Source organism: Butyrivibrio hungatei, from assembly GCF_001858005.1.
In the GTDB taxonomy this organism is placed as follows: domain Bacteria; phylum Bacillota; class Clostridia; order Lachnospirales; family Lachnospiraceae; genus Butyrivibrio; species Butyrivibrio hungatei.
On record NZ_CP017831.1, the window covers coordinates 459,062 to 574,404 of the forward strand.

Annotated in this window: 97 protein-coding genes and 1 pseudogene (2 of these 98 running past the window's edge); 95 read left to right on the plus strand and 3 right to left on the minus strand. The window is 36.4% G+C overall.

The features are described 5' to 3' along the window. Positions 1-521, minus strand: partial view of a hypothetical protein gene (locus tag bhn_RS02585; RefSeq protein ID WP_071175227.1) — the 5' portion only. It extends 79 nt beyond the left edge of the window; only the first 521 of its 600 coding nucleotides appear in the window; it begins with the start codon at positions 519-521; its stop codon lies off the left edge, out of view. Positions 522-695: 174 nt separating this feature from the next. On the opposite strand from bhn_RS02585, the gene bhn_RS02590 reads away from it, so the two are divergent. From bhn_RS02590 to bhn_RS02940, 71 genes and pseudogenes are all read left to right on the plus strand, one after another. After that, positions 696-1,331 carry a flavin reductase gene (locus bhn_RS02590; RefSeq protein ID WP_071177407.1) on the plus strand — a complete coding sequence of 212 codons (636 nt, stop codon included), beginning with the start codon at positions 696-698 and terminating at the stop codon, positions 1,329-1,331. 247 nt (positions 1,332-1,578) lie between these two features. Continuing rightward, a complete protein-coding gene (locus tag bhn_RS02595; protein WP_071175228.1) occupies positions 1,579-1,767 on the plus strand; it encodes a hypothetical protein in 189 nt (62 codons plus the stop codon). Further along, the gene (locus bhn_RS02600) at positions 1,764-2,321 is read left to right on the plus strand and encodes a rhomboid family intramembrane serine protease (RefSeq protein ID WP_071175229.1); all 558 of its coding nucleotides are present in this window, start codon (positions 1,764-1,766) and stop codon (positions 2,319-2,321) included. Before bhn_RS02595 ends, bhn_RS02600 begins: the two co-directional genes overlap by 4 nt. Positions 2,322-2,370: 49 nt before the next feature. Further along, on the plus strand, positions 2,371-2,769 hold the full coding sequence (locus bhn_RS02605) for a hypothetical protein (RefSeq protein WP_071175230.1): 399 nt from the start codon (positions 2,371-2,373) through the stop codon (positions 2,767-2,769). Positions 2,770-3,030: 261 nt separating this feature from the next. After that, the gene (locus bhn_RS02610; RefSeq protein ID WP_071175231.1) at positions 3,031-4,404 is read left to right on the plus strand and encodes an AAA family ATPase; all 1,374 of its coding nucleotides are present in this window, start codon (positions 3,031-3,033) and stop codon (positions 4,402-4,404) included. 3 nt (positions 4,405-4,407) lie between these two features. Then, entirely contained in the window at positions 4,408-4,935 is a 528-nt protein-coding gene (locus tag bhn_RS02615) for a hypothetical protein (protein ID WP_071175232.1), read from the plus strand. A gap of 47 nt (positions 4,936-4,982) precedes the next feature. Next, the gene (locus bhn_RS02620) at positions 4,983-6,131 is read left to right on the plus strand and encodes an acyltransferase family protein (RefSeq protein ID WP_071175233.1); all 1,149 of its coding nucleotides are present in this window, start codon (positions 4,983-4,985) and stop codon (positions 6,129-6,131) included. Continuing rightward, positions 6,112-6,918, plus strand: coding sequence for a hypothetical protein (locus tag bhn_RS02625; RefSeq protein ID WP_071175234.1), 807 nt, complete (start codon positions 6,112-6,114; stop codon positions 6,916-6,918). Before bhn_RS02620 ends, bhn_RS02625 begins: the two co-directional genes overlap by 20 nt. Before the next feature lie 153 nt (positions 6,919-7,071). Continuing rightward, a complete protein-coding gene (locus bhn_RS02630) occupies positions 7,072-8,190 on the plus strand; it encodes an AAA family ATPase (RefSeq protein ID WP_071175235.1) in 1,119 nt (372 codons plus the stop codon). A gap of 65 nt (positions 8,191-8,255) precedes the next feature. Next, positions 8,256-9,509 (plus strand): AbiH family protein, encoded by a 1,254-nt coding sequence (locus bhn_RS02635; RefSeq protein ID WP_071175236.1) that lies wholly within the window; start codon positions 8,256-8,258, stop codon positions 9,507-9,509. Positions 9,510-9,689: 180 nt separating this feature from the next. After that, complete coding sequence (locus tag bhn_RS02640; RefSeq protein ID WP_071175237.1) at positions 9,690-10,433, plus strand: glycosyltransferase family 2 protein; 744 nt, start codon at positions 9,690-9,692, stop codon at positions 10,431-10,433. A 38-nt stretch (positions 10,434-10,471) separates the two neighbouring features. After that, positions 10,472-11,110, plus strand: coding sequence for a hypothetical protein (locus tag bhn_RS02645; RefSeq protein ID WP_071175238.1), 639 nt, complete (start codon positions 10,472-10,474; stop codon positions 11,108-11,110). A gap of 19 nt (positions 11,111-11,129) precedes the next feature. Further along, positions 11,130-12,338, plus strand: coding sequence for an AbiH family protein (locus bhn_RS02650; RefSeq protein ID WP_071175239.1), 1,209 nt, complete (start codon positions 11,130-11,132; stop codon positions 12,336-12,338). A gap of 14 nt (positions 12,339-12,352) precedes the next feature. Further along, a complete protein-coding gene (locus bhn_RS02655; RefSeq protein WP_071175240.1) occupies positions 12,353-12,892 on the plus strand; it encodes a GNAT family N-acetyltransferase in 540 nt (179 codons plus the stop codon). A gap of 36 nt (positions 12,893-12,928) precedes the next feature. After that, entirely contained in the window at positions 12,929-13,087 is a 159-nt protein-coding gene (locus tag bhn_RS15540; RefSeq protein ID WP_148661896.1) for a glycosyltransferase, read from the plus strand. A gap of 322 nt (positions 13,088-13,409) precedes the next feature. Next, positions 13,410-13,841, plus strand: a complete 432-nt coding sequence (locus bhn_RS02660) for a hypothetical protein (protein ID WP_071175241.1) — start codon at positions 13,410-13,412, stop codon at positions 13,839-13,841. 2 nt (positions 13,842-13,843) lie between these two features. Then, positions 13,844-15,010 carry an outer membrane protein assembly factor BamD gene (locus bhn_RS02665; protein ID WP_071175242.1) on the plus strand — a complete coding sequence of 389 codons (1,167 nt, stop codon included), beginning with the start codon at positions 13,844-13,846 and terminating at the stop codon, positions 15,008-15,010. Positions 15,011-15,248: 238 nt separating this feature from the next. Further along, the gene (locus tag bhn_RS02670; protein WP_083385651.1) at positions 15,249-16,391 is read left to right on the plus strand and encodes an acyltransferase family protein; all 1,143 of its coding nucleotides are present in this window, start codon (positions 15,249-15,251) and stop codon (positions 16,389-16,391) included. Positions 16,392-16,400: 9 nt separating this feature from the next. After that, entirely contained in the window at positions 16,401-18,098 is a 1,698-nt protein-coding gene (locus bhn_RS02675) for a glycosyltransferase family protein (protein ID WP_071175244.1), read from the plus strand. Next, the gene (locus bhn_RS02680; RefSeq protein ID WP_071175245.1) at positions 18,098-19,975 is read left to right on the plus strand and encodes a hypothetical protein; all 1,878 of its coding nucleotides are present in this window, start codon (positions 18,098-18,100) and stop codon (positions 19,973-19,975) included. Before bhn_RS02675 ends, bhn_RS02680 begins: the two co-directional genes overlap by 1 nt. A gap of 7 nt (positions 19,976-19,982) precedes the next feature. After that, a complete protein-coding gene (locus bhn_RS02685) occupies positions 19,983-21,014 on the plus strand; it encodes an acyltransferase family protein (protein WP_071175246.1) in 1,032 nt (343 codons plus the stop codon). 51 nt (positions 21,015-21,065) lie between these two features. Beyond that, on the plus strand, positions 21,066-22,187 hold the full coding sequence (locus bhn_RS02690; RefSeq protein ID WP_071175247.1) for a glycosyltransferase: 1,122 nt from the start codon (positions 21,066-21,068) through the stop codon (positions 22,185-22,187). Between the two features lie 30 nt (positions 22,188-22,217). Next, the gene (locus tag bhn_RS02695) at positions 22,218-23,360 is read left to right on the plus strand and encodes a glycosyltransferase (RefSeq protein ID WP_071175248.1); all 1,143 of its coding nucleotides are present in this window, start codon (positions 22,218-22,220) and stop codon (positions 23,358-23,360) included. A 5-nt stretch (positions 23,361-23,365) separates the two neighbouring features. Further along, positions 23,366-24,592, plus strand: coding sequence for a glycosyltransferase (locus bhn_RS02700; protein ID WP_071175249.1), 1,227 nt, complete (start codon positions 23,366-23,368; stop codon positions 24,590-24,592). A 19-nt stretch (positions 24,593-24,611) separates the two neighbouring features. Next, the gene (locus bhn_RS02705) at positions 24,612-25,532 is read left to right on the plus strand and encodes a LicD family protein (protein ID WP_071175250.1); all 921 of its coding nucleotides are present in this window, start codon (positions 24,612-24,614) and stop codon (positions 25,530-25,532) included. Further along, entirely contained in the window at positions 25,529-27,376 is a 1,848-nt protein-coding gene (locus bhn_RS02710) for an NTP transferase domain-containing protein (protein ID WP_236845954.1), read from the plus strand. The genes bhn_RS02705 and bhn_RS02710 overlap by 4 nt, the downstream gene beginning before the upstream one ends. Next, on the plus strand, positions 27,369-28,091 hold the full coding sequence (locus bhn_RS02715; protein WP_071175251.1) for an NTP transferase domain-containing protein: 723 nt from the start codon (positions 27,369-27,371) through the stop codon (positions 28,089-28,091). Before bhn_RS02710 ends, bhn_RS02715 begins: the two co-directional genes overlap by 8 nt. Before the next feature lies 1 nt (position 28,092). Beyond that, positions 28,093-29,604: a BCCT family transporter gene (locus bhn_RS02720; protein WP_071175252.1), complete on the plus strand. Its 1,512-nt coding sequence runs from the start codon at positions 28,093-28,095 to the stop codon at positions 29,602-29,604. Between the two features lie 302 nt (positions 29,605-29,906). Beyond that, entirely contained in the window at positions 29,907-30,134 is a 228-nt protein-coding gene (locus bhn_RS02725; RefSeq protein WP_071175253.1) for a hypothetical protein, read from the plus strand. A 184-nt stretch (positions 30,135-30,318) separates the two neighbouring features. After that, positions 30,319-31,416, plus strand: a complete 1,098-nt coding sequence (locus bhn_RS02730) for a glycosyltransferase family 2 protein (protein WP_071175254.1) — start codon at positions 30,319-30,321, stop codon at positions 31,414-31,416. Between the two features lie 235 nt (positions 31,417-31,651). After that, positions 31,652-33,034: an MBOAT family O-acyltransferase gene (locus bhn_RS02735; protein ID WP_083385653.1), complete on the plus strand. Its 1,383-nt coding sequence runs from the start codon at positions 31,652-31,654 to the stop codon at positions 33,032-33,034. Positions 33,035-33,043: 9 nt separating this feature from the next. Next, positions 33,044-34,183 carry a hypothetical protein gene (locus bhn_RS02740; protein ID WP_071175256.1) on the plus strand — a complete coding sequence of 380 codons (1,140 nt, stop codon included), beginning with the start codon at positions 33,044-33,046 and terminating at the stop codon, positions 34,181-34,183. A 59-nt stretch (positions 34,184-34,242) separates the two neighbouring features. After that, positions 34,243-35,094, plus strand: coding sequence for an ABC transporter permease (locus bhn_RS02745; RefSeq protein WP_071175257.1), 852 nt, complete (start codon positions 34,243-34,245; stop codon positions 35,092-35,094). Between the two features lie 42 nt (positions 35,095-35,136). After that, positions 35,137-36,411: an ABC transporter ATP-binding protein gene (locus bhn_RS02750; protein ID WP_071175258.1), complete on the plus strand. Its 1,275-nt coding sequence runs from the start codon at positions 35,137-35,139 to the stop codon at positions 36,409-36,411. A gap of 2 nt (positions 36,412-36,413) precedes the next feature. Continuing rightward, positions 36,414-37,436: a glycosyltransferase family 10 domain-containing protein gene (locus bhn_RS02755; protein WP_161487284.1), complete on the plus strand. Its 1,023-nt coding sequence runs from the start codon at positions 36,414-36,416 to the stop codon at positions 37,434-37,436. A 25-nt stretch (positions 37,437-37,461) separates the two neighbouring features. Continuing rightward, positions 37,462-39,036, plus strand: coding sequence for a hypothetical protein (locus bhn_RS02760; RefSeq protein ID WP_071175260.1), 1,575 nt, complete (start codon positions 37,462-37,464; stop codon positions 39,034-39,036). A gap of 37 nt (positions 39,037-39,073) precedes the next feature. Further along, positions 39,074-40,039 (plus strand): glycosyltransferase family 2 protein, encoded by a 966-nt coding sequence (locus bhn_RS02765; protein WP_071175261.1) that lies wholly within the window; start codon positions 39,074-39,076, stop codon positions 40,037-40,039. Continuing rightward, the gene (locus bhn_RS02770) at positions 40,040-41,176 is read left to right on the plus strand and encodes a glycosyltransferase family 4 protein (protein ID WP_071175262.1); all 1,137 of its coding nucleotides are present in this window, start codon (positions 40,040-40,042) and stop codon (positions 41,174-41,176) included. It abuts the gene before it with no gap. Positions 41,177-41,474: 298 nt separating this feature from the next. After that, positions 41,475-42,542: a hypothetical protein gene (locus bhn_RS02775; RefSeq protein ID WP_071175263.1), complete on the plus strand. Its 1,068-nt coding sequence runs from the start codon at positions 41,475-41,477 to the stop codon at positions 42,540-42,542. A gap of 18 nt (positions 42,543-42,560) precedes the next feature. Continuing rightward, complete coding sequence (locus bhn_RS02780; RefSeq protein WP_071175264.1) at positions 42,561-44,342, plus strand: HAD-IIIC family phosphatase; 1,782 nt, start codon at positions 42,561-42,563, stop codon at positions 44,340-44,342. A gap of 2 nt (positions 44,343-44,344) precedes the next feature. After that, on the plus strand, positions 44,345-44,584 hold the full coding sequence (locus bhn_RS02785) for an acyl carrier protein (RefSeq protein ID WP_071175265.1): 240 nt from the start codon (positions 44,345-44,347) through the stop codon (positions 44,582-44,584). A 37-nt stretch (positions 44,585-44,621) separates the two neighbouring features. Continuing rightward, entirely contained in the window at positions 44,622-45,011 is a 390-nt protein-coding gene (locus bhn_RS02790) for a MaoC/PaaZ C-terminal domain-containing protein (RefSeq protein ID WP_161487285.1), read from the plus strand. Further along, complete coding sequence (locus bhn_RS02795) at positions 44,998-45,732, plus strand: SDR family NAD(P)-dependent oxidoreductase (RefSeq protein WP_071175267.1); 735 nt, start codon at positions 44,998-45,000, stop codon at positions 45,730-45,732. The genes bhn_RS02790 and bhn_RS02795 overlap by 14 nt, the downstream gene beginning before the upstream one ends. A gap of 24 nt (positions 45,733-45,756) precedes the next feature. Next, entirely contained in the window at positions 45,757-47,277 is a 1,521-nt protein-coding gene (locus bhn_RS02800; protein WP_071175268.1) for an MBOAT family O-acyltransferase, read from the plus strand. A 61-nt stretch (positions 47,278-47,338) separates the two neighbouring features. Then, positions 47,339-48,223: an ATP-grasp fold amidoligase family protein gene (locus tag bhn_RS02805; RefSeq protein WP_071175269.1), complete on the plus strand. Its 885-nt coding sequence runs from the start codon at positions 47,339-47,341 to the stop codon at positions 48,221-48,223. A 3-nt stretch (positions 48,224-48,226) separates the two neighbouring features. Continuing rightward, on the plus strand, positions 48,227-49,693 hold the full coding sequence (locus bhn_RS02810) for a DUF362 domain-containing protein (RefSeq protein ID WP_071175270.1): 1,467 nt from the start codon (positions 48,227-48,229) through the stop codon (positions 49,691-49,693). A gap of 2 nt (positions 49,694-49,695) precedes the next feature. After that, positions 49,696-50,628 (plus strand): ATP-grasp fold amidoligase family protein, encoded by a 933-nt coding sequence (locus tag bhn_RS02815; protein ID WP_071175271.1) that lies wholly within the window; start codon positions 49,696-49,698, stop codon positions 50,626-50,628. Beyond that, complete coding sequence (locus bhn_RS02820) at positions 50,625-51,827, plus strand: glycosyltransferase (protein WP_071175272.1); 1,203 nt, start codon at positions 50,625-50,627, stop codon at positions 51,825-51,827. The genes bhn_RS02815 and bhn_RS02820 overlap by 4 nt, the downstream gene beginning before the upstream one ends. Before the next feature lies 1 nt (position 51,828). After that, on the plus strand, positions 51,829-53,013 hold the full coding sequence (locus bhn_RS02825; protein ID WP_071175273.1) for a glycosyltransferase: 1,185 nt from the start codon (positions 51,829-51,831) through the stop codon (positions 53,011-53,013). A gap of 13 nt (positions 53,014-53,026) precedes the next feature. Continuing rightward, a complete protein-coding gene (gene asnB / locus bhn_RS02830) occupies positions 53,027-54,907 on the plus strand; it encodes an asparagine synthase (glutamine-hydrolyzing) (protein WP_071175274.1) in 1,881 nt (626 codons plus the stop codon). A gap of 117 nt (positions 54,908-55,024) precedes the next feature. Further along, on the plus strand, positions 55,025-56,467 hold the full coding sequence (locus bhn_RS02835; RefSeq protein ID WP_071175275.1) for an oligosaccharide flippase family protein: 1,443 nt from the start codon (positions 55,025-55,027) through the stop codon (positions 56,465-56,467). 7 nt (positions 56,468-56,474) lie between these two features. Then, positions 56,475-57,245 (plus strand): FkbM family methyltransferase, encoded by a 771-nt coding sequence (locus tag bhn_RS02840; RefSeq protein WP_161487286.1) that lies wholly within the window; start codon positions 56,475-56,477, stop codon positions 57,243-57,245. 52 nt (positions 57,246-57,297) lie between these two features. Further along, complete coding sequence (locus bhn_RS02845) at positions 57,298-58,536, plus strand: nucleotide sugar dehydrogenase (protein WP_071175277.1); 1,239 nt, start codon at positions 57,298-57,300, stop codon at positions 58,534-58,536. Between the two features lie 46 nt (positions 58,537-58,582). After that, positions 58,583-59,581, plus strand: coding sequence for a glycosyltransferase family 2 protein (locus bhn_RS02850; RefSeq protein ID WP_071175278.1), 999 nt, complete (start codon positions 58,583-58,585; stop codon positions 59,579-59,581). 110 nt (positions 59,582-59,691) lie between these two features. Then, positions 59,692-61,081, plus strand: a pseudogene (locus bhn_RS16125) (IS3 family transposase). 57 nt (positions 61,082-61,138) lie between these two features. Further along, positions 61,139-62,362, plus strand: coding sequence for a DUF6056 family protein (locus bhn_RS02865; RefSeq protein WP_071175280.1), 1,224 nt, complete (start codon positions 61,139-61,141; stop codon positions 62,360-62,362). Positions 62,363-62,380: 18 nt separating this feature from the next. Then, positions 62,381-63,586 (plus strand): hypothetical protein, encoded by a 1,206-nt coding sequence (locus bhn_RS02870; protein WP_071175281.1) that lies wholly within the window; start codon positions 62,381-62,383, stop codon positions 63,584-63,586. Between the two features lie 40 nt (positions 63,587-63,626). Next, complete coding sequence (locus bhn_RS02875; RefSeq protein ID WP_071175282.1) at positions 63,627-65,150, plus strand: glucosyltransferase domain-containing protein; 1,524 nt, start codon at positions 63,627-63,629, stop codon at positions 65,148-65,150. 8 nt (positions 65,151-65,158) lie between these two features. Next, positions 65,159-66,607: a hypothetical protein gene (locus bhn_RS02880; RefSeq protein ID WP_148661899.1), complete on the plus strand. Its 1,449-nt coding sequence runs from the start codon at positions 65,159-65,161 to the stop codon at positions 66,605-66,607. 173 nt (positions 66,608-66,780) lie between these two features. Beyond that, positions 66,781-68,079, plus strand: a complete 1,299-nt coding sequence (locus bhn_RS02885) for an MBOAT family O-acyltransferase (protein WP_330393236.1) — start codon at positions 66,781-66,783, stop codon at positions 68,077-68,079. A gap of 17 nt (positions 68,080-68,096) precedes the next feature. After that, positions 68,097-69,452, plus strand: coding sequence for a hypothetical protein (locus tag bhn_RS02890; RefSeq protein ID WP_071175285.1), 1,356 nt, complete (start codon positions 68,097-68,099; stop codon positions 69,450-69,452). Then, entirely contained in the window at positions 69,452-69,940 is a 489-nt protein-coding gene (locus bhn_RS02895) for a hypothetical protein (RefSeq protein WP_071175286.1), read from the plus strand. The genes bhn_RS02890 and bhn_RS02895 overlap by 1 nt, the downstream gene beginning before the upstream one ends. Positions 69,941-69,954: 14 nt before the next feature. Then, the gene (locus bhn_RS02900) at positions 69,955-71,331 is read left to right on the plus strand and encodes a hypothetical protein (protein ID WP_071175287.1); all 1,377 of its coding nucleotides are present in this window, start codon (positions 69,955-69,957) and stop codon (positions 71,329-71,331) included. Between the two features lie 121 nt (positions 71,332-71,452). Continuing rightward, the gene (locus bhn_RS02905) at positions 71,453-73,210 is read left to right on the plus strand and encodes a hypothetical protein (RefSeq protein WP_148661900.1); all 1,758 of its coding nucleotides are present in this window, start codon (positions 71,453-71,455) and stop codon (positions 73,208-73,210) included. 16 nt (positions 73,211-73,226) lie between these two features. After that, a complete protein-coding gene (locus tag bhn_RS02910) occupies positions 73,227-74,246 on the plus strand; it encodes an acyltransferase (protein WP_071175289.1) in 1,020 nt (339 codons plus the stop codon). A gap of 7 nt (positions 74,247-74,253) precedes the next feature. Beyond that, a complete protein-coding gene (locus bhn_RS02915; RefSeq protein ID WP_071175290.1) occupies positions 74,254-75,783 on the plus strand; it encodes a lipopolysaccharide biosynthesis protein in 1,530 nt (509 codons plus the stop codon). A gap of 6 nt (positions 75,784-75,789) precedes the next feature. Then, positions 75,790-76,449, plus strand: coding sequence for a glycosyltransferase family 2 protein (locus tag bhn_RS02920; RefSeq protein WP_071175291.1), 660 nt, complete (start codon positions 75,790-75,792; stop codon positions 76,447-76,449). 1 nt (position 76,450) lies between these two features. Beyond that, positions 76,451-77,536, plus strand: coding sequence for a polysaccharide pyruvyl transferase family protein (locus bhn_RS02925; RefSeq protein WP_083385668.1), 1,086 nt, complete (start codon positions 76,451-76,453; stop codon positions 77,534-77,536). Further along, positions 77,533-78,762: a glycosyltransferase gene (locus tag bhn_RS02930; RefSeq protein ID WP_071175292.1), complete on the plus strand. Its 1,230-nt coding sequence runs from the start codon at positions 77,533-77,535 to the stop codon at positions 78,760-78,762. Before bhn_RS02925 ends, bhn_RS02930 begins: the two co-directional genes overlap by 4 nt. A 143-nt stretch (positions 78,763-78,905) precedes the next feature. Then, positions 78,906-80,198: an ATP-binding protein gene (locus tag bhn_RS02935; protein WP_071175293.1), complete on the plus strand. Its 1,293-nt coding sequence runs from the start codon at positions 78,906-78,908 to the stop codon at positions 80,196-80,198. A gap of 9 nt (positions 80,199-80,207) precedes the next feature. Continuing rightward, on the plus strand, positions 80,208-81,740 hold the full coding sequence (locus tag bhn_RS02940; RefSeq protein WP_071175294.1) for a hypothetical protein: 1,533 nt from the start codon (positions 80,208-80,210) through the stop codon (positions 81,738-81,740). Between the two features lie 11 nt (positions 81,741-81,751). Here bhn_RS02940 and bhn_RS02945 read toward each other — a convergent pair whose 3' ends face one another. Further along, positions 81,752-83,302 carry an O-antigen ligase family protein gene (locus tag bhn_RS02945; RefSeq protein WP_071175295.1) on the minus strand — a complete coding sequence of 517 codons (1,551 nt, stop codon included), beginning with the start codon at positions 83,300-83,302 and terminating at the stop codon, positions 81,752-81,754. A gap of 100 nt (positions 83,303-83,402) precedes the next feature. Next, entirely contained in the window at positions 83,403-84,092 is a 690-nt protein-coding gene (locus bhn_RS02950; RefSeq protein WP_148661901.1) for a hypothetical protein, read from the minus strand. A gap of 259 nt (positions 84,093-84,351) precedes the next feature. Between bhn_RS02950 and bhn_RS02955 the strand changes: the two genes are divergently transcribed. The 24 genes from bhn_RS02955 to bhn_RS03070 all read left to right on the plus strand — a co-directional run. Continuing rightward, entirely contained in the window at positions 84,352-85,449 is a 1,098-nt protein-coding gene (locus tag bhn_RS02955) for a radical SAM protein (RefSeq protein ID WP_071175297.1), read from the plus strand. 29 nt (positions 85,450-85,478) lie between these two features. Next, positions 85,479-87,140, plus strand: coding sequence for an AAA family ATPase (locus bhn_RS02960; RefSeq protein WP_071175298.1), 1,662 nt, complete (start codon positions 85,479-85,481; stop codon positions 87,138-87,140). A gap of 226 nt (positions 87,141-87,366) precedes the next feature. After that, a complete protein-coding gene (locus bhn_RS15900) occupies positions 87,367-88,551 on the plus strand; it encodes a WecB/TagA/CpsF family glycosyltransferase (protein ID WP_236845957.1) in 1,185 nt (394 codons plus the stop codon). 26 nt (positions 88,552-88,577) lie between these two features. Then, the gene (locus bhn_RS02970) at positions 88,578-90,182 is read left to right on the plus strand and encodes a hypothetical protein (RefSeq protein WP_071175299.1); all 1,605 of its coding nucleotides are present in this window, start codon (positions 88,578-88,580) and stop codon (positions 90,180-90,182) included. After that, on the plus strand, positions 90,179-91,669 hold the full coding sequence (locus bhn_RS02975; protein WP_071175300.1) for a sugar transferase: 1,491 nt from the start codon (positions 90,179-90,181) through the stop codon (positions 91,667-91,669). Before bhn_RS02970 ends, bhn_RS02975 begins: the two co-directional genes overlap by 4 nt. Positions 91,670-91,716: 47 nt before the next feature. Then, positions 91,717-92,835 carry an NAD-dependent epimerase/dehydratase family protein gene (locus bhn_RS02980; RefSeq protein WP_071175301.1) on the plus strand — a complete coding sequence of 373 codons (1,119 nt, stop codon included), beginning with the start codon at positions 91,717-91,719 and terminating at the stop codon, positions 92,833-92,835. Next, positions 92,835-94,439: a DUF6056 family protein gene (locus bhn_RS02985; RefSeq protein WP_071175302.1), complete on the plus strand. Its 1,605-nt coding sequence runs from the start codon at positions 92,835-92,837 to the stop codon at positions 94,437-94,439. The genes bhn_RS02980 and bhn_RS02985 overlap by 1 nt, the downstream gene beginning before the upstream one ends. Before the next feature lie 11 nt (positions 94,440-94,450). Further along, positions 94,451-94,876: a sugar 3,4-ketoisomerase gene (locus tag bhn_RS02990; RefSeq protein WP_071175303.1), complete on the plus strand. Its 426-nt coding sequence runs from the start codon at positions 94,451-94,453 to the stop codon at positions 94,874-94,876. An 8-nt stretch (positions 94,877-94,884) separates the two neighbouring features. Continuing rightward, complete coding sequence (locus bhn_RS02995; RefSeq protein ID WP_071175304.1) at positions 94,885-95,820, plus strand: glycosyltransferase family 2 protein; 936 nt, start codon at positions 94,885-94,887, stop codon at positions 95,818-95,820. A gap of 104 nt (positions 95,821-95,924) precedes the next feature. Continuing rightward, positions 95,925-97,064, plus strand: coding sequence for a DegT/DnrJ/EryC1/StrS family aminotransferase (locus bhn_RS03000; RefSeq protein WP_071175305.1), 1,140 nt, complete (start codon positions 95,925-95,927; stop codon positions 97,062-97,064). 435 nt (positions 97,065-97,499) lie between these two features. After that, on the plus strand, positions 97,500-98,822 hold the full coding sequence (locus bhn_RS03005; RefSeq protein WP_071175306.1) for a sugar phosphate nucleotidyltransferase: 1,323 nt from the start codon (positions 97,500-97,502) through the stop codon (positions 98,820-98,822). Between the two features lie 54 nt (positions 98,823-98,876). Then, a complete protein-coding gene (locus tag bhn_RS03010) occupies positions 98,877-100,130 on the plus strand; it encodes a hypothetical protein (protein ID WP_071175307.1) in 1,254 nt (417 codons plus the stop codon). Further along, the gene (locus tag bhn_RS03015; RefSeq protein WP_071175308.1) at positions 100,120-101,658 is read left to right on the plus strand and encodes a glycosyltransferase family 39 protein; all 1,539 of its coding nucleotides are present in this window, start codon (positions 100,120-100,122) and stop codon (positions 101,656-101,658) included. The genes bhn_RS03010 and bhn_RS03015 overlap by 11 nt, the downstream gene beginning before the upstream one ends. Positions 101,659-101,698: 40 nt before the next feature. After that, complete coding sequence (locus bhn_RS03020; RefSeq protein WP_071175309.1) at positions 101,699-102,718, plus strand: radical SAM/SPASM domain-containing protein; 1,020 nt, start codon at positions 101,699-101,701, stop codon at positions 102,716-102,718. A gap of 21 nt (positions 102,719-102,739) precedes the next feature. Beyond that, positions 102,740-104,602: a DUF6044 family protein gene (locus tag bhn_RS03025; protein WP_071175310.1), complete on the plus strand. Its 1,863-nt coding sequence runs from the start codon at positions 102,740-102,742 to the stop codon at positions 104,600-104,602. A gap of 123 nt (positions 104,603-104,725) precedes the next feature. Beyond that, positions 104,726-105,676: a glycosyltransferase family 2 protein gene (locus tag bhn_RS03030; RefSeq protein ID WP_071175311.1), complete on the plus strand. Its 951-nt coding sequence runs from the start codon at positions 104,726-104,728 to the stop codon at positions 105,674-105,676. Then, a complete protein-coding gene (locus bhn_RS03035; RefSeq protein WP_071175312.1) occupies positions 105,666-106,901 on the plus strand; it encodes a lipopolysaccharide biosynthesis protein in 1,236 nt (411 codons plus the stop codon). Before bhn_RS03030 ends, bhn_RS03035 begins: the two co-directional genes overlap by 11 nt. A gap of 129 nt (positions 106,902-107,030) precedes the next feature. Continuing rightward, the gene (locus tag bhn_RS03040; RefSeq protein ID WP_071175313.1) at positions 107,031-108,263 is read left to right on the plus strand and encodes an SGNH/GDSL hydrolase family protein; all 1,233 of its coding nucleotides are present in this window, start codon (positions 107,031-107,033) and stop codon (positions 108,261-108,263) included. A gap of 161 nt (positions 108,264-108,424) precedes the next feature. Beyond that, entirely contained in the window at positions 108,425-110,002 is a 1,578-nt protein-coding gene (locus bhn_RS03045) for an NAD(P)/FAD-dependent oxidoreductase (RefSeq protein WP_071175314.1), read from the plus strand. 70 nt (positions 110,003-110,072) lie between these two features. Beyond that, complete coding sequence (locus bhn_RS03050) at positions 110,073-111,017, plus strand: glycosyltransferase family 2 protein (protein WP_071175315.1); 945 nt, start codon at positions 110,073-110,075, stop codon at positions 111,015-111,017. Continuing rightward, positions 111,010-112,470 carry an MBOAT family O-acyltransferase gene (locus tag bhn_RS03055; protein WP_071175316.1) on the plus strand — a complete coding sequence of 487 codons (1,461 nt, stop codon included), beginning with the start codon at positions 111,010-111,012 and terminating at the stop codon, positions 112,468-112,470. Before bhn_RS03050 ends, bhn_RS03055 begins: the two co-directional genes overlap by 8 nt. A gap of 15 nt (positions 112,471-112,485) precedes the next feature. Next, entirely contained in the window at positions 112,486-113,973 is a 1,488-nt protein-coding gene (locus bhn_RS03060) for a hypothetical protein (protein ID WP_071175317.1), read from the plus strand. Then, the gene (udk, locus tag bhn_RS03065) at positions 113,963-114,580 is read left to right on the plus strand and encodes a uridine kinase (protein WP_071175318.1); all 618 of its coding nucleotides are present in this window, start codon (positions 113,963-113,965) and stop codon (positions 114,578-114,580) included. The genes bhn_RS03060 and udk overlap by 11 nt, the downstream gene beginning before the upstream one ends. Before the next feature lie 556 nt (positions 114,581-115,136). Continuing rightward, positions 115,137-115,343, plus strand: partial view of a DUF6077 domain-containing protein gene (locus bhn_RS03070; protein WP_257786647.1) — the 5' end (the start) only. The gene runs 1,089 nt beyond the window's last position; only the first 207 of its 1,296 coding nucleotides appear in the window; it begins with the start codon at positions 115,137-115,139; its stop codon lies beyond the right edge, outside the window.

Sequence of the window (115,343 nt, forward strand, 5' to 3'; positions counted from 1 at the left end):
TTAGAAACATCTTTATTATCGATCTTATAAATTGGAGCAGCTAGAGATTCTTCAAGGCTTGAAGGCTCTTCTCGAATAAAGAAGCTACCTATCTGCTCTGTCTCGCCTGAAGGAAGATAGCGGTATAAGTTGTATGAAATAGACCCGTCGTATTCGTATTCTTCCACCATCATGCCATTCTTTAGAGGATAACTGTAACAGATCATTTCCATAGAATCGCTGCACCAGCAGACAATCTTATTATTCTCATAATGGAAAACAGCATTAAAAGAACCAGGATCATCAACATACTGAATCAGTAATTCTTGGTTCCCGTCGCCGTCTAAATCCATGAGCAAATACTCATATTCTGAACGAGTATCATCACTAGTCATTTCCTTAAGAAAAAAGCTTTCAACTGAAGCTTCATCCACTTGACTCAAATCGCCATTTAAAAAGTTCTGGTAAGAATTAGTAGTCCCACATGCAGATAAAAGCGCAAGGCTAAGCGTTAGTAATACTGTATATTTAATTTTTCTCATGATTGCTCTCCCAAGATTTTTATATTATGTAGATAAAAGAATGTCCTGTAATTATATCAGCTGATCACAAGAAGATGTTGCAAAGAAAGTGTCCAAAGTGCGAAAATACATAGTAGAAGCAAAGGAATACCTATAACAATAAACCATGATAGAGGGAGGTTACCTATGAGCGAGATGAACACAAAGGCAATGTACAAGTTATCCTACGGACTATTTGTCTGCACTGCAGTTCGCGGTGACAAGATGAACGGCTGCATCACCAACACAGCTATTCAGGTGGCTTCAGATCCTAACAGGATTTCCATCGCCATCAACAAGGCAAACTACACCCATGACATGGTAAAAGAGACTGGGCTATGCAACGTTTCTGTCATTAGCCAGAAGGCAAGCTTTGATCTCTTTAAACACTTTGGATTCCAGTCTGGACGTGATGTAGATAAGTTCGCGCCAGAACTAATAAAAGACATCACATACAAACTTGCAGATAATGGCATTCCATATATCACAACTGGAACAAATGCCTATTTCTCGCTGAAGGTAGATAAGGAAGTAGACCTCGGTTCACATACTCTTTTCATTTGTGAACTAACAGCCATGGTGGTTCTAAATGAAGATCCATCCTGCACATACGACTTCTACCAGAATAACATCAAGCCAAAGCCACAGCCTGTCGGCACAACAGTCAAAGGCGAGACCATTTGGAGATGTACAATCTGCGGTTATGAATATGTTGGCGAAGATCTTCCAGATGACTTTATCTGTCCTATATGCAAGCATGGGAAAGATGATTTTGAGAAGATAATTAGATAAATGAAATGCAATAAAAAAGGAGACAGTTCCCAGGCCATCTCCTTTCTTCTTCGTGTCATAAATAACTAGATAAATTTAACGTAAATATTTTTGATAGAAGTAAATGGATTGAGAGATTCCATTTACAACGTATGAAACATCGATATAATATTAGCAAAAAGAATAAATGTCAAGAGTATCGTTCACGAACGATAAAAATCCATTATTTTGTCGTGCGCAGACGATAAATTTATATTGGAGGAATAATATGAAAAAGAACAACTTACTATACATCGCATTTGGAGTATTAGTGATCTTAGTAGGAATCTTTGCGATATGCACAGCCCAAACTTCAAGAAATCCTATTAGATCTACATTACGTGGAATCGCAATGATAATCGCTGGAATAGCTGTAATAGTATTTACGATCATAGAGCAGGTGCAGAAAAAGAAATGATGAATTCTCCAGTTACAACAATCATAATCCTGATCAACATTGCCATATTCGGCCTCGTAAATACCAAGAAACTAGATGTAGGTAGCCTTGGCTCATCCTACATGATGACAATTCAAAATCACCAGTACCACCGCGTAATCACCAGCGCCTTCACCCAGAGAGAAGTCATGCACCTTTTTTGCAACATGTACTCCCTCTACAACATTGGCACAACTCTGGAACGTGCCCTGGGAAAAGAGCTATACATACTCTTCTACGCACTCATCATGGTAGTAGGTGGCCTATTATCCGCCAGGATAAAGAAAAAGAAAAGCCCCTTCACTTTATCAATTGGAGCATCAGGTGTTCTCTGCGGACTATTTGGAATCTACATGGTCATAGCTTTTAGCATATGGGGATTTGCCGGGATAAGATCAATGATACCAACCATTGTCATCCTGGTAGCCATGACACTGTCTCCAAAGATAGATTCTGTAGGACATTTTACAGGTCTTTTGACAGGGCTTATCTGCGGAATAGTGGTTGTGAATATGTATAGTTTTGTGGCATATTAAGTCAAAAGAGATAATGGAACAGATTTTAACATACGAGGAGGTACATATCATGAAGAAATCTACTTGCGAAAAAATACATACCATAATCCTAAAGCTTCCGAGCTTTTTGGAAAAAGTAGTAGCTGCCATATTGCTGGTAGGCGTCGTCTATAGCTGCATTCAGCTTGTACTTCACGTATTTACCTTCTCAAGCCTTGACTTTGGCATATATGTGGAAGATATATTAGTAACAGCCTTCAACGCAGTAATCGTCATAGAGTTCATACGTATGCTGGTCAAACATTCTATGAACACTGTGGTGGAAGTCCTTATCTTTGCCATCGCCAGATCACTTGTGGTTGGTCATGAAAAGAGCCTGGAAACACTTATCAGTATAGTGTGCATTGCTATATTACTGGCGTGTAGGAGATTTTTGTTCCATGATTTTGATTTTAAAGAGGAGGAATAATTTACATATGTCGAGGAAAAATCACTGGTTTTAAGAAAAACAGTGATTTTTTTGTTTTGAAAGCATTAAAAATACACATATATAGTGAAAAATTGGAGATATGAGAAATAAAAAAAGAAGGTTTACAATAATTGAAAAGTGGTATAACATAAATATACAAAATGTATATTTATGTTCGCGCAACATTTTGTAAAATAAAAAGTAACTACACAAAAACAAACAATAACAGCATTAAAACACAAAATAATAAGGATAATAAAAATGAAAAACTTATTTTTGATTAGTTATGAAGTAGGTGGCATTAAATGTATAAAAGATGATTTAAAAATTTCTTTTTACAAGAAAAATGTCTCCAAGGATGACGATACAAAAAAATATCATGTAAAAGGTATTTATGGAATGAATGGAACTGGAAAGACAGGAATCATTACTTCTGTAAAAATCCTTAAGGGTTTGATCTCACAGCCAAACTATCTGATGAATCCGCTAGTACAAAAGCATTTGAGCGAATTGATAAATAAATCAAATGACACTTTGCATATAGCTACAGAGTTTCTTGTTGATCTTAAGACACTAAAAAATACATATCTATATGATGTTACTATTTCTAAAAACGAGTACGGATACTACATTTCTCGTGAACAGATAGAACAGAGAAAGGCGCTATCAAGAAATAGTGAATACAAGACAGTTGTAACAGTTGAAAATGGTGAAATTACGTATTTGGATGATTTGGTAGATGAGGATTTTAAGAAGGAGTTGGTTGATACTACTAAGAATCTTTTGAATAAATCCACACTAGCATCTATTTTCTATGCGAAATTAAACTCATACGCAATCACTGAAGAAATGCTGAATAACGATGTGGATAAGGCGGATGTAGTCTTTTTGTCTTTGATGATACTTGAACTTTTGGGAGGACATATAAGCGTATATCTTGATGATAGTGATAAACACTTGCAGTATCTATGCTTTGAAGATGCAGATCAAGCAGATAACAAGCAAGAAGAGGTAAGAAAAGCACTAGGTAATTATTTGCAGATTGAGAGAAGTGATACATATAATTACCTATTTCCTAGTACTACTCTTGTTCATAAGGAACAGTTCTCTGAATATAAAAGAGCTGTTGGTCAACTTGAGAAGTTTTTGAAGAAGTTTAAAGATGACCTAGTAGCTATCGATATAGATGCAAAAGAAGATCATGACTCCTATGCATGCAGGCTAAATATGCGTTATGACGGCTATAGTGTAAATACAGAGTTTGAAAGTACGGGTATAAAGAAACTTATAGAACTGTACATGTATTTTAAGCGAATGGTTAATGGAGATATAGTTTTCATTGACGAGTTTGATTCGAATCTTCATGATGTATATCTCTGCGCTTTGTTGGAATACTTGATGGAGTATGGAGAAGGACAGCTTATATTTACAACTCATAATGTTGGACCAATGAGCGTACTTCAGAAGAACAAAAAGTCAATTGATTTCATCTCTGTTAACCATAAGGTATATAGCTGGGTAAATAATGGCAACTATTCTGCGGCAAAGTTATATCGTGAAGGAATGGTTGAGGGATCTCCTTTCAATATAGAGGCGATAGATTTCCTCGGACTCTTTGAAGAGGAGGATGCTTGATAGATGGGGCGCCAGCTATTATTTTGTGTTGAAACTGATAAACAGTGTAATTCTGACTGGATATATATCAAAAACTTTATAGATACTTATTGTACATACGACAAAGCAGAAATAAGGTTTGAAAAGCTTTATATGGGTGGAAAAGGGAAGTATAACACACCTAAGTTTGAACGAATGGTTCAAAAGAAGATTTCAGATTATAAGAAAATCGCAAAGGGAGACACTGTAGTTATATATTGTTTTGATTGCGATGATTATGATATTGAACCACGTGATAAGGATAGGATCGAGGCTGAAGAGCAATATTGTAGAGATAAAGGCTTTGAATTCGTATGGTTCTGCAAGGACATAGAAAGAGTTTTTGTTGGCCAAAAAGTTCCTGATGATGAGAAAAAGAAAACGGCGGAAGAGTATAGTAAAAAGGAACTTATTACTACGTTGAAGCCGGAGAAAATGCATGGAACAAAATTTAAGAATGGTGTTTCAAATTTGGCAAACGTGCTGGAGAGGTATATGACAGTAATGAATTAAAATACAGTGAGTTACCCACCATCAACAAACACTTATAGGAAAAAACCATGACCCATAAATACTTCAAATCCCTTCAAATACTAAGAGCCCTTGCGTTCTTATCCATATTCTTCTTCCACGTGACAGTACTGGACGATACCTTCTCCAGATGGAGCATCACAGTATTCCTCATGCTAAGTGGCTTCCTGAACGCACTTCACGGATATGAAAAAGATATAAAGGCAGATGTACGCAGCTCCTGGAAATATGCCACAAGGAAAATAAAAAAGCTCTATCCCCTGCACCTTGTGATGCTGGTAGTAGCCCTTGGGCTCTATATGTATAGCTTCAGAACAGAGATTATGCAGAACTTCAAGTCCAGGACCGTGACAGAGAGCCTTAAGATATTATCAAACATCTTTCTGGTGTCTGACTGGGGCCCAAAGAGCGGCTGGTGGTACAACGTATTTAGCGAATACAATATAGTTACCTGGTATTTATCACTAAGCTTGCTACTCTTTATTCTGACACCACTATTCATGGGGCTAATGCATAGGCTATATGACAACAAGAGCAGTAATTACTTCTGGAGCAGGCCCATTATAGTCTCGCTGGTTATATACCTGGTGACAATAGTCATTAATCTAACCTTGGTAAAAGAGCTTGGACCATCAGAAGCTTTCCTCTATACATATGAGTCTCCAATATCCAGAATAGGCGACTATCTAATAGCTCTACAATTAGGATACATATACCTGCATTCGCAGCATGGAAAAGACATTAAGGAAAACAGTAAGCTTGCAGTCACAGCAGTAGTTTTGTCCATATTGGTGTCCTGCGCATTCATTTACCTGGGTACTTCTGTTTTATCAGGAGATAATAAGTGGATCGTTTCAACAGGATTCTATTTCACTATCCCTACAGCAATCCTCATCTATTTCCTTGCCAAGACAGAAGATAAGATCAGTAAGCTACTTGATTCAGGCAAAGCTATAAAGGCGGTTACAGAAAAGGTACTATACCTGGGAACAATTTCCCAATATGCATTCCTGATTCACGTTCCCGTGATCAACCTGGTTCATGGAGTGTATAGCAAGGTTGGAGATGTTAATATTTGGGTTTGGAGTGTCATAGCGTTTGGGATTACGATGATAGGTTCTTGGTTGGTGGAAAAGAGGAGGCGTAAGGAACAGGAAAATGAAGATACTCGATTATAAAAATTCCCTTGTAAACAGCTACAAACAGAATAAGAGAACCTTTATTTTTTACCTCGTTTTGCGAGGACTGGTAATCCTTACACTTATAAGGCGCATTTTTACCAGAAATTATGAAAGCGCAGCAATATGTGTTTTATCTTTATTGCTGTTTTTACTGCCGGCATTTTTGCAAAAGCAGATGAAGATAGAGTTTCCACCGCTTTTTCAGGCTATCATTTTTGGATTCATCTATGCTGCGGAAATTCTCGGAGAGGTAGATCATTATTATGTGATTATTCCCGGTTGGGATACCATGCTCCACACTATCAATGGATTTTTGTGTGCTGCAATAGGCTTTTCACTCATTTATCTGTTAAATCGCGGGAGTAAACATTTTAATCTATCACCGTTTTATCTGACCTTGGTAGCCTTCTGCTTTTCCATGACAGTAGGAGTAATATGGGAATTCTTTGAGTTTACTATGGATCAGTTTTTTGCCCTTGATATGCAAAAGGATTTTATAGTGCAGAAAATTGGTTCAGTGACACTTGATCCCAACAATAGTGGGATGCCTTTTGTAATCAGGGACATCACTGATACTGTAATAAACACAGCTGATGGTAAAACATATGCTGTAAATGGTGGATATCTTGATATCGGCATTATCGATACAATGAAGGATCTGATGGTAAATCTTGTAGGGGCGGTTGTTTTTAGCATCGTTGGTTATAGTACGTTGAAGTTTTCAAAGAAATCGGCTATAGCGGACAATCTTATGATTAAACCAGTTGATAAAAGTGAAGATTAGTATACCTGGGAAAATAAAGTGACTTTATCGTATTATAGAGCTTTTGGATGCTTCCAAAAGCTCTTTTTTAAAACTCTCTAAGCAGTTTCAAACAAAAAAGTTGTTTTAAACTGCTTGGTATTGTAAAATATACTCAGAAGGGAGATAAAACTCATGAAAATATTAAAAGTAATCGCTTCTGGATTTAAAAACTGCGCAGATGATTTTGAAATAAGCTACATTCCAACAGCCAGGAAAACAGCTGAAGATAAAGAATATGAATTACAGGAAATTGCTGATGGACTCTTTGTCTTTTCTACTATTGGAGTTGTGGGAAAAAACGCTTCTGGTAAGACTTCCGTGTTAGACCTTCTCAGCGTTTGCTATGACATACTAGGGACATTTCGCGTAAACAAGAAGGAATACAGTTTAGACGGCGTAAAGCTAACCATATATTTTTATCATGAGGGCAATATCTACAAATATCAGACTAAGTTAAAAGAAGATGAAATCAGCGACAAAGTTCTTTTTGCTGAGCAGAAGATCACATACAAGAAGTACTATAAAACAAACGTAAATAGCATATTTGATGAAGAAGGCTATGAAGAATATCCATTGGAGGGAAAACTTCCAGAGGATACATCCAGCGTATTTTTTGTCATGAAAAAGCTCAGTAGAAGGGCGTTCTATTACGGTAGCTTTGATCTTGGATGTGGCATTTACAAAGCGGCATTCATGGCGCAGAAAATAATAGATATGCCAGATAGAGTGCTCATGAACATCATCCGAATCTTTGATGAGAACATTACTAGCCTCAAGATGGTAGATGATAGCAACTTCAAGCTCACATCATGCGGCAAGACTGAGACTTTGTCGGATAAAGAGCTATATTCACGATTATCAAACGGAACAACAAAGGGACTACTACTATATACACTGGTTGTGCTGACTTTGCTTGAAGGCGATGATCTCATCATTGATGAAGTGGAGAATCACTTCCATAAGACTCTTGTAGAGAACATCATTAGCCTTTATAAAGACAAGAGCGTTAACAAATATAACTCAACGCTTATATTTTCAACTCACTACTGCGAATTATTGGACCTCTTTGGCAGACAGGATAATATCTACATCACCAAGGCAGATAAAAAGGTCAATATCCATAACATGTACAAAGACTATGATGTCAGATCAGAACTCTTAAAGAGTAAGCAGTTCTATAATAACGTTTTCGAGACAGCGGTAAATTACGAAGCGCTGATGTCCTTGAAGAAGGAGCTTAAAACGTCATAGAAGTAACAAACTGATAATTAGGCTTAAATTTGAGGAGAGTATTAAAACAATAAAGGGGGATATGCATGAGTATAAAAGAATCTTATAAGGAGATAATTTTGATATTGGGAAATGGATTTGACCTAGCGCATAATTTACCAACTAGTTATGTTCATTTTCTTCGTTTTGTAATAGCATTAAAAGACTATTTAGATAGTGGATATACAGATGTTAGTCGATTTAGGGAATTAGAAGTCGATGAACGTATTGTAAAGCTTGTTATTGCTGACTTTATAGATGCAAAGGGAAATAAGAATAATTCTCAAGAAATTGTCGAATTGAGGGGGAAAATAAAAAGAGTTACTCATTACAACTACTGGCTAAGCCATTTTTTTAATTGTAAGACGTTAAAAGAGGGGTGGATAGACTTTGAGGATGAGATATCTGTAGTTATAAAAAAGATAGATTCGGTTGTAAGGAATTATGAGTATAACCAAGTGATTAACAACAAAACATTTCTAGATAGGAATTTATCAGATTTAGTAAACTATATATCTGGTAGAGGGAAAACGCTTTCAACAAAGACTATTGTTGGGCTTTTAAAAGAAGATTTGGATGGAGTGAGGTTTATGCTTGGGCTATATCTGTCAAGATATGTTATGAAATTACCAGTGAATACCTGCATAAATGAAATCTGTAAATTAGCTCCTGTGAAGATACTAAATTTTAATTATACAAACACATTCGAGAAAACCTATGGTCAGGATTTGGAAGATGTAGAATATAGTTATATTCATGGAGAAGCCAAGACGTACATGACAGAAGATAATAATATGGTACTTGGTATAGATGAATATCTAGACGATGAAAACAAGAACCATAACATAATGTTTGTCGATTTTAAAAAATATTATCAGAGAATTGCTTATATGTGTTCCAGAAAACATGATATTTGGGCAAGAGAAATAATTGTCGAGGATGAAGCTCAAAAGCAAGCGAAAGATATTACACTAAAAGATGGGATTCAATTGGAATGTATAGATAGGTACAAGATATTGGATTATACCATATTGACAGATATCTATAAAAGAAGACAAATGGATATGGAAAGTCAAGGGATTCGTTATGAAATAGTTGTTTTTGGTCATTCGTTGGGCGAGAGTGATAGGGATGTTTTTAGAAATCTAATGCTCCATGATAATGTCCACACATTGATTTATTATCATAACAAGAAAGCATATGTTGATATAATCAAAAATTTAATAAAAGTAATAGGGCAAGATGAACTCATTGAAAGAACTGGAACAGGGAATATTGAATTTAAGTGTATAGTGAACTAAATCATTTTATTGCGATATAGTATTTGCCATAAGCATGGAAAGATACCCGACGATGTAGTAATAAAAGGATCTAGAAAGTTTGCCCCACCATCCGCAAAATAGTATAATTGAAGCGGCGCATTTGCGCCGCTTTATTCATTTATACCAAAACCAAATTAGATATAACAAAAGGATATAAATATGAACCCAACACCAAAAATCTCAATAATTACCCCAACCTACAACAGTGCCAAGACCGTCCGTGACACATTAAACTCTGTCCTGGCCCAGAACTATACAAACCTCGAGCACATCATCGTCGACGGCAAGTCTACTGATGACACCCTCGCCATCGTAAATGAATACAAAGAAAAAGCTCCATACGAAGTCAGAATCGTATCAGAGAAAGATAACGGCATCTACGACGCCATGAACAAGGGCATAGTCCTGGCCACTGGCGAACTCGTCGGAATAATTAACTCTGATGACTGGTACGAGCCAGATGCCATCGAAAAGACCCTCAAGACATATCAGCACCAGAAGTATGAAATCGTCTATGGCATGATCAGAATCTATCAGGACGAAAAGATAAGTGAAATCCAGTTCTACAGCCACGAGTTCATGCTGCAGCACATGATCTGCCATCCTTCATGCTTCGTAACCAAAGCAACCTACGAAGACTTAGGAACTTTCGACCTCAAGTATCGCTCATCCTCAGATTATGATTGGATGTTAAAAAGATATTCCGAAGGCAAGACCACGTTCTCAACCAATTATGAGATGATTGCCAACATGAGAGCTGGCGGCATGTCAGGATCAAACCTTGGCTACAGAGAAACACTGAAACTTCAACTGGAATATCATCAGATTCCAAAATCATATTTCTGGTTCTATACAATAAAGAGTCATGTGGGAGATGTGGTTAGGAAGCTACGTGGAGTGTGATATTGATTTGGCAAAAGAGCTTTTGGAAGGAGCTGGAAATGACTGTAGATAATCAATATTATTCGTACTATAGAGAAATAGAGGATACATTTTTAGATACAGAAAAATATGTTGCTATTGATTCAATTAATTTTGCTACTTTTTCTACAAGATATAATTGGCTACTTCAATCGATATGTAGTGAGGTGGATTCTATATTTAAGATTATCGCAAGAAATGCATGTAAAAAGAAATATGAAGGAATTTCAGACTACTACATTTTTGCAAAAGAGTATTTGCCAGTGCTGTTTGAAAATACGGTGGAAATACCTTTTAGAAATATCGAGCTTAAACCTTTTGCTTCATGGGAAGGTGATTCTAGCCCAAAATGGTGGAAGATATATAATGGTATAAAGCACGATAGAGAAAAGAAAAATGAAAAAGGCGTTCCAGTTTATAAGAGAGCAAATTTAGAAATGGTTTTAAATGCATTGGCGGGGCTATATCTTTTAGAAAATTATCTTATCGTGTTTAGTGAAAATGACAATAATCTTGGCTCAAGAAAAATGATTGATGCTAAAGGAAAACTATTTGTGTGTAAAGAGTGGAATCATTACTATCAGGGATTTATGGGACAAAAGCTTTTTCCCTACAGCGATTTCAAATCTTGGCTGATTAGTGAAGGAGTAAAATGTTAATATATAAGAGGAAAACGCAATGAATGTTCTGATTATTGGAAATGGCTTTGATTTGGCGCATGGTCTTCCGACTGGGTATAATGATTTTCTTGATTTTAGTAAAATAGTTAAGCAAATATATACATATGACAAACAGAAAATTGCCGAGTTTTGTAGTGAGCATTTAGAGAAGATTGCCTTTCCTAAATATGTGAAAGATGAGATATATAAAACATTTCAAACTAGAGATGTTGAGCATAATGCATATTTGGAAGAATATGCTGAACGCTTAGATGATAATATATGGTACGAATATTTTTTGAAAATAATCGAAGGTAAGCTCATAAAAGGGGTAAATTGGATCGATTTTGAAAGTGAAATAAGAGATATAATTAAGTACTTTGATGAAACTGAAGTAGATATTAGCGAAAACTATGAGATTATTACTAATCGTCTTGACATGACACTGCGAAATGGTGAATTTACGAAGTATGAAAGTAAGCTATCTATATTTGACGAGTTACTGCTACAAAAGAAAATGATTCACTTTTCTATTAAAGATGTAAGGAAGCGATTATATCAAGATTTGCGTAGACTTACCAGAGCGCTAGAAATATACATTTCTCATTTTGTCTCAAAGATAGAATGTAAAGTGAATCCAAAGATTAAACAGATGAATGTGGATCATGTTGTTAGTTTTAATTATTCTAACACGTTCTCTAGAATATATGATGATAGAGTTCCAGTGACTTATATTCATGGAGAAGCTTTTGATAAAGCTTATTTGCCATCAGATAAAGATTATGATTTGGGACTGAAAAAATGTAATCTTGTACTAGGTATAGACGAATATTGGGAAAATGATAATGATATTTATACCAAGAATAAATACACTATTTTTAAGAAATTTGCTCAAAGAATAGTTTTTGGGACTGGTGAAGAAAATAATCTTTGGTATTCACAAATGCAAGATAACTATGAAAGAGAAAAGAATTTAGTAATGAATAGTAGCAGGATTTTTAGAGCATATTCTTCGATAAGTGTTTTTGGACATTCTTTAGATGTGACAGATAAAGATATATTAGGCAAGTATATTGGGGCAGAATTTACTAATGTGACTGTATATTGCAAAGATACGGAAGCAGAAGGAGAACTAATCTCAAATATAATTTCACTTATAGGAGAGCAAAAATTGATAGAAAAGGTGTATAATGTTTTGCCTTCATTAAAGTTTGTGGTACTACAGTAAAGGAGTAAATTATTGTGATAACTCTACGTCCTCTTACCCTTTCCGACGCTCCCCTCATGCTTGAGTGGATGCACGATCAAGAGCTGGTAAAAGACCTTCACAAAGACTTCAGTTCTATGACAATCGAGAATTGTGAGAACTTCATAAAAAAAGCACAGAATGACAAAAACAACCTTCACTTAGCCATAGCGCTCCGTGAAGCCAACACCTCCGAAGGCACCTACCTCGGCACCGCCAGCCTCAAAGACATCGACACCATCCTCGCAATAGCAGAGTTCGGCATCGTCATCCGTCGTTGCGCAACAGGTAAAGGCTACTCCATCGAAGCTATGAAACAGATTCTAAACAAAGGCTTCAAAGACCTTCACCTTCGCCAGATATACTGGTGCGTCGATTTCGAGAACAAACGCGCTCTCAGATTCTATGACAAGAATGGCTACAACCGCGTAAACCTCAAAGATTATCCCACCCTCTACACCCACATCGTAGAGTCTGGCGATTACGAGCAAGACAAGATAGATAGCTATGTCTGGTACATAGCAGAGGAACAGTAATATGTTCTCGTAAAGGCCTATGCCTAGTTCCTAGAAGTGGCAAAAGACCTTTCAGATACAGGCTACAAAGACACTTATCTCACAATCATGGGTGACGGTCCAGAACCTACTGATATAAAAGTGTCAGCCAATTCATTAGGTATATTTGACAAGATTACTCTTAGAGGTTCAAATATTTGGTCTGATTTTGCGTAAAGCTAGCAAAATTGATAGCATTGTTTTTCCTGGTCAATAAGAGATGTTTGAAATTGTTTACGTTGATGCACTTGCAGCATGTATATATGTAATAACAACGAGATGCGGCTGACTGTAAGAATATGTGAATGAAGAGAATAGAATGCAGGTGAATGATATAATGTGTACAATGAGACATAAGATTTTAAATCGTTATGGATTTGATTTAGAAAAGACTTTGTATGATTGTATCGTGTATTATACAGATATGATTATGTAAGAACTAAAGACATGATAATAATTATATAATATTCAGTAGAGTTTATTATGGTGGGGGCTAAAGGTGGAGGCTACAAATAGAAAGAATTCTATAGGCGACAAAATAAATAATATTTTACTTTATTGGGTGATAATTTCGAATGTTATGATAGATGCCCCTATTATTGTGACTATGGCTATGCATAAGTATTTTTTATGTGACTTTGATATTAATAATTTTACTTCTGATTTGGTGATGCTGGCTTTTTCAGTTGTTACTGGAGTTTGGGCTCAAGTCCTAAAAGTAAAAGGGAAAGTATATCCGATACTATGGACATTACTGCTCTTATGGTGTTTGCTGTGTTGGGTGTTTATTATTGTTGTGTATTGTACTTTTTATGGAGTATCTTCAGTGCCATTAAGTATTATCGGGATGGTGAATATAAGACGTGTGTCGATGATTGCAATATTGTGCAATTTTGTTATTGGACTTGTTTTGTCCTGGTGTGAGGATTGACTATGAAAAAAACAATTATGAAGAGCCGTTTTGCTTTTTATATTATTTCGGTATTTGTGGTATCTGCCATTCTTTTTTGCGTGTCGATTTTTATGATTGAAAAAAAATATGAAAAAGCGGTTGAACTATATCAAAATAAAAAATATGATGAAGCGATAATGTATTTCGATGAGTTGGGATATTATAAAGATGCCGAAGAATATAGAAATAAAATTAGTCAATTAAAATGTGAAAATATAGAAGATTACGATGATCAAAAAAAGAATGAGGATTTAGAGAAAAATGATAACTTTGAGTCTGATGATTCTGTACTATATTTGGCCTCTAGCACGTTATCTTATGGGATGATAAATAACGCAATATCTAGTGATGATAGTGAAAATAACAAAACATTTGCTTATTCAAAAAAAGACATAGTCGCAGTAGATAATTCTGGAGAGAAATATACTTTTGAAAATTTGATTGATAAACGGGTGGTTCTTTATTATTCAGAAAATGGATATGACGTGTATTTTTTTGGTCAATTTTCTGATGAAGGAAAATGGCAAGGGGACTGTTTGATAAACTGTTACTTGAATGGAGATTTGGTTAATTCAACTAAGGCATACTATGATAATGGCGTAAGATTAAAATATGAGCAGGTGTTTATAGAAAATGGTTGTTGCGTTTATTCGTGTAGAGAAATAGTTGATGGTTATAACACTGGTGATACATGGAAATATGAGAATGCTGGGTATATTCAATCAAGAATAGACGTGTCTAATTTACGAGAAGAAGATTTGGTTACCCCTGAAGAAATAAAGAATGGAATAAGTAGTTGCTTATTGGCAAGGTACCATGGGAACACAAAAGATGGGTATTATGAGGATTCTTCAGGTAATTCGTACATCATTATATATTATGATGATGGAAAGATAAAAACGCTTTATGAAGGGGGATTTCATAAGGGACAGTTTAATGATGGCACAGGAAATGCTTGGTATATCACATGTAGTAGACAAAATAATGCAAACTACATGTACTTTAAGGGAATATTTACTATGGGGGATACTGGCAATGCAACTAGTACACCGAAAACTAATCTGACATATAAAGATATTTCATCTATTGTTGCAGGAAAACCATATGAAACGGCATTAAATTGGGATACAGATTATATTTTTAAATAAATTTTTGCATATAGCGTGATAAGCGATATGTTAGAGATATAATAAAAGTTTGTTTTAAAATGATAAAAATAGTAAAAATATTACTAATTTTAGGTGGGGATTAAATAAGCAATTTAATAAATATAATTTTTGAAATCAAGAAAAATCAGATTTCCTTTGCGGGATATTTGTTGTGATGGTTTGATTAGAAATTGATAATCAAACCATTCTTATGCATGAAATGATTTGAGAAAAAAATATGGAAAAACAATACTTCAACACACTACAAATTCTCAGGGCAATAGCCTTTTTAACTATATTTCTATCACATTGCTTGATAGTAGATGGAGCCTTTTCTAGATGGGGAGTGGCTATATTTTTTGTGCTCAGTGGTTTTCTTAACGCAGTTCATGGATACGATAAAGAATTGGATTGTTCTTTGAAAGTGAGCTTTAATTATGGTATCAGGAAAATTAAGAAGCTGTTTCCACTGCATGTTGTCATGGTTTTCGTGGCATTTGGATTATATGTAATGAGCAACATTTCAGAGTTAATAGCAAAGCTCCCAACAAGTGCTATTGTTGCGGTGTTAAAACTCCTATCTAACATATTCCTCATTTCAGATTTGTTTCCAAGCGAAGGTATTACAAATGCTATATTTAGTGAATATAACATTGTTACCTGGTATTTATCTGCAATGCTGGTTTTCTATATTTTGACACCATTGCTATTAAAAGGAATCAAGGCATTATTCTCAGATAAAAGATCAACTAATATTACAATTAGAATGATATTATTCATGCTGATTATCTATGCATTAGTGATAATTGAAAATCTTCTGTTTGTGAAAACTCTTGGATCAGAGAGGGCATTCTGGTATGTGTATGAAAACCCATTATCTCGTATTGGAGATTATGCAATAGGTTTGATTTTAGGATGCCTGTATGCATATAAGATGAATTCTGACAATAGTAGAGACATGGCGGAAGATATAAGGCGTAAAGAGAAAAAGGCATATGCTTTAACTACAGTATCAGCTTTTATATCTGTACTTCTTTTGTACATTGGGATTGTAGTCTTTACTGATGCTCAGAAGTGGATGATTTCATCAGGTTTCTATTTCACAATTCCTGCAGCAGGACTTGTAATTGGTTTAGCGTTTCTTGAATCATTTATCAAAGAAAAAGCATGGGATAATGTTGCGATTAAGAAACTGATTCAGTTTGGAACTCTTTCTGCCTATACATATCTGATTCATGTACCAGTAATCAATTTAGTTCACGCAATCTACAAAAGATTGGCTGTAGTTAATGTCTACATTTGGGGCGCTATATCTATGCTTATAACTGTTGCTGTTGCAGTGGTAGTATATGAAAAAGGCAAGTCCAAGAGGGTGAAATAATACTATATAATGACCAATAAATCTGTTATTGATGATAAAACTAAATATGTTTCAATTGCCTTTTTGTTTCTCCTTTGTTTGGATTATTGGATCTGTGAGCCAATAGGCGTCGATATGCCATTTCACATGCTTAGAATTGGTGAATTAGGGAAAGAAATTGCTAGAGATATCACGTTTCCAGTATATATGTTTAAAGACGTGTACTATGGCTATGGCTATCCTATTCCGATTTTTTATTGTGCTACATTCCTTTATCCATTTGCATTATTAGTCAGTTTGGGCTTAAGTGAAATTATTGCGTACAAGATAATGGTTGTAACATTACTGTGGACGACGTTCTTATGCGCTTATTTCTGCTCACGGGCATGGTATAAGGACAAGGACTTTAGCTTTGTAGTTGCATTTCTATATGCGGCACAACCTTATTTTTTGATGGATTTATTTGTTAAGGCTTCCATTGGAGAAGCCTTTGCTTTTCTTTTTATTCCACTAATTATTTTGGGATACTGCTTCATAATGAAAAGTGATCAAAATATAAAAGGAATTATTATTCTTGCATGTGGAATGGCTGGATTAGTATGTTCACATGTAATTTCTACTGTTTTGGTCACTATTGCTTTGACGGTTTGGTTTATAGTGGATTTTATTAAAAGTGATCAAAAAGTAAAAGTGTTGGTATCTATAGTACTATCAGCAATCTTATGTGTATGTATTAGTGCTGGTTACATATTGCCAATGATAGAACAGCTGTTGAATGATAGATACTATGCACAGACCTCTGCTAAACTGTCATCGATTCCGCAAAATGTATTGGGGATATTCATCCCTATGCATGCAGCAAAGGCGTTGTCGATGGTAACTGGTATTGATGTTCCTATGTCTGAGGTTGGGGGAGCGATAATCCCAGTTGCATTAGTGCTCATATACATGTTTGCAAAAGGAAAGATTAAAGAACTGAAAAGAACTGACAAAATATTGATTGCAATATATTGTGGGATTGTAGTTTCAATGACAATAAGGTTTGTCTGGATTCCACTAGAATCAATCTTTGGTTTCATGCAATTCACCTGGAGAATATATCTAATTGCAGCAGTTATTGGGACGGCTTTATTTATATTATTAACTCAGAGAGAATACAATTGTAAGTTCACAAGAGTTCAGGTGCTGATTACTATTTTTTCTGGAATATATGTACTTGCAGTATGTTTTGGATACTTTGGTGCCAAAAGGCTTTCTTATGCTACAGGAAAACAGAGTAATATAGAATACAGTTCTGAAACAGGGGATATATTATATATTTCTCAGAAGATTGATCCATATAGTATAAAAGATATTGAAAGAGCCGTAACTTCTGATGATGATAATGTAGAATTCACATATGAAGTTAACGAAGCGTCAGAAGTAGTTTCTATAAATATTGAACAGAATAATTTAGAGAAGGAAGTTCATTTTGAAGTACCTTTCCTGTTTTATAAAGGGTATGAGGCATATTTTAAAGATAGTAACGAGAAACTAGAGGTAAGCCAAGGCAGTAATGCATTGGTAGAAATAACGGTTCCTGCGGGTAATACCGGTGAAATAGAGGTGAAATACACAGGAACTAAGTTACAGAAAATGTCATTATATTTCAGCATGGTTACTATGTTGATAGTTGTTATTGCATATTATTTATTTTGTGTGAGGGATGAAAAGAGGAGAAAAATGTAATGGGAGTGATTGCTGCAGCATTAGTTGGCGGAGCTATAGCTTGTAAATTCAATAAAAAGATTGAGGAAACCTTGGCATTGGCAATGATCGTTTTGACAAGCATAATATATGCTATAGGTTTAAACTTTTCTTTGCTTATCGGTGTTTATGTAGATATTGCGTTGGTTGTGGTATCAATAGTCTATTTGTTAGTAGCCTTAGTAAAGGATAAAACGAAAGCAAGGCAAGTATTTATTACTTGGGGAGCTCTGGCTTTTATCTTATATTTCTTTGTGATAGCGCTGTATTCATACAATAGAGGCTATGATCATCCAGATGATTTCTATTGCTGGGGACTAATGATAAAAGGCTTTTATGAGTTTAAGGATATGTTCAGTGACCTGTCTAGTGCAATTACAGCAGGACAACCACCATTCATGTGTCTGTGGGATTATTTTAATGCTGAATTATCTGGAGGCTATTCTGAATTTATATGTTTTGTTTCACATAACATGTTTGTCATGAGCCTTGTGTTGCCTTTCTTTGCACATATTAGTGAGAAGCTAAATGCAAAACGATTTGTGGTAATGATAGCTATTTTGCCATGCTTATTTGTGCTTTCCGGACTAGAAGGCTTTAGAACTATTCTTATGGATGGAGCGCTTGCTGCATTTGTTATTTTTATTATTTTGAATGTTATCAAATATACTCAGACTTCTGAAAAATATTATTATATTGCGTCTCTATTTGCAGTAGCTGCAATATGTCTTGTTAAGAGAATGGGCGTAGTGTTTGCTGGATTAAGCATATTGATTGCAACGATAACTCTTTTTGAAAAGAAGAGAAAGTCATATATTGAGATAATAGGATACGTTATAGCGGCCACAATATCGACGTTGTCATGGGTGCGATTCAACTATTATATTGTTATACCATTAGTATGTACTGTAATAGCAGTATTTATCATTGCAATGATTGAAATGGCTACGAAGATGTCACCTAAGATGCGAGATATCTATATAGCATCAATTGCATTTGGCGGTGCTATAGTCATGTACATAGGAACAATGTTCAAGTTCCGTGGGAATGGCTATGCTTTTATCGTACTAGCACGATTTATGGAAAGCTTTTGTTCAATTTCTATTGAAGATGGATATATTAAGCTTTCATATGGTTTATATTTGCTTATTGGTATAATCATGGTACCTATACTTCATAGAAAAGCAAAAGGTAGCAGTCTTAAGTACGTTGGTATAAGCGTGGTATTTAGCATGATCATATATGCACTTATTATGCTTGTTATTCACATTAGCACAATTGGACCAGGTAATTTTTACAAGGAAAGTCTAATAGAGAGATATATGATTCCATGGGAAATTGTTGTGGGATTCATAGTGATATATTCACTAATGAAGTATTATGACAAACTCAACCTCACAACCATGGTTATAGCACTGATAGTGGTACTTTTAATTTCTGATTCCGGAACAATGCTTTGGGGATTTTACTTCAAAAGGCATACAGAAGACTACTCTGCTGTTACTAATAGTAATGTGACATTAAATTCTGATGACATGATATATTACATAGATGAAGAGTATGCCTATGGATATGCTAACAGAGAATTTTATTACTGTGCATTTCCAGCAAAAACTAATTTCATTTATAATGTGATTGGAGGAGAAGACTTGGGCAGAATTGAGATGACGTGTGAAGAATTCTCAGATAAGCTGTATGAAACATATGACTATGTATATATTCAATCCTATAGTGAAGATTTCATAGATAGATATGGACAACTGTTTAATAATTCAGAGGAAATCAAAGAAAAATGTCTATATACTGTCGAAAAGAATAGCGGAGACGCAAGGTTGTGTAGATTGGATTTAGTCAATTAAATGGTGTATGAATGAGAAGATGAAAAGCAAAAAGAACGAAGGAATTCAGTCATTAAGAGGAATTGCATGTATAATTGTTGTTCTCTCGCATTATATTGGAGCATTCCCCTTAACAGAGAATCATATTATCAGTATTTGGAGTAAGACACCTATTAGAGTTCTTTGGAATGGCTCGGTGGCGGTAGATATTTTTTTTGTATTGAGTGGATTTTTTTATATTAATAGTAATATAAATAATTATTGGAAAGAAGTTAAAAAAAGATTCATTCGTTTGTATCCTGCATACTTTGGGGCTATCTGTTTTGGAATCATTGGCAGAGTAACAAATTGGAGAGGGAATATACTTAAGGGAACAGAATGGGTTAACTCGCAGTGGCAGAATCGCATGTCTATAGCTGAAATTATAAAAGGTTTTATTTTTTTTCCAACATTTGATGCGACAACTATAAATGGTGCGCTATGGACAATGAAGATAGAATTGATGTTTATTTTTTTGCTACCAATTATTGCGATGTTATGTAGCAAAATGAATGGATTAATATTTGCTTTTATTTCTATACTGATTGCTAGTTTTTTTTGCAACGCAACTTATTTCAATTTTTTGATGTATTTGCCAATGTATGCGATAGGGATGGTTGTTAGGAAAAATATGGATATAATGGCAAGCAATGTAAATAAAAAAGAAAACGGAAGACTCTATACTTTTGGAATATTACTTGCATATGTGTGGATAGCTTTAGCATCGTTTTTTATTCAAAATAGTTATATTATGCATCTTTGTGTCGCGATTGGTACAGCGGTGATGATTCCATGCATTATGGGATTAGATATTAATAAGAATCTATTTTCGATAATAGGTGATTATTCCTATTATATTTATTTAATTCATTTTGTAATAATGCTATGGTTTAGGTTTATTTGGGATGAGTATAGCTATTATTTATACTTGCTAACATGCTTAGCTACAACTATGTTTATTACGATAGCTTTTTTTAAGATAGATTCTTATCTTCACTTGTTCATATTCAAAAAGGAATAGCGTTCGATATGCAGCAGTTAAGACTAAGTTACGAAAATGGGATAATTAAAAATGAAAAATGATTATATTTTAGAGGTTTCGTGGGGGTGTCCATCAAAAAAATGGCCTACTAATGGACTATTTCAGTTTGATCAGACTAAAGCACTACGTGAAATTGGGGAAAATGTTGTATTTTTGGCCCTGGATGTAAGGTCCATCAAGAAATGGCGAAAGTGGGGGATTAGTACATTTATAAAAGATGGCATTCCTGTCTTTGAGTATAATTTTCCATATGGACCGTTATCTCCTAAATTCAAATTTAAGATTCAGGATTATTGTTTTCAAAAAGCTATAGCAAGTGTCGAAAAAAGTTATGGAAAGCCGAAATGTATACATGTGCATACTTGTCAGCAGGCTATGTCCGTTGTGGATTATTGTAAACAGAATAGTATTTCTTATTTTATCACTGAGCATGTGTGGCCTATAGATTTAGGAAGAAAGTTAAATGGCAGAATGAAAGCAACATATAATTCTGCTACGAAAGTCATTGCGGTAAGCAATGCTCTATCGCATGTGTTGAAAGATTATTGTGGTGTTGAGTGTGCTGTGGTTCATAATATTGTCGATTTAGATAACTTCAAATACTTGCCACAAGCTATTCAGCAGGAGGACGAGGAATATAGGTTTATTTCGGCAGCTCAAATTGAGCACCGTAAAGGCATGGATATTTTGATACAAGGATTTGCAGAATTCTTAAGCACAGGAATAAAGAGCCATTTGACTATTATGGGAGATGGCTCACAATTGGCAAATTTAAAGCAATTGGCTAAAGAGTTGAAAATTCAAGAATATGTGACTTTTACCGGCAAGTATGAAAGAAAGCAATTTGCAGAAGAACTTCATAAAAGTGATTGCTTTGTTTTAGTAAGCAGAGATGAAACTTTCGGAATTGTATATGTTGAAGCAATGGCTTGTGGTGTACCAGCAATTGCCTCTATGTGCGGAGGTCCATCGGATATAATAGATGATTCTAATGGACTACTTGTGCCTATGGAAGATTCGCATGCTTTATCTAAAGCTATGAAAAAAATAGTGGATATAAAATATGATAAAGAAAAGATTGCAAAAGATTGTCGAGAAAAATATAACTCTGAAAAAATCGCTCAAGATATAAAAGAAATAATATGTAATTAGTAAAAAGCTTTTCTTATGTAAGGTGAAAAAATGAATTTGGTTCGTAGAATAATTAATAAAGCAGTCATGATTAGTCGGGGAAATGAGGAACAGTTCAAGATAGTGAATGATAAATCGTACCCCTGGATTTTTATTTCATATATTTCAGATCCGTTTTTTCATAAAAATGATGAAAAATACATTAGACAGCATCAAAATATGCAAGAAGTATTGGTAATGGCGGATGTGTTTGGCAAATTGGGATTTAACGTGTGGGTTATGCATTATTGTTCACGAAAAAAAATACCAAGCATACCTTTCAGCATGATATTTGGAGAAGGAAATAATTTTGTTAGAGCATGTAGGAAAAATGAAAACGCGATTAAAGTGTTCTACGGTACTAGTGCATATTATAAATATAGGAACGAGAAAATTAGGGAGATGACAGATTCTTTCAATAGGGATTTTAGTTCGGATTTAGATTATATGCGACTTGTAGAGGACAATAATGCGGCAGAAATGGCAGATTATATATTACAGATAGGTAATCAGTTCACGATTCAAACTTATCCAGAAGACCTGAGGAGCAAAATAACACTCATTGAACAATCTACTCAGCAGTACCAATATGAGTTTAGAGAAAGCGCGAAAAATAAATCTGACTTTGTTATGATTGCAAGTTATGGAAATATATTAAAGGGGATTGGACCAGTAATTCAGTATTTTCATAAACACAAAGATCTTAATTTACATTGGTTAGGGACCGTTGATGACGGTGTTTTGGAAGCGATTTCTCCATTTCTATCAGATAATATAAAGATATATGGTTATAATGAAATGGGAAGTGTAACAGTAAAAAGTGTATTTGATAAATGTGACTTTTTAATTTGCGCTTCAGGTGTAGAGGGAGGACCCTCAGGTGCAGTATTGAATGCTATGAAAAACGGTATTATTCCAATAGTGACTCCGTGTACTGCTCCAGAAGGGATAGAAGAATATGGTTATCTAATGCAAAGTTCAAGTTGTGAAGAGGTAGAAAAAGCAGTAAATTGGGCGTTAGGATTAGACAAATATACAATTGAAGACAAAAAAAGAAAATCCGCTGACTTTATTAGTGAAAATTATAATTTAGCTCATTATAGTAAAGCTTTTTACGAATATATTCGCGGAATTATAAATAGTAATGGTAGGTGAGTGTAATGAAGGTAGCTCAATTTAGTACTACTGTCAACTTTTCTTCAGTTAATTGTAGGCTTCAGAGAGGCTTGGCGAGTGCTGGAATTGAATCAAATACGTATGTTAATTATGTGAATCAAAATATTGACAATGTTATTATTGTAAAACGGTCCAAGTTATATAGCTTGTACTATTACATATTAAATAAGTTTGAGAAGCACGTGCTCAAGAAATATAACAAGAATATGCTGCTGCCTTTTTCTTTTGGAAATATTGGAATGAATATTGCTAAGAAGAAGTTTCTTCACGATGCAGATATCATTCACTTGCATTGGATAAATGCCTTTATTTCGATAAAAGGTGTAGCACAGTTAGCTAAGTTAAATAAACCAATAGTTTGGACTATACATGATAGTTGGGCATTTACTGGAGGGTGCCATGTTCGATATGGCTGCGAAGGGTATGCCCTAGAGCAATGCTCTCGGTGTCATGAATTATCTAATGGAGATACTAAGTTAACAAAGGATATATTAGCTAAAAAAATGAAATATTGGGATGGAAACAACATTACAGTTGTGGCACCTAGTAAGTGGATGTATGAGTGTTTGAAAAAAAGTAAGTTATTTTCAAATATAAAATATATTCCTAATTTTGTGGATACACATGTTTATTGCGAAAAAGAGTATTTGTCTAGTGACAGATATAAGATTCTTTTTGGGGCAGTAGATGCTACTTCAGTACCGTATAAAGGCTACAAATATTTGCTTGATGCTTTGGAATATATATATTGTAATTTTCCACAGTATAGGGATAATCTAGAAGTTCAAGTTTTTGGAAGTAAGACCTTAGAAAAAAATGAGGTGTTAGATAAGTTTAAAAAATATAATTTTGGAGTGCTAACTTCCGATGAAAAATTAGCAAATGCATACCAGGGCGCTGATCTTTATGTCTTACCATCATTGGATGACAACCTACCGTCAACGGTTTTAGAAAGTATGTCTTGTGGTACTCCAACTGTTGCATTTGAAGTTGGTGGCATTCCGGATATGATTGATCATAAGGAAAATGGTTATTTGGCAAAATATAAAGATAGTGAAGATTTAGCAAAAGGAATAATTTGGGTTATTGAGAATAATAAAGATTTTAAACTTTCAAAAAGTGCTAGAAAGAAAATAGAAAGTACCTTTTGTGAAGAAGTAATTATTCCTAAGTATATTGATTTGTATTCAACATTGTTGGAAAATAAGTGATTGTTGGAGGAATAGAGCAGTGAATAACGGCCTTAAAGATATTATAATTAGACTATCTCGAAAGATGATAAGGTCTTTTGAATATGAGCAGGAATTTGATACACTGTTCTACTTTTTAAATAATTACTTTGATATACGAGAGGCAAAGCCAGCGCAAGGACCATTAAGAGATTTACAGAAGTGCGATACTTTACTTCTTGCTATTTTTCATGAAGCTTGTAAAAAGCTAAATCTTGATTATTGGATAGATGCAGGGACGTTATTGGGGCTTCATAGACATGGTGGTTTTATTCCATGGGATGATGATCTGGATGCATGTATGTTACGTGATGAGTATGAAAAGGCGTTGGTTGAATTGCCTAAATTGCTGGATAAATATGGAATAGAAGTAAGAGAATTCACCCAATATCCGATGTCGGGATTTGGAATTGGATATAAACATGAACAGACAGGAATATGGCTTGATATATATCCTGTTGATGCAGTGCAAAACGTTGATGAAAGTAAGGCAATTCCTAAATTAGAAAGTAATTTATGGAAATATAAAAAATGGTATTTAAAAAATAGACATCGAAAAACTCATGCTCAGCTAATAGAAAAGAAGCAACAAATAATAAATTATGGTCTAGAAAAAGGAAATGATGAGTTATTATTTTTGACAGTAGAATATGATTACTACAAGATAATAAGGAATAATAGGAATAATATTTTTCCTCTTGAAGTTGCTAATTTTGAAGGGTATGAAGTTAATGTTCCCAAGAAGATTCCTGAATATTTGAGCTCTATATATGGCGATAATTACATGATGTTTCCTAGAAATGGCGTAGCACATCATGGCGGAGATAGTGGAAAACTTTATGAATGGGCCAAGAATAGTCATACAGATATGCATCAAGTGTATGACGAGTTAAATCAGGCTTATCAAGATATAAAGGGATGAAAAGAGAAAGATTGCAGTTGACAACTGCAATTTTTTTTGAAAAAATGTTCATGAAAATGAAAGGAGCAATTCTCGTGAACATATGTGAGTTGGATATTTTAAAAGCTTTATACTTATCAAAGAACGCTAATCAGCGAGTGCTTGCAATGGAAACAGGCTATTCTTTAGGCCGAGTTAACAAAGCGATAATGAACCTAAAGAAAGAGAATGTGATAGATGATGAATTGAAAGTGAATCCTTCAGGAATTGCTAAGATAAAGCGCGGAAAAACAAGAAGAGCGATTATATTAGCAGCAGGGTATGGCATGAGAATGGCGCCTATTGGAAATGATATACCGAAGGCATTGCTAGAGGTGAATGGTGAGCCTCTGATTGAAAGACAGATCAATCAACTTCACGAAGCGGGAATCACTGATATAACTGTTGTTGTTGGATATATGAAAGAAAGATTCGAGTATCTTATAGATGATTATGGAGTTAATCTTATAGTTAATTTAGAATACTCTACTCAAAATAATTTACATTCACTTTCCTTGGTTAGCGAAGATTTAGATAATACATATATTCTTCCGTCGGACTTATATTTCATAAACAATCCGTTTTCAAAGCTTGAATTATATTCATGGTATATGATCTCAAATGAAAAGAATGGTAATAGTAATGTTTATGTTAATAGAAAGCTTGAATTAGTAAAAACCACTGATGATTTGGCAAACAGTATGGTTGGACTCGCTTTTATTTCAGAAGAAGATAGTTCTAGATTAAAACAAAATCTGAAGACCCTAGATGAAGAAAAAAAGTATAAGAATTCATTTTGGGAAGAGGCACTGATTGGCGACGATAAGGATAAAATGTTTATCAGTGCCAAAATTATTGACTCCTCAAAATATGTTGAAATAAATACATATGAACAACTAAGAGAGTTGGATAATAAATCAAAGAATCTTGATTCTGAAGTGATTGATTTGATTTCTAATGTTTTGAAATGTGATAGAGAAGAGATACGAAATATAGCAGTTCTAAAAAAAGGAATGACTAATCGTTCTTTTCAATTTGAAGTAAGAAATAATAAGTATATCATGCGCGTTCCAGGGGAGGGAACGGATCAACTTATAAACCGTAAAGAGGAATATGATGTATATAAAGCCATAGAAGGCAAAGGAATATGCGATGCTCCAGTGTATCTTAACCCAAGCAATGGTTATAAGATAACTAAATATTTGGATAATGTCCGTAGTGCTAACTCTGAAGATGTGGATGATTTGAAAAAATGCATGAAAAAGCTTAAGGAATTTCATGATTTGAATCTACAAGTTGATCATGACTTTGATTTGTTTGGACAGATTCTATTTTACGAGAAATTGAGAAATGGCAGGCCTTCTATATACAGAGATTATGAAAACACAAAAAAGAATGTTTTCAAACTGAAAAAGTATATTGATAAGCATGCTGCAAAAATGTGCCTGACTCATATTGATGCTGTACCAGATAACTTTTTATTCTATGAGGATGAGAATGGTAAAGAGCAGTTGCAGTTGACTGATTGGGAATATTCGGGAATGCAAGATCCTCACGTGGATATAGCAATGTTTAGTATCTATAGCCTTTATGATAGGGATCAAATTGATGCTCTGATAAATTTATATTTTGAGGATAAGTGTGCTAAAGCTAATCGAATAAAGATTTATTGCTATGTTGCTGTGGCGGGATTGCTCTGGTCAAACTGGTGTGAGTATAAACTTGCATTAGGGGTGGAGTTCGGCGAGTATGCTATGAAACAGTATAGATATGCGAAAGAATATTACAGAATAGTACAGGAAGAACTGGAGAAAATAAATGACTAATAAGGTGGAACGAGCGATTATCATGGCGGCAGGTTTGGGAAATAGGATGAAACCAGTATCTGAGCATATTCCCAAGCCGCTGATAAAAGTGAATGGCAAAAGGATGATCGAAACTGTTATTGATGGGCTTGTAGAAAATGGAATTGAAGATATAACGATTGTAGTTGGATATAAAAAAGAAATGTTTAGCCAGTTATTAAATAAATATCCTGAATTAAATCTGATTTCAAATCCATATTATGAACAGTATAATAACATTTCGTCACTGTATTGTGCTAGAGAAAAACTAGATAGGGCCTGTATGATACTTGATGGGGATCAGATTATATATAATTCTAAAATACTAACTCCTTTTTTTGAAAAATCAGGATATAGCGCTGCTTGGGTAGAGACACATACCGATGAATGGCTGATGCAAGAAGAAGGAGGAAAAGTAGTAAGCTGTTCGAGGACTGGCGGAGAAAAAGGTTGGCAACTATATAGTCTTAGCAGGTGGACCAATGAAGATGCTAGGATGTTAAAGAAATGTGTTGAAATAGAGTTTGCTTCGGATAATAAGCAGATTTATTGGGATGATATTCCGCTTTTTTTACATGCTGATGAATTTGAGCTTGGGGTTAATCCGATTAGTAAAGAAGACATCACTGAAATAGATAGCTTCGAAGAACTAAAAATGATAGATGCAAGTTATAACAAATATGGGGAGGGCAAATAACATGAAAGAAAAACAGAAAATTGACTGGGGAGTTACATTTATTCCATTTGCACTGATTATTTCTATAGCTATTTTGTTTTTTATATTTCCAGTAGAATCGAATCAAATTTTAAGCGAAATAAGATACATAGTTGGAGATGTATTTGGAGTATATTATCTCATAATTGGATTAGGTATTTTTCTTATATCTATTTTTTTATGCTTTTCTAAGATAGGCGAAATAAGATTAGGGGGACAGGATGAAAAACCACAGTACTCTTTTCCTGTTTGGGGAAGCATGATGTTTACTTGCGGTTTGGCAGCAGATATTTTGTTTTATTCATTTGCAGAATGGATCATGTATGCTGATAATCCACATGTTGCAGAACTCGGAGATATTGAAGAGTGGGCAAACGTTTACACACTCTTTCATTGGAGCTTTATTCCATGGGCTTTTTACTTGGTTTTAGCAGTGGCTTTTGGATTTATGCTACATGTTAGAAAGAGGTCTAGACAACGCTTCTCTGAAGCTTGTAGGCCTATTATTGGAAACAGAGCAGATGGTTTGTTGGGAAGATTAATCGATTTATTTGCAATTTTTGCGCTCCTTGCTGGGACCGCGACTACATTTAGTGTGGCAACACCTCTGATGTCTAGCATTATTGGTGAGTTGTTTGGATTGAGTATCAATAGAAATGTTATTACCATAGTGATTTTGGTTATAACTTGTGTGGTATATACATACGCAGTTTTGCATGGAATCAAAGGAATTGGAATATTAGCTAAAGTATGTATGACACTATTCTTTGGACTTCTTGTTTTTGTTCTACTTTTTGGAGGCCAGGGACGATATAGTATAGAAAATGGATTTGAATCATTTGGACGTATGATTCAGAATTTTATTGGCTTATCGACTTATGTGGACCCAAGAAGAAAAAATAATTTTCCTCAGGATTGGACCATATATTATTGGGCATATTGGATGGTGTGGTGCATTGCAGCTCCGTTTTTTATTGGTAGTATTTCAAGAGGAAGAACAGTTAAGCAAACGATTTTAGGCGGTTATTGCTTTGGCGTAGGATCAACAATAATAAGCTTTATTGTTTTAGGAAACTACTCATTAGGACTACAGGCAGCAGGTAAAGAGAATTTTGTTTCTATGTATGCTGAGAGTGGAGACTTATATGAGATAATATTAAAGATAGTTGATACGATGCCATGTCCTGTTTTTGTGCTAATTCTGATATTATTAACTATGATGTTATTTTATGCTACATCATTTGATTCTATTGCTTATATGGCTGCTAGCTATAGTTATAAAAACTTAGAAGAAAATGAGAGCCCTAATAAATTGTTACAGCTATTATGGTGTGTTTTGCTCATTGTTTTACCGATTGCGTTAGTGTTTTCAGAGAGTTCAATGGGCAATATTCAATCTGTTAGTATTATATCAGCATTTCCAATAGGCATTATAATGATTGTTATGATATGGGGATTTATAAAAGATGCAATTATGGAAGAAAAGAGAAGGTAATTTTTGAATATTACTTTTTCTAATCAAATTATTGTCGTGGTTCCAGTTATTTGCGTGCATTATCTTAAAATAGTATAATGACTTAATGCGTTTGGCTTGTTTAATGCGAATTATTCAGTAAAGACGTTTGTATGCATTGTACTGACTGCTGTACTGTCATATTATGACAACGATTATGATCAGAAAAATATGAAGAATTCAAAATGATAATATCGCATAAACGGACTAATTAACGAGGTATATGTAATAAAAGATGCTAGCCCTCTGACGTAGGGGAGTGGTCACCCACCTCCCACTTTGGTATGGTAGTTACCAAAGGAACAGGTGATGAATTTTGGTGCCCTAATGATCCCGATAGGTATCTGGCAATAATTTATGTAGATGATTATATGCGCTTTCCTCGTAGTGGGGTTCTTCATCATGGCAATGATTCGGAAAGACTATTTGATCGAGCTAACAATAATGGACTTGATTTAAGCATAGTAGAACAAGAGTTGGACGAGATATATACAAAAATAATGAGCGAATAATTAGTCGATGTAGCGATTAATACGTAAGGTGAGGGATAAGCGCAGAAAAAGTATTATTTATTACAAATGCAGAGACTCCGGTGATTGGTTGCAAGAGCTATTTTTTGATTATGCTAAGAATATAGATAATATGGTTAAGATTTATGAAAAAATAAGCAATGTGTAAAGGCATATAGGGACATCTATGAAAAGCAAATTATTGGATTTACCACTTATATCTATAATTATACCAGTATATAATTGCGAAGAATATCTTAAAGATTGTATAAGTAGTGTAGTTCACCAAGACTATCCTGAGTTAGAAATAATATTAGTTAATGATGGATCCACAGACAATTCTGGAAAACTATGCGATAAATTCGCAGAGGAATATGCGGATAGTAGGAGAAGTATAAAAGTAATACACAAGAAAAATGGTGGTGCATGCTTTGCAAGAAGAGACGGTGTTTTGCTCGCAAAGGCTGATTATGTTGCATTTGTAGATGGTGATGATTATATTGATTCAGATTTTTGTCTGAATCTCATGAATGATATTATTGAAAATGAGGCTGATGTAGCTACGAGTGGGTTTGTGTATACAAGTTCAGGAACGGGATACATGGACTCAGTACAAGAAGGATTATATACAGGAGAGAAGAAAGAATATCTTAATAGCATTGTGATTTACGAGCCTGAGAGTGAGATGGGCGGAATCATTATGAGTGTATGCATGAAAGTATATAAAAAAGAATTGTTTCTCGATTCTATCAAAAAGATAGATATTAGACTGGAACAATTTGAAGATTTGGCATACTGCTACGGGCCTATTATTGAGGCGCACTCAGTGTATGTCGAAAATGTGGCATATTATCATTATAGAAATAATCCAAACTCGGTTACAAGAAAAAGGAAGAATGATAGATTTCAGAAGGCACAGCAGTCGTTTTTGTTTGAAAGACAGCTATATAGTGGATATGGAAAAAAGTATTTGGACCAATTTGATTGTGTGGCAATGCGCTTCTATTATTTTTATTTGTGGGACGAATTTAAGAATAGCAAATTACCTATAAAGGAGTTATTTACAAATTGGAAAAATATAAGAAATGATTCTTTATTTATTGATATTACTGAAAATGCTATGAACAAAAAAATTAAAACGAAACAGGTTAGATTTATTAGATACTTTATAACTGGAAATGATTTATACTTTTGGTTATATTTTAATATTATTAATATGTTATACATTTTAAATGCAAAGATAAAAACACTGATCAGAAAAATAGTAAGTTTTTTCCTTTGTTGATGTTTTAGAAAAGGGGAATACTAGGATACAGAGTGGCTTAATCTAGGAAAGAAACTAAGAACGAGGCAAAAGCCTCATAAAAACTAAGGAAAGGAATAAGGGTGGGGCGGCAACTATCCTAAAAGATTCCGAAGATTAATATGAAAGTTTCATTATAATATGGTGGCAGATTGTGCAATTCAATAGTTATGAATTTATAATATATTTTTTACCTATCTGTTTGGTGGTGTATTATTTGGCTAATAAAGTTAGTGAGACGGTTGGAAAAATGATACTTATAACTTCAAGTATCATTTTTTACTCGCTTGGTCGAATCAATATGCTTATTTATTTAGGAGTAAGTGTATTAACTAATTACATATTTGCATATGTAATTCAAAAGACGGGAGTAAAGAACAAGTGGGTAAAAGCATTACCCATATTAATTAATATATCTCTATTGCTTTATTTCAAGTATTTAAATTTTGCTATAGAAAATATGAATTTGCTTTTTGGCTTTGAATGGAAACTTCGTGAAATAATTCTTCCATTAGGCATATCATTTTTTACATTTCAGCAAATTGCTTATTTGGTCGCTATTGAACGAGAAGAAATAGGCAGTAATATTATCGATTATCTTACGTATATACTGTATTTTCCGAAGTTGATAATGGGACCAATAGTCGATCCAGCTGATTTTTATTTGCAAATTAATGATAGTACAAAGAAAAAAGCAAATGTAACAAACATTGTTATAGGAATAAAGCTTTTAAGCTATGGATTAGTAAAGAAGGTGCTTTTAGCTGATACTTTTTCAAGAGCTGTGGCATGGGTACATGACAACTTAAATGAAGCAACAGCAATGGATTGCATGTTATTGGCGCTATTTTACACATTTGAAATATATTTTGATTTTAGCGGATATAGTGATATGGCTATTGGCATATCAACCATGTTTAATATAGACTTACCAATGAATTTTGATTCCCCTTATAAAGCTATTTCAATAAGAGATTTTTGGAAAAAGTGGCACATCTCCCTTACCAAGTTTTTGACCAAATACATTTACATTCCACTTGGAGGATCTAGAAAAGGAGTAGTATTTACCTATGTAAATGTTATGATTGTTTTTTTGATTAGTGGATTATGGCATGGTGCAAACTGGACATTTATTTTGTGGGGATTACTTCACGGGTTATTTAGCTGCTGTGATAGATTATTTGATAAACTGGAAGAAAAAGTTTTTATGCCTGTTCGGTGGTTATGTTCTTTTGGAGTTATTAGTGTTTTATGGCTTCTATTTGGATCATCAACTGTTGGTGAATGGAAAAGTGTATTATATAAAATTTTGCATATGAAAGATACAAGTGTTAGCGAAGGATTGATAGCGGCATTCTATTTGCCTGAAAACCAATTTATTTATGATGTCTTACATTTAGATTATCTTCCAACTGACATTCGTGGGTTTAATATGCTAGTATTCATTTTAATTGCCTGCTTGATTTGTTTCGTGCCTGAGAACAATTATAGGAATAGAGAAAAACTTAATATTTTCTCTATGCTTTTGGCATCATTAGCCTTTGTCTGGGGCATTTTGTGCTTGGGAACAGAAACGACATTTGTATATTATTGGTTTTAAGGGGAAATTATGAAAGCAAAGAAGTGGCTTGTCGGTTGGTTAGTTATAGTGATAGCTGTATTAAGCTATACTGGCTACTGGGTTTACAAAGTAGATCCCTTTTTTCATTATCATAAACCGTTAATAAATACATATTACTATGTCTTAGATGGTTATAATGAAAGAAACGTAAATGATGGTATTAGTAAGCAATTTGACTATGATGTTATCGTAACCGGTACTTCAATGACTGAAAATTTTAGAACAACTGAGGTCGATGAATTATTTAAGTGTAAATCTATAAAGGTTCCTTTTGAAGGAGGAACTTATAAAGAAATCAATGACAATATAGAAAGAGCGCTACGCCACAATAAAAATATCAAACTTGTTATCAGAGGACTGGATGTGCTTGAAGGATATATTTCAGCCAGTCCAGACAGTATGAGGACGGATTTGGGAGAATTCCCATCATACTTATATGATGACAATCCATTTAATGATGTACATTATTTATTAAATAAGAATGTGGTATTCAGCAGAGTATATCAGATGAAAATTGATAGAGATAAAGCTGGTTTTAAAGCGGGGATTACATCTTTTGATGAATACGCGAGGTGGCATGAAGATTTTCATTATGGAAGAAAAACTGTAGCACCTAATGGGATTGAGGTAATTGTATGTGACGAGAACATACAATTATCTGCTGAAGAAAAAAGCACGATTAAGGAAAATGTTGAAAAAAACTTAATCAGCGTAGCGGAAAAGAATCCAAATGTGGATTTTTATTATTTCTATGCGCCATATAGTATAATGTTTTGGAACGAATTGAATAACACTGGGAAATTGCATAAAAATCTTCAAATACAAGAATATGTTGCAGAGTTACTGCTACCATATGAGAATATACATTTGTTTTCTTTTTTTGGTTGTACAGGTGTGATTACGGATCTGAATAATTACAAAGACTATTATCATTATGCTGGATGGGTTAATTCATCGATATTAAAATGGATGCATGATGGAGATTACCAATTGACAAATGATAATTACAAGGATGTTTTTAGGGAATTAAATGATTATTATTCATCGTATGATTATAAGAGCATAGATGACCAAGAAGATTATGTTGATGATGAATATGCAGAGAAAATACTTGATGAGAGTTATTGAGTATTTGATAGATAAGCTGTTAGGAAAATTAAATATGTGTTTTTAGGAGTTTGCTAGTGATGAAACAAAGGAAAGCAGAATGGGATGTAGTTATTACACCTAAAAGAAAATGGTATTCATTAAACTTAAACGAAGTATTTCGGTATAAGGATTTAATTATTCTTTTTGTGAAAAGAAGTTTTAATTCTCAATATAAACAAACTGTTTTGGGACCGATGTGGTTTGTGATCAATCCACTGTTAACAACTTTTATTTCAACCCTTATTTTTGGTAATATAGCAGGAATACAATCTGATGGAATTCCTTATTTTTTATTTTATTTAGTAGGATATACATTATGGAATTACTTTTCAACTTGTGTGTCCACGACATCTACAACGTTTACAGCTAATTCAGGAATAATGGGGAAAGTGTATTTCCCTCGTTTAACTATGCCAATATCTTCAGTGCTTTTTGCAGCTATTAACATGTTAGTGATTTTTGCTATGTCAATAATTACAATGATTATTTATATGTTTAAAGGCTGTTCGATTCATTTGACATTATATATTTTGTTAATTCCAATTCTTATGTTTCAGACGGCTATTTTAGGGTTAGGAGTAGGAATTATTATTTCATCAATGACTACAAAATATAGGGATCTGGCAATATTGGTATCGTTTGGATTGAATTTGTGGATGTATTTAACACCTGTTGTTTACCCCATATCTGATTTGTCACCAAAATTCCGAACGCTAATCCTTCTTAATCCCATGTCAGCAATAGTGCAGAATTACAAATTTGCATTATTAGGTATAGGTGATATGGAAATAAAGTATTGGATAGTGAGTCAATTAACAACAATAGTATTATTTATGATTGGAGTACTGACTTTTAACAGGGTAGAAAGAACATTCATGGATACTGTTTAATGTGTAGTAAGATTATATAATCTGGAGTGATGGAAAGAAAAAATGTCAGATACAGTAATTAAAATTGAAGGTTTGAGAAAACAGTATAGATTAGGAACTATTGGCGGAGGTACGTTGACAGCGGATCTTCAAAGCTGGTGGGCAAAAAAAAGAGGAAAAGAGGATCCTAATACGAAGATTGGTACAAATTGTGCAGAAACTGGAGATAGTTTTTATGCCATAGATGGGATTGATTTGGAAGTGCATAAAGGTGAAACAATTGGCATCATTGGCGCAAATGGTGCTGGAAAATCGACACTACTGAAATTGCTATGTAGAGTTACTGCTCCAACAGAAGGTACCATAAGAATGAAGGGAAGAATTGCGAGTATGCTGGAAGTTGGAACAGGATTCCATCCAGAATTAACAGGTCGAGAAAACATATATATGAATGGTGCAATTCTTGGTATGACTAAATCTGAGATAGATTCTAAGATTGAGGAGATAATAGATTTTTCAGAATGCCGTCAATTTATTGACACACCTGTAAAACGATATTCTAGTGGAATGTATGTAAAGCTAGCTTTTGCAGTAGCTGCGCATTTAGATGCGGAAATAATGATCATGGATGAGGTTCTAGCTGTTGGAGATGTTAAGTTTCAGCAAAAGTGTTTAGGGAAAATGGAAAATGCAGCAGCGGGTGAAGGAAAAACAGTTTTGTATGTTAGCCATAACATGGCTACTATAAGGCAGTTATGTAATAGATGTATTGTACTTGAACATGGAAAAATAGTCTTCGATGGGGATGTGGAAAGAGGAATAGAAAAATATGTTGGATTAGGAAATGTTGATTATAAACCGTTCTATGATTTTTCTGATACGAAGAGACCATCACTTGATCATGGAAGAACTTTATTTGTACATTCCTTAACATTTGAAAACAAACAACAAGCAGTGTATTCTTCATTGGAAAAGATGATTTTTTCTATTGAATATACACCAAATGTGGATGATGAGAACATTGGAGTTTATTTTAGTGTTGTTGCAATGGATGATAGTCCAGTTGGAACTACGTTTTCAGGTATTATTGATAATTCTAAAAAGGGAGTGCGAACGAAAAAAACTCTAGAATTTGATATAGCTAATTTGGTTGATGGAACGTATTATTTTTATCTAGACATATTTTATACAAATGAATTTGGAACTTTTAATTCTTGTGATCACCCAATGGAAAAAGTTTTTTTTGAAGTAGGAAAAGATGCAAGTACAAGCCAATGGAATAAAAGATATTTTGGTAATATTAAATTGCCAAGTTTAAAACTAGTAGGTCAGAAATGAGTATGAAAAAGATCAAAATAAAATTTGTAGGATATGATTGGCCAGGTTTTTATCCAGAAGAATTGTATTTTTATAGATTATTAAAAAAGCACTATGATGTGGAAATATCGGATGATCCTGACTATGTAATATGTAGCATATTTGGGACTGAATATGAATATTGCAAATATCCACAAATTAGAATAATGTGTGTGGGTGAAAATTATATTCCTGATTTTAACTTGATAGATTATTCGATTTCTAGATATCCTATTAATTATTTGGATAGAAATTTTTATCTTATTGGATGCGCAGATGTTGTTGACGAAAAAAAATGGAAACAGTTAGAAACCAAGAATCGAAACTATCCTGATCAGTTTATAAATACAAAAACTAGATTTGCAAATTTTATAGCTAGTCATGAGTCTGAAAATGGTTTGAGAGGGGATTTTTTTAAGGAACTATGTAAATATAAGAGAGTTGATTCTGTGGGATCATATTTGAATAATATGGCTGAAGAAGATAAAGTTACTTTTAGAGATGATTCAAAAACCAATTTTCAAAAGCAATGCAAATTTACATTATGTTTTGAAAGTACTTCGCATGAAGGGTTTATTACAGAAAAAATTTCTGACGCTTTTTACGCAGATACTATTCCGGTCTATTTTGGCTCAACTAATGTTACTGAAATATTCAATGAGAAAGCATTTATTATTTGCCGAGGAAGGGAGGATTTTGCACGTACGATTGATCTTATAAAAAGGCTTGATCAGGATGATGGCTTATACATGGAAATGTTACGTCAGCCAATTTTTGTTAATTCGCATTATCCTTCTGAATTAGAAAAGTCATTTGAGGAATATATTTGCCATATTTTTGATCAGCCAATTGAACATGCATATAGAAGATCGAGAGTATATGCGCCAAGTAGGTTTGAGCAATATCACTTACATTGCTTAGATATGGTGCGTAAAAATGCTAGTAAAAAAAATATACTTGAAAGAGAAAAAGCTCTAATAAAAAGAGTTTTGAGTAGATTAAAATAGATTAGATTGGAAGAGGCATAATCTCATGAAGAAAACAATAGCAATTATGTCTGCTATATTAGTGGTTCAGGTACTAGGTATTATTTTATGGGCTTGTCAAAAAGATAATTTTTATTGGGATGAGTACTATACTTTAGAACGTGCTCATTATGTATCTGAAAAAAATGAAAATGATCACTATATTATTGATGATGACCGATTTAATTATAATACATGGATTGATGCAAAAGTAGTAAGAGACACTTTGATTGTAGATGATAAATCGAGTGTATTATATGATGATTTCTTTCTTACTTTGTCCAAACTGTTTAAAACCAATAGCTATTCAGTACTGCTAAATATAATTACTTATGTGATTGCACCTGGAAAGATAACTTACTGGCCTTCTGTTATATTAAATATTATTTTATTTATTTTGAATCAGATAGTTCTTTTTTGTTTGTCTAAGAACATTTTTCATGATGATTTTTGGGGGTACACAGTTATTTCGTTTTATGGCTTCTCAGCCTTGTGTATATCGATGACAACATTTGTAAGGTTTTATATGTTGGCAACGCTAATGACCACTATGTTTACTTTTTTGCATTGTCTTTATTGGAATTGCAAAGAAGAGCAGTTTGCTAGAAAATCACTACTGTTAGTTGGAACGTTGATTTGTTTGTTGATTGGTTATAATAATGCACAATTTGTGATTATATATGCTTTCTTTTTCATTATTAGTTTTACAGTTTTATTATGGGTGTGCAAAGGACCGAAAATCTCCATGTATTATTTTGCCCCTATTGCAATTATAGGAATAGGGTTCATTGCTAAAAAAACTAATATTTTTAATGTTTTGGCTAATTTTAATGAAATTGGGAACATGGCGAATCAAGCTGGAGCATTAGGGTGGTTTATTGGGCAGATATATACATTTAGGCTGAATATGTTGCCAGGGAGAATGAAAGATATATACGTGATTTTTGGGGAAAAATTATTTGGAAATGTGGCTTTGCTTTGCTTGTATTTTGTAGTTATAGCATTTGGAAAGATTATCAAGACTGATGAAAAGAGTATTGGTAAAGAGCAGTTTACCATCATTTTTCCTGTAGTTTTTTATTTGGCTTTTTTTACTGCCTTTGGGTTGTATGGGCAGATTAGATATATTTCATTTGTTTTTCCAGAAGTAGCTCTAATTCTCATGGGAGTTTTGTATCAACTATATGGCAGTGGCAAGAATATAAAAAAGGTAGTGTTGATATTTTTGATTGCACAAGTAATTGTGGTAAATTTATCAGGGAATATAGATATGCTGTATATTGGTGATAAGGACAGAATTGATAATATAAAAGAGCAAAGTATTGATAGCATTATTATGACAAGGAAGAGTTTTATGCCATTTGCAGTTTATCAGTCGTCATTAATTGGTGATGATGAAACGCAATTGATGGTATATGATGATCAAAATACTAATGATATAAGCACGCAACTTAGAGATAAAATGTTAATTCTGGTTGAAGATGAAAATATGGACATTGTTAATTATCTAAAAGGGAAAGAATATTCTGTGAAAAATATAGGGAATACTTACTATTTTAAAGTATTTACAGCAGAGAAATGATTCATAACTTTAAATATTTGGAAGGGAATATGCAAATATGAACTATAGCATTTCAGTAGTAGTACCAGTTTTTAATGAAGAAGGAAACATTGCCAATCTTCATAAAGAAATAAAAGATGTATGTGAAAAGAACGAATATGATTATGAGATTATATTTGTGAATGACGGATCATCAGATGGAACAGACAAAGTCTGCAGGACTTTAAGACCGCTTAAATACATTAAGATGCGCAAAAACTTTGGTCAGACTGCTGCTATGGACGCAGGAATCAAAGCTGCTACCAAAGACTTGATTGTCACTATGGATGGCGATGGACAAAATGACCCGGCTGATATTCCTAACATGATCAAATATATGGAAGATAATGATGTTGATGTGGTATCAGGCTGGAGAAAGAATAGAAAAGATACTTTTATGAAGCGCTTCGTTTCAAGAGGTGCTAATCTACTTAGATATATGCTCGTTCATGATGGCATTCATGATTCAGGATGCTCACTTAAGGTTTACAAGAAAGAGTGCTTCAAGGGTGTAAATCTCTACGGAGAACAGCACAGATTCATTCCTGCAATTCTCAAGATTAAAGGATTTACTGTTGGTGAAGTGGTAGTCAATCACCGCGCAAGAACTTCTGGATATACTAAGTATAATTGGAAGAGAACTATCAAGGGATTTGTAGACATGATCTCAGTGTGGTTCTGGAATAAGTTTGCTACAAGACCATTGCATTTATTGGGAGGCTTAGGACTTCTTTTTGAACTGCTTGGATTTGGCTGTGGTATTTGGTCAATTGTACTTTTTGCTATGGGAAGAAAGATGTCCAATAACATATTCCCACCATTACTTACAATTTTCTTTGTAATAATTGGACTTATAATGATTGTATTTGGCCTGATGAGTGAGATCCTTATAAAGACATATTATGGCGTTCATGTTGATACATCTTATAGTATCAAGTCTATAGAGACTTTTGATGGTAATGATTCAAACGAGAAAGAAGCATAAATGAAAATACTAATTGTATCCCATGAGTATCCTCCTGTTGGAGGAGGAGGAGCTAATGCATGTATGCATTTAGCTAAAGAATATAGTGCTGCAGGTCATGAAGTACACATTGTAACAGTATGGTATCAAGGTGAAGCGGAGCAAGAACATCTTGATGAGAATATTGAGATATACAGGCTAAGATCTAAAAGAACACGACTAGAACAGTGCAGCTTTAAAGAGATGCTAGATTTTCTCTTTAAAGCTGTTGCATTTACTGACAAATTGGAGAAGAAGGAGAAATTCGACATTTGTCAGATTTTCTTTGGGATTCCAAGCGGCCCCATAGGCTATTACCTCAAAAAGAAATATAGGCTGCCATATGTAATTCGTTTTGGTGGAGGTGATATTCCGGGATTTCAGGATAGATTTACAAAAGTCTATAAGCTGATTGGACCAGCTATCAAGCTTATTTGGAAGAATGCGGATGCACTAGTTGCTAATAGCCAAGGCTTGCAGAAAATGGCATATGACTTTTGTGACAAATATGATATCAGAATAATACCTAATGGTGCTGAAGTAATGCAATGCGAGGATAGGCACCAATCAGATGAATCTACTGTACGCCTTCTTTTTGTTTCAAGACTCATTGAAAGAAAAGGAGTTCAGGACATTCTTTCACAATTACCAGCTGTTGCACGCGCATGTGAGCAGAAAGGACGAAAAATAGTTTTTGATATTGTTGGAGATGGACCATACAGAACGGAACTCGAAAATATAGTTAGAAACAACAAGCTTGATGACATAGTTTGTTTCCATGGTCAAAAGAATAAAAGTGAGCTTCCCAAGTACTACACTGATGCAGATATTTTTGTCTTTCCATCTAGAAAAGAAGGGATGCCCAATGTTGTACTTGAAGCCATGTCTTATGGGTTACCAATAATCATGACTCCGTGTCAGGGGAGCGAGGAATTGATTTCAAATAATGGGGTAGTTTCCGCAGTAGATTGTTTTGGTGAGAAAATAATAGAGCTTGTTTTAGATAAAGATAAAAGAGTAAAAATGGGGGAATGTAGTTTTCAAATGGTATCTGAGGTCTTCTCATGGGGAAATACTGCAAGCAAGTATTTGGAGTTATTTGAAAGGCTGTTAGTATAAGTTAGTGGACAAAGAAGACACTACATCTAACAATTTCTATTGAGAATGTGTTTGATAACGGCCTATAATAGTGAACGATAATCTGAAGCGTTTTAGCGACAAATCATTGTTTTATACATATTTGGCGAATCAGTATAGGGGCTCGCCGTGGAATATGGGTAAATTTTTATAAGGGCGCAATATATCTTTTTTGAATCAAAATCTATAAGCGCAGATTTATAGACTTCCACTTAGTGAATAGGATGAAAAATGCCGGAATTATAAATTGATATTCCGGGATAGTAAGGGGCTTTAGTTAATGAAGAAGAAATTTGTGATTGGGACAAGAATAGTTGCTTTCTTGCTGATTATTATTTGCGTAACGGAGTATTTGTCTATAAAGTTTAGACCTACTTTATTGACAACTATATTTTACGACAAAGAGAATTCAATAGATGCCGTTTTCTTGGGGAGCAGTGCTTGGTATGCTTATTATGCGCCGATGCTTGCATATGAAAGTTATGGCATTACATCGTATGATGTTTCCTATGGATCATTTGATGTAGATGTGTCTAAAGCAATTACAGAAGAAATAATGAAGAAACAAAAACCTAGAGTATTAGTGGTAGATGCAAGAGCTTGGCAATATCGAGATGAGTGGACATTTGAAGAAAATGAAGACGGACAAAAGAAAATCAAAGACGCTCATTTTCGAAATGTTGTGGACACTATGCCTAAAGGAATTAATAGATTTAATGCAATAACTGCAAATGTATTAAAAATAAATGATCCGTTAAGTGAATATTTTGAAATTCTTTTTTACCACAATAGATATGAAGAAGTTAGCCCAGGGAGCCTACTGACAAAAATTGGTGAGGTGTATGGAACTAGATCGACCTATCTAAAAGGATTTTCGTTTGGATACTTAAATAAATGCACGCCATATACAGTTCCCGATGGTTTTACAAATGAAGATACATTGCTTCCTTTATCTGACGATACGACATCCTTACTTAGAGACTACTGTGATTATTGCGCGTCGCAGGATTATAAAGTTCTTTTTGTAGTTGTACCATTAGCGGAATATACTGTTGAGGAAAAACAACAGTATAATTACATAAGTAGTATTGTTTCTTCATATGATAATATTTCATTTTTAAATTGCAATGATCACATTGATGAGATTGGAATGGATTATTCTGTTGATTATGCAGAACCTATGCATGCAAATTATGAGGGGGCAAAAACTTTTACGGAATATATGGCAGATTATTTAATAACACACTATAATGTGCCGGATCGTAGAACAGAAAACTTTGGTAATTGGAAGGAAGATGAATTGCTGTGGAATCAATATGTGCAGTCTTTGGCGGTATCATCTCAATAACGGAAAGGATTTATAAAAATGAAGGAATTGGAGTATCCATTTGACGCGGATTACATTATTTCAAAAAAGAAACGAATAAAAAAAGAACTACTACAAAATACCAGCAACTTCGTAGAAAAGAGAATTGCAATTTTAGGGGGATCTACGACTAGTGATATAACTCTTGTTTTGGAACTATTTCTATTGAACAATGGTATAAAGCCAGTGTTTTATGAATCAGAATACAATCAATGGTATCAGGACGCAATGTTTGAAAATGCAGAGTTGGACGCATTTCAACCAAATGTAATTTATATATATACTACGAATCGTAATATAATTCGATATCCATTAATTAGTGATTCAGAAGATGAAATTGCCCAACTTATAGAAAATGAGATGACAAAGTATACATCTGTCTGGAAATCATTAGCGGAGAAGTACGGGTGCCCAATAATACAAAATAACTTTGAAATGCCGTTTACAAGGCTATTAGGCAATAGAGATGCATACGATATCCACGGTGGAGTAAATTTTCTGTCCAGATTAAATCTGAAGTTTGCTGAGTATGCGCAGGAACATGAGAATTTCTATTTATGTGATTTGGATTATATTTCAGGGGATTACGGATTAAAGAAATGGTCTGATCAGTTTTACTGGCATATGTATAAGTATGCCATAGCTGTCCCAGCTATACCGTATTTGTCATTCAATGTGGCTAATATTATCAAATCAATATTTGGCAAGAACAAAAAAGGATTTGTACTTGACCTTGACAATACGCTTTGGGGTGGCGTTATAGGCGATGATGGAGTTGATAATATTGAACTTGGCCCTGAAGAATCAGAGGGGCAAGCATACACTCAATTTCAGAATTATCTTAAGGCACATCAGCAAATAGGAGTTATATTAAACATTGATTCAAAAAATGATTATGAAAACGCAATTGCTGGAATAAATCATCCTGATAGCGTATTTAAAGAAAATGACTTTATATCAATAAAGGCCAATTGGAATCCAAAGGATAAAAATTTTGCTGAAATAGCAAGTGAACTTAATCTGTTACCTGAAAGCCTTGTATTTGTTGATGATAATCCTGCAGAGCGGCATATTGTAACTTCTCAGCTACCGGGTGTTTGTGCCCCTGAGCTGGATGATGTTACGCATTATGAAGAAATCATTGACCGTTCTGGTTTTTTTGAGGTTACCACTTTATCCAAAGATGATTTGAAACGTAATGAAATGTATAAGGAAAATGCCGCCAGAACGAAGCTGGAAAGCTCTTTTTCTGATTATGGAGAATATCTACAGTCATTAGAAATGAAAGGAACGATTAGAGCATTTGAAACTATATATATGGGGCGAATAGCGCAGCTTACCAATAAATCCAATCAGTTTAACCTTACTACTAAAAGATATACGCAAACTGAAATCGAACAGACAGCTGTAGACAGTAACTACATAACGCTTTATGGTAAACTTGAAGATAAATTCGGGGATAACGGCGTGGTTTCTGTGGTAATTGGACATGTTGTTGGTGATGAATGTCATATTGATCTTTGGATAATGAGTTGCCGTGTGCTTAAGCGAGACTTGGAATTTGCAATGATGGATACATTTGTGAAAAAGTGCCAAAATCGCGGAATAAAAAATATTTATGGGTATTATTACCCTACAAAGAAAAACCATATGGTTGTAAATTTTTATGATTTGCAGGGATTTAAAAAAGTTAGTGAAGATGAAACGGGTAATACCAAATGGATATTAGATCTAACACAGGATTACAATAACAAAAACAAATATATCATGGTGGAGGAATAAAGATGAGCAGAGAAGAGATATTTAAAGCGTTAGACGAGGTGTTTCAGGAGGTTTTTGATGATGACGAAATTCATGTAACCGAGGAAACGACAGCAAATGATATTGAGGATTGGGACTCTCTAGAACACATTAATCTTGTTGTTGCTGTAGAAAAGAAATTCAAGATTAAATTTAATATGGGGGAAGTAAATAATATGAAAAATGTCGGCGAGATGGTTGACATTATTATTTCAAGGTTGTGATATGAATAGTTATATGTATAAAGATCTTTATGTAGGAATGAAAGAAAAGTTTGAAGTAAAAATATCTGAGACTATGTTGGACTCATTTAGAAATATCACAGGTGATGTGAACCCATTACATAATGATATATCGTACGCAAAATCATCGGGATTTGATAAAAGGGTGGCTTTTGGTATGCTTACGGCATCTTTTCTATCTACTTTAGCTGGTGTGTATTTGCCTGGAAAATATAGCTATATCCAGGAGGTTACAACAAAATTTGTGAAGCCAGTATTTCCAGGAGATTTATTAGAGGTTATTGGTGAAGTAATTGAGCTGGATGATTGTGTTCAACGATTTGTAATGAAGGTGGAAATTAAAAATCAAGAAGGAAATAAAGTATTAAGAGGCCAGATGAAAGTTGGTGTGATAAATGCCGGAAAATAGAAAACTATTGTTGACAGGAGCATCTTCTGATGTTGCAAAAGAGCTACTAAAAAAAATTGGATGTAATTATTCACATATAATTGCCATATATAACCATTCTTCGGATAATATACAAGAACTACAATCTCTTTTTGGGGATAAAGTTTTGCCACAAAAAGTTGATTTGTCAAATTTAGAAGAAATTGATGCTCTTATGAAAAGACTGAAAGAAGATGATTTGCTCCCAGATCATTTAATTCATCTTGCTGCAGGTAAAATTCATAATGTTAAATTTGAAAAAGAATGTTTAGGGAATTTTGAAGATTCCATAAATGTTTCATTAAGATCAATAATAAAGATTCTATTGATGTCTATACCCCATATGAAGAAGCAGAAATATGGTAAAATTGTATTTATGTTAACTTCAGGGGTTTTAAACATGCCACCAAAATATCAGTCAGCATATGTTGTACCTAAATATGCGCTTCTTGGTTTAATGAGGGAACTATCGATTGAATATGCAGGGAAGGGAATAACTGTGAATGCTGTATCTCCTGATATGATGGAAACAAAGTTTTTATCTGAGGTTCCGGATTTGATTATTCAAGCTAATGCAGCAAATAGCCCAGCAGGAAGGAATATAATGATTTCTGAAGTGGTTCCAGCATTTGAATATCTTTTGTCTGATGGAGCAGATGCGGTTACTGGGGTAAATATTCCGGTAACTGGCGGGAAAGTATAATTAGTCACAGGAATGGTTGAATAAATGGAAATTACATCATTTGCTTTTTTGTTATTTTTGGGGATAATAGCTATCATATATTATATTTTGCCGCAAAAAGTAAGATGGGTAGCACTATTGTCAGCTAACATTATTTTTATATTTTTAAACAATAGTATATGGGCAGACATCATAATGACAGTTATGATGTCTATAGCTTTTTTATCAGGAATTTTTTTGGATAGATTTTCTCAAATAAACGCAAGAAAAAAAATTATGATTATAGGGGTTGTAATTGAAGCGGGATGCTTATTTGTTTTAAAGGAAGGCATTTTCTTAAATCATTTCACATCCCCATTTGGATTAGAAATTCCAATGGATATATTAAGAACGTTTGCACCATTAGGGGTATCTTATTTTTCTCTTACTTTAATTTCATATATTTTGGAAGCATATTGGAAGACGCAACCTGTTCAAAAAAATTTTTTTAAGTTTGTTACCTATTCGTCTTTTTTTCCAACTCTCGTTAGTGGCCCTATTATGAAATATACGGAGTGTCAAGAAACGATTATTTCTAGTCATAATTTAAGATATCAGAATATTAGCTTTGGGGCACAAAGAATTTTGTGGGGGTTTTTCAAAAAATTAGTTGTTTCTGAAAGACTAGCTGTTTTAGTGAATTATATTTATGAGGATCCTATTACTTACCATGGATTATATTTATGGATGGCTGCTGCGGCTTTTACGCTACAATTATATTGTGATTTTTCGGGATGCATTGATATTATAATGGGAGCATCACAACTGTTTGGAATTACATTACCAGAGAACTTTGATGTTCCATTTTCTGCAAAAACGACCGCGGAGTTTTGGAGAAGATGGCATATAACTCTGGGCGCATGGCTTAAGTCGTATATATTTTATCCTATTATAAAGGCTGATTTGGTTCAGAAAATTGGTATAAGTGCTAAAAAATGCTTTGGGAAAAAAACTGGAAAAAAAATACCATCATGGATAGGTCTATGTTTCACTTGGGCTTTAATTGGTTTATGGCACGGGGGCTCATTTAATTATATATGGGGAGTTGGCATTTGGTTTGGAATAATCATAATTATGTCAGAAGCATTTGAGCCTGTTTTAAAAAAAATTACGCTATTGTTATCTATCAATACAGAATGTTTTAGTTGGAATTTGTTTCAAAATATACGCACTTTCATCATATTCATCATAGGACTTGCTGCATTTCGTGCAGGAAGCTGGACTAACACAAAAATAGTATATGTTAATGCATTGTCCGAGTTTAACCCTTGGATTTTTTGGGACGGTTCATTTTTGAAGATGGGACTAACACAGTTGGATTATAATATCATAACTATCAGTTTGTTAACTATTATTATTTCGGGAATTATTAAAATACAAAAAAATATTGACGTAAGAGAGTGGATAGCAAAACAGAATCTTTTCTTCAGATGGATTATTTGGATATTTTTATTCGTTATAGTTCTTGTTTATGGTAAGTACGGAGAAGGTTATAGCGCCGCAGATTTTATATATAAAGGATTTTAATAGTCTAAGATATTAGTAGTATTAGAGTCAAAGAGATTAATATACAATAAAGGATACGAAAATGAATAAAATTGTTAAAGATAATATAATTCATTTAATTTACATGCTACTATCTCCGCTAAGTGATAGAACTTTTTCTATAATTCAGCACAGGATAGTTAATGGAAGAAGGCTTAATCTTGATAATCCTGAGTCTTATAATGATAAGATACATTGGATAAAGGTTTATGATCACAATCCTGTTTATCATAAGTTAGCAGACAAGATTGAAGTTAGGAAATGGGTTTCTGAGCGCATTGGTGAAAAGTATCTTATTCCAATAGTTGGCGGACCGTGGAATAATTGCGAAGAAATTGATTATGACAAGCTTCCTGATAAGTTTGTGCTAAAGTGTACACATGATAGTGGTGGTATTCTTATATGTCATGATAAGAAAACATTTGATATACACTATGCAAACAGGTTTTTAACTAATAGAATGAACCATGATTACTATTTACATGGAAGGGAATGGGCATACAAAGGATTGGTTCCTAAGGTGTACGCTGAAAAATATATGGTTGATGAATCTGGTGTAGAACTAAAAGATTATAAGGTTTTTTGCTTCGATGGTGTTCCAAAAGTTATTCAGGTGGACTTTGGAAGATATACTAAGCATGAACGTAATCTTTATACAACAGATTGGAGATATATACCAGTGCAGATTAAGTACCCTACTAATCCGGATCATCAGATAGATAAACCTAAGTGTTTGGAAGAAATGCTTGATATTGCCACTAAATTATCTGCTGGTCTTATTCAGGCAAGGATAGATTTGTATGTAATATATGACAAAGTATATTTTGGAGAGATAACTCTTTATCATGGTTCTGGATGCGAAAAGTTTAAACCAATAGAGTTTGGGCATGAAATGGGAAGTTATATTAATCTGAATCAGGGGAAATAATATATGAAAGCGGATGTGTCTATATTTAAAACTGAGAAAACTAGTTATCCTTCGAAAGAGTACTTGTTTAGGCCTTCTATACATTATCCTGAATATTATTTTGACGAAGTTTCTGAAGTTGAGAATGATGTTTACAATTCTGTAAGAGAGGCAATACACATTTTTGGCTATGATGCTGAGCATTATGGCACTAAGGAATGGAATCCTTTTGGCAATTTTATAAACGAAAACTCTAATGTTTTGATAAAGCCAAATCTTGTAATGGATGTTAATAGGTCTGGAGAAGGGACAGATTGCTTGTTTACGCATCCATCTGTTATAGCTCCTGTAATTGACTATGTTATTAAAGCACAAAATGGAAAAGGGAAAATAGTAATTGGCGACGCTCCTATGCAGGAATGTAAATTTGATGTACTGATTAAAGAGAGCGGTTTGGAAAACTTAATTACTTACTATAAAGCAAAAGGAGTCGATATCGAGCTTGTGGATTTTCGAGAATTAAAATCTGAAATCGTAATGGGAACACACAAGCAAACCATAGAAAATAAGCATTCTGGAACGGTCATTAATTTAGCTGATAATAGTGAGTTTTCTAAGGATGACAAAGAAGCCTTAGAGAAACTTAGAATAACAAATTATGATCCTAGAAGACTGGCTTCACATCATAATTCGGAAAAGCATGAGTACTATGTTTCAAATTATCTTTTGGCAGCTGATGTTGTAATTAATATGCCAAAGCCTAAGACACATCGAAAAGCAGGCGTAACAATTGCAATGAAGAATATGGTTGGAATCAATGCAAGAAAAGAATTTCTGCCACATCATACTATTGGAAGCGTTGAAAATGGCGGCGATGAATACAAGAAAAAAAGTATTCTAAGAGAAATGAGTGACAAGCTGTATGATTTTAAAAATATGAAAGAGGGCGAAGAAAAGTATTGGATTGCTAGACCTGCTTTCTTTTTTGCATATGGATTTAAGGTGCTTGCTAATATTATCTATAAAGAGCCTGGCGAAGGTAGTTGGAGTGGCAATAACACAATTAGTAGGACTATAAATGATTTGAACAAAATTTTGATATATGCGGATAAAGATGGAAACCTATGTGAAACGCCTCAACGAAAAGTGGTAATCGTCGCTGATATGATCATTTCAGGAGAAAAAGAAGGACCAGTTATGCCTTCTCCTAAGAAACTTGGCGTAATTGCTGTTGGCGAGAATCAACTCTTATTTGACACGGTTATTGCTTCATTTATGGGAGCAGACATAGATAAAATTCCGACAATACAAACGGCTCAAAAGTTAGAAAAATATACAGTAGGGATAAAAACTGATCCATTTGTAGTGTCGAATATAGAATGCTACAATGGAAAGTTGAGTCTGATAAATAAGGAAAACTTTTGGCATTTTATTCCTACTAGTGGATGGAGAGAAGTTTTTGATACTGTAGTAGATAAAGAGGATAAATAAATATGAGCATAATTAAGAAAATAAAGAAAGTTATTAATGAACCAGAACAGATAATACTAATGGGGGCAAAATATGGTTTATACAATAAAATGAATGATGAGGAGTATATAAAAAAATTATGGCGAGCATATTATAAGGCTGAGATTAATTTGGAAACCCCTACAACATTATGCGAAAAACTCCAGTGGTTGAAACTATACTATAGAAAACCTATTTTTACAACTATGGTAGATAAGTATGAAGCCAAAAAATATGTTGAAGAAAAAATGGGAAATGATGACAGCATTATACCTACTCTTGCAGTGTGGGATAATGTGGAAGATATTGACATGAATGAGCTTCCTGAGAAGTTTATTCTAAAAGCGACACATAATAGTGGCGGATTAGTTATTTGCCAAAATAAAGATGACTTCGATTTAAAAAAAGCTCAAAAGAAATTAAGCAAGATTTTATCTAGAAACTTTTTCTATATTGGTAGGGAATGGCCATACAAAAATGTTAAACCGCGCATAATTGCAGAGCCTTTGATTGAAGAATTAGGTAAGAAGGATTCTATTGAATATAAAATCACATGCTTTAATGGAAAAGTAGCTTTTATTACAATTTGTACAGGGATTGCTCATTCTGACTATGAATTGCGTAAAAATGATCATTTTGATAAAGATTTTAATAAGTTAGATTGGTATGTCAACTATAAACCAGCAGAAGTGACACCAAAAAAGCCAGCTCAGTGGGAAGAAATGATATATTACGCGGAGAAGTTAGCAGAAGATATTCCATATTTGAGGGTGGATGTATATTTAATAGATGGAAAAATCAAGTTTGGTGAAATGACTTTCTATACTTGGGGCGGTTTTATGAAATTTCAGCCAAAAGAATGGGATAAGAAACTTGGCGAGATGTTGATACTCCCATCTGAAAAGGTGTTAGGATGAAAAATGAGAATAAAAAAAATATAGCATTATTTGTAGGAAAATTGACGGGCGGAGGAGCTGAAAGAGCAGTAGGGAGGCTTTCTATTGCTCTTTCAGATTATTATAATGTTTTCATTTTTCTTTATAATTTGAAGGCAATTGATTATGATTATAAAGGCACTATAGTTGATTTAGGAAATAATGCCTCAAATTTTCCTATGATGGCAATTAATTCGGCAATAAGACTTAATAAAGAGATAAGAGATAACAATATAGATTTGCTTATTAGTTTCCTTGATATGCCCAATATTCTCAATGGATTATTTAACCATTCGTGTAAAAAAATGATTAGCATAAGAGTGTATTACGAGAAAGGGCATTTTTTCACTATAAATGATAAACTTAAATATCCATTAGTTAAGCGAGCTGTAGAAAAAAGCAACGGAGTATTTGTGTTATCCGAAAGGCAAAAAAAAATAATTGCTAGGGATATGAAGGTTGATATTAATAATGTTTTTGTGGTAGATAATATTTTTGATATAGATGAAATAGAAAAAAAAGCAGCTTGTGAGCCTGAGAACAAAAAAATAGCCGATTTTATCAATGAAAGTACTACTGTTGCAGTAGGACGCCTTGATTATCAAAAAAATTATAAAAAACTTTTTGAAATTTTCAAAAAGGTAAATGAAAAAATTCCTCATGCAAAACTCTTAGTGTTAGGAACCGGGTATATGAAAGAAGATTTACAGAATTATATCCGACAGCTGAATCTTGATGGAAAGATTATGCTTGCTGGACGAGTTGTGAATCCTTTTCCATATTTGGCTAAGTCCACTGCATATATTTCGTTATCTAGATTTGAAGGTTTTCCTAATTCTCTGGTAGAGGCAATGGTATGTGGATTACCTGTGATGCAATCAGATTGTCCTACTGGTCCATCAGAGATATTGGTAGGGAAATTGGATGATGCAGGTGAAGATTTACCTAGGAAAGAAGAATATGGCATTTTGCTTCCCATGTTTGAACCAGGAATTTATGGAGACAAGAGTACTGAGGAAGCAGCTCAAAATAAATGTATGCTATTTTGGTGCGATATACTGAATAATGAAACTGTTCGATCTTATTATTCAGAAAAAAGCAAAATGAGATCAAAAAAATATGATGTAAAATGCTGCATTGGAGAGTATGTAGAAGTAATAGAACATTTTCTTAAGGAGTGATATGAACATCTTATTTATTATCGATTCCCTTACTGGAGGAGGAGCGGAAAAAGTAACTTCGGTTTTAGCAAATCAGATTAGTCATAACGAAAATAACAAAGTGTATGTGTTGGTTGATGAGAGGAATAAGGACGAATATTACATAGACTCTAGAGTCACAATTATATCTGTAGAAAAAATACATCATAAAAATATGATATTAAGAATACTTCAGGTTTTAAGAAAAATTTTTATTATTTCAGTGACTAAGAAAAAATATCGAATTCAAACTTCAATTGCCATGTTACCAGTAGCTAGTTTTTATAATACTATAACTAGAAGTGGTGAAAAAATAATAAATTCTACAAGAATTAAACTTTCAGCAAGTGATTATCCTCAACATATTTTACAAATAGTAAGATATGCGATAAAAAAAGCTGATATCAATGTTGCTGTCTCAAACTCAGTTAGAAGAGATATTTTGCAAATGTTAAGTATTGACTCTAAGAGGATTATAACAATATATAATCCTTGTGATATTGAAGACATCAAACAAAAGTGCATACAGGAAATTGAAATAAAACTAAATACTTTATTTGATAAGTGGGATTTTACTTTTGTCACGCATGGAAGAGTTACACTTCAAAAGGGACAATGGCATCTAATAAGAGTAATAAGAAGTCTTGTTGAAAAAGGGTATAATGTCGGATTGGTTATACTCGGTGAAGGAGAGTTAAGTGACAAAATTATAAATATAATTCATGAGTTCGATTTAGAAAATAACGTTATATTACTGGGACGAAAAATAAACCCATATAAGTATTTATATAAAGCAAACGTGTATTTATTTGGATCACTATATGAAGGGTTCCCAAATGCTCTCTTGGATGCGATGGCACTAGGTTTACCAATTATCTCATCGGATGGAGAATCTGGTATTAGAGAATTATTAGCACCTTCTACAGATTGTGATTATGTAACTACAACCATTGAATATGCAGAATTTGGTATCATTATCCCGAGATTTACAAGTGAGATATCTTATGATATTGAATTGGACAGTAGTGAGAAGATGATGGAAACTGCAATCATCAATATGATGACATCAAATGACTTGATGGATAAATATAAACAAAAAAGTATTGAAAGAGCCAGAGATTACAATTTAAATAAAATAGTTAATCAGTGGATGGAAATAATAGAGTAGGAAAAGTGTATATATGTGTGGAATATGTGGATATTTAAGCCCTCAGAAAATATCATCAGATAATTTATGGATAATGAATAATGCTATGATTCATAGAGGGCCTGATGATGGTGGAATTTATGAATATGAAGCAGATTGTGGCTATTATATAGGGTTAGCACAAAGAAGACTATCTATTATAGATCTTTCTGAGGCTGGACACCAGCCAATGATTGATAGGAGTGGCAATTATATAATCGTTTATAATGGAGAAACGTATAATCATGAAAAGCTAAAGAATAAACTTGTAAAGAAAGGGTATTCCTTCAAATCAAAAAGTGATACCGAAGTATTATTGTATTTATACATTGAATTTGGAACAAAGATGTTGGATATGATGGATGGAATGTTTGCGTTTGCCATTTATGATAAGAAGAAAGAAGAACTTTTTTTGGCAAGAGATAGGGCAGGTGAGAAACCTTTATATTATTATTCTCATGACCATGACTTTGTTTTTTCTTCAGAGTTAAAGCCAATCATGTTATATCCTTCATATTCCAAAAAGATATGCAAAAAAGTGATAAAACAGTACTTGGTTCATAATACGGTGTTGCCACCCTATACCATTTTCGAAAACACATACAAGCTTGAAAAAGGTCAATATATGATTTGGAAAAAGGGTGAACTTAATGTGGTAAATTATTATGACACCGTTCATTCTTATCAGAAACTAAGCGAATGCATTGAAGAAGATTATAATAGATGTAAGAAAGAACTAAAAGAATTACTATATGCATCTGTTGAGGAAAGACTGATAGCGGATGTTCCTGTTGGTTGCTTTCTGTCTGGAGGAATAGATTCTACACTAGTATCGGCTATTGCTAAAGACATTAAAGGGGAGCTAGACACTTTTTGCATTGGATTTGAAGATACGAAACTAAATGAAGCTATATATGCCCAACAGAGTGCGAAATATCTAGGTACACATCATCATGAGATGATAATGCGCGAAGAAGAATTGATGGAAATGCTAGATGATGTATGCATATATTATGATGAACCGTTTGCTGACTCCTCTCAATTAGCGACTATGTTAGTTTCAAAATATGCAAAGAAGTATGTTACAGTTGCTTTATCAGGAGATGGAGGTGATGAATTTTTTGCTGGGTATTCAAAAAATGATAAATTAACTCAGTTACTTAAATATAGAAAGTTGTTTTCGCCACTAAGAATGATTGATACATCATTGATCCAGGATATTTTTAGTTTGATTGGTAAGGAAGAGTTATCTTCGCTATTATGGATGGAGGATGATTCTAGACTATATCAGGGTGAAGAGTACAAGAGATCTAAAGTGGCAGATTTAATAATGTGTGATTCAGCGATTGATTATGTTAATCCAATTATAAATGCTAAAGGGTTAAATGAGATTGATAATATACTTCAAAGAAGAATGCTATTAGATATAATGACATATCTTCCGGATGAAGTTTTAGTTAAAACGGATAGAGCATCAATGAAGTATTCTTTGGAGTTAAGAACACCGCTATTAGATCAACAAATAATGGAGTATTCGTTTAGAATACCTATTGAATATAAATATCGGAATGGAGAGAAAAAATATATACTTAAGGATATATTGTATGAATATGTTCCTAAGGAAATGATGAATAGGCCTAAAACAGGTTTTGGTGTACCGATAAAAGATTGGTTATTAGGACCATTGTACACAAAATTGATGAATTATTGCAAGGAAAGTGCGCTAAAAATTCAAGGTCTGTTTGATTCGAATGGGGTAAAAAAGTTGATAATGTTGACTAAAACAAGTGATAGTTATAGATATCAAGCCACATTGTGGTGCTTCTTTGTGTTTCAGATGTGGTATCAAGAGTATATTGATGATTTGTGGAAATGAATAACGGGAATGAATGATATTTTTATTTAATAAGAGTAACGCATGCATGAATAATGCAGCAAAGACATATGATTAGTAATGAGAGTGCAGAGTGCTACTTTAAGAAGGTTTGGTAATGTGAATAAAATATTAAAGAATAGTTTTTGGATAGCGATATGTAATGTTTTAGATGTTGTTTGCTCCTTTTTCTTATATATGTATATATCAAGAACAATTGGAGTTTCAAATTTGGGAAAGTATAGTTATATAGCATCAATAGTTAATTATTTTGTACTTTTATCAGGCTTAGGAATTAGCTCATATGCTATACGCGAAGGTACTTTAAGGAGGAATGACAAGCGAAGCTTCAATGAATTTATATCAGAGATTTTTTCTTTAAATGTAATATTTACTTTTTTATCATACTTACTATTTGTATGTGTGGCTGTTGTGTTTAAGAGTGCATTAAACAACCATATGATACTTCTCGTTATATATTCAATTACGATAATGTGTGTTCCTTTTGACATGGAATGGATGTATTCAATTGCGGAAGACTTTGAATTAGTAGCAATACGTAGTGTTTTGGTAAATTTGGTAAATTTCATTTTTGTACTATTATTTGTTAGAAACGAGAACGACATTATAAAATACGTACTTATAATGACGGTGCTAAGAGTGCTGATAACTACATATAATTATGTGCATGCGCGAAAAATTGTCAGATTTCATCTTTCCTTTGATTTAAAAGAACTTAAGAAACATTTAATGTCCGTTTCTATCATATTTTTTACAACGATTACAATTAATTTATATGCTAAATCTGACATAACGCTGTTGGGTATAATGACAACTGATTATGATGTGGGGCTCTATTCTAATGCAGTAAAAATATATTCTATAATTGATTCTTTTATTGCTTCATTGGCTATAGCATCTTATCCGAGAATTGCTTCACAAAGTGGAAATGAAGCATATCAAAAAAAAGTAAGTGGCATGATTATGGATTTGTCTTTATTCATAGTTTTACCAATAGCAACAGGATTATTTTTTTTAAGTAAAGAAGTAATACTAATTGTATCTGGAAAAAATTATTTGGGTGCAAAACCATCGTTAGAATTATTGTCTATAGCACTTATTATTAATATACTTAATTGGTTTTGGACGAGATGTATAATTTTCCCGCATAAACTGGAAATGAAAATGCTTATAATAGCAGTAGTAGCAGGTGTAAGTAATGTGGTCCTTAATATACTCGTTATTCCATATTTCGGTATAGTTGGTGCGGCAATAACAACGATAATAGCTGAATTAATAACTACTATTGGATATAATTTTGTTGGAATAAAATATCTCGATAGGGTAGATTTTATTTTTTTGATTAATATTGTTTTAGGATGTATTGGAGAAGGTGGTGCAATATTATTCGTAAAAAAAATGATAGAATCGTATCTTTATGTACCGTTGTCGATTATGGCGGGGGCAACAATATATCTGGCGATTTGTGGATTAGCAATGATTAAGAAATTTGAGAAGCTGAAAGTGGAAAGCAGGTGTAATATTGATGATAACAAGAATTAGTCAAATCATGGGTGTATTTGGAATAAAAGGGACAATTTCTATTGGGTATATTAAATTGCTAAATCGTTTAAAGGTAAAGAAGATAATTGGGGTAAACATAAAAAGTATAAATAAAACAATTTATGTTCGTTCGAATACTAGTGATGTAGGATTACTAAAAGATTTTTTTTGGAATAATACATACGGTGGTGAAAATCAATATGAGATAGATTTTTCAAATTATAATTTGGGAGATGTTAATACTATTATTGATGCAGGAGCTAATATTGGGTTATTTTCTGTAAAGTTTTCAGCCAAATATCCTGATGCCAGATTTTTTTGCATAGAGCCAGAAGATTCCAATTTTGAAATGCTAAAAAAAAATACTGAGAAGATTAATGCTAAATGTATAAAGGCGGGGGTATGGTATAAAGATTGTAAATTGAACGTCGCGACTACTCCTCTCAGTAGTGGGAATGTAGGATTTATAGTTGAAGAATCGGATGATGGGAATGGTATAGAAGGAACATCTATACCATCTATTATGATAAATAATTGTATAAATGAAATAGATATTTTGAAGATGGATATAGAGGGATCTGAATTCAATATCTTTCAACATGTAAATTTGGTTGAATGGATAAAAAAAATAAAGGTTCTAATCATTGAAGTTCATGATTTTTATCATGAAGGAGGATCTGAAGAAATAAAAAATATTATGACTAGTATGGGATTTGAATTAATAAAGTGTAATGAGGACTTGGTGTTTATTAGCAGAGAGTTAAGAAAAGATATATGATTGTAGATTCAAAGTACATAAATTATAAATAAGATTGGAAGGAAAAACTGAAATGGGAAGAAAGATTGCTGTAGCCGGGACAGGATATGTAGGACTATCAATTGCTACATTGCTATCGCAGAACAATAGTGTTACTGCAGTAGATATTGTGCCAGAAAAGGTTGATTTGATTAATAAAAGATTATCACCGATTCAGGATGACTATATTATTAAATATTTGAAAGAAAGAGATTTAAATTTAAATGCTACTTGTGATGGTGATGAAGCATATAAGGACGCAGAATTTGTAGTAGTTGCTACACCCACAAATTATGATAGTAAACGTAATTACTTTGATACATCTGCAGTAGAAAGTGTTATCGAGCAGGTTATAAGAGTTAATCCTAATGCTACTATTGTTATTAAAAGCACTATTCCTGTAGGTTTTACAGAGTCTGTACGCAAGAAATATGGAATAAATAATATTCTTTTTAGTCCTGAGTTTCTAAGAGAATCTAAAGCTTTATATGATAACTTATATCCTTCCAGAATAATAATAGGAATGGATAAAAGTGACGCGGACAACGTAAAAGCAGCTAGTGAATTTGCAGGATTACTTGCTGAAGGTGCTATTAAAGATAATATTGATACTTTATACATGGGATACACTGAGGCAGAAGCAGTTAAGTTGTTTGCAAATACTTACTTGGCGCTTCGCGTTTCATATTTTAACGAACTTGATACATATGCCGAGATGAAAGGACTCAATACTCAAGACATAATTAATGGCGTTTGTCTTGATCCCAGAATTGGATCACATTACAATAACCCATCCTTTGGCTATGGGGGATATTGCTTACCTAAAGACACTAAGCAACTACTTGCTAACTATAATGATGTTCCACAGGAAATGATGTCAGCTATTGTACAGTCCAATAGAACAAGAAAGGATTTCATAGCAGACAGAGTACTAGAAATTGCTGGAGCATATGAAGCAAATTCTTCTTGGAGCGCAGATAAAGAAAAGGAAGTAGTAGTTGGAGTCTATAGACTTACAATGAAGAGCAACTCCGATAACTTTAGACAGAGTTCTATACAAGGAGTAATGAAGCGTATTAAAGCTAAAGGCGCTACGGTTATAATTTATGAGCCTACTCTTGAAGATGGAAGTACATTCTTTGGAAGTAAAGTAGTAAATAACCTTGAAACGTTTAAAGAGAAAAGTCAGTGCATCATAGCGAATAGGTATGACGCGTGCTTAGATGATGTGAAAGACAAGGTATATACTAGGGATATTTATAAACGAGATTAAGAATAATGGTATTAGCTTGCATAAGAATGAAGATAGGAAATAATAGATGACCATAGATGTAATAGTTCCGGTTTATAATGTTGAAAAATATATTGATAAATGCATACGGTCGATATTAGAGCAAGAATATAGTGAACTACATGTCATATTGATAGATGATGGATCAACGGATGCATCTGGTAAGATATGTGATGAATATGCAAAGAAAGATAAAAGAATAGAAGTGGTTCACAAAAAAAATGGTGGATTATCAGATGCAAGAAATACCGGATTAAAGCTGTCAAGAAACGAATTGATTGCTTTTATTGATGGCGATGACTTCATTCATCCGAGTTACTTAAAAAAAATGATGTCAGTTATGGAGAATTATAATGCTGATGTAGTTGTAACAGGAGTAGAAAAAATAAGTGAAGAACATATAGTGGCTTTTGATAAAGAAACATGCAGTAGAGCAGATGTAGTAGTTATCGAAAAAAAAGATATATTGAAGCAACTAGTTGAAAGAGATGAATTGACTGTCATTCAGTGCAACAAATTATTTAAAAAAGAAATCTTAAATGGAATTGAATTTCCTGTGGGAAGAAAGCACGAAGATACATTTGTTATTCATGAGCAACTATATAAATGTAATAGAATAGCATATATAGAGGAAAGTCTTTATTACTACGTGCAAAGAAGTGATAGCATTATGCATTCAGAAGGAATTGAAAGCATATTAGATGCTATTGACGCGTTAGTAGCGAGAATAGAGTTTCTAAAAGAGCATTCATGCAATTCTGATCTGCAATGGGCTTCTAATATGCTTTTTAAGTATATTATGTGGAAATATGAAGAAGCTGTTGATGAGAAAGATACATATAAAGAAAAAGTACTTTCAAAAAAGTACAGTAATTACTATAAGAATTACTGTGAATTAACATTAGGTCTATCCAATGATTATGTAGCTTTTGCTCTGATTCCAAGCTTTTTTTGGTGTTGGATAAAAGTAGAAAGAATTATGAAAAGAATATATGCAAACCTTATAAGCATAATGAAGAAATGGTGAGGTGAAATATTAAAATAAAAGTATCACTAGTAGTACCCCCTCTGACGTAGGGTAGTTGTCACCCACCTCCCACTTTGGTATGGTAGTTACCAAAGGAACAGGTGATGAGTATGAGCTATAACAGGTATCCAAAGGAGATGAAGGAAGCTATAGTGGCTAGACTTCTGGAAGAAGATGTAGTCGTCATGGACATCCAAAAAGAGACAGGTGTAGGAATTAACACCTTGTACAGATGGCGAGATGCCTGTATAAATGCAAATGACTCTACAAAAGAAGCTAATTCAAAATCAAGCAAGGAACATCGAGAAGAACGTAAAAAAAATGAACGTTTAGAAAAAGAACTTGCTAGAAAAGAAAAAGCTTTAACTGAAACAGCAGCACTTTTAGTGCTAAGAAAAAAAGCAAATGCGATTTGGGGGACGGAAGACGAGGCCGAATGATTAGCGCTTCAGATTGCAAAGCAGCAGTACTGCTAATCAGTGAGGCTGTTGATTCAGGAGCAGTACTATACAAAGCTTGTGCTGAACTTGGAATCAGTAAAAGAACTTATAATCGTTGGAAGAATACTGACAACGATTATATAGATAAATGCACCACATGTGTGCGCCCGGAACCGGCAAATAAGCTGAAAACGGAAGAAAGACAGTTGATATTTGACACGATGAATTCTGAAGAATTCGCTTCTAAGACACCATGTGAAGTTGTTCCAATACTAGCGGATAGAGGAATCTATATCGCCAGCGAAAGTAGCTTTTATAAAGTGCTAAAAGAAGCAAATGAGTTGTCACACAGAGGGCGAGATCATGCTAAGACAAAACGTGAAGTATCAACACATAAAGCAACTGGACCTAATCAGGTTTGGATGTGGGATATCACATATTTGAATGGACCAATCAAGGGCAAGTACTATTATCTATATTTTTTTCAGATTTATTCAGTAGAAAGATTGTTGGTTGGGAAGTTTACGATTGTGAATCCGCAGATATGGTTGAGAAATTAATTTCGCGCATACACAGGAATGAAAAGGGTTTCTTGAATAAGCAGCCATTAGTACTCCATTCAGATAATGGGAGTCCGATGAAGGGGGCAACAATGTTGGCAGCACTTTATGCACTTGGCGTTACACCTTCAAGAAGTAGACCTAGAGTAAGCAATGATAACCCTTATGCAGAAAGCTTATTTAAACCATTGAAATATATGTCTAATTATCAGCCACAGGGATTCAATGACATCATAGAAGCTCGTCTTTGGGTAAAGAATTTTGTGAAGTGGTACAACACTGAACACCGTCATAGTGGTATTCAATTTGTGACACCATCAGAGCGTCATAAAGGATTGGATAAAGAGATTCTTAGAAAAAGAACTGAAGTCTATGAAGCGGCAAGGGAAACACATCCAGAAAGATGGAGTGGAGATATCAGAAACTGGAAATATTCAGAGATTGAGTGGTTGAATCCAAGACAAGTAACTGAAGATGAACAGGAGGCGAAAGCCTCCTAAGAATAAACGAAAGGAAAGAGTGTAGGGTGACAACTACCCGAAAAAATTTCGGATTATATGAAAAAAATAGATAAGGTACTAATTCAAAATATTATATGGGTTATAATAATAGCTTTTTTATCATATATGATGCCGTATTATGTTGATGATTATCAACACAGGTTATCATTTTTAAGTGGAAAGCTAATAACAAATATTAATCAGATTATTCCATCTATTATAGAATATTATAGAACTTGGGGTGGAAGAATCGTATCAATGTTTTTTATTCAGCTGATGCTTATGTCTCCTAGAATAATTTTTTCCATTTGCAATGGGATGGCATATGTGTTTGTTGCTAATGTTATTTATTCATATGCATTGCAGGAGAAAGGTCAAAAATCTGCATGTGAGTTATCGCTTATCTACCTTTTTTTATGGCTTTTTATGCCTGATTTTGCGGAAGTGATAACTTGGTCCACTGGAACTATTACTTACCTTTGGACAAATGGAATATTATTATTCTTTGGATTGTTATATTACAGGGATTTCTGTAATCAAAATAGAAAAGAAAAAAAATGTACTGGATATAAAGCTGTCCTTTTGTGTATTGGATATTTTCTTTTGGGGCTATTGGCGGGACAATCTAATGAAGCTGGAGCAAGCACAATGTTACTTGCGCTTATGGCTTTCTTTGTTTGGAAAATTATAAACCGTTATAGTTTGGCTAGCTACCAAATAGTTGGCGCCATAGGTATGTTTATTGGCTTTTTGACTCTAATATTAGCACCAGGAAATAGTGCAAGAATACAAGCAGTATCAGATGCTTCTGATAATACAAACGTGCTGCTAAACTATGCATATAGGTTAGGTAGAGAGACTTTCTACGCGATTATGTTTTTGATGATTCCTTTTGCAATTGTTATTACGATGTATGCTGTTAGAAGAAGCGTACTTTCCAGGTTTGAAAAAGCTAAAACGATTAGTTTTATAGTTTTTGCTTTTATAAGTGTTTATGTAATGACATTTTCAGCTGGATTTGCGAATAGAGTCTTCCAACTTCCATTTCTATTGATTACTATAGCGATGGCTATTTCTATGGTTGAACTGTTTCGTTCGAAAACGGCAGAAAGGGTTCGACAAGGAATAACTATTTTTGCGGCGATAATGATGGTTATGGTTTGCTTTGAGATTACAGCTGGAATGTTATATTCCCAGTCTAGAAATTCATTTTTTGACAGGCAAACAATTTATTATCATATCTATGATACCCAAGGCGCTGTATCAGGTAATGGATTATGATTTTAGGAGCATGTATTGATGATAAAGACTAATGTTAGAATAAATAAGAAAGCAGTTATTTTTTCAGTAATGGTTTCGCTGATATATCTTTTTAATTTTTTTCATCAGGTAAGATATGGAGCGGGGGTGTCTGATTCTTACTATCATTTGAGCTATGTTAGAGCTCTTTTTAGTGATGGAGTATTGCCAAAATCCCAGCAGTCTTATCCGCTTTTTTTCTATTTTATAGCGCTCCTTGTGTTGATTTTTAGAAATTATACTTTAGCTGCATTATTGTTTGTAGCAATATGGGCCTTTGCAAGTAATTATTTACAAATCGAAATAATAAACAAATTGTCGCATAAAGATAATGGATGGTATGCATTGTTGACAGGTTCAGCACTTAGTTTTGTTTGGCCAATTTCTTTTCATGCGTTTGACTGGATGAGTGGTGAGACAACCTATTGGTGGAGTATGTTGAATGTATACCTTACGTCGGGAGCATCTGCTCCATATCATAACCTGACTTATCTGTGTGCTAAGCCATTTGCTTTATTAACTATATATGCATTTTTGAGCATATTGGATTCGAATGAAGATAAGGTATCAATAAGATTCATAGTGATTTTGGCAGTTTCCTTACTACTTTCTGTTTTAGCAAAACCCTGCTTTTATCAGTGCTTTGCACCTGCTGGAACAATATTTGTTGTTGGATACTTTATAAAAGGTAAGTGCAAGGAGCTGAAAAAGTGTTTGATTATTGCGGCTACATTTGTACCTGCTACTATTTGGGTACTTTTCTCAATGACTATGAAGGTGCAACCTATAGCTTTTTCTCCATTCGAAGGAATAATGATGAACAATAGTGATGGAACTAGTGTTATTGTTATCTTAGGTAGAGCTATAGCATATGTGCTGTTTGTTGGCGTTTGCTTAGTCATAAACAAATACAAGGATAGCAATATGATTTTAGGTCTTCTCGTATATCTGTTTGGAGTTATTGAATGGACTATGCTGATATTCCCATTAGAGAAAGGGGCTCTCGATATGATGTGGGGATATAATATGTCAGTTTACTTATTTTTCCTATTTACAATTATAGCTGCAAAGAAAATGTATGATATAAGGCATAATAAGTTACTATTCGTTGTAGCAAATGTGCTATTTGCTGCGCATGCGCTTTTGGGAATAATAATGTTTACACAGCCATGGATCAACGCATATAAGGCATACATTTTTGGATAAAGATTGGTTACAGGATATAAATGAAAATTAGGGGATGAGAATGCTAGAAAAATTAAAAAAAGTCTTATTAAATGTTTATATAATAGGTTTCTTAACTTATGGCTATGTCTATGCTAATTATACTCCTGCGCATGATGGGATGATGACGGTTAAGCATAACCAGTATTGGGAGATGTCAGTCGGACGTTTTGTAGTAATGTATTATGGGCGCTTTAGAGGACTAGTTGAGGCTCCATGGCTCATAGGTGCGCTTTCTCTTTTGTATATTGGATTGTCTGTTTGGCTCACTATGGAAGTGTTAGATATTAAATTTGAGCCTTGGAAGATTACAACAATTTCTTTGATATATGTCCTTAACATTTCATTTATTGCTACTACATGTGTATACATTTTTTGCTTGGATGTATTAGCGCTAGGGCTGCTGCTGGCAATTGTTTCTGTGTATTTTTGTACCAAAGGAAATAAGTGGTATTACTATTTAATTGCTACTTTTTCCATGGCTTTTTCATTAGGCTTGTACCAGATATACATAGCTGTAGCGGTTGGATTATATTTGATTTTAATGCTGAAAGAATTAATCGATGGTGAAAAGATTGCTGATATCATAAGAGTGACTATTTATAGAATGTTATCACTTGTGTTATCAGGCGGGATATATTTTGTGCTTGTTAAAGTTTTCCAAAAGCTGAGCGGAGTTAATCCTTATCAGGGAAATGCGTATGAAAACATTGGTAACATATTAGATTCAAGCTTTTTTGATATTATTAGGCTTATTCCTACTAGCTTTGTGCAAGTTATAAAATATCTTTTCTTGGATTATACATATACTACGAGAATTCCTGATGTCATAAATTTATTGATTTTTATCGTAGGTGTAGCACTTTGGATCATGCTTCTAAAGAAAAAGTTCACTTCTGCTTCTCAGTGGATACTTGCAATTATTGTAGCAGTTATTTTCCCTATTGGAATAAATTGCATTTCACTTTTGACTAAAGGAAGCATTACACAGCTTATGACTTTTTCTTACCAGCTGATGTATATATTGGCGTTGTTTCCTGCTTTATACTGCTTTGAAGATATTAAACTATTTGAAAGAAAGATAAAGACTAGCGTTATTGTTTTACCACTAATGTTGTTACTTTCATTTTTCGTATATAGGTTTGCAAATGACCTATTTTATTATCAGAAACTTGTCGGTGAGGGTACTCAAACAACTATGACTAATATTGTGTATGATATAGAGAGAAATAGTGAGTACAATCCTGATGAGAAGACAATAGTAGTGCTTGGTAATCAGCCAAAATCTTTTAGTCAGGACTATGAGATGAGGTGGCTTCTTGGAAATACTGCGGGAGTGACTACACAGGGTACTACAATTACTTATAACGAGGTGTTCAATTGGTATCTTAAGTATGTGCTTGGAAGGAACTATCCATATACTTATGATAGTGAAGTAGTAGATGAACTTTCTGCTATGCAAGAAGTAATTGATATGCCAACATATCCAAAAGATGGATATTGTAAAGTGATAGGAGATTATCTGGTAATCAAGTTGTCAGAGTGATTTTATCTATGAAGAAATGGTTTGATGTTGCGATAACAAATATATTTGTCTTTATTGGACTTATATTATTTTTTACAAAAGTAGCACCACTAATAATTTATAACTGCGACGACTGGATCTACCTTGGAGAGATACGACTCCCCATTCCGCTTTGGGGCAGTTGGAATCCCACCAGAGTGTTCTTTGAAACTATAATGCCTATATGTGGCAGGATAGCAGGATATGTTGTTTATCCTATAACAGGGAATTTTGTTAAGTCCGTTACTATAGTTTCTGCGTTTTTTCTGTCAGCGCTGATTACTATTATGTGCATATGCTTTTACAAGCTGATGAGAGAAAGATTTGGTAAAACAGAGTTACAAGCACTATTCTTGGAACTGTTTTTTATAGCTATGTTTTTTATGATCTTTAGGACTAGATCAGAGAGTAGCTATATGTTCTGCGCAGAGGATCTGTGCTGCGTGTTTAACTATATAATGCCTGGAGTGTTGAATGCGATAGTAGTTCTTGTGATGGCAAAGTATCAGAATTTCTCAGATTCCTTCAAGAGCTTTTCAGTAGCAAAAAAATGCGCATTTATAGTACTGTTATACTTTGCTTTATTATCTAATATCTTTCATTCAGTTATTACTATATCGTATTGCACTGCTAAGGCAATCAGAAGATTGATTACTGATTGTATTAGTAAAGAAAAAACATTAGGTAAGCTAATATATGAGACTAGGATAGAAATGATTATAGTATTCGCTTGGCTTATGGTTTTGCTGTTTGAAAAGTCAGGAGGACGTGCAGGAGACTTTGAGACTGGATTAGATATTGTGCGTACTCTTTTGCAGTTTAAGGCAATTATGTTTGCGGTATCTATTCCATTTATCATTATAGTTGTGGAATCTATAGTGTATACTGTCATATCTATTTTGGAAAAAAGTGAAATACGTCCTCTTGTATTGGAATTGCTGGTTGGATTAGCTATCACTTTTGTATTTCTATTTCTTTTAAATTCCAAAGTGGGATATATGAGTAGAGTGGATGCTACATGGGGGATATGGTTTTATTTGATCTTGCTCTGTAGCATAGTTTTTAGTGAGTTGCAGAGCAGAATGAATTTAAGGTCTGGAGTATCTGTTGGACTACTGCTAGTGATATTCTTTCTCTGCTATTATCCAGATGGAAAGTACATGATAAGTAGTAGTAGGAACAGAAATTATGAGTTATGTTACAAGACTAGTTCCTACTATGAACAGAGCATTATTGCGGCGGATAAAGAAGGAAAGGATACTATGTACATTAAAATTCCTGAAGTGGAAGTGTACAACGGAACTAACCTTACTTTCTATCCTGGATTTGGAGATGCTGTCAGCAAAACGCTTTATCTAAACGGGATAATCGATAATATAATTGTAGTTGTGGAGCAGGCAGATCCTTCGCTTAATGAGGAGTTTTTGGGAGTTGACTGATGTTATTTAATTCTGGGGAGTTTTTACTCTTTTTTCCTATAGTGGTGTTAATATACTTTGTGATTCCGGCAAAAGTCAGATATATCTGGCTTTTGCTTTCTTCGTATTATTTTTATATGGGATGGAATGCAAAATATGCACTGCTTTTACTGTTTTCAACGGCAGTGACTTTCGTGAGCGGCTTGTTAATTGAAAAGGCAAATACAGTAAGAGCAAAGAAAACAGTTGTAGCGGCAAGTTTTATTCTTAATTTGAGTGTACTGTTCTTTTACAAGTACATTAATTTCTCATTGTCACTAATTGGTGGAGCCATCTCTATCTTTGGTGGTTCATTATCTGTTCCAACATTTGATATTGTTCTTCCTGTTGGAATATCATTTTTTACATTTCAAGCGCTGAGCTACACAATGGATATTTATAGGGGCGAGATTTATGCTGAGCATAATTTCTTGAGATATGCTTTGTATGTTTCATTCTTCCCACAGCTGGTTGCAGGACCTATTGAGAGGTCCAAAAATCTTTTAAAACAGTTAGCGGTTCCTACTAAGTTTGACTATGAAAAAGCAAAGAATGGACTTTTTCTGATGCTATGGGGCTATTTTCTTAAACTCGTACTTGCCGATAGAATAGCCATAGTAGTTGATACAGTATATAATTCGCCAAGTGATTATGAAGGCTGGTACTGCATTATTGCTACGGTTCTATTTGCACTGCAAATTTATTGCGACTTTGCAGGCTATTCTACAATAGCTGTAGGAGCAGCCAAGATATTAGGCATTAACCTTATGGAAAATTTTGATGCTCCATACCTTTCGCTAAGTGTCGCTGAGTTCTGGAGAAAGTGGCACATATCACTTACTTCATGGTTTAGGGATTATCTCTATATTCCTCTTGGTGGTAACAGAAAAGGAAAGATCAGAAAAGATATCAATATAATGATCGTATTTCTTTTAAGCGGGTTATGGCACGGTGCAGGCCTTCACTATGTTGTGTGGGGTGGATTAAATGGCTTATATCAGGTAATAGGCGGATGGCTAAAACCTATTAGAGAAAAGCTGTGTGTTGTGACTAATGTTAGGACTGACTCTTTTGGACACAAGATATTTAAAGCATTGGTAACCTTTGTTTTGGTTGATCTTGCATGGGTATTCTTTAGGGCTAATACTCTAAAGGATGCAGCTACGATAATAAGTGCTATGCTTCACACACAGAATCATTGGGTATTGTTTGATGGTTCTATATATGAACTAGGGCTTGATCAAAAAGAGTTTACTCTGATGATAATAAGCATTGCCATACTGGGACTTGTTGATATTGCCAAGCACTACGGAGTATGCATCAGAGAAGCAATCCTGAAACAGGATTATCTTGTGAGATTAGTGTGCTTTGTGATATGTGTTTCCTTTATTTTGATGTTTGGAATCTGGGGACCAGGATATAGTTCAGCGAACTTTATTTATTTCCAATTCTAGGATAGAGAAGAGTTTTTATGAAAAGAAGAATAAAAAGAATACTGGAATGTGTGTTTACTGTAGTTGTATTAGTAGCAATACTTGCTGCCACAACTAGGGTGTTTGAGCGCAAGAGCAGTATATATAAACTTAATCAGTTCTTTGAAAACAAAAAAGATTTTGATGTTTTGTTTTTGGGAACTAGTCACATGATGAATGATGTCATGCCTATGGAGTTATGGGATGAGTATGGGATTACGTCATTTAACCTTGCAGGGCAGGATAGTCAGATTGCAACTGATTATTGGATCTTAATGAACGCTTTGGATTATGCTAGCCCAAAGGTTGTGGTAATTGATTGCGATGGCATTAGTAGTAACCTTAAGGCATCTGATAACTACGAGTACATTCATTTTTCATTTGATGGATTTCCTTTATCAATGAACAAGATAAAGGCAGCAATTGATCTTACTAATGATGAAGAGCATGACAGAAGGGTAGAAAGTGGACTTACTGCTGATGCTAATGAAAAGAGAGATCCAATAGGCATTATCTGGAACTATTCTGTTTATCATTCAAGGTGGAAAGAACTTACTGAAGGAGATTTTAATAATACTTATAGCTCTGAGATGGGAGCTGAATCTAGAGTTCAGATAGCTATTCCAAATGAGATAATATATGTGGATGCAAACGAGAAGCTAGATGAAGAAACTACGAGCATGGTCTATCTTCAAAAGATAATTGATGAGTGTAGTAAGAGAGGAATAAAGATAGTTCTCACATATCTTCCGTATCCGGCAAGCCATGATGACTGGGTAGAAGCTAATTCAGTTAATGACGTTGCTGATAGAAATGGGGTGCAGTACATAAACTTCCTCCGTGAGGATATAGTTGATTATGAGATTGACTGTTATGATGAAAACTCTCATCTTAATCCTGCTGGTGCCAAGAAGGTAACAGCATATCTTGGAGATGTGCTAAGAAGTGACTATCAGTTAGAAGACCACAGAGAAGATAGTGCATTTGCTAAGTGGAAAGATATGTATCAAGAGTATTTTGAATACAAGAATAAAAGGCTAAAAGAGCAGGAAGGCCTTGATCAGTACCTAATGATGCTTGCAGATAATGACTATGAAGTAAGTATCTGTGTTGGAGATGATAAGGTATATTCAGATCCAATTTATAATAAAGTGGTCGCAAATTGTAATATAATTGATGATGATAGTATGCAAGTGACAGAAGGCCAGATAAAGGTCAAAGTCATTGATGCTAAGAGCAAAGAAGTTGTTGATGAAGCTGTCTTTGCTATTCTAGATGCTGGAACAGATACGCAGAGTAGCGTGACTAATGACATCTGGATCAATAGTCTTGCTATTAAGATTGAGGAAGAATAATGAAAAAATGGATGAAGTTGATAATTGCTATAGTGGCCGCTGTTTTCACAATTTTTTGCTGCGCGTATCAGTTCTTTTACTATAGTAGTTTTAAAAGAATTGATCTTAGTGGATTGCAGATATGCGAGAGCGTAGACTACAGCATTGATGAAATAAATTATAAAGATCCTGATAATGATTACATTTTTGGGACTTTATCAATGGATGGTAAGGCTGTAACTTCGTATCCAACTAAGCTTGTATTGTATCTGGATGATAGTGATGTGGCATATGCTATTCCTGTAAAGCTTAGTAATATAAGTGCTGATGGAGAAGTGATTGATGGGGCTAATAATGAAGGTTTGTATGCTGATAAAACTCATTTTGAAATTCTTCTTGATAGGTTTTCAGGATTTAGAAATAGCTACAAAATTGGCTTTTTGATCGATCGTGATGGTGAAAAGCTATTGGTTAAGACTGGTGTCATGTACAAGTATAGTGATATTTGATAATGGAGCATAACGTGATAAAGACAATCCGTAAGAAAGAAAATTTCAAATATATATTGATCTATGCCCTTGTCATAGCTTTTTATCAGTTAGTGATGAAGGAATACTATGGTGATACTCTTGCTTATTTTGCTAGAGCGATTCCAGATATGAGTGTTTCTTCATTGATGGCGGAACTTCATAGCAGATACATGAGCTGGACTTCGAGAGTTCTTATCGAGGTGCCACTTTTCATTTTAGCTCATGGTATGCACATGGTTCTCTTTGGAATAGCAAACTGGATCATGCATATGATGCTACTTTTATCTATGATGTATCTGACTAATTACAAGCATAATAGAGTACTTGTATGTCTGATGCTCATTTACCCAGTTGCCCTTATGGCAGGATCAGGATGGATGACAGCGTATATCACATACTTTTGGCCATTGGCATGTGGCATTACAGCTTTTGTTTCATTAAAAAAGATGTATTTGGGAGAGAAACTTTCTGTTTTACAGGTAATCTTCTTTACTCTATGCCTTGTATTTGCTGTTGATCTGGAAGTTTGTGCTGTTTTTTATACATGTATATTATGTACATTTATTGTGATGATGATCTGGGAAAAGCACTTTGATTTTCAAAAGATTGTTTATACTGTATGTCAGCTGCTGATCTGCGCGTGTGGAATAGTATTTGCGCTTACATGTCCTGGAAATGAAGCTAGAAAGATATCTAATATAGCATACTGGTTCCCAAATTACACATCATTTACAGTAGTAGATAAGGCAGTACTAGGAGTGAACTCTGCATTCCTTAATTTGTACAGTAATGACATTTTTTGGATAATGCTGTGTGCTAACGTATGTCTCTTATCTATTTTATTTGGAAAGAAAGATGTTAAGAAGACAGTTGTTGCTTCTACGCCGCTTTTGTTAGCTCTTTTAATGACAGTATTAAAGCCAGTGCTTGGACTTTACTATCCAGAGATGGTATCTTTGTTTGATCTTTTTGCTAACAAGAAATATGTGGATGCTACGAATTATAACAGTTTGGCTGTGTATATTCCGTTTATCATATTTATGATCTCAGCAGTAGCATTATTGCTGGCTATTATTGAGTTATTTGAATATGAGAAGAAGGCGTTTTTTGCCTGTGCTGTTATCGTATCTGGTATAATGTCCAGGCTTACTCTTGGCTTTTCGCCTACAGTATTTGCTTCTGGTAAAAGAACATTTATATTTCTTGATTTTGCAATTATCTACATTCTCGTATATTTGAGTGAGGAATATGGAGCAAGAGTAAAGGCTAGATCAGGAGCTGTTGCTATTTTAAGGGCGCTGATGATCTTAATGGCGTTTGTTGCTGTTGTTGCAAATGTGATAGCTGTTTGTAATGTATATCTGTATTAGAGGCATAATTATGATTTTGATCAGTGCTTTAGTCCCATTACTATATGTTTGTTTTATTAACGGTGCTTATGCAATCTTTTTTAGGAAAAGATATGCAGAGAGCTTGGCACCGGCATTTTTTGTGTCTATTATTTTAATGTTATTTAGCGGAATGCTGTTTGGCAGTATGACTTTAGGAATCTTGATAAGTGTGATTCTGGCATTAGCAGTGTATGTAACTGAAATAATCAGTGCAAAGGCTATTGGACCTTTATTTGAAAAAGCGAAGAGCTTTTCTTCAGAAGGATTGATGGTCATTGCAGTTTATTTGTTTGTATACGTGATCAACTATGGTAAGCATTATCATTCTCCAGATGAATTTACTCATTGGGGAGTATTTTTAAGAGAGACTTTTAGGCTAGATGCACTATATGTCACATCGCCTATTGGCATAGTGCACAAGGATTATGTTCCAGCAATTACCTTGTTTGAAGCGCTGTGGTGCAAGTTGTCGTTTAGATTGAGTGAAGCAAATGCATACAGAGGAATGCAAATGCTGCAGATGAGCATGCTGTTACCTATGATTTGTAATCGTTACAGTAAAGATGATAGCTACAAGAAGTTAATTGGATGTATCAAAGCTTTTGTGACATTTTCGATTCCACTTTTTTTAACAGGCCTTATGTTTTATCACACAATATATCAGGATTATATATATGGTGTATTAGTATTCTTTTGCATGTGGATCATTGTGACAGGCGATAATAGCAGACATGAACTATTTGAGCTGACACTTGCTATTACAATACTTCTGATGGCAAAAATGACTGCATTGGCGTTCTTGCCTATGATTGTTATATTCTATGTGGTATATTCCTTGTTCTACATGGATAAAGTGGCTGGTAGAAATAGCGTATTGCAAACATTGTTACAAAGCGTGATAGTAACTGCAATTCCGTTGATTGTTTGGAAAATATACAATGTCTTTTCTGGTAAGTATATTGGCGGAAATACAGCAATTGGAGCTGGTGGTCAGAGCTATGGTGGGCATAACTTGGGAACACTCATTAAAGTGTTCTCACATAATGGCTCTATAGCTTATCAAAATGATGTAGAGAAGAGTTATATAGATGCAATCTTTTCAAGAGGATTAGTTGGAAATGTTCCTTACGCTCAGATTGTTGTTATCATTGTTGCGCTGCTACTAGCTTTTTCATTTTGGGGCGTTGAAAAATGTTATGCTAGAAAAGTGAGAATAACATCCTTGTGGATCTTGCTTGCAGGACTATCATATGGACTACTTATGTACTATCTCTATATGACTGGATTTAGCGAATACGAGGCCAGGCAGTTGGCTAGCTATGACAGATATATGGGTACTTTCGTAGTGACAGCTATTTTCTTGGCATTAGGAGTAGTTTTTTACTTTACAAAGACTAGTATCCTTGTTATCAAGATGTTGGGAGTGGTCTTGCTGTCAAATATTATTTTCTTTGGTAATTGCGAGCAGATATTACCAGGGAACTTAACTGATAGTGAAGTGTTATATAATCAGGAGGCAGAGCATCTTAAAAATTCAGTACCAGAGGATGCAAAGGTTGCGGTTATCATTAAAAATGAAATGGCGATTGCGGAAGATGTGCTGACATTCTATAGCTTTCCTATAACTATTGGAGTAGCTTATCCTAATGATGTTAAAGATGATTTAAACCGCTTTAGTTATGATTATTCAGATGAGGAATTGGCTGAGTTCATTTCAGAATATGATTACGTATATTTCATGAATATTGATGAGAAATTTATTGACCGCTATTCGGATATCTTTGAGAAGCCAGAAGATGTTAAGCGAGGAGAAATATACCAAGTGACATATGAAGGCGGAAAAATTGTTACATACTAATATGGGGAGACCAGTAATGAAGAGTAAAGCAAGGAATATTAGTTGTGATTTTATCAGAGTGTTAGCTTTGATATTGGTAATAATAAACCATACTAGAAACAAGCCTTGGGCAGAAAACATCTACATCGATAGTGCTATTCAGACTGTTATTGCTTTATGTAACGGATTGTTCTTTTTACTTAGTGGTAAATTTAATCTTAGCAAGGAGTTTAACACAAAGAAGGACTATGCATCTTTTTACAAAAAGAGAGTAATTGATATCTTGATGCCTTATGTTTTGATTTCAATGGTGTTGTCATATTGGAACTTGAAAGATGAGGGGATATGGATAACGCCTAAGGGATACATTATGACGGCTGTTCAGGATCTTTTTAGTGGTAATATGAACTATCATCTGTGGTTTATGTTTTTCTTGATAGGATATATTGTTTCTACGCCATTTTTATCCAAGATGCTTCATGCTATGGATAATTGGGAGTTACATATAGCGTTTGGAATAAGTATACTTTGGCAGATTGCAAGTGTATACGTGGCGCCTATCAGAAATATTGGCTTTGGATATACAGGGTGGATACTTTATGGATGGACTTTATACTATTTTGCCGGATACTATCTTGATAGAGTAATGGATGAAAAAAAGGAGAGATACTTATATATAGCAGGGGCTCTGTCATATTTAGCAACGGTGATTGGAATGATTATGCTTGGAGGAGAATTCCCAGGAAAACATGACTATTCCATATTATTTGTAATCTTTTGTATGTCCGTATTTTGGTTCCTTCAGAAGAATATTAAGATTAATAATAATGTTGCTAGAGCGATTATTCTTTTTGTGGCTAAGCATTCATTTGTAATGTATCTTATTCACTACAATGTGAGATGGCTTGCAAATCCATTTGTTGAAGGAATGGGAACTGTTTTAGAGTTTGTAGTACGTATTGTATTGACTTTTGTATTCTCACTCGCACTTGCTTTTGTGATAGACCTTTTATTTGATCAATTAAAGAAACTTCTTGGAAAAGTATTAGGAGTTTAATTATTTCATGAATTCCAGCAGAGTCAATAATTCCCTTCGCAACGCCTTTTACGGTGTGCTTAGCAGAATTATACTTATCATCCTTAATTTCATAAACAGAACAGTATTCATCATGTTCCTGTCAGATGAGCTCCTTGGTGTAAGCGGGCTCTTTTCTGATATTCTGATGATGCTGTCTCTGGCGGACCTTGGACTTGGTGTGTCTATGGCTTATAGCTTCTATAAGCCTCTGGCGGAGGATGACAAGGACAAGATTTCCAGCCTTATCGGCTTTTACAGGAAGATGTACACCTATATTGCCGCAGTTGTGTTTGTTGTAGGTGTGGCCCTGACGCCTTTCCTGGACTTTTTTGTTAACACTGATACTGAGATTGAGCATCTGCAGGTTTACTATCTGATCTATGTGCTAAACACGGTGGCGTCATATCTTTTTGTATACAAGTCATCTCTTATTACAGCTGATCAAAAGAACTTTGTGGTCTACAGGTTCAACATTATTTTTAATATCATCAAGCACGTGCTTCAGATCACGCTACTAGTAATCACCAGGAACTACTTTGTTTACCTTGCGGTTATTGTGTTCTGTACATTTTTCCAGAATATCTTTATCTCAAGGGAGGCAGACAAGCTCTATCCATATCTAAAAGAAAAGCCAAAAGCCCTCGAAAAGTCTGAGCAGGATGAAGTCTTCTCCAACGTTAAGGCTATGTTCCTGTACAAGTCATCGGGAGTGCTCCTTAGCGGAACTGACAACATCATTATTTCCAAGATCATTGGCACGGTGTTTGTTGGCTTTTATTCCAACTACCTTTTGATCGCCAACTCTATCATGGTCTTTGTGGACATCCTCTATTCATCAGTTACCGCCAGCGTTGGTAATGTCATAGCCAAAGAGTCCAAGAAAAAAGCATTCGAAGTATTCCAGATGATGCAGAGTGTCAGCCTTATAATTACTTTTATTTCAACTGTATGCTTTGGTGTGCTGATCCAAGATTTCATTCACTTGTGGATAGGACCAAAGTACATGCTGGATACTCTGACGGTATGGGCAATCATCCTTAACTTCTATCTTGGAGGCGTGGTCCATCCTATCTGGTCCTTTAGAGAGGCTACAGGAATGTACCTTAAGACCAAGTACATTATGGCTATATGTGCTGTGCTTAATATCATCCTTTCAATTGTCCTTGGAATCTATTTTGGAATTGGCGGAGTTGTGGCAGCTTCTGCTATTTCAAGAGTATCTACTTACTTTTGGTATGAACCAAAGATCTTGTTCGAAGATTATTTTGACCAGGGATTATCAAAGTTCATGGTGCCCGTTGCACTTAATTTGGCACTTACGATATTGTATATTATACTGTTTAAGTGGATATTATCTAATATTGCCATGACCAACTACTTTGTCTTTTTTGCAGAGGCAGTTGTCATCGGACTTATAACACTGGTTTCAGTTGCTGTTATCTACAGGAAGACTGAAGGCTACAGGATGCTTAAGGACGTGGCATTTAGATTTTTGAAAAAGAAAAAAGAGGCATGATTTTAGATGAAGATTAGTATTTTGATGCTTACACATAATGCTCCAAAGTATGTAAAAGAGAGCATAGAAACCGTAAAGAGAACTACAGGAGTGGACTACGAGCTTATAGTTGTGGATAACGCTTCTAAGTTTTGGACAAAGAGATTGTTAAAAAAGCTTGATTCAAAAGGCTACATTGATAAGCTGTATTTAAATCCTGAGAATTCTCTTTTTGCCAAGGGAAATAATATCGCAAGTACCATGTGCTCTGAGGATGCAGATATGATACTGCTCCTTAATAGTGATGTCAGGATCAATTCTGACGACTGGCTTTCTAAGCTTGTTTCTATCCATCCTGCTGAGGGCGGAATCTCATCCTACGGCGTTGTAGAGACAGAGCCTATAAGGGCAGATGGCTATTGCATGCTGATAAATAGAGAGCTTTATGACAAATACAAGCTGGACGAGGAGTTTGCCTGGTTCTGGGGCGTTACCAAGCTTGAGAGCCTGGTGCTCAAAGAGGGCAAGTCTATCGTTTCAGTAAGAGACCATGAGAACAAGATCCATCACTACGGCGGCAAGTCCGGTAAGGGCTTCAAGCATGCCGCAGGAATGGGTATCGATATTGAGGAAGTGAAGAAGTGGTTTACAACCGGCAAGGTTGAGATCATCGATCACTTGGACTGATATGGGAATTAGGAAGTGCATTAATACAATTTCAAATGTGGTAGCGTACAACTTCCCAGTGGCGGAGCCAAAGGGGAGCAATGGCTCTGGAGAGATATTGTCTGATTCTCATGAGAGTGGAGCTTTTGTTCGAGTCTTTGATACCAGCGTGGGCAGTGATAATGCAGGTGACTACATCATCATGCATTACTGTAACCTGATCCTTGATGAGGTATTTGGCACAGATATTAAGAGGCAGTATGTTCCAACTCACGTGCGTCCTGGTGCAGCTTTATTTAAAAAGAAGGCTCCTATATCCATCTTTTGCGGAACTAATATCCTCTATTCCAACATGCAGGAACATAGCATGTGGAAGATGCCCTTTGGTGCAGGTAGGACTATTGATAGTGTGGTAGGCCTTGGCCTTGGCTGGGAGTACTATGAGGATAGAGAGCTTTCTGGATATACCAGGAAGATTTTTGATGAAGTTTTTTCTGGTGAATATATTCACTCAGTGAGGGATAAATACACTTACGAAAAGCTCCAGAAATTTGGCTATAAAAATGTTCTTTTCACAGCTTGCCCAACTATGTGGAGACTTGATGAGAAGCATTGCTCAGAAATTCCTACTAGTAAGGGAAAGTCAGTTGTAACAACTATTACGGATTACAATAGAGATCTTGCTAGCGACGGTGCAATGCTTGATATTCTTAAGAGAAATTATGAGAAGGTCTATGTGTGGATTCAGGGAGAGAAGGACAGAGGATATTTAGAATCTATCTGTGATGTAAGTTCTTTGGAACTGATTGATTCAACCTATGAGGCATATACTAAGGTGCTGGAATCTGAGAAAGCTCTTGATTTTGTGGGCACAAGACTTCATGCGGGAATCCATGCTTTAAATCTGGGACATAGGACTATTATCGTTGCTATCGATAATAGAGCCAAGGAAATGGGAAAGGATACTAATCTTCCTATCATTTCTCGTGAAGATGTGATTGATAAGTTGGAAGACATGATAAATAGTGAAGTTAAGACTGAGATTCTTTTACCAACCGAGAATATCAAGAGGTGGAAGGATCAGTTTAAAGGAGATGAGCTAAAGTGAAGAGTCTCTTGATCATCACCACCAAGCTTGACGCTGGTGGCGCAGAGCGAAGCTTAATAAATTTTTTGAACTCATATGATAGGAGCAGGTACACCGTGGACCTGCTTCTTTTAAAGAGGGAAGGGGCTTTCCTTAAGTATGTGCCTGAGGATGTGAGGATCCTGGAGCAGGATAAGGTTCTGTTCTACATGTATAATATGGCGAAGTTCTCGCTTGGTACGGCATCTGATGGATTGCATCGAGATTTCCTGCATGGAATTCCTTTTGTTGTTAGAAGAGTTTGGTCAACTATCTATTACAAGAAGGTTAAGAAGCTGGACCGTCCTACTGCAGAGCAGTATAGGTGGGAGAATTCCTACAGCAAGGTTATCGAGGAACTGACTGGTCACTATGACTGTGCAATGGCCTATCTCGAGGGCGAACCTATTTATTATCTTGTGGATAAGGTCAGCGCTGACAGGAAGATTGGCTGGATCCATAACGACTATGAGAAGATTGCCGGTGACAGGGATTTTGATGAGAAGTACTTTGCCGGGCTTGATAATATAGTTACTATCTCTGATAAGTGCGTGGATGTCCTAAAAAAGAACTTCCCGATGTTGGCTGAGAAGGTTGTAGAGCTTCCAAATATCAATTCTGCGGAAGTTATAGAGAAGTTTGCAAGGGAGTTTGTGCCGGAGGAATATGCGGGATGTGGTAGTGACAATGAAGCTACTGGTCCTTCGAATGCTAAAAGGTATGTATTACTGTCTATTGGTAGATTAACTGCTCAGAAGGCTTTTGATAGAATTATTCCTATTGCTAAGGCGCTTAAGGATAAAGGTGTCTCTTTTAACTGGTTTGTGCTGGGGGATGGAGAACTGAGGCAGGAGCTAGTATCAAAGGTTTCTGAGGCTGGACTTCAGGATTCTGTTAAGTTCCTTGGAATAAGATCTAATCCATATCCATATATCAAGGGGGCGGATGTTATAGTTCAGACGTCTCTTTTTGAAGGAAAGTCTGTAGTAATAGACGAAGCCAAGATCCTCCACAAGAAGATTGTTGCTACTAACTACGATACTATCATGGACCAGGTTGGGGATTATCCGATCAAGGTTGTGGAGTATGAGCCAGAGGCTGTGGCTGAGAGAATTAAAGAAGTGATTAATGAAGATATGACGATTGATGCGAGCAAAAACTACGGCAATGTGGAGTGCTTGGAAGAGTACTATAGGGTGATTGGATAAGATATCACAAAAGTGTCTAAAAAAATACCACAAAAGTGTCCAATTTTTTTGCACAAAAGTGTCCAAAAAAATGCCACAAATGTGTCCAAAATTATTGTGCAAATAAGTTCATAGACGTATAATAGCCATAGAGGTGATTTGGTATGGCTAAGAAAAATAGAAGTTATAGAAAACGTATTACTGACGCAGCATTACAGGTAAAATTGAATGCTTTTGGAGCCACTTTGATTGTTGGCCCTAAAGGATGCGGCAAAACAACGACTGCTAAGCAGTATGCAAAAAGTTTTATTGAATTTCAAGATGAAGATAATAGAGATAGATATTTAACCGTTGCTGAGAATATGCCATCAAAGCTTTTGATTGGTGAAAAACCACGGCTGTTTGATGAATGGCAAGATGCTCCCAAAATATGGGGAGCAATTCGAAAAGATGTTGATGATACTGGATTAAAGGGACAGTACATTCTCACAGGTTCATCATCACAGAAGGTGGATACTCCACATACAGGGACACTAAGAATTTCCACGCTAAAAATGTATCCAATGAGTCTGTATGAAAGTGGGGAATCTTCCGGTTCCATTTCACTTATGGACCTATTTGATGGAAAGAGCATTGAATGGGAAGAGTCTAAGTTAAATATCGACGGCTTGATTTATGCTATATGTCGAGGCGGATGGCCTCAAAGTATTGATATTGAAGACAAAGAGGCGGCTCTGGCTATAGCAAACGATCTATTTTATCAGACATGTCATACAGATGTTTCTAATATAAGCGGGATGAAAAGAAATCCACTTTGGACAGAACGGATACTTCGATCATATTCGAGAAATATATGTACATTGGCTGATGCCAAAACTATATATGCAGATAGTTCTTCTACTACAGAGATGGTTAGGGCTTCATTTTATGAGTATTTTCACGATTTAGAAGCATTACATATTATCGATGAACTACCTGCATGGTGTCCTGCAATTAGATCAAAGGAAGCGATACGTTCTAGTAACAAGAGAAATCTTATCGATCCATCCATTGCTGTTGCAGCGCTTGGATTATCACCAGAGTATTTCAATACTGATTTCAAGACGTTGGGATTTTTGTTTGAATCACTGTGTATAAGAGATTTGAGAATCTACTCTTCAAGTATGAATGGAGAAGTATCTTACTACCATGATCGTTATGGATTGGAAGCAGATGCTGTGCTTCACTTAAAAGATGGCAGATATGCTCTTATTGAATTTAAGCTTGGAAGTAAAGAAATAGACATGGGAGCAAAGCATCTGTGTGAGATAGAAAGATTAATTGTTGAATACAACAAAAAAGAAAAACAGGTTCCGCTTAGATTACCAGATTTAAAGCTGGTGATTACAGCCACAGAATATGGTTATAAACGCGAAGATGGAGTATATGTTATTCCTATTGGATGTTTGAAGGATTAAAGGATAAAAATGAAAAGTAAAAAAGCAAGAATAATAACAATATTAGCGATTATCTCAGTAGTGGCACTTGCTGCCTTGTTGATCCCCTTCATCTGGGTATCAAAATTTGCCTACCCATGGGCGGATGATTTCTCTTACGCATCTGAGGCAAGAGCTGTATTTGTCAGCACCCACAATGTGTTTAAGACAATTGCAATGGCTTTTTCTACTATGAAGGACTCGTACATGACATGGCAGGGAACATATACTTCATGTTTCCTCATGGCCCTGCAGCCAGCGGTGTTCAGCGTTAAGCTATATCACTTAACTGGCGTGTTTATGCTGGGTTCAATCTTGATATCATATTACGTGCTGGTAACAGTTCTTTTTAACAAGGTATTCAAGGCATCTAAGTCAGCAAAGTGGCTGATCTACGTGTTCACAGTTATGCTGAGTATAGAAGGCGTGGATGGTAAGGCAGAAGCCTTCACTTGGTACAACAGTGCTGTTCACTACACTTTTGGGCATGCGCTCTTCGTGCTGTTCATAGCTTTTGTAATTTATTACGTACATGACCTTAGAAATTCATCCAAAAAGACTCTGCACTGTGTACTTATCAGCATTGTGGGCTTCCTGGCAGCAGGTACCAATAACGTAACTGTATTTGGCGGCCTTCTGACAATCCTTATCCTCGCAGCCATGGGCTTTTTATATGAACTTGTCTTTGGGGAAAAGAAATATGACGGCCTATTAAGTGCTCTTCCAATGGGAATCGTTTATATAATTGGAACTGCTGTGAATCTTGGAGCTGTAGGTAATTCTAAGAGAATGGTCACAGCTGGATCTCATAATAACAGCGTGTTTATTACTGTCAGGAACTCTTTTGTTCTTGGAACAGAGTTTATAAAAAGGCACTTCTGGGGCATGACAGTAGCCTATATCCTCATAATGGTGGCTGTTATCTGGTATGCCTTTGTAAAAGAGGATGCACTTTCCGGCGTGACATTTAAGTTCAGGCTTCCCGGCCTTGTGACCCTTGCAAGCTACTGCCTGTTATGTGCTCTGTACGCACCATTTGCATATCTTGGTGAGGCACAGGTTTCACTTCCTTATATCGATGAGAATTTAAATGTTCTGAGAGTTGCTAATGATGTGTACCTGGAGTTTATATTGCTCCTTTTTGTAAACGTCCTCTATTACTGCGGATGGCTTTATCAGAAGGGCGTTAGAGTATATACACCTGTCTTCAATATCTGCGTGGCTGTTGTTTCAGCTGTTTTGGTTGTTACTTCCTACAAGGTTCTTACTGTAGACAATCAGTCCAAGTTCCTGACAGGAAGCGCTATTCACAGTATCCAGAACGGAACTGCCGAGTACTACGGCTATCAGATGGCTTTAAATATACAAAAGCTAGAGACTGAGGATGAAGTTGTTTATGTATCACCTATAGCTGTTGATCCGGATTGTCTGTTCCCTCACGGGGCCGCAGACTGGAAGGAAGGCACAAGAGTCTTTTATGGCAAAGAGGCTGTTGAATATGATTCAGAGCCATATACTTTCTAGGAATGTTGTTCTTAGCTTGGATGCATATTCAAGAATGACTGATGAGCTATTCCTATGAGAGTTATGATCATAGGTGTTGAGATACACTGCTGGTAATTAAAGGCGTTGTGGACGATGTATCCCAGCGTGCAAGCAAATACAATGATGCCCATGTTGATTGAAAAGTCAGCGTGGGCTTCTTTTTTTATCATTTTTATTCCTTCTATTAGGGCTATGATAAATATAGCAAGGTAAGAGAAACCACCTATAATGCCATATTCGATGATTGCAGTGAGCCATTCGCTGTGGGCGTTTGCAAGGATCAGCTCTGTATAGTTACTGATGTGATCATTAAAACATCCAGGGCCTACGCCCAAAAGTTTATTTACTAGAGGCAGATCTTTGTACATCTGAAGGGTTCTGAGCCAGATGAGACCACGGCCATTGCCCCAATCTTTACTTGTTTCAAAATAGACGTCATTGGCTGATATGGAGATTAGTTTGATTCCAACGATTATGGCAATAGCGATGAAGATGATTAGTGTTGTAGTGCATATGATAGGAAGTTTGGAATGAAGTTTTTCATATATTTTAGGATCAACATTCAAAAAGACTAAGATAAGTCCTGTAACAACGCCGATCACAGGAATGATTCCAGTTGCTAGGTTAATGGAAAGAACATCTAAAGAAACTATTGGAATCAGCCCAAATCTTTCAATCAGACCGATCAAAATGATGGAACAAGACATTATCATAAATGAAATCCCAAGTCTCATCAGGCACTTACCACTCTTGTACATGGCATACACAAGGAATGATACTATGATCACAAACATGGAAATATAGGCACTGTCGCTATTTTGAGTTACGAGAGTACAAGCAGATGTTATTAGAAATATGGTGGATACGATCATATTTCTTTTATCATCAAAAGAAATAAAGGCATAGAGACCAATTGGAAATACTAGGCATAGATATGATGAGTACCAGGTTGCCTGTCCTATGGTTGAAAGAAAGCGGATGCATTCATTTGGAGATAAAGTTTTCATGATACCAATTGGGTCGATGTAGAATCTGTGCAAAGTTCCAATAGCGAAGATTATAATTGCAGATATTTCAATGATCCAAATGAATCTATTATCGATCGTGTCATTTCTGGAAATGATAAAGTAAACAAGTACAAGACCATATAGGAATAAGAGTCCCGTATACCAGCCTGAGAAACCTGTCAGTGAAGATAATTTATTCCCAGATAACAAGAAAGAAATAGTGACTAGCGAAGCGAAAACTATCATAGCTATATCAAGCTTTGAACTGATGGAAAAAGTTCTTTTATCAGATATAAAGATGAACAAAGAATACAGTATGAGGCATGCGGTCATAGCTGCCCATATCCTGAACTTGAAGATTCCCATGGCGTAGTAACCTTGAATTGGTGAGAAAACCAAAGGATACAAAGAAAAAAGGAGAGCAACATACCAATAAGAAATGATACATAGCTGCTTATCATGAGTCTTTTCCCTAAGAAGAACGTAAACGATAAATAGAAGTGCTATTACTGCAACTAGTAACCGTATTACCATGTTTTATCCTCATACAATACGCTGTGGTTAATAAAGTGGCAAAAAAAGAGCTGAAGGAATAGTCCCTCAGCTCTTATTATACATCATAATATCGATAATATTATTTTGCTTTACAGATAGAAACCATAACCTGATTTGACTTAGCATTTGTTGTATCAATTGATGATGGATCAAATGTGATTGATCTGCCATCAGCGGATGGAGTTGCTGGAAGCACATAGCTTGTGCCACCTGGAAGCACTACGATAACCTTGTATTCAGCAGCGCCACGCATATTTCCTAGAAGACCTACAGCAATGCTACCAACTTTATCGATTGAGCCATCTGTAAGGCCCTTAGCAGTCTTATTCTGGAGATAAATATCAACAGAAGGTCCTACTTCGAGGTTGTTCTGAGCTGCTACATCATTAGCAACTGCAAGAGCTGCAGAACTCTTCTTAGGATCTGTATCAAGAGTGGTTACTCTTACGTCAGAGAGGTCACTTCCCTCTTTTGCCTTAAGAGCAATACCATTTACATCATTAGCAAGGTATAAACCGTCGGCATCGGACTTAACACCACCAACAGACTTGTTTTCGAGCTTTGTTCCTTCTTCGATTGTTGCTTCCATCTGTCTTTCACCCTGAATTTCAGCTGGATCAGGCTGAGGAGCTTCGAACTTAACGACTTCTTCAGTAGAATTTTCTGATGCTGCTACCTTTGTTGCAGTTGTAGTTGGCATAAAGAATGCAATTGCTAAAGCTACAGCTGAGAGACATACTACCACTTTGCTCAAATTTTTACGCATCATAACACCTCCATGAATTAAAAATTTTAAATTCCATTTTTTTGGGGGGCTTTTTTGCCGCCGATGAAAATATGTTAGTACTCCGAAATATAAAATGCTATTAAGCGGGTATTACGAAAAAATAAAATGAAATTTTGTTTTAATAAATAATTCTAAAATTGGTGAATAAACTAAAAAGAGAAAGGTTAAACATATAGACATATTATGGTAAACTATAGCATGGGACTAAATGAATTAATTTTGAGTTGAAAAGGATTTAGCTATGCCAAAGAAATTAAACGGAACAGTAATCGTAACATATAGATGTAATGCTCGTTGCAACATGTGCAACAGGTACAAAGCTCCATCTAATCCGGAGGACGAGATCTCAATCGAGACTATTAAAAAGCTCCCTCCAATGTATTTCACTAATATCACAGGTGGTGAGCCATTTATCCGCGAAGATATCAAGGATATCGTCAGAGAGCTTCGCAAAAAGAGCGATAGGATCGTAATCTCAACAAACGGCTTTTTTACCGACAAGATAATTGACCTGTGCAAGGAGTTCCCTGACGTGGGAATCCGCATCTCTATTGAGGGCCTTGAGCAGACCAACAACGAGATCAGGGGATTACCTGATGGATTCAATAAGGGCTATACAACGCTCAAGAAGCTTCGCGAGATGGGACTTAAGGATGTTGGCTTTGGTATGACAGTTCAGGATAGAAACGCTCCTGACCTCTGCGAACTCTACAAGTTATCAGATGAACTTGATATGGAGTTTGCTACAGCCTCTCTCCACAACAGCTTTTACTTTGTTGAGGCCAAGAACATCATCCATGACAGGCCTATGGTAGCTGAGAACTTCGAGAAGCTCATAAATATGCTCCTAAAGTCCAAGAGCCCTAAGAAGTGGTTTAGAGCTTACTTTAACCACGGCCTTATCAACTACATTTATGGTCAAAAGAGACTTCTTCCCTGCGACATGAGTTTTGATACCTTCTTTATCGATCCATACGGCGATGTTATGCCATGTAACGGAACCAAGGATAAAGAGGTTATGGGAAATCTTAATAGACAGTCATGGGACGAACTTTGGAATTCACCAGAGGCTGAACGTGTCAGAAAGGTTGTGCGCCACTGCGACAGACAGTGCTGGATGATCGGCTCAGTTTCACCTGCTATGCACAAGTATATCTGGACACCTGCTCTTTGGGTTATCTGGCACAAGTTCAAGGCTCTTTTCATGAAAAAGCCTTATTCAATGTATGAGCTTAAGTGCGTTCGTGATCTTAGAGATGGCAAGGTTACAAAGCAGCAGCTTGATAGATGCAGTACCTGCGACTTTAATGCAGTTGCAAATGATGGACTTAAAAAATAAATACTTCGGAGGGTGCAGACTTGAGTTTGATGGTCAATATGCCGGTTGGCGTAGATGATTACAAAAAGTTAATAGAAGAAAACTATTACTTTGTTGATAAGACAAGGTTTATTATGTCGCTTATTGATGGCCATTCTGACGTGACACTCATTACTCGTCCTCGAAGATTCGGCAAGACACTTACCATGAGCATGCTTTATTATTTCTTTTCAAACGAAGATAAAGCTAGTAATAGAGCTCTTTTTAAGGATAGTTATATTGGAAATGCCGACGATAAAAGGTATATGCAGGAGCAGGGTAAGTATCCTGTGATATTCCTTAGTTTAAAGGATATAGAAGCTGGCAACTTTGATGATATGACTCAGCAGTTTTCTATAGTGCTGAGTGAACTATATGGCAGATTCCGTTTTTTGAGAGATAATCTGGCTGAGGATGAGATAGCTTTTTTTGATAAAGCGCTTAATAAGAGCCTTAGCAACGTGGAACTCCAGTTTTCACTAAAGACGCTTTCAAAATATTTGTCTAACTATTATCAGGAGAAGGTTGTAATCCTCATTGACGAGTACGATGCCCCTATTCAGCATGCATATGATGCCCAGGAAACATATTACAAAGAGGCAATTAGGTTTTTTAAGTCCCTACTTGGAACCACTTTGAAGACTAATGAATACATGAAGTTTTCAGTCATGACAGGGGTTCTTAGGATTGCTAAAGAGAGTATTTTTAGTGACCTCAATAATCTTGACGTTTGTTCCGTAATGGAAAAGAAATACAGCGATGTTATGGGATTTACTGACGAAGAGGTAAAAAAACTTCTTTCTGATGTTGGTGCTTCTGATAAATATGACGAGATCAAAGAGTGGTATGATGGTTACATATTTGGAAATACCGCTATTTACAATCCTTGGTCAGTTATCAGGTATGTTAGTAATGGTTGCGAGACCAAACCATATTGGATCAATACATCAGCCAATTCTATCATCAAGAATATGATGCAGAATCTTTCTTCCAGGAGGCAGGACGATCTGCAGACTCTTTTGATGGGAAAAGAAGTATCATCACTAATTCATGATGGCGTAATTTATGAAGATATTGAAAAGTCAGATGATGAGTTTTTCTCTATGCTTCTGACTACGGGGTACCTTACTCAGGATAATTATGAATCTGGCTACAGAGAGTTTTACAATTTAAAGATTCCTAACAAAGAAGTTGGCTCTGTTTACAGAAATGAGATTTTGGACAGAATGCGTAACCAGAGGGAAGTAAGGACTGAAGCCAATCTGGTAAGATATATGATAGAAGGCGATGTATTGAAGTTTGAAGAAGCTCTTAGCGACTTTGTATTAAACTATGTCAGCTTCTTTGACGCTGGAACAGAGGGCTTTTATCATGGCATGATGCTAGGACTTTTGGCTGTTTTAAATGCTGATTATGTTACTGAGTCAAATAAAGAGAGCGGATATGGTAGATTTGATTTGGCGTTATTCCCAAATAACTGCAATAATTCAGGAGTTGTGCTTGAGTTTAAAAATGCTGAAGATGAATCTGAACTTGAGAATATGGCCAAAGAGGCTTTGGCACAGATAGATACCAAGGCATATATTACTGAGTTTAAGAAACGCACGGTAAAAGAGATTAAGAAATATGGAATAGCTTTTTGTGGTAAAAAAGTTAGAGTGATTGGAGAATGACGTGAATAGACGAGGCATTCGTTATCCTGCAAAGAGAATATTGGTACTAGATGAGCTGACGCTTATAGTGGCGTTTTTTGTGACCTTGGCTATAAGATATCGCGATACCTTTAGGTATTGGACCACATTTTATGACGGACTATATATCAACTTTCTGATTGTTTTGTGTCTGGTGCAGGCGTTGGTATTTTTGGGATTTGATAAAAGGAAGAAATCTATCTTCGAAATGGACCCAGTAGAAAACCTCATGTCCGTAGTAAAGAGTAAGGTCATCCTCATAGTTCTTGGACTTCTGTACCTTTATGCAACTCAGAGAGGGGAACAGTCATCAAGATTTGTGGTGGCTGGAGTTTTAGTTCTTAGCATAATCTTTGGATTTGTGGCAAGGATGATCTGCAGGAAGAGTTATCTTAAGAATCATGACTTGAGTGCAGAATATAAAACTCTGGAAGTTACGTCTGACGAAGACGCGGCTGAGGTAATCGCTAAATACCATCAGGGTTCCTACAACGATGTGCTAGTTCATGTAATAAGCGAGGGGTATGATAATCTCCTTCGCAAACTTGACCGCGAAGGAATCCGCACTTTCATTGGAACTACAGCTCTTGATTATCAGGTTCGCTCAGGCATAATCTCAGACATTAACGGCTATGCTTCAATTCCTGCTTCTGTAAGATCGGAGCGTTTTAATTTATTTGGTATCAACTATGCAGTTTCTCGTACCGAGGAGGCAGTCCTTCATGTGATGCGTCATATCAAGGAGCTTTCCGGCGAATATATCTGTTTTTCAAACGTACACACATCAGTTATGGCTAGAGAGGATGTTAGTTACAGGGATGTCCTTAACGGCGCAACCTTTGTTTTTCCTGATGGAACACCTATTGCAACCCTTGAACAAAAGAAGGGCTATGTAGGCGCAGAGCGTGTGGCAGGACCTGACTTTATGGAGCACATGTTCAGGGATACTCAGGATGGCAGGCTTTCACATTTCTTTTACGGAGCATCCCAGGAGACTCTCGATGCCTTAAAAGAGAATCTCTTAAAGAAGTACCCTGGCATCGACATTAGAGGCATGTACTCTCCACCATTTAGAGCACTTTCCGAGGAAGAGGACAGAGCGGATGTTAACCTCATCAATGGCTCTGGCGCAGATATTATCTGGATCGGTCTTGGGGCGCCAAAGCAAGAAAAGTGGATGAATGCTCATAAGGGCGAGATAAGCGGCGTTATGATGGGCGTTGGCGCTGGATTTGACTTCCACGCTGGAACTATTAAGAGAGCACCTAAGTGGATCCAGAAGATTGGCCTTGAGTGGCTCTTTAGATTATTCCAGGACCCAGGAAGGCTCTTTAAGAGATACTTTGTAACAAATGGCAAGTTTATTTGGTATCTACTGACAAATAGAAAATAATTAGATTAGCACTGTGGGGGAATTTCATGGCAGATGCAATTAAAAAACTAATTTCAGATAGAAGGCAATTGGGAGAAGGTATATACCTTCTCTATTTTGCGCTTATGGTGGGAGCAAGGGCAGCAGGCCTTTACGAAGGAATGACCATCTATAACATCTCGCTGGTACTGGGCCTTGGACTCTTTGTTCTCAAGATGATAGTAACTCAGCATACGGTAAAAGAATATGTGGTAGCGGCTCTTTTCCTGGCTCTTGGCGGAATTGTCTATATTCATACCGGAGAAAAGGGGCTATTTGTCTGCTTTACCATGATGCTTGGAATGAAGGGCGTCTCTAGTATCAAAGTTGTAAGGTGCGGAGTTATTGTGGCTGGTGTTATCATTATCTCCAAGATATTACTTGGAGTTTTTGGCGTTACGTCGGAGATATATTATCCTCAGGAACGAGACGGCGTGGGCCTTATGTTTAGGCACGCTCTTGGTTATGCACATCCTAACACTCTGCACATGAATGTCCTGATGCTGACCATGATGCTGATGTTCCTTTTAACTGTGGCACTTATGAGAAATCATGACGTTAACACCCAGAGGATGTCTGGGTTTGTGCTGATCTTAGCATCTGTATTGGGCTTTATGTTCAATGTATATATTTTCCTGTATTCAGGCAGCAGAACAGGGCTACTAGCTAGCTTCATATATCTTTTCATAAATGCGTATCTGTACCTTAGGGGCAAGATCGGTATATTTGAAAAGATCTGCCTATATATTTCATTCCCATTTGTATGCTTTATTTCAATTGTTCTGCCATTTTTACTTGATGGTGATCTTTTTGAGTTTGTTGATAGAACGGTGTTCACAACGAGATTTTCTCTTGCAAGGTATTTTTGGAGTAACAACCATATTTCTCTCTTTGGAATAAGACTTGTTAATCCTCAGGAGAATTTAAAGACTTACGGAATCGATATGGCGCAGCTGTATCTGTTTTTACAGCTTGGTCTTGTGGCCTTTGTGGTGATAGCTGCACTTACTATCTGGTTCATCAACAGGGCTATCAAAAAAGATATGAGAGCAGAGCTGGCTGTCCTCATGGGAATGTTGTTTCTTGGCATGTGGGAGCCGCTTTTATATAACCTTGGTTTCAAGAACTTCATATATGTTTTCATGGGCCAGCTTCTTTACGAAGCTCTAAGCGGCGCTACCTTTACTGAGTCTGAGTGCACAGAAAAGAGCCTTAGCTTCTTCCAGGATATTAATCCAGAGCTTATGAAGACCACACTTTCAATAATCTCAATTTCGCTTGTAGTGGGAATTGTGGCATCAACTCTTTATCTAACATCCACTAGGACTCCTGACTATCTCTATGGTGACAGGGAGCAGAGTGAAGCTGGTGAAAGCTTTGGCATGGATCCAATGTATATTTCCGAAACTGAACTTGCTCAGATTGAAGGCAGGGGCAATATTGTCATTGGCTATGTGGATGAGACCGTGCCTATGTATCAGTTTGGCCCAGAGATCGCGGAGATGGAATACAACAAGAGAGCCGTTAGTTTTGGTGTGTGGAGCGGTGCTTTCGCCATGATCTGTTTGCTTCTTTTAAATAAACGTAGAAAAAGGTATAATGCTAACGTATGAGTAACAAATATAAAACACTTCAAACATACCTGCTGTGGATGATCGACATGGCATGTATCATAGTAAGTTACGTATTTGCCACATGGCTCAGATTTAATAGTAAAAGAGACTACGGAGACAAGACACTGCACTACATGGTGTGCGTTGTTTTTCTCCTGTTTTGTACTGTCTATGTTTTTCTTGCTGACTGGAACAGGGATTTTATCATTCGTGGATATTTCAAGGAACTTATGGCAGTTATCAAATTTGTAGGACTGATGCTGGTTGCAAGCCTTGTTATCGTTTACTTTCTGCAGTGGTCGGGCATTCTCTCCAGATTTGTTATTGGTAACTTTATCTGGATGGATATTGTCCTTACTTATGTAGCGAGGATCCTTTTTAAAAATGTCTTTAGAAGGCACATTTCAAGCGCATCCAACGCAGTTCGTGTTGTGGTTGTGGCTGAAAGAGAGCTTATGGAGGCTACTATAGGCAAGCTCCTTGCTGAGTCTGATGGTGTTGGATACAAGATTGTAAGGGCATACAGTGCAGATGTAGACAAGGTTCTTGAGAGTTATGCGGCCAAGAAGTCCGGGACAAAAGAGCCTTTAGAAGACTCTGCTTCCAAGAAATCAGATGGTGAGTGGTACATCGGAGATATCCATATCCACGAAGGCATTCAGAATCTTACATCAAGGCTTATAACAGATCCTTTTGACGAGGTATTTATCAATACACCTAATATTCCTCAGAGAGCTATGCAGGATATCATCCTTGGCTTTGAGGAGATGGGCGTTACAACCCACTACAATCTTGAACTTCCAAGTATTGGCAAGGCCAACACCCAGTTTGATGACTTCCTTGATTATTCAGTCATCACCTACACCATGCACAAGACCAGCTACAAGAGACTTTTTATCAAAAGAATCATCGATGTAATCGGCGCTTTGGTAGGACTTGTCATTACTGGAATCATTACCCTTTTCCTTGCGCCAGCTATCAAGCTTGATTCTCCTGGTCCTGTTTTCTTTTCACAGACAAGAATTGGTAAAAATGGTAGAAGGTTCAAGATCTACAAGTTTAGGTCTATGTACATAGACGCTGAGGAGAGGAAAAAAGAGCTGGAGTCTCAGAACGAGATGAAGGGTCTTATGTTCAAGATGGAGAACGATCCTCGTGTTACCAAGGTTGGAGCATTTATCAGAAAGACCAGCCTTGATGAGTTCCCTCAGTTTTTGAATGTCCTTAAGGGAGATATGTCCCTTGTGGGAACAAGGCCACCAACAGAGGCTGAGTTCCAGCACTACAATGAGCATTACAGACGTAGGCTCTCCATGACACCAGGTCTTACAGGACTTTGGCAGATCAGTGGCAGAAGCGACATCGAGGATTTTGACGAAGTTGTTAAGCTTGACCTTAAGTACATCGACAACTGGAGCCTTACAGAGGATTTCAGCATCCTGCTTCAGACGGTTTATGTGGTTCTTTTTGGCAAGGGAGCTAAATAAGAGAAAAGTAATATTTGCTAGGGATACATTGGCAAGAAAGTGTAGATATGTTAGATAAGAATATTGATTTAAATGGAAAAAGAGTTTTAGTAACAGGAGCAGCTGGATTTATCGGATCTAATCTGTGTAAAGAGCTGTTGAAAGAGTTTAAGGACATTCATATTTATGGAATTGATAATATGAATGACTACTATGATCCAAAGATTAAGGAACAGAGACTTAAAGAAGTATTGGAGTTATCTGCAACTAAAGGTGATGAAGAAAAATACGCTGAGGATGATGCTCCATTTGTTTTTGAGCGTGGAAGTATTGCAGATAGAGATGCTATTGATGATATCTTCAAGGAGTTCAAACCAGAGGTAGTAGTTAACCTTGCTGCACAGGCAGGTGTTCGTTACTCTATCGAGAATCCTGATGCATATATCGAGGCAAACCTTATTGGATTCTATAATATCCTTGAAGCCTGCCGTCACTCCTATGATGCAGTTAAAACTGATGCCAATGCAGACTACAAGGGGGTTGCACATCTTGTTTATGCTTCAAGCTCCAGCGTTTACGGCAGCAACAAGAAGATTCCATACAGCGTAGAGGATAAGGTTGATAATCCGGTATCTCTTTATGCTGCAACCAAGAAGTCCAATGAGCTCCTTGCTCACGCATATTCTAAGCTCTACGGAATTCCTTCAACGGGTCTTCGCTTCTTTACTGTTTATGGACCTGCCGGAAGACCAGATATGGCATATTTTGGATTTACCAACAAGCTTGTAAAGGGTGACAAGATCAAGATCTTTAATTATGGCAATTGCAAAAGAGACTTCACTTTTGTTGATGATATCGTAAAGGGCGTTGTAAACGTAATGCAGGTGGCACCAGCAGAAAACGAGAATGGTGTTAAGTACAAGGTTTACAACATCGGTAATAATGATCCTGTTAACCTCCTTGATTTTGTGGATATTCTCCAGCAGGAGCTTATAAGTGCAGGAGTACTGCCTGAGGATTATGACTTTGAAGCTCACAAGGAGCTTGTTCCTATGCAGCCTGGCGACGTTGAGGTTACCTATGCTGACGTCACAGCTCTCCAGGAAGATTTTGGATTTAAGCCAGCAACACCACTTCGCGACGGCCTTAGAGCTTTTGCTAAATGGTACAAAGAGGTTTACTGTTAATGTTTAGTTATAAAACACCAAAGTGGAATATTAAGTTTGATGCCAAAAAGCTCAGTATCTTTTTTACATGTATATATGTACTGAGCCTTATTCCTATGCTTGTTTTGGGATTCTATGATTTCCCGTCAGCTGATGATTTCTCTATGGTTATGCAGCCTCATCACTATTTTGTGGAAACAGGTAATTTACTTGGAACCTTAGGCGTATGGCTTCAGAAGTCATATTATGTGTATTCGAATTATGAAGGATACTTCTTTTCTATAATGCTCACATGCATTTGTCCTGGAATATTTGGTGAGGGCTTTTATGTTCTGACTCCCTTTATTATTCTGGGAATGCTGACTTTCGGCGTGTGCTACTTTTTTGACGCCTTGTTTGTACGAGTTTGGAAGCTGGATAAAGACCTTACGAATATAGTAAGGATGATCGTTTTAACAGTAATGGTTCAGTGCATTCACGGAGAGGGCATCCGCGTAGAAGCCTTCTATTGGTACGCTGGAGCCATTAACTATACATTTACCTTTGGAATGGCATTTTTCTGGTTGGGACTTCTTCTTCGTTCTATTTACGATGAAGACGAGAAATCTAGAAAGAGAAAGCTCATCTGGGCTAGCATCTGGGGCTTTTTCATGGGCGGAGCCAATTACCTTACAGCCCTTGAACTTGCAATCTGCTCAGTGATAGCTCTTTTCCTACTGATCATGATAAGGTTTATGAAAAAGAGTTCTTTTAAGCTGGAAGGCGTATCTGATGCCCAGCAAAAGAGCTTTGGGTTTATCTGGATTCCAACGCTGCTTAATCTCATCGGCTTTGGATTTGCCTGCTTTGCTCCGGGAATTGCTACAAGAGCCCAGGAGACTAATCAGACAGGACCTGTCAAAGCAGTTTTTTTATCAATGTATTCGACCTTTGATGTAATGATGAATCAGATGCTGAGATGGGAGATCCTGGTAGCTTTTGTACTCCTTATTCCTATTTGCTGGAAGCTTGCTGAGGGTCTTAAACAGAAATTAGAGCATCCGATCATGTTTGGACTTTTTGCTTTCCTTATGGTTTCATCAAATGTTACACCGCCAATCTATGCGGTATCTAACTTTGATGCAGGGAGACTACGGGCTCTGGCATTTTTTGAGTTTGTGTTCATGATGAGCCTTGTGATGTTTTATTTTACGGCGTGGATGAGGCAGCACATCCTGGGAGCCAACGGTAGCAGTGTTGCAGGAGCTGATAACCATGGAGATAAGGGCGGTAGCAAGCTCTTTTCACATGCATCATCCATGATGATAGCAATATGCGTAGTCTTCATTGCTCTTGGTTCTGAACTCTGCGTGATTCCTGAGAGAGACTATTACTGTGCCACATCGGCACTTAATGATATAATGAGTGGAGATGCGTCCAAATATCGCGCAGAGAACATGGAGAGACTTTCTATTCTCAAGGATGATTCGGTGAAAGAAGCAGTTCTTTTACCACATACTGTCCGTCCGGAAATGCTCTTTTACCAGGATATAACATATGATGCAGGGGAGTGGATAAATTACACTACGGCAGATTATTACTACAAAGATAAGCTTTATATATTTAATGAGAATGAAGAGGAATGAGGGATTAGGTAATGCAGGAAATTAAAGAACCATACAAGCTATTGGAGTTTAAGGAATACGGCGATGAGAGAGGAAACCTTGTTGTAGCAGAAGGTTCAGGCTTTGATATTCCTTTCGACATCAGAAGAGTCTTTTACATGTCAGGCTCTGACCCGGATATCAGACGAGGCATGCACGCAAACCGCTATACAAAGTTTGTTTTGATCAATGTCAGCGGAAGCAGTAAAGTCCTTGTGGACGATGGTCACAAAAAAGAGATAGTTGTTCTGGACAAGCCTAGAATGGGCCTTTATCTTGGACCAATGGTATGGAAGGAAATGTACGATTTTTCTCCTGATTCAGTTCTTTTGGTTCTGGCAAGTGAACACTACATCGATAGCGAATATCTTCGTGATTACGATGAATTTATAGAAGAAGTTAAAAAGGGAGAAAACTAAGAAGTACTATGAGTAAGATTTCTATTGTTATTCCGGTTTATTGGAACTCCGATACACTGGAGATGTTATACGATGACATGAAGGAAAAGATCCTTGGACAGATCGGCGACTACGAGATCGTATTCGTAGATGACGGCTCTGGCGACAATTCCTGGGAGATCATTCAAAAGATCGCAGCAAAGGATCCTAACGTAGTTGCAACCAAGCTTTCAAGGAACTTTGGAGAGCACGCAGCAATTCTTGCAGGTCTTTCAGTTTGTACCGGTGATTGCGCAGTTACCAAGCAGGCTGACCTTCAGGAAGATTCTACACTTATTCTGGACCTCTACGAGAGCTGGAAGAAAGGCAACAAGGTTGTACTTGCTATCCGTGGTCAGCGCGATGAGAACCCTGTCAAGAAGTTCTTTGCAGGCTGCTATTACTGGCTTGTTAGAAAGACTATCAATAAGGACATGCCTCAGGGTGGATGCGACTGCTACCTTGTAGACAGAAAAGCTATCGAAGTACTTAAGCTAATGGATGAAAAGAACTCATCCCTTACCCTTCAGGTTATGTGGATAGGCTTTAAGACTGAGAAGATCTACTTCCACAGAAAGGACCGCGAGGTTGGTGAGTCCCGCTGGACTCTTGGCAAGAAGATCAAGCTTGTCGTTGACTCTATGATGAGCTTTTCATATTTTCCTATCAGATGCATGGCAACACTTGGTTTCTTCTTTGCGCTATGCTCACTTATCGGAATCATCATGGTTATCAGAGAGAAGATCGTAACAGGAACTCCTATCCTTGGATATGCGTCTCTTATGGCGGTTGTCCTCTTTGGATTTGGTGCTATGTTCATCATGCTCTCGATTTTGGGAGAATATATCTGGAGAACTCTTGAAGAGTCCAGAAAGCGTCCTCCATTTATCATTGATGTTGTGAAAAGACATGACGATAAAGAGTAAACACATGTAAAAATATATAGGTAGTTGATATGTATATGTGTATATGAATGTATGTATGGAGAAATGTACATGTATAGATATGGAATATAGAAAGGCGAAAAGTTATGGATAAGATTATGCAGAGCCGTATGGATAGAGGCTTTGAAAGATATCAGGATGAATATGAAAAGAAGGCTCTTGAAGTCCTTCGCTCAGGATGGTACATCCTTGGCAAAGAGGACGAGGCTTTTGAAGAAGAGTTTGCAAAATACATCGGAACCAAGTACTCAGTTGGACTTGCCAGCGGACTTGATGCACTTTGGCTTGCATTCAAGGTTCTCGGAATCGGTGAGGGCGACGAAGTAATCGTTCAGGGTAACACATATATTGCCAGCGTTATGGGTATTACGATCAACGGAGCAACACCAGTTATCGTTGAGCCTGATGAATATTATCAGATCGATGCTGACAAGATTGAAGAAAAGATCACAGATAAAACTAAGGCAGTTCTTGTTGTTCACCTTTATGGTCAGGCTGCTAACATGACTAAGATCGTAGACATCTGTAAGAGACATAATCTCAGACTTGTTGAGGACTGTGCTCAGTCCCATGGCGCATGCCACAATGGCCAGATTACAGGAAGCTTTGGTGATTTTGGATGCTTTTCTTTCTATCCATCCAAGAATATGGGAGCTTTCGGCGATGCAGGTGCTGTTACAACCAATGATCCTGAGCTTGCTCGTCTCATGAAGATCTACAGAAACTACGGTAGTGAGAAGCGTTACTACAACATGGTAGTAGGTGCTAACTCAAGACTTGATGAGCTCCAGGCAGGTCTCCTTAGAGTTAAGTTAACTCACATGGATGAGATCACAAAAGAAAGAGAAGAGCTTGCTAAGGTATATGCCGATGGCATCAACAACGACCTTGTTATCAAGCCTGTTGTCCGCGATGGTTCAACAAGCGTATGGCACCAGTATGTTCTTAGAGTTCCTAGTAAGTTTGATGAAAACGGTAAGCTCGTAGGCGAGAACATGCGTGACAAGTTTAAAACTTATCTTGAGGAGAAAGGCATCACAACAATCTGCCACTACCCAATCCCTCCTCACAGATCAGAAGCTTATGCTTACCTCAATCTTCCAGAGGGTAGCCTTCCTATTACTGAGCGCTACGCTAATGAGGTTATCTCTCTTCCTATTTACACGGGCATGTACAAAGAAGAGCAGGAGCGCGTAATCGAGGCTGTTAACAGCTTCAAGGGGTGACGCTCCGCTTCGGAGAGAACGTGTATAGCGGCGGTGCTTGGCATGCGGATTGCTTTAAAAATTGAAAAAAGGCATGCCAAAATCAGCAAGATTAAGGTTTGCCGGCATGTAAAAAGCAAGAAAAATTCCCCAAGGCATGCCGATACCTTATAAAACAAGCTTAAAATGGCATGCAAAAAGCTTTATAGTAGCAAAAAGGCATGCCGGAACTTGATAACAAGTTAAATGCGACACGTAAAAAATTAAAATACATGCTACAAGCATATATAGAAGTGTATATTTAGGTTTTTGGTTTTATTATGACCATTTAAGGGCTTTGAAAAACGTCAGTACTTAGGTGCTGTTTTTTAGCACCATAGTACTGCTACGTTTTTCACAGAGCGAGAGCGTCCCGCAAATGATCAAAATACAGAAAATGCCGTACGAAAGGATATTATGAATATAGTTTTATTGTCTGGTGGAAGTGGTAAGAGACTTTGGCCACTTTCAAATGATGTCAGATCCAAACAGTTTATAAAGATGTTCCACCCTATTGAAGGTGGCGATGAACTTGAGTCTATGGTTCAGCGTGTATATGGTCAGATCAAAAGAGCTGACGCAGACGCTACTGTAACTATCGCAACCAGTAAGTCACAGGTTTCTGCAATTCACAATCAGCTGGGCGATAAGGTTTCAGTTTGTGTAGAACCAACCAGAAGAGATACATTTCCAGCTATTGCTCTTGCAGCAGCTTTTTTGCAGGATAAACTCGGTGTATCAAGAGATGAAGCGGTTATTATCTGCCCTGTAGATCCATATGTTGATGATAGCTACTTTGATTGCTTCAATGAACTTGAAAAGATGGTAAAGTCTGGTGACTACAACTTAAACCTTATGGGCGTTGAGCCAACCTACCCATCAGAAAAATACGGCTATATTCAGCCTGAGAAACCAGAGCACATCAGCAAGGTTTCAGCCTTTAAGGAAAAGCCAGATGTAGAGACTGCTCAGAAATATATTGACGAAGGCGCTCTTTGGAACTGCGGCGTATTCGCATTTAAGCTTGGATATATCATCGATAGAGCTCACGAGCTCATTGATTTCAAAGATTATCAGGATCTGTTCGATCACTATGAAGACTGTAACAAGATAAGCTTCGACTACGCAGTAGGCGAGCATGAAACTTCAATCGGAGTAGTTCGCTATTCAGGATCCTGGAAGGATATCGGATCATGGAATACTTTTGCAGAAGAGATGCATGAGAACATGATCGGTAAGGGCGAGATGGATGAAGAGTGCGTCAACAGTAACGTTGTAAACGAGCTTAATATTCCAATCATTGCAATGGGCCTTAAGGATATGGTAGTTGCAGCTTCTAACGACGGTATCCTTGTTGCAGACAAGGGTAGATCAAGCTTTATCAAGCCTTACGTTGAGAGACTTACTCAGCACATCAGATACGCAGAGAAGTCCTGGGGATCATTTACAGTTGTTGATGTTCAGCCGGAAGCTTTGGTCATTAGAGTAGTTCTTTTGCCAGAGCATAGACTTCACTACCACAGCCACGAACACCGCGATGAAGTGTGGACTGTTATGAGCGGCGAGGGAACTGTGATCCTTGATGATGTCAAAAAAGACGTGAAGGCCGGAGATGTGATCTCCATAAAGGCAGGTCAGAAGCATACTGTTATTGCCAAGACTGAACTTGTACTGAATGAAGTTCAGGTGGGAAAAGAAATAAGTGTAGAAGACAAGATTAAATATGACTTCCCAGTATGAAAACAATAAACATGGAAACTTCTTATGTTTGGATTCATAAAAAATGGAGAACGCATGAAGAAAGAATTAGGAATTGATAAGTTTATCAAAAATCTAATAAGTAAATATCTCTTTGAAATCTGCATGCTTGCTATGATCTTTGCTGCTACAGCTATCAGATGCAGGTTTGCTTCAGAGACAACTCTTTCTCCTGATTATGAGAGCTACTACAAGCCATGGGTGGATTTCTATAGAGAAAACGGCATTATCAAAGGCCTTGGTAACGCTATTGGCGACTATTATGTTCCACTTAATGTGCTGTATGCTCTTTGTAGTCTCCTTCCTGTGGAGCCATGGATTCCACTTTCAGTAGTGACCTATGTTTGCGAGATGCTATCTGCATGTTCTATTTTTGGAATTTTCTATGTCCTTACAGGACGCAAGCACCATTCCATGTTTGCTGGAGTGGCTACACTGTTTCTTCCATTTGTTGCCTTTAACGGCTCTCTTTGGAAGCAGGTGGATTCCATCTATACCTGTTTTATTTTGATCTCAATCTACCACATGCTGAAGCAACACTACAGAGCAACCTTCATCTGGTATGGAGTTGCCTTTGCAGTAAAGCTCCAGTCTGTGATCTTTTTGCCGGTTCTCATAATTCTCTATATTACTGAGGGCTTCCACAGCTATGACAAAGTGGTCAAGGATGCGCAGGCTAGAAACAGCTTTAGCATTTTGGAGTTTTTGTGGATCCCTGCAATCTATCTGATGGCAGGACTTCCTGAAGTTCTCTGTGGTAATGGCCTTAGGAGAACCTACCTTTCATACCTTTATCAGACAAGGGAACTTGATTCTGAAGGCTATGGAATGGTTTCATTTTTCCCAAATCTATACAATCTTGGTTTTGATGACTATGACAGTCTTCTTTCAACAGCGGCTATCATGCTGACTTTTGCGGTGTTTGTCATCATCACCTACACCTGCTACAGGAAAAAGGAAAATCTTGATAAGAGAACAGTTCTTTATCTTGCCATCTGGACAGCCTGGACCTGCGTTGTGCTCCTTCCTGGAATGCACGAAAGGTACGACTATTCAGTACTGCTCCTTCTGACTCCTTTTGCGATCCTTCTTAGGAAAAAGATCCTGTGGCCTATGCTTATTGCAAATATCTGCTCCCTTGCTGTTTATGCAAGAACCTTGTTCAGAGCAGATGACCTTATAAATATGCCGGTAGTATCACTTTTCTACGTGGCAGCGTACCTTTATGTGACCATAGATATCATGAAGCTCATAAATGGCGATACTGGAGAAAAGTACGGTGAAGCTTAAGAAAGTTTTTTTTAACATAATATTATTCTGCCTGATGGTGGCAGCTCTGACTGTGCTTGGAGCCAGCATTCTCACTACTATCACCTATGAAATGCATGTGGATGTGGATTTCCCTCACTACGTTAGAGAGAACATCCCGCTGCTCCTGATTTCATTGATACTCGTATTTGGAATCTTTGCTTTTCTTAAGTCAAAAGATGTATTTACCAGCAAAAAGATGATCGGCTTTGCTCTTGTCTTTTGCATCGCCTACTGCCTGATGCTGATCCTTGTGATAAAACCTCAGCCCGTTAATGATTCCAAGACCTTGGATGATATAATAAATGCCTTTATGGCAGGGGATTATTCGTCCTTAACTCAAAAGGGCGGGTATTTGTTTATTTGGCCTTTTCAGCTTGGCTATGTCTATTTTGGTCAGCTTGTATGCAGTATCTTTGGAACTGGAAATTATCTGGCATGGGATATACTGCAGCTTGTTTCCATCGTCATCACAGTAGACCTTATCTACAAGATGACCTGGGAGATGTTTGAAGATAGAGAGATCTGCGGTATCATGGCTCTTATGTCCGCAGGGTGCCTTTTTTTCTATAATTATGTGACCTATATCTATGGCGACATCCTTAGTATGGCGCCTCAGACCTTGGCTTTATATTTCATGATCCTTTATATGAAAAGAGATAAGGTTAGATACGGGCTTTTATCTGGCATTTTCATTGCTATAGCCGTTATGTTAAAGACAAATTGCGAGATTGCAGTTATTGCACTTATAATGATGGTGCTCCTCCACACTGTTAGAGAGCACAAGCTTGCTAACACTGTAGGAAGAGATGTCAAGAGAACAATAGTTATCATTGCGGCAATGCTGGTCATGGTATTTGGCATCAAGACAGCTGTTAATACCCATTACTGCGCACTTACTGGTCTTGAGGAGATTCCGGCAGGCAGCCCTTCGGTATCCCACATAGCTATGGGACTTCAGGAAAGCGACCTTGAGGATGGATGGTACAACGGCTACAATTACCGTGTCTTTGATGAAAATGACTATGATACAGACAAAACCAAAGAGGCAGCGATAACTGAGATAAAGAGACGCTTAGCTCTTTTTACAGAGCATCCATTGTACGGGGGAAGATTCCTTGCAAGGAAGTTCCTGACGCAGTGGGCTGACCCGGTTTGCATCTCGACACACAATCTTGACCTTGTATCAAGGCATGTTGATGATCAGCCGGCCTTTTGTAAGTCTCTAGTCTTTGGTAAGACCAATTCGATTTTACGATGGATCATGAATGTATTTATGACCTTTTGTTATTTTGGAATTGTGGTATACTTATTTAATGTTTTAGAAAAGGGTGAAGTTTCAGATTCAGAAATGCTGATACTGATACTTATATTTGGTGGCATTATGTTCCATGAATTCTGGGAAGGATCATCGAGATATGCCATGAGATATTATGTTTACTGGCTCCCATTTGCTGCATTCGGCATCAGGGAAACGCTGGACATGATCTCCAAAAAGCTTAAAAGATAAGATTAAGAATATAAAGAATATTAGGAAGTAGGTTTTAGTTATGCCAATAAGAATCAATAGTTTCATGGGTAAATTTGGATGGTTTGCAAGGAAGCATTTCCCAATGCTTGCAAGTAACGCTTACCTTAAATTACAGTTTGCTACAAGAAGCAAGTCTCAGAAAAAGTACTGCGATTATTTCCTTAACGCAGAAGAAATTCCAATGCCAAATGTAGTAAATATCGAGACTATCAATAGATGTAACTCCACATGTTCATTCTGTACAGCAAACGTAAACGCAGAGTGCAGACCACTTGCCAAGATCGACGACGACCTTTACAAGAGCATTATTGATCAGCTTGCTGACTGGGGCTACAAGGGACATCTTACTCTTTATGGAAATAACGAGCCATGGCTTGACACCAAGATTGTTGAGAGACACAAATACGCAAGGGAGAAGCTCCCTGATTGCTTTATCTTCATGTCAACAAACGGTTTGATCCTCAGTGTAGACAAGCTCAAGGCAATCAAACCATATATCAATCAGCTCATCATCAACAACTACTCAATGGAGATGAAGCTCCACAAGAGTATTCAGGAAGTATATGACTACGTTAAGGCTAATCCTGAGGAGTTCAAGGATCTCGATATTCAGATCCAGATGAGATACCTTCAGGAAGTTCTTACAAACAGAGCAGGAAGTGCTCCAAACAAGCAGGAGACAAAGAAGGTCATCAAGGAGACATGTCTTTTACCATTTACAGACATGTGGATCATGCCAAATGGCAAGATGGGTCTTTGCTGTTGTGACAACTTTGAAAAAACTGACTTTGGCGACCTTACCAAGATGACTCTCAAAGAGGCGTGGGGAAGCGAAGCCTTCCAGAAGGTTCGTAGAGCGATTGCAGATGGCAGACAGAATTATCCGTTCTGTAAGCACTGCGACTTTATCGATGCAGGCTTCCGTATGCAGCTTGTAAACGCTATCCTGAGTGGGGACCAGGATGCTGCCAATAAGCTTGGCGGACACGAGCGTATGAAGATTGGTAAAAAGAACAACGAAGACGACAACATTAAGTAAAAAGTATTTGGGGCTAAGAATATGAGGAGATTATCCATTGGTAAGTGCATAGTATTTCTGTTTCTCTTATTTGTTGTGATTTTTTATTCCGCAATTGGAGAGAATAGTTATATTGCCATCCAGGATAATCTTGACCTCTTTCAGGCCCAGTTTGCAATGCTTCAAAATACAGGGAGCTTCTTTGCACAGTATGTGCATGCTCCATTTTTAGGCGGTGTATCAAGAGACGTGCTCCCAAGTGAGCTTTCTTTGTACACTGTCCTTTTTATGTTTTTACCACCTTTTGCAGCCTATGTTACAGGATATGTCCTTAAGGTCATCATTGCTGTATTTTCAATGAGGATCCTTCTTTTAGAGGTTATCTATGAGAAGACTGAAGCTGGCAAGAAGTATGGAAATTTCAGTATCAATCCGGTTTTCTATGATGATCATGTTGATAATTTTGCTACTTTAACAGGTCTTTTGTATGGCGTACTTAATCTTTTCCCGGCTTTTGGGATTCCATTTGCGTCAATTCCTTTGATCATATTTTTACTTATCAAAGCTTATAGGGCGGGAACAGAAGCTAAAGGCCCGGGAGCTTCCTTTAAAAAGAGCTTTAAATGGCTGTTTTTGATCTTCTTATTCCCATTTGTTTCCTATTTCTCATATCTTGGATTCTTTATCCTGGGATATTTGTTTATAGCCATCATCTGGCTCTGGATTAAGGACAAAAAGTTTTCTTTTAGCCTTTTATATGCGCTGATCTTCCTTACTATTGGAAATGTGGTATTTGAGTACAGACTCTTTTACCTGATGCTATTTACTGATACGCCAACTATCAGAGAGACTATGGTCCAGACTTATCTCTCTGCTCCTGATATTTTGGGGGAAATGGGAAATATCTTTGTTAACGGCATGATGCATGTTGACGACCTTCACAAGTTCTTTATCATGCCTATCTGCGCAGTTTACTTCATTTACCTTAATGCGAAGTACATAATTGACAGAGATTTTGAGGGTATCTTTACTGATTACTTTAATCTTGGAGTTTTGATCCTTGTATTTAACTGCGTGGTTTACGGCCTTTACTATTCAGAGCCTGTGGAGTTTGTGATAGAAACGCTCCTTCCTCCACTTACAGGGTTCCAATACAACAGGACAATCTTCTTTAATCCGTTTATCTGGTGCGTTCTTTTGTTCATCATCGTTTACAGATGCTATAAAAAGAACTCTGACAACAAGTTTAGAAGACATAAGTCAAAGGGCGCTCTTAACTTCATGCTCTTTATGCAGTATGTTGTGATAATTGTAGCTATAGGCATAGTTCTTTTAACTCCTACAAGATACAATGACCTTTATAGAACAGCTCTTTTGACAGCAAGACAGGAACTGTTCCATCACGAAAACGATGACCTTAATTATAGAGAGTTCTATTCAACAGAGCTCTTTGACAAGATAAAAGAGGACCTTGATTACAACGGCGAGGATTACTGCGTTGCCTATGGCATGCATCCTGCAATCCTTGAGTACAACGGCTTCTACACACTTGATGGCTATCTGGGATTCTATCCTCAGAGCTACAAAGAGAGATTTAGAGAGGTTATTGCACCGGCCCTTGAGAGAATGGAGCCTACAAGACTTTACTACGATGACTGGGGAGCAAGGTGTTATCTATACTCTGGTTCTGACCTTTCAATAGTCATGGCAACAAAGAGTATGACTGGTGTTACAGATACAGATATTTATATCAATGCACAGTCACTTAAGGACCTTCATTGCAAGTACATTCTATCAAGGATTGAGATCTCTAATGCCGAGGAAACAGGCATTGAGCTTATTGGAACCTATGAAGATAAGAGCTCACCATATACTATTTATGTATATGGATTTCCGGAAACCTGAAAGAAGCTGGTGAAATCCTGATTGGTTGTCATTTGATTCATTAGAGGTTACAATAATTAAGCTACAGACTTGAAATACAAAAAATTTTTGCAACTGGCAAAATAGATGATAAAAGAGGTACAGATGGATAAGATCGCAGTTTTGATTCCATGCTACAACGAAGAAAAGACAATTGGTAAGGTTATCAGAGATGCCAAAAAGGCACTTCCTGAGGCTACTATATATGTTTACAACAATAACTCCAAGGACCGCACAGCTGAGATTGCAGAGGCTGAGGGTGCTGTAGTTCGCAATGAATACATGCAGGGCAAGGGCAATGTTATAAGGAGAATGTTCCGCGAGATCGATGCCCTTGTATATGTAATGGTTGACGGTGATGACACATATCCTATGGAGTCAGCACCTGAGATGGTTGACCTTGTTCTTAACCATAATTCAGATATGGTTGTTGGTGACAGATTATCAAGCACCTACTATCAGGAAAACAAGAGACCATTCCACAACTTTGGAAACAATCTCGTAAGAGGCAGCATCAACAAGCTCTTTGGATGTAACATCAGAGATATCATGACTGGCTTTAGAGCATTCAGCTATGAATTCGTTAAGACATTCCCTGTTCTATCAAAGGGATTTGAGATTGAGACAGAGATGACTATCCACGCTGTCTACAATAACATGCAGATCGACAACGTAGTTATTGACTATAGAGATCGTCCGGAAGGATCAGAGTCCAAGCTCAACACTTACGCTGATGGATTTAAGGTGCTTAAGACTATTGCAAGACTTTACAGAAGCTACAAGCCATTTGGATTTTTCTCAATCCTTGCTGGTCTTCTTGCTATACTTTCAGCTATCTTCTTTGTTCCAATCCTTCAGGAGTACTGGGCAACACACCTTGTTCCAAGGATACCAACACTTATCGTGTGCTGCTTTGTTATGATGGCTGCTGTACAGAGCTTTTTTGTAGGAGTGCTCCTTTCTACAATGGCTATCAACAACAGAAGAGAATTTGAGATGCAGCTGAACATGCTTCAGAGGCACAAAGAGACGGATTATTCAGATAATGAAAAGTAATAATAAAAAATTAGTTTTAAATGCATCAAAAGACTTTATATTCAGCGTACTTGCGCTGGTAATCTATAACGGTGTCCTTCAGCTTCTGATCTACCCAAGACTTGAGACTTATGTTGGGGCGGATGCTTTTGGCACCGTTCTTTATTTGATATCTGCAGTGTCCATCATGGGTGCAGGCTTTGGTACCGCCGGTAGCTACTCACGTATGGTAGCCAAAAAAGACAGAACAGAAGCAAACGGTGATTACAACCTTTTCCTTCTGATCATCACCCTGATATCGATACCTGTAACTATAGGTTCACTTATTGCGATCCATAGCCTTGATCTTATCCAGTTTATCTGGGTATTTGTGCTGATGGCTATAACTGTTGCCAGATACTATTCTGATGTTGAATACAGGATGAACATTAAGTTCCTTGATTACTTCCTGTTCTTTACATCAGTTTCTTTGGGCTATATCTTAGGCCTTAGGTTATATAGATACACAGGCAACTGGGTTATTACGATCCTTACAGGTGAAGTCTTTGGTATCATCTACACCGTGGTAAGAGGCAGGATCTTTAGGGCGCCATTTACAGAAATTTCCAGTAGCTTTAAAGAGAATATGAAATCTCTTTTCTTTATATCTGCCAGTAATTTGCTGGGTGCACTGATCCTTCACTCAGACAGGATCTTATTAAGACTTGCGGTTGGTTCAAGGGAAGTTACAATTTACTACACAGCAAGTCTTGTGGGTAAGATCGTAGCAATGCTCACAACTCCGCTAAACGGCGTTATCATAAGCTATCTTACTAACTACAAGATAGAGCTTAATAAAAAGAGATTTGGGATCATCGCAGCAGCATTCCTTGTGCTTACAGTTATTGGAGCTATTTGCTGCACAGGAGTATCATATCTTTTTGTACAGATAATGTATCCTGATGTTTTTGAGGAGACTGTTCCATATTTCTTTGTGGCAAACTTAGGACAGATCCTTTACTTCATATCAGGTTCACTTATGGTCATCATCATGAGCTTTTCTGCTGAGAAACTGCAGCTTCTTATAAATGCAGTTTACGCGGTAGCTTTCTGCATAGTAGTTATTCCTATGACTTATACGCTGGGACTTCCCGGAATAGCTTACGGACTTGTGATAGTTAATCTTGTGAGATTTGGATTTACCATGATCCTTGGCATGAAAAAGCTTAATAAGATTCAAAAGGAAGCTGTTAGCACCGATAATTAATTATCGAAATAACATCAACTTCTTAAGACTTTCTTAAGATTAACAGCAGATTTCCTTAATTTTTTTGCTTTTCTATTTCCAAATCCGAAACAAGTGGTAGAATGAGTTTTGTTAGGAGGAATTACGAGAATGAAAAGAAAACTAATGGCTGCAATGGCAGTTATATCGACAATTACAATAATGGTATCAGGTTGCGGCCTTAAGAATAATGATGTTCAGACAGCAAATGAGTATGTGGGAGATGAGGCTTCCAATGAAGATTCTGCTGAGGATGATGCAGCGTCAGTTAGCTCAATCGTAGTTATGGAAGGTCTTGCAGAGCCTACTTTTGAAGAGTCAAGCGCTTCTGCTTCTACATCAACAGTTGATAAGCAGGCAGCGGCTGATGAAGATCAGACAGTTATGGTATTCTTTGGAGATAGCCAGATGGCAAGCGGAAGAGGAGATGGAACAGATATCCCTTCACTTGTTTCTCAAAGAGTTCCTCATTCAGTAGTTTATAACCTTGGTATTGGTGGTACTACAGCAGCTCTTGAAGCTTCATCATCATCAGTTGATCCAGCTACTATGAATTCAGATAGCTTCATCGGTATGGCTTATGCATACTCAGGACAGGCAGATAGAAATGCAGTTCTTGCAAGCCATCCGGAAGTTCTTGAGACTATGAACAAGATCGATCCTGCAAAGGTTGATTACTATGTTATCGAGTATGGTGCCAACGATTTCTTTAGCGGCAACCCTATCGATTACACCCAGTATGATGGTGACAACAGAATTCATGCCTATTATGATGCTATGTGCGCAGGTATTGATATCTTAAAGAAGATGAGCCCTGATGCCAAGATCATTATCATGACTCCATTCTATGGAATCTACAAGGATACAAACGATGCATTTATCGGTGATACATATGTTGTAAGTAACGGATATGGCACACTTGCTGATTACGCAAAGAAGGCCAAGAATGTTTCTGAGGATGAAGGATGCATCGACTTTGACGGAATGTTCAGAGAGCACTCAGATCTTTATCTTGATACTGCTGAGCAGTACCTTATAGATGGTGTTCACCTTACACTTACAGGTAGACAGATATTTGCAAGACTTCTTGCTCATATCCCTAATTTCTACGAAGGTTATGAACCATACGCTTACCTTGAGCGTGATAACATCGAAATTGCTAATTTCGATCCTGATGAGTACTTCAGATTCAGACATGATCTTATGCAGCAGTATTATCCAGAAGCTTGGGCCAAGATGCAAAACGGCGAGTATCTTCTTGCACCACCTGTAACTCAGGAGGAAATTGATGCTTCATCTGTAGAGGCAGCAAATGAGTCAGCCCAGGAACAGCAGCAACAATAAAACCACAACCTATAATTTTTGGTATTTAACCTGCTTCCATCAGAAAACATGGGAGCAGGTTTTTATTTTGCTTTGGTAGTGTACTAAAATTTGAACAATATCTTTATATAAGGTATACTACTTATGTTTGAATAGATTAATTTACGATTGAGGATAAAGGAATGAAAAAGGTTGTAATAATTGGGGCAGGTCCTGCAGGTTTAACTGCAGCATATGAGCTTTTGTCTAAATCTAAGGACTATCAGGTGGTGGTTTTTGAGGAGACAGCGGCTTTTGGTGGTATTTCCAGGACTGTAAATTACAAGGGGAATCGTATGGACATGGGAGGACACAGATTCTTTTCCAAGGTTCCAGAGGTAAACGACTGGTGGGAAAAGATGCTTCCACTTCAGGGCAAGCCTGCATACGATGACATTGCATTAGAGAGACAGATGGAGCTGGCTGATGGCGGACCAGATCCTGAGAAGACTGACAAGGTTATGCTGAAGCGTAATCGTGTATCCAGAATCTTCTTTGACCGCAAGTTCTATGATTATCCTATATCTCTTAAGGTTGAGACCTTCAAGAATATGGGACTTCTTAAGACTATAGCATGTGGCTTTTCATATCTTGGGGCTATGATCCACAAGAGAGAAGAGAAGTCTCTTGAAGATTTTTATGTTAACAGATTTGGTAAGAAGCTTTACTCAATGTTCTTTGAGTACTACACAGAGAATCTCTGGGGCAGACACCCATCTGAGATCGATCCTTCATGGGGCGCTCAGAGAGTTAAGGGTGTGTCTATCATGGCAGTTCTCAAGAATGCTCTTAACAAGAAGCACGGCAACAAGGACGGCAAGGTAGAGACTTCACTTATCGAAGAGTTCCATTATCCAAAGCTTGGACCTGGTCAGCTCTGGGAAGTAACAGCTCAGCAGATCAAGGAGCTTGGCGGAACTATCGTTATGAATGCTAAAGTTACCAAGATCCGTAAGAAGGGCGATCACATCATTGGTATCACATATCTCATGGATGGCAGTGAGATGGAGATCGAAGGTGATATCTTCATCAGCTCAATGCCTGTTAAGGACCTTGTAGAGGGAATGAATGACGTCCCTGCAGATCCACTTAGAATTGCTAAGGGTCTTCCTTACAGAGATTACATGACACTTGGTGTTCTGGTTCCTAAGCTTAACCTTGAGAACAAGACCAAGCTCAAGACTATGGGCGGTATCGTTCCTGATAACTGGGTATACGTTCAGGACAGAACAGTTAAGATGGGTAGATTCCAGATCTACAATAACTGGTCTCCTTATCTGGTAAAAGACCTTGAGAACACAGTATGGGTAGGCCTTGAGTACTTCTGCTTTGAAGGTGATTCAATGTGGAACATGACTGAAGATGAGTTTGCTAAGATGGCTATCGATGAGATGGTTACACTTAAGCTTATAAACAGCCCTGATGAAGTTCTTGATTATCACATGGAAAGAGTTAAGAAGGCATATCCTGCTTACTTTGATACATATGCTGAAATGGACAAGCTTGTTGATTACCTCAACACGATCGACAACCTCTATTGTGTAGGACGTAATGGACAGCACCGTTACAACAATATTGACCACTCAATGTGCACATCTTTTGAGACTGTTAAGAACATCTTGAGTGGCGAGACAGACCGCAGCAACATTTGGAATGTCAACACAGAAAAAGAATACCATGAAACAACTGAAGAAGTTTCAGATGAAGTTCAGGTAGATTAAGTTTTTGAATTTAGCGAGTTTATGCGGTGCGTGTTATCGCACCGCATTAGTTATGTTTTAGAGGATTATTATGAAAAAGATCAGTATTTTGATTCCCTGCTTTAATGAAAGTGAAAATGTAGAGGGAATATCTGCAGCAGCAGAAAATGTATTAAAGACAGAACTTCCACAGTATGATTACGAGATCGTATTTATCGACAACGCATCAACTGATGGAACAAGAGACAAGATTGAGAAGATCTGTGAAGGCAACAAGAAGATCAAGGCAATCTTTAACGTTACTAACTTTGGACAGTTTAACTCTCCATTCCACGGCATGTGCTCTCTTGATGGAGACTGTGTTATTCCTATCTGCGCAGACTTTCAGGATCCGGTTGAGCTCATTCCTGTTTTTGTAAAAAAGTGGGAGGAAGGCCACAAGATCGTTAGTGGTGTTAAGTCTTCAAGTAAGGAAAATGGGTTTATCTATTTCCTTAGAACCATGTATTACAAGACTATCAAGAATATGTCCAGTGTTCGCATGATCGAGCACTTTACAGGATTTGGACTTTATGACAAGACTTTCATCCAGCTCCTTAGACAGCTTGATGACCCGATTCCATTTATCAGAGGAATTGTTGCTGAGTACGGCGAAGGCTTCAACATGACAACAGTCGAGTACGAGCAGCCACAGCGTAGAGCAGGCAAGACCCACAATAACTTCTATACCCTCTATGATGCAGCAATGCTTAGCATTACATCATACACTAAGGTTGGACTTCGTCTTTGTACCTTTGCAGGCTTTATCTGCGCACTTATAGATATTATCGTGGCTTTTGTATACCTTATACTTAAGCTCACACACTGGTATAGCTTCCACGCAGGTTACGCACCAATGATCATTGGTATGTTCCTTATCGGTGCTATACAGCTGTTTTTCATCGGACTTATGGGTGAATACATCCTTAATATCAATACACGAGTAATCGGCAGACCAATAGTTGTAGAAGAAAAGAGAATAAATTTCGATGAGTAGTTTTATTTCCCTGTACTTTTTCATATTCTTACCGGTTGTAGTATTATTTAACTTTGTCATTCCAAGGAAGTTCAGATATATCTGGCTCTTTGTGACCAGTATCTGCTTCTATGGCAGCATAGATCTGGGAAGTACCATAGTCCTTGCGCTAGTTATATTGCTGACTTATGGTGCAGCTCTTTTGCTGGAAAAAAGTGATGAAGGTAAAAGGAAGCTGGTGCTGACAGGTTCACTTATTGTGACCATCGGAACCCTGGTAGTCTTTAAGTACCTTGGCTTTATTGTTGGCACCTTTAAGGGGCTTACAGGCGGCGATGCTTCAGATAGCGCTATCAAGCTTCTTGCGGTAACCGGTATCTCTTTTTATATGTTAAAAGCAATCGGATATCTCATAGACGTTTACAGGGAAGATATTCAGGCTGAGAGGAATCTGGTAAAGTATGCACTTTTTGTTTCATTCTTTCCACAGATCCTGTCAGGACCTATTGAAAGAGCTGGGAAGATGCTTCCACAGTTTACTTATCCCCTTACTGTTGATTACGATAGGCTTCGTGATGGATTATTCCAGATGTTATGGGGATATTTCCTTAAGATGGTGATTGCAGACAGGCTTTCTATCTACGTTGCGGGAGTTTATAGTAATCCAGCCGGCGCTGTGGGATTTACAGCATTTATGGCTACTATCTTTTACACATTTGAGATCTACTGCGACTTTGCAGGATATTCCCACATTGCTATCGGTATGGCAAGGATTCTGGGAATTGACGTTATGAAGAACTTTGAAAGTCCATATCTTTCCGGAAGTATTGCTGAATTCTGGAGAAGATGGCACATATCTCTTAGCACCTGGTTTAGAGATTATCTCTATATTCCACTTGGAGGTAACAGAAAAGGCACCGTTCGTAAGTACCTGAACGTCCTTATCGTATTTGCAGTTTCAGGGCTTTGGCATGGCGCTGCCTGGACCTTTGTATTCTGGGGATTTTTACACGGAGTATATCAGGTTATAGGATATCTTTTAAGACCTGTCAGAGACTTCCTTGTAGATACCTTCAAGGTTGAGAGAAGAGCTTTTTCACACAGGCTCATTAAGATTGTTGTTACGTTCCTTCTTGTGAATTATGCGTGGGTGTTCTTTAGAGCATCTAGTATGGTACAGGCTTTTGCGGTTATAAAGAATAGTTTGGTATTTACTCCATGGCAGATCATGGATCAGAGCCTTTATTCATACGGCCTTACAAGACTGGATTTCCTTGTTGCGATCCTTGGAATAATGCTGGTTATCCTGGTTGATATTGCAAACTACTACGGAATCATTGTAAGGGAAAAGATAATGAGTCAGGGAATCTGGGTTCGTTATCTGATCGGACTTGTTGGAGTACTTATTATCCTGATCCTTGGAATCTGGGGACCTGGATACGACGCAGGAAGCTTTATTTATCAGCAGTTTTGATGATGGGAAAACTTAATGAAAAAGACTATTTTTAACACTATTAAAATTGTAATATTTCTTTTGATACTTGGCGGATGCATCTTTGCGTCAACGGTGGTACTCAGGCGCAAGGACTCTGACTTTAAGTATGCAGATTTTTTGAGTGAATCTAAGGAAGGACATATTGATGTTCTTTTTATTGGTTCATCTCATGTAATAAATGCCATCAATCCGGTAGTTCTTTATGACGATTATGGATACACATCCTACAACATGGGCGGACACGGTTCACTTCTTCAGTCAACCTATTGGGAGCTTAGGGAGAGTCTTGAATATATGACTCCTGAGTGGGTTGTAGTTGATACCTACATGATCGAGAAGAATGTCAAATATCTTGATGACAGAGAAGAGTACGAGGATGATGACATCAACACCTCTGTCGAGCAGCTTCACTTAAATATGGATGTTTGGCCATACAATGACCTTAAGGTTAAGGCTATTGATGATCTTATTTCTGATGAAAAGACAAAGAATGAGTTCCTCTACGACTTTATTGTTTATCACAACAGATGGCAGAACTTAACAGCCAATGATTTCAAGACTCTTACTGGAACTGCTGACAGAAATCAGCTCTTTGGCGGAGAGATGAGATATAAGGTTGAGATCGATCCTCCTATCCATCCTGAGGCTACAGAGGGAGACTATTTGACAGAGGATACAGTTGGATGTGAGTACTTAAGGAAGATCATCGAGCTGTGCCAGGATAAGGGAATCGGCGTAGTAGTGACCTATTATCCATTTGCAGCTGAGACCGGTGACAAGGCAGCAGCTGTTAAGGCAGGCGAGATCGCAGCTGAGTACGATGTTCCATTTTTGAATATGCTGGAACTTGATGTGGTAGATCTTTATTCTGATCTGAATGACCACGGACACTTGAATGTAACCGGAGCTACAAAGGTTACAGATTATATGGGAGAGTGGCTTTCTAATACAGGAGACCTTATTGACCATAGAGGAGATCCTGAATATTCACATTGGGAAGATAATGCCGAGAAGTTCCAGGCCGAGCTTGATGACATGGTTCTTGATGAGGACAATCTCTATGTTAAGCTCAATCTTTTAAAGCTTGATGGATACAGCTTTATCCTCTATGTAAACGAGGATTCTGGTGTATATCACGATACAGCAATGATGCACATCATTGATAACCTGTCAGGAAGTGGCAAGGTTTCTACTGATAACAGCGCTTATGTTGTTATCAAGGACGGCGCTACTGGCAAGGTCTACGATGCTAAAGGAGGCGAGATCCTGGAGAGCGTTCCAACAGCTATGGGTAATCTCTACTACAGATTTGTAGAGAAGTACTATAGGATCTTGAGCCCTGTCGATGATGAAGATACAAATTACTTGTACGACGACGGACATGCTGCTGAAGATATTCAGCTTATAATATTTGACAGTGAGACAGGTGAGATCCTTTCTCACGATTATTACAGATCATATGGAGGTAATTATGAACGATAAGGTAACAATAGTAGGAATTGCGGGAGGAACAGCATCTGGTAAGACTACGATCGTTCGCATGATCAAAGAGAAATTTGGAGATGATATTGTTGTCATCAGCCATGATTCATATTACAAGGCACACAATGATCTTTCTTACGAAGACAGATCAAGACTTAACTACGATCATCCAGAGGCATTCGATACTGCCCTTATGATCGAGGATATCAAGAAGCTCAAGAACAACGAAGCAATTGATATGCCGGTTTATGACTACACTATTCACAACAGATCTGATGCTACAGTGCACATCGTGCCAAAGAAACTCATTATTATTGAGGGATTCATGATCCTTGAAAATAAAGAGCTTAGAGATCTGATGGATATCAAGGTATTTGTTGAGACTGACGCTGACGAGAGATTACTTCGCCGTATCAGACGCGACATGGTGGAGCGTGCAAGAAGCATTGATTCAATCCTTACTCAATACATTGAGACTGTTAAGCCAATGCACGAGCAGTTCGTAGAACCAAGCAAGAAGTATGCTGACATCATCATCCCTCGCGGCGGTGAGAACATCACGGGTATCACAATCCTCGAGGAACACTTGAAACACATGATGGATTGAGGAAGTGGACCTAGGGGACGGGGTTAGTGGACCATTTTTTGAGCCCTAGGAATGAGCCCTAGGGACGGAGGTTGTGGCTCATTTTACCTGCAATTGAGAAAAACTAGAATTTGCAGGTAAGAATTTTGAGCAAATTTAGGTATAGAGTTGCGGGGAGTTACCTGCATCTGGGAAGAAATAAAACTTGCAGGTAAAGGTTTTCTAGCAAGTAATGAGCCCTAGGGACGAATGAGCCCTAGGGACGGAGGTTAGAGCTCATTTTACCTGCAATTGAGAAAAACTAGAACTTGCAGGTAAGGATTTTGAGCAAATTTAGGTATAGAGTAGCGGGAGGTTACCTGCATCCGGGAAGAAATAAAACTTGCAGGTAAGGATATTGAGCAAATTTAGGTATAGAGTTGCGGAGAGTTACCTGCAACCGGGAAAAAATAAGACTTGCAGGTAAAGGTTTTCTAGCAAGTTAAGATATAGAGTAGCGGGAGATTACCTGCAACCGGGTAAAAATAAAACTTGCAGGTAAAGGCTTTCTAGCAAGTTATATATATTAGTCGTGGAGATGGAGGAGAAACACTTGTCACAGAGCATATTTGGAGTGGTGAGCTTGATATTTTGGTTGCTTATAGCACCACTTATGGTAGGAATTACATTTAACTTCATACTTCCTAAAGAAAAGAGAAGACTGGGCATAACGTTCCTTCTGGGCTTCCTTATCTACGTTGCAGGCTTCGAAATTATTGCGATACCGTGCATGACAAAGATCATG

Bases quoted from the DNA above. Each gene is read 5' to 3' on its own strand.
- bhn_RS02915 (WP_071175290.1), top strand. From the start codon at position 74,254: ATGAATTCCAGCAGAGTCAATAATTCCCTTCGCAACGCCTTTTACGGT.
- bhn_RS02980 (WP_071175301.1), top strand. From the start codon at position 91,717: ATGTTAGATAAGAATATTGATTTAAATGGAAAAAGAGTTTTAGTAACA.
- bhn_RS02755 (WP_161487284.1), top strand. From the start codon at position 36,414: ATGAAAAAGATCAAAATAAAATTTGTAGGATATGATTGGCCAGGTTTT.
- bhn_RS02715 (WP_071175251.1), top strand. From the start codon at position 27,369: ATGACTAATAAGGTGGAACGAGCGATTATCATGGCGGCAGGTTTGGGA.
- bhn_RS02685 (WP_071175246.1), top strand. From the start codon at position 19,983: ATGAATGAGAAGATGAAAAGCAAAAAGAACGAAGGAATTCAGTCATTA.
- bhn_RS02865 (WP_071175280.1), top strand. From the start codon at position 61,139: ATGAAAAAAATAGATAAGGTACTAATTCAAAATATTATATGGGTTATA.
- bhn_RS02875 (WP_071175282.1), top strand. From the start codon at position 63,627: ATGCTAGAAAAATTAAAAAAAGTCTTATTAAATGTTTATATAATAGGT.
- bhn_RS02710 (WP_236845954.1), top strand. From the start codon at position 25,529: ATGAAAAGAGAAAGATTGCAGTTGACAACTGCAATTTTTTTTGAAAAA.
- bhn_RS02945 (WP_071175295.1), bottom strand. From the start codon at position 83,302: ATGGTAATACGGTTACTAGTTGCAGTAATAGCACTTCTATTTATCGTT.
- bhn_RS02745 (WP_071175257.1), top strand. From the start codon at position 34,243: ATGAAACAAAGGAAAGCAGAATGGGATGTAGTTATTACACCTAAAAGA.
- bhn_RS02600 (WP_071175229.1), top strand. From the start codon at position 1,764: ATGATGAATTCTCCAGTTACAACAATCATAATCCTGATCAACATTGCC.
- bhn_RS02825 (WP_071175273.1), top strand. From the start codon at position 51,829: ATGAACATCTTATTTATTATCGATTCCCTTACTGGAGGAGGAGCGGAA.
- bhn_RS02910 (WP_071175289.1), top strand. From the start codon at position 73,227: ATGAAGAGTAAAGCAAGGAATATTAGTTGTGATTTTATCAGAGTGTTA.
- bhn_RS02960 (WP_071175298.1), top strand. From the start codon at position 85,479: ATGGTCAATATGCCGGTTGGCGTAGATGATTACAAAAAGTTAATAGAA.
- bhn_RS02590 (WP_071177407.1), top strand. From the start codon at position 696: ATGAACACAAAGGCAATGTACAAGTTATCCTACGGACTATTTGTCTGC.
- bhn_RS02990 (WP_071175303.1), top strand. From the start codon at position 94,451: ATGCAGGAAATTAAAGAACCATACAAGCTATTGGAGTTTAAGGAATAC.
- bhn_RS02850 (WP_071175278.1), top strand. From the start codon at position 58,583: ATGACCATAGATGTAATAGTTCCGGTTTATAATGTTGAAAAATATATT.
- bhn_RS02620 (WP_071175233.1), top strand. From the start codon at position 4,983: ATGACCCATAAATACTTCAAATCCCTTCAAATACTAAGAGCCCTTGCG.
- bhn_RS02635 (WP_071175236.1), top strand. From the start codon at position 8,256: ATGAGTATAAAAGAATCTTATAAGGAGATAATTTTGATATTGGGAAAT.
- bhn_RS02955 (WP_071175297.1), top strand. From the start codon at position 84,352: ATGCCAAAGAAATTAAACGGAACAGTAATCGTAACATATAGATGTAAT.
- bhn_RS02895 (WP_071175286.1), top strand. From the start codon at position 69,452: ATGAAAAAATGGATGAAGTTGATAATTGCTATAGTGGCCGCTGTTTTC.
- bhn_RS02845 (WP_071175277.1), top strand. From the start codon at position 57,298: ATGGGAAGAAAGATTGCTGTAGCCGGGACAGGATATGTAGGACTATCA.
- bhn_RS02795 (WP_071175267.1), top strand. From the start codon at position 44,998: ATGCCGGAAAATAGAAAACTATTGTTGACAGGAGCATCTTCTGATGTT.
- bhn_RS03050 (WP_071175315.1), top strand. From the start codon at position 110,073: ATGAAAAAGATCAGTATTTTGATTCCCTGCTTTAATGAAAGTGAAAAT.
- bhn_RS02700 (WP_071175249.1), top strand. From the start codon at position 23,366: ATGAAGGTAGCTCAATTTAGTACTACTGTCAACTTTTCTTCAGTTAAT.
- bhn_RS02790 (WP_161487285.1), top strand. From the start codon at position 44,622: ATGAAAGAAAAGTTTGAAGTAAAAATATCTGAGACTATGTTGGACTCA.
- bhn_RS03005 (WP_071175306.1), top strand. From the start codon at position 97,500: ATGAATATAGTTTTATTGTCTGGTGGAAGTGGTAAGAGACTTTGGCCA.
- bhn_RS02680 (WP_071175245.1), top strand. From the start codon at position 18,098: ATGGGAGTGATTGCTGCAGCATTAGTTGGCGGAGCTATAGCTTGTAAA.
- bhn_RS03060 (WP_071175317.1), top strand. From the start codon at position 112,486: ATGAAAAAGACTATTTTTAACACTATTAAAATTGTAATATTTCTTTTG.
- bhn_RS02785 (WP_071175265.1), top strand. From the start codon at position 44,345: ATGAGCAGAGAAGAGATATTTAAAGCGTTAGACGAGGTGTTTCAGGAG.
- bhn_RS02935 (WP_071175293.1), top strand. From the start codon at position 78,906: ATGGCTAAGAAAAATAGAAGTTATAGAAAACGTATTACTGACGCAGCA.
- bhn_RS02740 (WP_071175256.1), top strand. From the start codon at position 33,044: ATGAAAGCAAAGAAGTGGCTTGTCGGTTGGTTAGTTATAGTGATAGCT.
- bhn_RS02605 (WP_071175230.1), top strand. From the start codon at position 2,371: ATGAAGAAATCTACTTGCGAAAAAATACATACCATAATCCTAAAGCTT.
- bhn_RS02810 (WP_071175270.1), top strand. From the start codon at position 48,227: ATGAAAGCGGATGTGTCTATATTTAAAACTGAGAAAACTAGTTATCCT.
- bhn_RS02950 (WP_148661901.1), bottom strand. From the start codon at position 84,092: ATGATGCGTAAAAATTTGAGCAAAGTGGTAGTATGTCTCTCAGCTGTA.
- bhn_RS02665 (WP_071175242.1), top strand. From the start codon at position 13,844: ATGAAAAAAACAATTATGAAGAGCCGTTTTGCTTTTTATATTATTTCG.
- bhn_RS03035 (WP_071175312.1), top strand. From the start codon at position 105,666: ATGAAAAGTAATAATAAAAAATTAGTTTTAAATGCATCAAAAGACTTT.
- bhn_RS02645 (WP_071175238.1), top strand. From the start codon at position 10,472: ATGACTGTAGATAATCAATATTATTCGTACTATAGAGAAATAGAGGAT.
- bhn_RS02760 (WP_071175260.1), top strand. From the start codon at position 37,462: ATGAAGAAAACAATAGCAATTATGTCTGCTATATTAGTGGTTCAGGTA.
- bhn_RS02840 (WP_161487286.1), top strand. From the start codon at position 56,475: ATGGGTGTATTTGGAATAAAAGGGACAATTTCTATTGGGTATATTAAA.
- bhn_RS02615 (WP_071175232.1), top strand. From the start codon at position 4,408: ATGGGGCGCCAGCTATTATTTTGTGTTGAAACTGATAAACAGTGTAAT.
- bhn_RS02695 (WP_071175248.1), top strand. From the start codon at position 22,218: ATGAATTTGGTTCGTAGAATAATTAATAAAGCAGTCATGATTAGTCGG.
- bhn_RS02630 (WP_071175235.1), top strand. From the start codon at position 7,072: ATGAAAATATTAAAAGTAATCGCTTCTGGATTTAAAAACTGCGCAGAT.
- bhn_RS03010 (WP_071175307.1), top strand. From the start codon at position 98,877: ATGAAGAAAGAATTAGGAATTGATAAGTTTATCAAAAATCTAATAAGT.
- bhn_RS03055 (WP_071175316.1), top strand. From the start codon at position 111,010: ATGAGTAGTTTTATTTCCCTGTACTTTTTCATATTCTTACCGGTTGTA.
- bhn_RS03030 (WP_071175311.1), top strand. From the start codon at position 104,726: ATGGATAAGATCGCAGTTTTGATTCCATGCTACAACGAAGAAAAGACA.
- bhn_RS03040 (WP_071175313.1), top strand. From the start codon at position 107,031: ATGAAAAGAAAACTAATGGCTGCAATGGCAGTTATATCGACAATTACA.
- bhn_RS02925 (WP_083385668.1), top strand. From the start codon at position 76,451: ATGGGAATTAGGAAGTGCATTAATACAATTTCAAATGTGGTAGCGTAC.
- bhn_RS02625 (WP_071175234.1), top strand. From the start codon at position 6,112: ATGAAGATACTCGATTATAAAAATTCCCTTGTAAACAGCTACAAACAG.
- bhn_RS02640 (WP_071175237.1), top strand. From the start codon at position 9,690: ATGAACCCAACACCAAAAATCTCAATAATTACCCCAACCTACAACAGT.
- bhn_RS02775 (WP_071175263.1), top strand. From the start codon at position 41,475: ATGAAGAAGAAATTTGTGATTGGGACAAGAATAGTTGCTTTCTTGCTG.
- bhn_RS02765 (WP_071175261.1), top strand. From the start codon at position 39,074: ATGAACTATAGCATTTCAGTAGTAGTACCAGTTTTTAATGAAGAAGGA.
- bhn_RS02690 (WP_071175247.1), top strand. From the start codon at position 21,066: ATGAAAAATGATTATATTTTAGAGGTTTCGTGGGGGTGTCCATCAAAA.
- bhn_RS02870 (WP_071175281.1), top strand. From the start codon at position 62,381: ATGATAAAGACTAATGTTAGAATAAATAAGAAAGCAGTTATTTTTTCA.
- bhn_RS03045 (WP_071175314.1), top strand. From the start codon at position 108,425: ATGAAAAAGGTTGTAATAATTGGGGCAGGTCCTGCAGGTTTAACTGCA.
- bhn_RS02970 (WP_071175299.1), top strand. From the start codon at position 88,578: ATGGCAGATGCAATTAAAAAACTAATTTCAGATAGAAGGCAATTGGGA.
- asnB (WP_071175274.1), top strand. From the start codon at position 53,027: ATGTGTGGAATATGTGGATATTTAAGCCCTCAGAAAATATCATCAGAT.
- bhn_RS02975 (WP_071175300.1), top strand. From the start codon at position 90,179: ATGAGTAACAAATATAAAACACTTCAAACATACCTGCTGTGGATGATC.
- bhn_RS02750 (WP_071175258.1), top strand. From the start codon at position 35,137: ATGTCAGATACAGTAATTAAAATTGAAGGTTTGAGAAAACAGTATAGA.
- bhn_RS03020 (WP_071175309.1), top strand. From the start codon at position 101,699: ATGCCAATAAGAATCAATAGTTTCATGGGTAAATTTGGATGGTTTGCA.
- bhn_RS02610 (WP_071175231.1), top strand. From the start codon at position 3,031: ATGAAAAACTTATTTTTGATTAGTTATGAAGTAGGTGGCATTAAATGT.
- bhn_RS02725 (WP_071175253.1), top strand. From the start codon at position 29,907: ATGGTAGTTACCAAAGGAACAGGTGATGAATTTTGGTGCCCTAATGAT.
- bhn_RS15900 (WP_236845957.1), top strand. From the start codon at position 87,367: ATGGACCCAGTAGAAAACCTCATGTCCGTAGTAAAGAGTAAGGTCATC.
- bhn_RS02880 (WP_148661899.1), top strand. From the start codon at position 65,159: ATGAAGAAATGGTTTGATGTTGCGATAACAAATATATTTGTCTTTATT.
- bhn_RS02800 (WP_071175268.1), top strand. From the start codon at position 45,757: ATGGAAATTACATCATTTGCTTTTTTGTTATTTTTGGGGATAATAGCT.
- bhn_RS02595 (WP_071175228.1), top strand. From the start codon at position 1,579: ATGAAAAAGAACAACTTACTATACATCGCATTTGGAGTATTAGTGATC.
- bhn_RS02820 (WP_071175272.1), top strand. From the start codon at position 50,625: ATGAAAAATGAGAATAAAAAAAATATAGCATTATTTGTAGGAAAATTG.
- udk (WP_071175318.1), top strand. From the start codon at position 113,963: ATGAACGATAAGGTAACAATAGTAGGAATTGCGGGAGGAACAGCATCT.
- bhn_RS02940 (WP_071175294.1), top strand. From the start codon at position 80,208: ATGAAAAGTAAAAAAGCAAGAATAATAACAATATTAGCGATTATCTCA.
- bhn_RS02675 (WP_071175244.1), top strand. From the start codon at position 16,401: ATGACCAATAAATCTGTTATTGATGATAAAACTAAATATGTTTCAATT.
- bhn_RS02720 (WP_071175252.1), top strand. From the start codon at position 28,093: ATGAAAGAAAAACAGAAAATTGACTGGGGAGTTACATTTATTCCATTT.
- bhn_RS03025 (WP_071175310.1), top strand. From the start codon at position 102,740: ATGAGGAGATTATCCATTGGTAAGTGCATAGTATTTCTGTTTCTCTTA.
- bhn_RS02920 (WP_071175291.1), top strand. From the start codon at position 75,790: ATGAAGATTAGTATTTTGATGCTTACACATAATGCTCCAAAGTATGTA.
- bhn_RS02770 (WP_071175262.1), top strand. From the start codon at position 40,040: ATGAAAATACTAATTGTATCCCATGAGTATCCTCCTGTTGGAGGAGGA.
- bhn_RS02670 (WP_083385651.1), top strand. From the start codon at position 15,249: ATGGAAAAACAATACTTCAACACACTACAAATTCTCAGGGCAATAGCC.
- bhn_RS02730 (WP_071175254.1), top strand. From the start codon at position 30,319: ATGAAAAGCAAATTATTGGATTTACCACTTATATCTATAATTATACCA.
- bhn_RS03000 (WP_071175305.1), top strand. From the start codon at position 95,925: ATGGATAAGATTATGCAGAGCCGTATGGATAGAGGCTTTGAAAGATAT.
- bhn_RS02650 (WP_071175239.1), top strand. From the start codon at position 11,130: ATGAATGTTCTGATTATTGGAAATGGCTTTGATTTGGCGCATGGTCTT.
- bhn_RS02815 (WP_071175271.1), top strand. From the start codon at position 49,696: ATGAGCATAATTAAGAAAATAAAGAAAGTTATTAATGAACCAGAACAG.
- bhn_RS02985 (WP_071175302.1), top strand. From the start codon at position 92,835: ATGTTTAGTTATAAAACACCAAAGTGGAATATTAAGTTTGATGCCAAA.
- bhn_RS02780 (WP_071175264.1), top strand. From the start codon at position 42,561: ATGAAGGAATTGGAGTATCCATTTGACGCGGATTACATTATTTCAAAA.
- bhn_RS02805 (WP_071175269.1), top strand. From the start codon at position 47,339: ATGAATAAAATTGTTAAAGATAATATAATTCATTTAATTTACATGCTA.
- bhn_RS02890 (WP_071175285.1), top strand. From the start codon at position 68,097: ATGAAAAGAAGAATAAAAAGAATACTGGAATGTGTGTTTACTGTAGTT.
- bhn_RS02995 (WP_071175304.1), top strand. From the start codon at position 94,885: ATGAGTAAGATTTCTATTGTTATTCCGGTTTATTGGAACTCCGATACA.